This window comes from Streptomyces sp. NPDC032822 (assembly GCF_055578825.1).
Window position 1 is genome coordinate 1 of record NZ_JBVIOL010000018.1, and the last position, 113,160, is coordinate 113,160.

The 113,160-nt window shown below is 71.6% G+C and carries 99 protein-coding genes, 1 tRNA gene and 1 pseudogene (1 of these 101 only partly in view); 40 read left to right on the forward strand and 61 right to left on the reverse strand.

What is annotated here, in order from left to right; translation table 11 throughout:
• Positions 1-653 precede the first annotated feature (653 nt).
• Positions 654-1,679: a tryptophan--tRNA ligase gene (gene trpS / locus ACZ5VD_RS35575; RefSeq protein ID WP_468684659.1), complete on the forward strand. Its 1,026-nt coding sequence runs from the start codon at positions 654-656 to the stop codon at positions 1,677-1,679.
• Between the two features lie 49 nt (positions 1,680-1,728).
• Here trpS and proC read toward each other — a convergent pair whose 3' ends face one another.
• The 3 genes from proC to ACZ5VD_RS35590 all read right to left on the reverse strand — a co-directional run bounded on the left by proC (position 1,729) and on the right by ACZ5VD_RS35590 (position 4,938).
• Positions 1,729-2,538, reverse strand: coding sequence for a pyrroline-5-carboxylate reductase (proC, locus tag ACZ5VD_RS35580; protein ID WP_468553097.1), 810 nt, complete (start codon positions 2,536-2,538; stop codon positions 1,729-1,731).
• Between the two features lie 730 nt (positions 2,539-3,268).
• Entirely contained in the window at positions 3,269-4,063 is a 795-nt protein-coding gene (locus ACZ5VD_RS35585) for an ABC transporter permease (protein WP_468553096.1), read from the reverse strand.
• A complete protein-coding gene (locus tag ACZ5VD_RS35590) occupies positions 4,060-4,938 on the reverse strand; it encodes an ABC transporter ATP-binding protein (protein ID WP_468684660.1) in 879 nt (292 codons plus the stop codon). Before ACZ5VD_RS35590 ends, ACZ5VD_RS35585 begins: the two co-directional genes overlap by 4 nt.
• Positions 4,939-5,227: 289 nt before the next feature.
• On the opposite strand from ACZ5VD_RS35590, the gene ACZ5VD_RS35595 reads away from it, so the two are divergent.
• The gene (locus tag ACZ5VD_RS35595; protein WP_468684662.1) at positions 5,228-6,661 is read left to right on the forward strand and encodes a SulP family inorganic anion transporter; all 1,434 of its coding nucleotides are present in this window, start codon (positions 5,228-5,230) and stop codon (positions 6,659-6,661) included.
• Between the two features lie 47 nt (positions 6,662-6,708).
• Here the strand turns inward: ACZ5VD_RS35595 and ACZ5VD_RS35600 are convergent, their stop codons facing one another.
• The 3 genes from ACZ5VD_RS35600 to ACZ5VD_RS35610 all read right to left on the reverse strand — a co-directional run bounded on the left by ACZ5VD_RS35600 (position 6,709) and on the right by ACZ5VD_RS35610 (position 9,355).
• Positions 6,709-7,473, reverse strand: a complete 765-nt coding sequence (locus ACZ5VD_RS35600) for a class I SAM-dependent methyltransferase (protein ID WP_468684663.1) — start codon at positions 7,471-7,473, stop codon at positions 6,709-6,711.
• Positions 7,474-8,103: 630 nt separating this feature from the next.
• Positions 8,104-8,604 carry an EamA/RhaT family transporter gene (locus ACZ5VD_RS35605; RefSeq protein ID WP_468684665.1) on the reverse strand — a complete coding sequence of 167 codons (501 nt, stop codon included), beginning with the start codon at positions 8,602-8,604 and terminating at the stop codon, positions 8,104-8,106.
• Positions 8,605-9,025: 421 nt separating this feature from the next.
• Positions 9,026-9,355, reverse strand: coding sequence for an SH3 domain-containing protein (locus ACZ5VD_RS35610; protein WP_468684667.1), 330 nt, complete (start codon positions 9,353-9,355; stop codon positions 9,026-9,028).
• A gap of 182 nt (positions 9,356-9,537) precedes the next feature.
• On the opposite strand from ACZ5VD_RS35610, the gene ACZ5VD_RS35615 reads away from it, so the two are divergent.
• Entirely contained in the window at positions 9,538-11,691 is a 2,154-nt protein-coding gene (locus ACZ5VD_RS35615; RefSeq protein WP_468684670.1) for a serine/threonine-protein kinase, read from the forward strand.
• A gap of 76 nt (positions 11,692-11,767) precedes the next feature.
• Here ACZ5VD_RS35615 and ilvD read toward each other — a convergent pair whose 3' ends face one another.
• The 4 genes from ilvD to ACZ5VD_RS35635 form a co-directional block, all read right to left on the reverse strand.
• Positions 11,768-13,621: a dihydroxy-acid dehydratase gene (ilvD, locus tag ACZ5VD_RS35620; protein ID WP_468684672.1), complete on the reverse strand. Its 1,854-nt coding sequence runs from the start codon at positions 13,619-13,621 to the stop codon at positions 11,768-11,770.
• Between the two features lie 153 nt (positions 13,622-13,774).
• Positions 13,775-14,380 (reverse strand): TetR/AcrR family transcriptional regulator, encoded by a 606-nt coding sequence (locus ACZ5VD_RS35625; RefSeq protein WP_468553088.1) that lies wholly within the window; start codon positions 14,378-14,380, stop codon positions 13,775-13,777.
• Positions 14,377-15,222, reverse strand: a complete 846-nt coding sequence (locus tag ACZ5VD_RS35630; RefSeq protein WP_468553087.1) for a sugar phosphate isomerase/epimerase family protein — start codon at positions 15,220-15,222, stop codon at positions 14,377-14,379. Before ACZ5VD_RS35630 ends, ACZ5VD_RS35625 begins: the two co-directional genes overlap by 4 nt.
• 127 nt (positions 15,223-15,349) lie before the next feature.
• The gene (locus tag ACZ5VD_RS35635) at positions 15,350-16,282 is read right to left on the reverse strand and encodes a Ppx/GppA family phosphatase (protein WP_468553086.1); all 933 of its coding nucleotides are present in this window, start codon (positions 16,280-16,282) and stop codon (positions 15,350-15,352) included.
• Positions 16,283-16,377: 95 nt separating this feature from the next.
• Between ACZ5VD_RS35635 and ACZ5VD_RS35640 the strand changes: the two genes are divergently transcribed.
• On the forward strand, positions 16,378-17,268 hold the full coding sequence (locus ACZ5VD_RS35640) for a DUF3109 family protein (protein WP_468553085.1): 891 nt from the start codon (positions 16,378-16,380) through the stop codon (positions 17,266-17,268).
• Positions 17,269-17,289: 21 nt separating this feature from the next.
• Here the strand turns inward: ACZ5VD_RS35640 and ACZ5VD_RS35645 are convergent, their stop codons facing one another.
• Positions 17,290-19,002 carry a BACON domain-containing protein gene (locus tag ACZ5VD_RS35645; protein ID WP_468684673.1) on the reverse strand — a complete coding sequence of 571 codons (1,713 nt, stop codon included), beginning with the start codon at positions 19,000-19,002 and terminating at the stop codon, positions 17,290-17,292.
• 231 nt (positions 19,003-19,233) lie between these two features.
• On the opposite strand from ACZ5VD_RS35645, the gene radA reads away from it, so the two are divergent.
• Positions 19,234-20,643, forward strand: a complete 1,410-nt coding sequence (gene radA, locus ACZ5VD_RS35650; protein ID WP_468684675.1) for a DNA repair protein RadA — start codon at positions 19,234-19,236, stop codon at positions 20,641-20,643.
• Positions 20,644-20,724: 81 nt separating this feature from the next.
• On the forward strand, positions 20,725-21,849 hold the full coding sequence (gene disA / locus ACZ5VD_RS35655) for a DNA integrity scanning diadenylate cyclase DisA (protein WP_468553082.1): 1,125 nt from the start codon (positions 20,725-20,727) through the stop codon (positions 21,847-21,849).
• Positions 21,850-21,957: 108 nt separating this feature from the next.
• Here the strand turns inward: disA and ACZ5VD_RS35660 are convergent, their stop codons facing one another.
• A complete protein-coding gene (locus ACZ5VD_RS35660) occupies positions 21,958-22,803 on the reverse strand; it encodes a hypothetical protein (protein ID WP_468684677.1) in 846 nt (281 codons plus the stop codon).
• Between the two features lie 302 nt (positions 22,804-23,105).
• On the opposite strand from ACZ5VD_RS35660, the gene ACZ5VD_RS35665 reads away from it, so the two are divergent.
• The 5 genes from ACZ5VD_RS35665 (at position 23,106) to cseC (ending at position 27,769) form a co-directional block, all read left to right on the forward strand.
• Positions 23,106-24,035 carry an HhH-GPD family protein gene (locus ACZ5VD_RS35665; protein WP_468553080.1) on the forward strand — a complete coding sequence of 310 codons (930 nt, stop codon included), beginning with the start codon at positions 23,106-23,108 and terminating at the stop codon, positions 24,033-24,035.
• A gap of 225 nt (positions 24,036-24,260) precedes the next feature.
• Positions 24,261-24,809: a SigE family RNA polymerase sigma factor gene (locus tag ACZ5VD_RS35670; RefSeq protein ID WP_468553079.1), complete on the forward strand. Its 549-nt coding sequence runs from the start codon at positions 24,261-24,263 to the stop codon at positions 24,807-24,809.
• A gap of 104 nt (positions 24,810-24,913) precedes the next feature.
• A complete protein-coding gene (locus ACZ5VD_RS35675; RefSeq protein WP_468553078.1) occupies positions 24,914-25,516 on the forward strand; it encodes a hypothetical protein in 603 nt (200 codons plus the stop codon).
• A gap of 140 nt (positions 25,517-25,656) precedes the next feature.
• Positions 25,657-26,364, forward strand: a complete 708-nt coding sequence (cseB, locus tag ACZ5VD_RS35680; RefSeq protein ID WP_468553077.1) for a two-component system response regulator CseB — start codon at positions 25,657-25,659, stop codon at positions 26,362-26,364.
• 28 nt (positions 26,365-26,392) lie between these two features.
• On the forward strand, positions 26,393-27,769 hold the full coding sequence (gene cseC, locus ACZ5VD_RS35685; protein ID WP_468553076.1) for a two-component system sensor histidine kinase CseC: 1,377 nt from the start codon (positions 26,393-26,395) through the stop codon (positions 27,767-27,769).
• 447 nt (positions 27,770-28,216) lie between these two features.
• Here cseC and ACZ5VD_RS35690 read toward each other — a convergent pair whose 3' ends face one another.
• Complete coding sequence (locus ACZ5VD_RS35690; RefSeq protein WP_468553075.1) at positions 28,217-29,791, reverse strand: MDR family MFS transporter; 1,575 nt, start codon at positions 29,789-29,791, stop codon at positions 28,217-28,219.
• Between the two features lie 132 nt (positions 29,792-29,923).
• Here ACZ5VD_RS35690 and ACZ5VD_RS35695 point away from each other — a divergent pair, with 132 nt between their 5' ends.
• Entirely contained in the window at positions 29,924-30,541 is a 618-nt protein-coding gene (locus ACZ5VD_RS35695) for a TetR/AcrR family transcriptional regulator (protein ID WP_468553074.1), read from the forward strand.
• Between the two features lie 72 nt (positions 30,542-30,613).
• Here the strand turns inward: ACZ5VD_RS35695 and ACZ5VD_RS35700 are convergent, their stop codons facing one another.
• Entirely contained in the window at positions 30,614-31,219 is a 606-nt protein-coding gene (locus tag ACZ5VD_RS35700) for a M23 family metallopeptidase (RefSeq protein WP_468553073.1), read from the reverse strand.
• 449 nt (positions 31,220-31,668) lie between these two features.
• On the opposite strand from ACZ5VD_RS35700, the gene ACZ5VD_RS35705 reads away from it, so the two are divergent.
• Positions 31,669-32,310: an HAD family acid phosphatase gene (locus ACZ5VD_RS35705; RefSeq protein WP_468684678.1), complete on the forward strand. Its 642-nt coding sequence runs from the start codon at positions 31,669-31,671 to the stop codon at positions 32,308-32,310.
• A gap of 68 nt (positions 32,311-32,378) precedes the next feature.
• On the opposite strand, the gene ACZ5VD_RS35710 is transcribed toward ACZ5VD_RS35705, so the two are convergent.
• Positions 32,379-34,907 (reverse strand): ATP-dependent Clp protease ATP-binding subunit, encoded by a 2,529-nt coding sequence (locus ACZ5VD_RS35710; RefSeq protein ID WP_468553071.1) that lies wholly within the window; start codon positions 34,905-34,907, stop codon positions 32,379-32,381.
• 430 nt (positions 34,908-35,337) lie between these two features.
• On the opposite strand from ACZ5VD_RS35710, the gene ACZ5VD_RS35715 reads away from it, so the two are divergent.
• Positions 35,338-36,006: an SCO3374 family protein gene (locus ACZ5VD_RS35715; protein ID WP_468684679.1), complete on the forward strand. Its 669-nt coding sequence runs from the start codon at positions 35,338-35,340 to the stop codon at positions 36,004-36,006.
• A gap of 16 nt (positions 36,007-36,022) precedes the next feature.
• On the opposite strand, the gene ACZ5VD_RS35720 is transcribed toward ACZ5VD_RS35715, so the two are convergent.
• The 10 genes from ACZ5VD_RS35720 to ACZ5VD_RS35765 all read right to left on the reverse strand — a co-directional run bounded on the left by ACZ5VD_RS35720 (position 36,023) and on the right by ACZ5VD_RS35765 (position 44,672).
• Positions 36,023-36,358 (reverse strand): histone-like nucleoid-structuring protein Lsr2, encoded by a 336-nt coding sequence (locus ACZ5VD_RS35720; RefSeq protein ID WP_468553069.1) that lies wholly within the window; start codon positions 36,356-36,358, stop codon positions 36,023-36,025.
• Positions 36,359-36,642: 284 nt separating this feature from the next.
• Entirely contained in the window at positions 36,643-37,209 is a 567-nt protein-coding gene (locus ACZ5VD_RS35725) for an amino-acid N-acetyltransferase (protein ID WP_468553068.1), read from the reverse strand.
• A gap of 10 nt (positions 37,210-37,219) precedes the next feature.
• The gene (locus ACZ5VD_RS35730) at positions 37,220-37,627 is read right to left on the reverse strand and encodes a BlaI/MecI/CopY family transcriptional regulator (protein ID WP_468553067.1); all 408 of its coding nucleotides are present in this window, start codon (positions 37,625-37,627) and stop codon (positions 37,220-37,222) included.
• 177 nt (positions 37,628-37,804) lie between these two features.
• Entirely contained in the window at positions 37,805-37,984 is a 180-nt protein-coding gene (locus ACZ5VD_RS35735) for a hypothetical protein (RefSeq protein ID WP_468553066.1), read from the reverse strand.
• Positions 37,985-38,051: 67 nt separating this feature from the next.
• A complete protein-coding gene (locus ACZ5VD_RS35740) occupies positions 38,052-38,732 on the reverse strand; it encodes a hypothetical protein (protein ID WP_468684744.1) in 681 nt (226 codons plus the stop codon).
• A gap of 493 nt (positions 38,733-39,225) precedes the next feature.
• Complete coding sequence (locus tag ACZ5VD_RS35745; protein ID WP_468553065.1) at positions 39,226-40,023, reverse strand: type III pantothenate kinase; 798 nt, start codon at positions 40,021-40,023, stop codon at positions 39,226-39,228.
• 5 nt (positions 40,024-40,028) lie between these two features.
• A complete protein-coding gene (gene nadC / locus ACZ5VD_RS35750; protein ID WP_468553064.1) occupies positions 40,029-41,015 on the reverse strand; it encodes a carboxylating nicotinate-nucleotide diphosphorylase in 987 nt (328 codons plus the stop codon).
• A 5-nt stretch (positions 41,016-41,020) separates the two neighbouring features.
• On the reverse strand, positions 41,021-42,748 hold the full coding sequence (locus tag ACZ5VD_RS35755) for an L-aspartate oxidase (protein WP_468684681.1): 1,728 nt from the start codon (positions 42,746-42,748) through the stop codon (positions 41,021-41,023).
• Entirely contained in the window at positions 42,745-43,746 is a 1,002-nt protein-coding gene (gene panC / locus ACZ5VD_RS35760; RefSeq protein WP_468553062.1) for a pantoate--beta-alanine ligase, read from the reverse strand. The genes ACZ5VD_RS35755 and panC overlap by 4 nt, the downstream gene beginning before the upstream one ends.
• On the reverse strand, positions 43,743-44,672 hold the full coding sequence (locus tag ACZ5VD_RS35765; protein ID WP_468684683.1) for a Rossmann-like and DUF2520 domain-containing protein: 930 nt from the start codon (positions 44,670-44,672) through the stop codon (positions 43,743-43,745). The genes panC and ACZ5VD_RS35765 overlap by 4 nt, the downstream gene beginning before the upstream one ends.
• Before the next feature lie 186 nt (positions 44,673-44,858).
• Here ACZ5VD_RS35765 and ACZ5VD_RS35770 point away from each other — a divergent pair, with 186 nt between their 5' ends.
• Together ACZ5VD_RS35770 and ACZ5VD_RS35775 are read left to right on the forward strand one after the other, a co-directional pair.
• The gene (locus ACZ5VD_RS35770) at positions 44,859-46,055 is read left to right on the forward strand and encodes a threonine aldolase family protein (RefSeq protein ID WP_468553060.1); all 1,197 of its coding nucleotides are present in this window, start codon (positions 44,859-44,861) and stop codon (positions 46,053-46,055) included.
• Positions 46,056-46,154: 99 nt separating this feature from the next.
• Positions 46,155-47,261, forward strand: coding sequence for a DUF5937 family protein (locus tag ACZ5VD_RS35775; protein WP_468684684.1), 1,107 nt, complete (start codon positions 46,155-46,157; stop codon positions 47,259-47,261).
• A gap of 172 nt (positions 47,262-47,433) precedes the next feature.
• Here the strand turns inward: ACZ5VD_RS35775 and ACZ5VD_RS35780 are convergent, their stop codons facing one another.
• The 3 genes from ACZ5VD_RS35780 to ACZ5VD_RS35790 form a co-directional block, all read right to left on the reverse strand.
• Positions 47,434-48,231, reverse strand: coding sequence for an SAM-dependent methyltransferase (locus tag ACZ5VD_RS35780; RefSeq protein WP_468684686.1), 798 nt, complete (start codon positions 48,229-48,231; stop codon positions 47,434-47,436).
• 140 nt (positions 48,232-48,371) lie between these two features.
• A complete protein-coding gene (locus ACZ5VD_RS35785; RefSeq protein WP_468553057.1) occupies positions 48,372-49,046 on the reverse strand; it encodes a response regulator in 675 nt (224 codons plus the stop codon).
• Between the two features lie 137 nt (positions 49,047-49,183).
• Positions 49,184-50,386, reverse strand: a complete 1,203-nt coding sequence (locus ACZ5VD_RS35790; protein WP_468553056.1) for a sensor histidine kinase — start codon at positions 50,384-50,386, stop codon at positions 49,184-49,186.
• A gap of 118 nt (positions 50,387-50,504) precedes the next feature.
• Between ACZ5VD_RS35790 and ACZ5VD_RS35795 the strand changes: the two genes are divergently transcribed.
• Positions 50,505-51,536 (forward strand): SAM-dependent methyltransferase, encoded by a 1,032-nt coding sequence (locus ACZ5VD_RS35795; RefSeq protein WP_468684687.1) that lies wholly within the window; start codon positions 50,505-50,507, stop codon positions 51,534-51,536.
• On the opposite strand, the gene ACZ5VD_RS35800 is transcribed toward ACZ5VD_RS35795, so the two are convergent.
• Positions 51,501-52,652, reverse strand: coding sequence for an NADH-quinone oxidoreductase subunit D (locus ACZ5VD_RS35800; RefSeq protein WP_468553054.1), 1,152 nt, complete (start codon positions 52,650-52,652; stop codon positions 51,501-51,503). The two genes, ACZ5VD_RS35795 and ACZ5VD_RS35800, sit on opposite strands and share 36 nt — an antisense overlap.
• A gap of 31 nt (positions 52,653-52,683) precedes the next feature.
• Between ACZ5VD_RS35800 and ACZ5VD_RS35805 the strand changes: the two genes are divergently transcribed.
• Both ACZ5VD_RS35805 and ACZ5VD_RS35810 read left to right on the forward strand, forming a co-directional pair.
• Positions 52,684-53,187 carry a PH domain-containing protein gene (locus ACZ5VD_RS35805; RefSeq protein ID WP_468684689.1) on the forward strand — a complete coding sequence of 168 codons (504 nt, stop codon included), beginning with the start codon at positions 52,684-52,686 and terminating at the stop codon, positions 53,185-53,187.
• Positions 53,184-54,521, forward strand: a complete 1,338-nt coding sequence (locus ACZ5VD_RS35810) for a PH domain-containing protein (protein WP_468553052.1) — start codon at positions 53,184-53,186, stop codon at positions 54,519-54,521. Before ACZ5VD_RS35805 ends, ACZ5VD_RS35810 begins: the two co-directional genes overlap by 4 nt.
• 18 nt (positions 54,522-54,539) lie before the next feature.
• Here ACZ5VD_RS35810 and ACZ5VD_RS35815 read toward each other — a convergent pair whose 3' ends face one another.
• Complete coding sequence (locus tag ACZ5VD_RS35815; RefSeq protein ID WP_468684690.1) at positions 54,540-55,886, reverse strand: hypothetical protein; 1,347 nt, start codon at positions 55,884-55,886, stop codon at positions 54,540-54,542.
• A gap of 207 nt (positions 55,887-56,093) precedes the next feature.
• Positions 56,094-57,221: an alpha/beta hydrolase gene (locus ACZ5VD_RS35820; RefSeq protein ID WP_468684691.1), complete on the reverse strand. Its 1,128-nt coding sequence runs from the start codon at positions 57,219-57,221 to the stop codon at positions 56,094-56,096.
• Positions 57,222-57,409: 188 nt separating this feature from the next.
• On the opposite strand from ACZ5VD_RS35820, the gene ACZ5VD_RS35825 reads away from it, so the two are divergent.
• The 6 genes from ACZ5VD_RS35825 to ACZ5VD_RS35850 all read left to right on the forward strand — a co-directional run bounded on the left by ACZ5VD_RS35825 (position 57,410) and on the right by ACZ5VD_RS35850 (position 62,662).
• A complete protein-coding gene (locus tag ACZ5VD_RS35825; RefSeq protein ID WP_468684693.1) occupies positions 57,410-59,221 on the forward strand; it encodes a phosphatidylglycerol lysyltransferase domain-containing protein in 1,812 nt (603 codons plus the stop codon).
• Positions 59,222-59,293: 72 nt separating this feature from the next.
• Complete coding sequence (gene folP, locus ACZ5VD_RS35830) at positions 59,294-60,256, forward strand: dihydropteroate synthase (RefSeq protein WP_468684694.1); 963 nt, start codon at positions 59,294-59,296, stop codon at positions 60,254-60,256.
• The gene (locus tag ACZ5VD_RS35835; RefSeq protein WP_468553047.1) at positions 60,253-60,756 is read left to right on the forward strand and encodes a nuclear transport factor 2 family protein; all 504 of its coding nucleotides are present in this window, start codon (positions 60,253-60,255) and stop codon (positions 60,754-60,756) included. The genes folP and ACZ5VD_RS35835 overlap by 4 nt, the downstream gene beginning before the upstream one ends.
• Before the next feature lie 316 nt (positions 60,757-61,072).
• Positions 61,073-61,432, forward strand: coding sequence for a dihydroneopterin aldolase (gene folB, locus ACZ5VD_RS35840; RefSeq protein WP_468553046.1), 360 nt, complete (start codon positions 61,073-61,075; stop codon positions 61,430-61,432).
• Complete coding sequence (gene folK / locus ACZ5VD_RS35845) at positions 61,429-62,037, forward strand: 2-amino-4-hydroxy-6-hydroxymethyldihydropteridine diphosphokinase (protein WP_468553045.1); 609 nt, start codon at positions 61,429-61,431, stop codon at positions 62,035-62,037. The genes folB and folK overlap by 4 nt, the downstream gene beginning before the upstream one ends.
• Positions 62,038-62,176: 139 nt before the next feature.
• Positions 62,177-62,662, forward strand: a complete 486-nt coding sequence (locus ACZ5VD_RS35850) for a DUF3180 domain-containing protein (RefSeq protein WP_468553044.1) — start codon at positions 62,177-62,179, stop codon at positions 62,660-62,662.
• Positions 62,663-62,717: 55 nt separating this feature from the next.
• Here the strand turns inward: ACZ5VD_RS35850 and folE are convergent, their stop codons facing one another.
• The 6 genes from folE to dacB form a co-directional block, all read right to left on the reverse strand.
• Positions 62,718-63,323, reverse strand: coding sequence for a GTP cyclohydrolase I FolE (folE, locus tag ACZ5VD_RS35855; protein WP_468553043.1), 606 nt, complete (start codon positions 63,321-63,323; stop codon positions 62,718-62,720).
• Between the two features lie 149 nt (positions 63,324-63,472).
• Positions 63,473-65,512: an ATP-dependent zinc metalloprotease FtsH gene (gene ftsH / locus ACZ5VD_RS35860; RefSeq protein WP_468553042.1), complete on the reverse strand. Its 2,040-nt coding sequence runs from the start codon at positions 65,510-65,512 to the stop codon at positions 63,473-63,475.
• 184 nt (positions 65,513-65,696) lie between these two features.
• Positions 65,697-66,257: a hypoxanthine phosphoribosyltransferase gene (gene hpt, locus ACZ5VD_RS35865; protein ID WP_468553102.1), complete on the reverse strand. Its 561-nt coding sequence runs from the start codon at positions 66,255-66,257 to the stop codon at positions 65,697-65,699.
• Between the two features lie 71 nt (positions 66,258-66,328).
• Entirely contained in the window at positions 66,329-67,408 is a 1,080-nt protein-coding gene (tilS, locus tag ACZ5VD_RS35870; protein WP_468553041.1) for a tRNA lysidine(34) synthetase TilS, read from the reverse strand.
• Between the two features lie 193 nt (positions 67,409-67,601).
• Positions 67,602-68,738: a zinc-dependent metalloprotease gene (locus ACZ5VD_RS35875; RefSeq protein WP_468553040.1), complete on the reverse strand. Its 1,137-nt coding sequence runs from the start codon at positions 68,736-68,738 to the stop codon at positions 67,602-67,604.
• Positions 68,739-68,814: 76 nt separating this feature from the next.
• Positions 68,815-70,389 (reverse strand): D-alanyl-D-alanine carboxypeptidase/D-alanyl-D-alanine endopeptidase, encoded by a 1,575-nt coding sequence (gene dacB / locus ACZ5VD_RS35880; RefSeq protein WP_468684696.1) that lies wholly within the window; start codon positions 70,387-70,389, stop codon positions 68,815-68,817.
• Between the two features lie 124 nt (positions 70,390-70,513).
• On the opposite strand from dacB, the gene ACZ5VD_RS35885 reads away from it, so the two are divergent.
• Positions 70,514-71,005, forward strand: coding sequence for an inorganic diphosphatase (locus ACZ5VD_RS35885; protein ID WP_468553038.1), 492 nt, complete (start codon positions 70,514-70,516; stop codon positions 71,003-71,005).
• A gap of 103 nt (positions 71,006-71,108) precedes the next feature.
• Complete coding sequence (locus ACZ5VD_RS35890) at positions 71,109-72,818, forward strand: threonine/serine exporter family protein (protein ID WP_468553037.1); 1,710 nt, start codon at positions 71,109-71,111, stop codon at positions 72,816-72,818.
• A 118-nt stretch (positions 72,819-72,936) separates the two neighbouring features.
• On the opposite strand, the gene ACZ5VD_RS35895 is transcribed toward ACZ5VD_RS35890, so the two are convergent.
• On the reverse strand, positions 72,937-73,839 hold the full coding sequence (locus ACZ5VD_RS35895; protein WP_468553036.1) for a DedA family protein: 903 nt from the start codon (positions 73,837-73,839) through the stop codon (positions 72,937-72,939).
• A 157-nt stretch (positions 73,840-73,996) separates the two neighbouring features.
• On the opposite strand from ACZ5VD_RS35895, the gene ACZ5VD_RS35900 reads away from it, so the two are divergent.
• A complete protein-coding gene (locus ACZ5VD_RS35900; protein ID WP_468553035.1) occupies positions 73,997-74,362 on the forward strand; it encodes a YbjQ family protein in 366 nt (121 codons plus the stop codon).
• A gap of 37 nt (positions 74,363-74,399) precedes the next feature.
• Here ACZ5VD_RS35900 and ACZ5VD_RS35905 read toward each other — a convergent pair whose 3' ends face one another.
• A complete protein-coding gene (locus ACZ5VD_RS35905; RefSeq protein ID WP_468553034.1) occupies positions 74,400-75,161 on the reverse strand; it encodes a MerR family transcriptional regulator in 762 nt (253 codons plus the stop codon).
• A 186-nt stretch (positions 75,162-75,347) separates the two neighbouring features.
• Between ACZ5VD_RS35905 and ACZ5VD_RS35910 the strand changes: the two genes are divergently transcribed.
• On the forward strand, positions 75,348-76,631 hold the full coding sequence (locus ACZ5VD_RS35910) for an ion channel protein (RefSeq protein WP_468684699.1): 1,284 nt from the start codon (positions 75,348-75,350) through the stop codon (positions 76,629-76,631).
• Between the two features lie 109 nt (positions 76,632-76,740).
• Entirely contained in the window at positions 76,741-78,153 is a 1,413-nt protein-coding gene (locus ACZ5VD_RS35915; protein WP_468684701.1) for a glutamate decarboxylase, read from the forward strand.
• A 32-nt stretch (positions 78,154-78,185) separates the two neighbouring features.
• Here ACZ5VD_RS35915 and ACZ5VD_RS35920 read toward each other — a convergent pair whose 3' ends face one another.
• The 6 genes from ACZ5VD_RS35920 to ACZ5VD_RS35945 all read right to left on the reverse strand — a co-directional run bounded on the left by ACZ5VD_RS35920 (position 78,186) and on the right by ACZ5VD_RS35945 (position 83,765).
• Complete coding sequence (locus ACZ5VD_RS35920) at positions 78,186-78,914, reverse strand: ABC transporter permease (RefSeq protein WP_468553101.1); 729 nt, start codon at positions 78,912-78,914, stop codon at positions 78,186-78,188.
• A 65-nt stretch (positions 78,915-78,979) separates the two neighbouring features.
• Positions 78,980-79,933 (reverse strand): ATP-binding cassette domain-containing protein, encoded by a 954-nt coding sequence (locus tag ACZ5VD_RS35925; protein ID WP_468684702.1) that lies wholly within the window; start codon positions 79,931-79,933, stop codon positions 78,980-78,982.
• 91 nt (positions 79,934-80,024) lie between these two features.
• Positions 80,025-80,666 carry a PadR family transcriptional regulator gene (locus ACZ5VD_RS35930; RefSeq protein WP_468553030.1) on the reverse strand — a complete coding sequence of 214 codons (642 nt, stop codon included), beginning with the start codon at positions 80,664-80,666 and terminating at the stop codon, positions 80,025-80,027.
• A gap of 38 nt (positions 80,667-80,704) precedes the next feature.
• Entirely contained in the window at positions 80,705-81,253 is a 549-nt protein-coding gene (locus ACZ5VD_RS35935; RefSeq protein WP_468684703.1) for a DinB family protein, read from the reverse strand.
• 114 nt (positions 81,254-81,367) lie between these two features.
• The gene (locus tag ACZ5VD_RS35940; RefSeq protein WP_468553028.1) at positions 81,368-82,828 is read right to left on the reverse strand and encodes an aldehyde dehydrogenase family protein; all 1,461 of its coding nucleotides are present in this window, start codon (positions 82,826-82,828) and stop codon (positions 81,368-81,370) included.
• A gap of 112 nt (positions 82,829-82,940) precedes the next feature.
• Positions 82,941-83,765 (reverse strand): helix-turn-helix domain-containing protein, encoded by an 825-nt coding sequence (locus tag ACZ5VD_RS35945; protein WP_468553100.1) that lies wholly within the window; start codon positions 83,763-83,765, stop codon positions 82,941-82,943.
• Between the two features lie 355 nt (positions 83,766-84,120).
• Between ACZ5VD_RS35945 and ACZ5VD_RS35950 the strand changes: the two genes are divergently transcribed.
• On the forward strand, positions 84,121-84,627 hold the full coding sequence (locus tag ACZ5VD_RS35950) for an ATP-binding protein (protein WP_468553027.1): 507 nt from the start codon (positions 84,121-84,123) through the stop codon (positions 84,625-84,627).
• Between the two features lie 137 nt (positions 84,628-84,764).
• On the opposite strand, the gene ACZ5VD_RS35955 is transcribed toward ACZ5VD_RS35950, so the two are convergent.
• The 5 genes from ACZ5VD_RS35955 to rpmG form a co-directional block, all read right to left on the reverse strand.
• A complete protein-coding gene (locus tag ACZ5VD_RS35955; RefSeq protein WP_468553026.1) occupies positions 84,765-85,037 on the reverse strand; it encodes a DUF397 domain-containing protein in 273 nt (90 codons plus the stop codon).
• A 341-nt stretch (positions 85,038-85,378) separates the two neighbouring features.
• Positions 85,379-85,615 (reverse strand): 30S ribosomal protein S18, encoded by a 237-nt coding sequence (gene rpsR / locus ACZ5VD_RS35960; protein WP_468553025.1) that lies wholly within the window; start codon positions 85,613-85,615, stop codon positions 85,379-85,381.
• A 7-nt stretch (positions 85,616-85,622) separates the two neighbouring features.
• Complete coding sequence (locus ACZ5VD_RS35965) at positions 85,623-86,882, reverse strand: GTP-binding protein (protein ID WP_468684705.1); 1,260 nt, start codon at positions 86,880-86,882, stop codon at positions 85,623-85,625.
• Positions 86,883-86,886: 4 nt separating this feature from the next.
• Entirely contained in the window at positions 86,887-87,135 is a 249-nt protein-coding gene (locus tag ACZ5VD_RS35970; RefSeq protein WP_468553023.1) for a type B 50S ribosomal protein L31, read from the reverse strand.
• Between the two features lie 9 nt (positions 87,136-87,144).
• Complete coding sequence (gene rpmG / locus ACZ5VD_RS35975; protein WP_468553022.1) at positions 87,145-87,309, reverse strand: 50S ribosomal protein L33; 165 nt, start codon at positions 87,307-87,309, stop codon at positions 87,145-87,147.
• Between the two features lie 62 nt (positions 87,310-87,371).
• Here rpmG and rpmB point away from each other — a divergent pair, with 62 nt between their 5' ends.
• The 4 genes from rpmB (at position 87,372) to ACZ5VD_RS35995 (ending at position 89,533) form a co-directional block, all read left to right on the forward strand.
• Entirely contained in the window at positions 87,372-87,608 is a 237-nt protein-coding gene (gene rpmB / locus ACZ5VD_RS35980) for a 50S ribosomal protein L28 (RefSeq protein ID WP_468553021.1), read from the forward strand.
• Complete coding sequence (gene rpsN, locus ACZ5VD_RS35985; RefSeq protein WP_468553020.1) at positions 87,608-87,913, forward strand: 30S ribosomal protein S14; 306 nt, start codon at positions 87,608-87,610, stop codon at positions 87,911-87,913. Before rpmB ends, rpsN begins: the two co-directional genes overlap by 1 nt.
• A 340-nt stretch (positions 87,914-88,253) precedes the next feature.
• Positions 88,254-88,796: a hypothetical protein gene (locus tag ACZ5VD_RS35990; protein WP_468684707.1), complete on the forward strand. Its 543-nt coding sequence runs from the start codon at positions 88,254-88,256 to the stop codon at positions 88,794-88,796.
• A 200-nt stretch (positions 88,797-88,996) separates the two neighbouring features.
• Positions 88,997-89,533 (forward strand): DUF4232 domain-containing protein, encoded by a 537-nt coding sequence (locus tag ACZ5VD_RS35995; protein WP_468684709.1) that lies wholly within the window; start codon positions 88,997-88,999, stop codon positions 89,531-89,533.
• 149 nt (positions 89,534-89,682) lie between these two features.
• Here ACZ5VD_RS35995 and ACZ5VD_RS36000 read toward each other — a convergent pair whose 3' ends face one another.
• The gene (locus tag ACZ5VD_RS36000) at positions 89,683-90,846 is read right to left on the reverse strand and encodes a DUF2786 domain-containing protein (protein ID WP_468684711.1); all 1,164 of its coding nucleotides are present in this window, start codon (positions 90,844-90,846) and stop codon (positions 89,683-89,685) included.
• A 79-nt stretch (positions 90,847-90,925) separates the two neighbouring features.
• On the opposite strand from ACZ5VD_RS36000, the gene ACZ5VD_RS36005 reads away from it, so the two are divergent.
• Both ACZ5VD_RS36005 and ACZ5VD_RS36010 read left to right on the forward strand, forming a co-directional pair.
• Positions 90,926-91,678 carry a Clp protease N-terminal domain-containing protein gene (locus tag ACZ5VD_RS36005; RefSeq protein ID WP_468553016.1) on the forward strand — a complete coding sequence of 251 codons (753 nt, stop codon included), beginning with the start codon at positions 90,926-90,928 and terminating at the stop codon, positions 91,676-91,678.
• A gap of 263 nt (positions 91,679-91,941) precedes the next feature.
• Complete coding sequence (locus ACZ5VD_RS36010) at positions 91,942-93,627, forward strand: bifunctional 3'-5' exonuclease/DNA polymerase (protein WP_468684712.1); 1,686 nt, start codon at positions 91,942-91,944, stop codon at positions 93,625-93,627.
• A gap of 114 nt (positions 93,628-93,741) precedes the next feature.
• Here the strand turns inward: ACZ5VD_RS36010 and ACZ5VD_RS36015 are convergent.
• Together ACZ5VD_RS36015 and ACZ5VD_RS36020 are read right to left on the reverse strand one after the other, a co-directional pair.
• Positions 93,742-95,781 (reverse strand): annotated as a pseudogene (locus ACZ5VD_RS36015) (AfsR/SARP family transcriptional regulator); the annotation flags it as partial.
• A 417-nt stretch (positions 95,782-96,198) separates the two neighbouring features.
• Complete coding sequence (locus ACZ5VD_RS36020) at positions 96,199-97,092, reverse strand: glycosyltransferase family 2 protein (RefSeq protein ID WP_468684713.1); 894 nt, start codon at positions 97,090-97,092, stop codon at positions 96,199-96,201.
• Between the two features lie 297 nt (positions 97,093-97,389).
• On the opposite strand from ACZ5VD_RS36020, the gene ACZ5VD_RS36025 reads away from it, so the two are divergent.
• The 3 genes from ACZ5VD_RS36025 to ACZ5VD_RS36035 all read left to right on the forward strand — a co-directional run bounded on the left by ACZ5VD_RS36025 (position 97,390) and on the right by ACZ5VD_RS36035 (position 98,725).
• Positions 97,390-97,635 carry a hypothetical protein gene (locus ACZ5VD_RS36025; protein ID WP_468553013.1) on the forward strand — a complete coding sequence of 82 codons (246 nt, stop codon included), beginning with the start codon at positions 97,390-97,392 and terminating at the stop codon, positions 97,633-97,635.
• Between the two features lie 320 nt (positions 97,636-97,955).
• On the forward strand, positions 97,956-98,396 hold the full coding sequence (locus ACZ5VD_RS36030; RefSeq protein ID WP_468553012.1) for a VOC family protein: 441 nt from the start codon (positions 97,956-97,958) through the stop codon (positions 98,394-98,396).
• A gap of 35 nt (positions 98,397-98,431) precedes the next feature.
• The gene (locus ACZ5VD_RS36035) at positions 98,432-98,725 is read left to right on the forward strand and encodes a hypothetical protein (protein ID WP_468684714.1); all 294 of its coding nucleotides are present in this window, start codon (positions 98,432-98,434) and stop codon (positions 98,723-98,725) included.
• Between the two features lie 42 nt (positions 98,726-98,767).
• On the opposite strand, the gene ACZ5VD_RS36040 is transcribed toward ACZ5VD_RS36035, so the two are convergent.
• The 8 genes from ACZ5VD_RS36040 to ACZ5VD_RS36075 form a co-directional block, all read right to left on the reverse strand.
• Positions 98,768-98,841: transfer RNA gene (locus tag ACZ5VD_RS36040), tRNA-Thr, on the reverse strand.
• Between the two features lie 119 nt (positions 98,842-98,960).
• Positions 98,961-100,688, reverse strand: a complete 1,728-nt coding sequence (locus ACZ5VD_RS36045) for an alpha/beta hydrolase (RefSeq protein WP_468684716.1) — start codon at positions 100,686-100,688, stop codon at positions 98,961-98,963.
• A 191-nt stretch (positions 100,689-100,879) separates the two neighbouring features.
• On the reverse strand, positions 100,880-102,085 hold the full coding sequence (locus tag ACZ5VD_RS36050; RefSeq protein WP_468684717.1) for a DNA polymerase III subunit delta': 1,206 nt from the start codon (positions 102,083-102,085) through the stop codon (positions 100,880-100,882).
• Positions 102,086-102,215: 130 nt separating this feature from the next.
• Positions 102,216-105,488, reverse strand: coding sequence for a dTMP kinase (gene tmk, locus ACZ5VD_RS36055; RefSeq protein ID WP_468684719.1), 3,273 nt, complete (start codon positions 105,486-105,488; stop codon positions 102,216-102,218).
• 153 nt (positions 105,489-105,641) lie between these two features.
• Complete coding sequence (gene topA, locus ACZ5VD_RS36060) at positions 105,642-108,464, reverse strand: type I DNA topoisomerase (RefSeq protein WP_468553007.1); 2,823 nt, start codon at positions 108,462-108,464, stop codon at positions 105,642-105,644.
• Positions 108,465-108,714: 250 nt separating this feature from the next.
• On the reverse strand, positions 108,715-108,912 hold the full coding sequence (locus ACZ5VD_RS36065) for a hypothetical protein (protein WP_468684720.1): 198 nt from the start codon (positions 108,910-108,912) through the stop codon (positions 108,715-108,717).
• Positions 108,913-109,055: 143 nt separating this feature from the next.
• The gene (locus ACZ5VD_RS36070; RefSeq protein WP_468684722.1) at positions 109,056-111,566 is read right to left on the reverse strand and encodes a serine/threonine-protein kinase; all 2,511 of its coding nucleotides are present in this window, start codon (positions 111,564-111,566) and stop codon (positions 109,056-109,058) included.
• 189 nt (positions 111,567-111,755) lie between these two features.
• Positions 111,756-113,160 carry the 3' portion of a DUF7059 domain-containing protein gene (locus ACZ5VD_RS36075; protein ID WP_468684723.1) on the reverse strand. It continues 116 nt past the right edge of the window, so 1,405 of the gene's 1,521 nt are visible here — the last part of the coding sequence; its start codon lies beyond the right edge, outside the window — the gene reads right to left on this strand; it ends in the stop codon at positions 111,756-111,758.

Genomic DNA, 113,160 nt, shown 5'->3' on the forward strand with positions numbered 1-113,160 from the left:
TTGTACTCACCCGAGAGACTCTCTCAGGCTTTCCTCCGGGCGCTTCCCTTCGGTCTTGCGTTTCCGACTCTACCAGACCGTTTTCCGATCCGATTCCCTCGGTGCTTTCCAGGTTCCCGCTTCCGCGTTTCCCTTTCCGGCGACTCCGACTCTATCAGATCCTTTCGGGCCTGACTCCCAGTCAGAGGGGCTTGCCTTCCCGGCCGTTGGGCCGTTCCGACGAGTGAGACTTTAGCGGATTCCCCGCTCCCGACGCTAATCGGGGGCCTGCGTCCTTTCGAACGCGGATTCCTCATTTCGCGAATATGCACGCCAATAGCGCGACGGCAGAACACTGTCGTCGAGTGTTGGCGGGTACTTGCGGAATGGCTGTCCGGGGACCGACCGGGGTCGGCGCTCACGTCGGACAACTCGGAGAACACTACGTACGAGGTCTGGGTGTGTCAACTCCGCTCCGGACGGGTGCCCTGTGGGCGTACTCTGAGCCCCATGACTACGCGTACGTGCACCCAGCTGTGGTGGGCCGCCTGACGGCGGCCGTGCTCACGTATGCACTCAACGGCCGCCGCCTCGGCGGCCGTTCGTGTTTCTCCCTCCGGAGCTTCTAGAGGGTCGGCCGGCCGGGACGGCGGTCTCGACCAGGAGGTAGAGAGATGACACGGGTCTTCAGTGGGGTCAAGCCGACCGGGCATCTGACGCTGGGGAACTACCTGGGCGCCATGCGGCAGTGGGCCGCCGTGGACCAGCACCGGGCCGATGCCCTGTTCTGCATCGTCGATCTGCACGCGCTGACCGTGGACCACGATCCGGGGCGGGTGCGGCGGCTGAGCCGGCAGGCGGCGACGTTGCTCCTGGCGTCAGGGCTTGATCCGGAGCTGTGCACGGTCTTCGTACAGAGCCATGTGGACGAGCACGCGCGGCTGTCGTATCTGCTGGAGTGTGTGGCCACCGACGGCGAGATGCGGCGGATGATCCAGTACAAGGAGAAGGCCGGGCGCGAGCAGGCGCGGGGCGGGAGTGTGCGGCTGTCGCTGCTGACGTATCCCGTGCTGATGGCGGCGGACATCCTGGCGTACGGGACCGACGAGGTGCCGGTCGGGGACGACCAGGCGCAGCACGTGGAGCTGGCGCGGGATCTGGCGGTGCGGTTCAACCAGCGGTACGGGCAGGCGTTCGTGGTGCCTCGGGCCACGCTTCCGGCGGTCGCGGCCCGGGTGATGAATCTGCAGGAGCCGACGTCGAAGATGGGGAAGAGCGACGACGTCGGGCCGGGGATCGTCTATCTGCTGGACGAGCCGGACGCTGTACGGAAGAAGGTCCTGCGGGCCATGACCGACAGCGGACGGGACGTCGTGTACGACCGGGAGGCGCAGCCGGGGGTGGCCAATCTGTTGGAGATCCTCGCGGCCTGCACGGGTGGGAACCCATCGGACCTGAGCGGTGTATATGAGTCGTACGGATCTTTGAAGAAGGACACCGCGGAGGCGGTGGTCGAGGTTCTCAGGCCCGTGCAGGAGAGGCACAAGGAGTTGTGCGCGGATCCTGGCTATGTGGAGGGGGTGCTGCGGGATGGGGCGCGGAGAGCTCGGGAGATGGCGCGGCCGACCGTGGACGGCGCGTATCGGGCGATCGGACTGCTGCCCGCGACCGCCGATACGCCGGTGAGTGCGGCCGGGTAGGCGAGCGGTCCCTGCGGGCCGCCCCCTGGGCGGGGGCGGCGGCCGGGTGTCAGCTGTTGCCGGAGGCCAGTTCGCGGCTGCGGTCGCGGGCCGCTTCGAGGGCGGCGATGAGAGCGGCCCGTACGCCGTGGTTCTCAAGTTCGCGGATGGCGTTGATGGTGGTGCCCGCGGGGGAGGTGACGTTCTCGCGGAGCTTGACCGGGTGTTCGCCGCTGTCGCGAAGCATGGTGGCGGCACCGATCGCGGACTGGACGATCAGGTCGTGGGCCTTGTCGCGAGGCAGGCCGAGGAGGATGCCGGCGTCCGTCATGGCTTCGACCAGGTAGAAGAAGTAGGCCGGGCCGGAGCCGGAGAGGGCGGTGCAGGCGTCCTGCTGCGACTCGGGGACGCGGAGCGTCTTGCCGACGGCACCGAAGATCTCCTCGGTGTGGGCGAGGTGGTCGGCGGTGGCGTGGGTGCCGGCGGAGATGACGGACATCGCCTCGTCGACCAGGGCGGGGGTGTTCGTCATGACGCGGACGACCGGGGTGCCGGTGGCGAGGCGCTCCTCGAAGAAGGAGGTGGGGATGCCCGCCGCGCCGCTGATGATCAGGCGATCGGCCGGGACGTGCGGGGCGAGTTCGTCGAGGAGAGTGCCCATGTCCTGCGGCTTGACCGTGAGGATCAGGGTGTCGGCGGTCTTGGCGGCCTCCGGGTTGGTGACCGGGGTGACTCCGTGGCGGGCTCGGAGTTCTTCGGCTCGCTCGGGGCGGCGGGCGGTGACCAGGAGGTCGGCGGGGGCCCAGCCGGCGCGGATCATTCCGCTGAGTAGGGCTTCGCCGATCTTGCCGGTGCCGAGGACTGCGACTTTCTGGGTCATGGCGCGGGTGCCTCCGGGGGGTTGCGTCGTCCGGGGTCATCCTCGCATCGGGGGCGGGTCGGTGTGGGGGGTGTCCGGTGGGCGGGATGTCGGTCGGCGGGGTGGGGTCGGGCTTTTCCTCGCCCCCGCCGCCCCTTCCCTTCCCGTGACGTCCCCAGGGGCTCCGCCCCTGCACCCCGGCGGGGACTGCGTCCCCTGCACCCCTCGCGGGGCTCCGCCCCGCACCCCGCTGGCCCCGCTTCGGCCCTGAAGAGGCCTCGTCCTCAAACGCCGGACGGGCTGGAGAGGAGCGGGGCTGCATGAACAGGTGCGCCCAGTGGGTGAGGGTGGGTCGGTGGGTGGGGATGGGGATGGCCGTGTCTGCCTCGGACGCCGGACGGGCAGGGTCGGTGCGGCCCAGTGGGTGGGGTCGAGGCAGGCGCCTGGGCAATTGGAATCCCGGCGGGGCGGAGAGAGCTCACCGTTCGTCCGACCGAGTCATGTGGTGGATGGGGTGTGAGGGCAAGGGCCTGCGCAATTGCATGTCGGGCGGGGTGGAGGGGGCTCACCGTTTGTCCGGCCGAGTCGGGTGGTGGGTGGGTGGGCAAAGGAACGGGGGTCTGGGGGGCGGGGCCCCAGCGGGTTGGGGTGGGATCGCGATGGTCGGCTGGGCCTGGATGTCGGGCGGGGGTTAAGAGGGGGCGGGGGTCGGGGCGGTCGGCTTGGGCTTCGGGCTGGTTGGTGAGGGGCGTCATGGTGTCCTGCGCCTCAGTGTTGCCGCTCCCAGGCCCAGGACCAGTAGGGCGCAGGCGGCGACGATCAGGACGTCGCGGAGGAAGGCGGCTGTCATGTTCGTGTGGTGGAGGACCTCGTTCATGCCGTCGACCGCGTAGGACATGGGGAGGACGTTGGAGATGCCCTCCAGGACGGGGTGCATGTTGTCGCGGGGGGTGAAGAGGCCGCAGAGGAGGAGTTGGGGGAAGATCACCGCCGGCATGAACTGGACGGCCTGGTATTCGGAGGCGGCGAAGGCCGAGACGAAGAGGCCCAGGGCGGTGCCGAGGAGGGCGTCGAGGAGGGCCACCAGGAGAAGGAGCCAGGGGCTGCCGGTGACGTCCAGGTCGAGGAACCAGACGGCGAGGCCGGTCGCGAGGGCGGACTGGATGATCGCGAGGGTGCCGAAGGCGAGGGCGTAGCCGGCGATGAGGTCGCCTTTGCCCAGCGGCATGGCGAGGAGGCGTTCGAGGGTGCCGGAGGTGCGTTCGCGCAGGGTCGCGATGGAGGTGACCAGGAACATCGTGATCAGCGGGAAGATCCCGAGGAGGGAGGCGCCGATGCTGTCGAAGGTGCGCGGGCTGCCGTCGAAGACGTAGCGCAGCAGGACGAGCATCAGGCAGGGGATGAGGATCAGGAGCCCGATGGTGCGCGGGTCGTGGCGGAGCTGGCGCAGGACGCGGGCCGCGGTGGCGACGGTGCGGGAGGCGTTGAGGGCGCTGGTGGGTGCGGCGGCGCTCGGGGGCGTAGTGGCGGTGGTCGTCGTACTCATCGGGTCGTCTCCTTTCGGCGGCCGGCTGCGACGGCCTCGTCGACGAGTTGGAGGAAGGCCGCCTCGACGGTCTCGGCGTGGGTGCGGGTGCGGAGGGCGTCCGGGGTGTCGTCGGCGAGGATCTCGCCCTCGCGCATGAGGAGGAGGCGGTGGCAGCGCTCGGCCTCGTCCATAACGTGGGAGGAGATCAGCAGCGTGGCGCCGCGCTGAGCGGCGATGTCGTGGAAGAGGCTCCACAGGTCCCGGCGGAGGACGGGGTCGAGACCGACGGTGGGTTCGTCGAGGACCAGGAGTTCGGGGGTGCCGAGGAGGGCGACCGCGAGGGAGACGCGGCTGCGTTGGCCGCCGGAGAGGTTGCCGGCGAGGGCGTCGGCGTGGCTGGTGAGGTCGACGTCGGCGATGGCGCGGGTGACGTTCTCGTGGCGGCGGTCGGCGGATGCGCGGCCGGGGGCGAGGATCGCGGCGAAGTAGTCGAGGTTCTGGCGGACGGTCAGGTCGTCGTAGACGGAGGGGGCTTGGGTGACGTAGCCGATGCGGGTGCGGAGGGCGGGGTGGCCGGCGGGGCTGCCGAGGACGTCGAGGGTGCCGGTGGCCTTGGCCTGGGTGCCGACGATGGAGCGCATGAGGGTGGACTTGCCGCATCCCGAGGGGCCGAGCAGGCCGGTGATCTGGCCGCGCGGGACGGTGAAGTCGAGGCCACGCAGGACGGTGCGGGGGCCTCGGACGACGGTGAGGCCTTCGGCGTGCACGGCGGGGACCGTGGGGATCTCAGGGTCCGCGGAGGCCTCGGGGATCGCGGGCGTGGTTCCTCCGCGGGCTGCTCGGTGGGCCCGGTCTGCTCCTCTGCCGGTCGAGCCTGGGTTTTTATTCATCATGTGCTGAATATTGCTCCTGCGGGCGGGCCTCGTCAAGGAGGTGTGTTCGGCGGCGCAGGCGCACGGGGGCGCGATCGGAGGTGGATCGTCCGGTTCATGTGCCTCCGGATGCACCCGATGCACCGGATGCCCCCGGGAAGCGGGTGCGCGATCAACTCTGCTTCCCGACAATGGATTTCAGTGCGAGGTCATATGCCGAGCACGTACGGCAGCCGCGCCCTCCCCCGGCGCGGCGGCCCACGCATCTCCTGTCGTCCGTCTCTCGTTGACCCGCGGAGGTGCTGTTGTGTTGCGCTGTGGCGTAGGCAAGGCCGATCTGTTCGCGTCCGTCGTCGTGTTCCTGGTGGCGCTGCCCCTGTGCGTGGGGATCGCCGTCGCCTCCGGCGTGCCCGCCGAACTGGGGTTGGTGACGGGGATCGTCGGCGGACTCGTCGCCGGGGCTCTGCCCGGCAGCAGTCTGCAGGTCAGCGGGCCCGCCGCGGGACTGACCGTGCTCGTGTACGAGGCCGTACAGAGGTACGGCGTCGAGGCGCTCGGGGTGCTCGCGCTCGGGGCGGGGCTGGTGCAGTTGGGGCTCGGGGTGCTGCGGCTCGGGCGGTGGTTCCGGGCCGTGTCCACGGCCGTCGTGCAGGGGATGCTCGCCGGGATCGGGCTCGTGCTGGTGGCCGCGCAGGTATACGCCCTGGGGGACGTGGCCGCGCCGGCGAGCGGGCTCGGGAAGCTCGCCGGGCTGGTGTCGCTGCCGGGGCGGGTGGATCCCGTGGCGTTGTCAGTGGGGGCTGCCACCATTGCCGTATTGCTCCTGTGGCCGCGGTGGCGGCGGGGGGCTCGGCTGGTGCCCGCGCCGTTGGTGGCGGTGGCGTCGGCGGCTCTGGTGACCGGGGTGTTCGACCTGGGGGTGCGGCGGGTCGAGGTGCGGGGGCTGCTCGACGCGGTGCGGGTGCCGGCCGGGGCGGATTTCGGGCGGCTGATGGAAGTGGGGGTGATCGGGACCGTCGTCGCGTTCGCGTTGATCGCGTCCGCGGAGTCGTTGTTCAGCGCGGCTGCCGTGGACCGGCTGCGTCCGGGGGCGCGGACGGACTACGACCGGGAGCTGATCGCGCAGGGCGCGGGGAACGCGGTGTGCGGGGTGCTGGGTGCGCTGCCGATGACCGCGGTGATCGTACGGAGCGCGGCGAATGTGCGGGCGGGGGCGCGGACGAAGGCCTCGCGTGTGCTGCACGGGTTGTGGCTGCTGGTGTTCACGGCGCTGTTGCCGGGGGTGCTGGGAGTGATTCCGGTGGCGGCGCTGGCCGGGCTGTTGGTGCATGCCGGGTGCGGGCTCGTGCCGGTACGGGAGGTGCGGGTGTGGTGGCGGGGGCATCGGGGGGAGGTGGTCGTGCTGGGGGTGACGGCCGTGGCGATCGTGGTCGGGAATCTCTTCGAGGGGGTGCTGGTGGGGCTGGCGCTGGCGGTCGCGAAGACCGCGTGGGACATCAGCCATGTGCACGTGGAGACCGAGGACCGGGGGGATGCGGGGATCGTCGTGCGGGTGCTCGGGCATGCGACGTTCCTGCGGCTGCCGAAGCTGCTCGACGCGCTGGAGGCGTTGCCGCGGGACCGGGAGGTGCGGCTGGAGTTGGGTGGGCTGCGGCATGTGGACCATGCGTGCGCGGCGGCGCTGGAGGGGTGGGCCGCGGGGCGCGGGGAGGGGCGGTTGGTGAGCGGTAAGGGTGCGGCGTAGGTCGGGTGAGATCGGGGCGTAGGCGGCCTGGGTGAGGTCGGGAGGGGTCAGGGGGTGGTGGCCAGGAGGAGGATCACGTCGTAGACCTCCTCGACGATTCCGTCGGGGAAGGTGTCCGCCAGGTGCTCCCGTTCCTCGGTGAGAAAGGCCGTGCTCGCCTCTTCGCCCTGGACCAGGAAGGCCGAGTGGCTGCCGAGGTTGGCGAGGTGGGTGTCGATCGGGACGCGGCGGCTCCAGCGGACCTCGCGGCGGGCGAAGTCGAGGCGGCCGGTGGGGTCGACGGCCCGGGCGGTGGCCTCTCTTCTCTCGGTGGAGACGGTGATGCCGAAGTGGGCCGCGATGCGGTCGGCGGCCTCGGCGATCCACGGCACGTCGTGGGCGCTGGTGTTCCACCACAGAGCGAGCGCGCCGCCCAGGCGCAGGACACGGATGGCCTCCGGGAGGGCCAGGGCGGGGTCGGTCCAGTGCCAGGCCTGCGCGTAGGTGACGAAGTCGGCGGAGCCGGTGGCCAGGGGGAGGGTGTTGCCGTCGCCCCGGATGATCGGGATGCCGGGGTGGGCCCGCCGGAACTGGGCCGCCATGCCGTCGCCGGGTTCCACCGCGACCACGTCGGCGCCGCGGGCGTCCAGGAGGGCGGTGGCGATGCCGGTGCCCGCGCCGATGTCCGCGACACGGGCGCCGGTGAGGGGGCGGCCGGCCAGGTCTTCGATCGCGTCGAAGAGGGCGGGCGGGTAGGAGGGGCGGTTGGCGGCGTACTGGGCTGCGGCGGCGTTGAAGGACTGCGCTCGGGTGGTGTGGAAGGAGGCCGTCATAGAACCATCGTGAACGGGGTCGGGGCGGGGGGCGGTGAGTTTTCGGTGAGAGTGGGTGGGGGCCCGGCGGGCAGTCCGGGGAGGGCCTGGGTCCGAAGGCGACGGGGATCTTGTGCGTGTGCGCCCCGGTGCCGTCGGTGGTCGGTGGCACCGGCCGTCCGGCGGGCGGTCTGCGAAGGGACCGGGGACACAGACGATCGGAACTCTGCGCCTGCGCGGCCCGTCGTCCTGCTGGTCGGTGACGCACCCGTCGTCCCGCCGGTCGGTGACGGCACCCGGCAGGCAGTCCACGGAGAGCCCGAAGCCGAAGACGACCGGAGCCCCCGCGCATGTGCGCCCCGTCGTCCCATCAGTGGATGACGGCACCCGGCGGGCGATCGGCGAAGGGACCGGGGCCACAGACGACCGGAACTCTGCGCCTGCGCGGCCCGTCGTCCCGCCGGTCGGTGACGCGGCACCCGGCAGGCAAGCCGCGAAGAGCCCGAAACCGAAGACGACCGGAGCCCCCGCGCATGTGCGGCCCGTCGTGCCGCCGGTGGGTGACGCGGCACCCGGTGGGCGATCCGCGAAGGGGCTGGCGCCACAGACGACCGGAGTCCTGTACCGGGTCCTCCCCCGTGCCGTCGGTGGTCAGTTGCGGCGGCGTTTCTTTGACGGGTTGCCGGTGCGGCGGGTGGTGCGCTTCTCGTGGTGCTTGAGGGCTGCCTCGTACTCGGCGCGGTGGAGTTTCTCGCCGGGGGCCTCGGTGAGGGAGCGGAAGAAGTAGGCGAGGAGGGAGCCGACGAAGCCGATCGCCAGGAGGCCGCGGAGGGAGGCCTGGCGTTCGGGGTCGGGGCGCTTGCGGAAACCGTCCCAGGTGTGGCCGAAGGCGAGGGCGCTGCAGATCGCGAACATGCCGACGACCAGGACGGTCACGAAGCTGCCGATGTCGGCGATCTGGAGGCCCTCGTAGGCGAAGCGGAGGACCAGGCAGGCGGCGGTCGCGGCGGTCAGGGAGCCGAGGGACGCGGCGACGCGGCGTGGGGTGTAGCCGTTGTCGTGGTTCACCCAGGTGGTGCCGAAGACGCGGAGGGGTTCGGGGCGGGGGGTGCCTGGGGAGCCCGCGGACGGGGTGCCTTGTTCGTCGCTCACCCGTTGATTATGGCTTCGGGACGACCGCGGGCTCCGGTGGGGATCAGGTGCGGCGGGCGGCGATGTAGCTGCCGCTGCCGGTGTCACACAGGTGTCCGAGACGTATTCGTCGTTGTCGATGGTGTCCCAGACGTCCGACGGGCCGTACGCCCCCCGTGATCGTCTGGCCCGGTCTCTGGCGGTAGATGGCGGCGTGGGCACCGAACCGGCTGGAGCCGGACGATGCCGTACGTCGTGCCGGGGCCGCTGCGGACGTTCAGGCGGACGTCCGGGGCGACGGGGTGGGAACGCACGGTCACTCACGGACTGGGCGGTGGTGGTGGCCCAGTCCGTGAGGAAGGTTCCGGTGCGGCCCGCGAGCAGGACCGGTCTACGTCATGACGGCGTCATGGGTGTCGTTCTGCGGGCTGTGTCGGCCGGTTCAGGAGCAGCGCGGGCGGATGTAGCCGTCGCTGCCGGTGTGCACGTAGGCGTCCGAGACGTACTCGCCGTTGTCGATGTTGTCCCAGATGTTCGTCGTGCCGTACGGCCCGGTGATCGAGGTGCCCGGCGACTGGCAGAAGATCGGGACCTTGACCCCCTCGGCCAGCACGCGGACCACGGTGTAGTTGGTGCCGGGACCGCTGCGGACGTTCAGGCGGTACCCCGGTGCGACCGCGTAGTAGCGCACGGCCGTGGTCGTGGCCGTCGCCGTGGTGACGGCTTCCGTCTCGTCGCCGTTCTCTGCCACTTCGATGCCGTCAACAGACATGAAAGATCTCCCCCGTTCGACCCCATGACTGCCATGGGGTCCCGTTGATTCCCCTGAAACGCGCCACGAAACACAGGTTCGCAACTCGCACGGAGAAGCTAGCAAGCCTCCTCTGTGTCGCACGGGTCTTCGACTAGGCTCCGTGCGTCGCGCGCCCGAACGAACAGCACGGGGGTGGTTCCATGGCGCCACATCGCAACACCGGAGCGGGCGCGGAAGCGGAACTTCCCGAGTACGCCGGTCACTACCGGCTGGAGTCGTGTCTGGGCTCCGGTGGCATGGGGGTCGTGCACCTGGCGCGGAGCACCTCGGGCATGAAGGTCGCGGTGAAGGTCGTACACGCCGAGTTCGCCAGGGATCCCGAGTTCAGGGGGCGGTTCCGGCAGGAGGTGGCGGCCGCGCGGAAGGTCAGCGGTGCCTTCACCGCGTCTGTCGTCGACGCCGACTCGGAGGCCGAACGGCCTTGGATGGCCACCCTGTTCATCCCCGGCCCGACCCTGTCCGACGAGGTGAAGCGGAACGGCGCGATGAGCCCCGCCCAGTTGCGCCGGCTGATGGCCGGGCTGGCCGAGGCGCTGCGCGACATCCACCGGGTCGGCGTGGTGCACCGGGATCTCAAGCCGAGCAACGTGCTGCTCGCCGAGGACGGCCCGAAGGTCATCGACTTCGGCATTTCTCGGCCAAAGGACAGCGAACTGCGGACCGAGACGGGCAAGTTGATCGGGACGCCGCCGTTCATGGCGCCCGAGCAGTTCCGTCGGCCGCGGGAGGTCGGGCCCGCCGCCGACGTCTTCGCGCTGGGGTCCGTGATGGTGCACGCGGCCACGGGGCGGGGGCCGTTCGACTCCGACAGTCCCTATGTCGTGGCCTACCAGGTCGTGCACGACGAGCCGGACCTGACCGGCGTACCGGAGACCCTCGCGCCGCTGGTGCTGCGGTGTCTGGCCAAGGAGCCCGAGGACCGGCCCACGCCGGACGAGTTGATGCGCGCACTGCGGTCGGTGGCGGCCTCCTACGACACGCAGGCGTTCATACCGGCGCAGCGGGCGGAGCGGACGGAGAGCACGCCGGAGGCCGAGTCGGAGCCGGGGGCGGAGTCCGGGTCGGGGTCGGAATCGCCGGGCACGAAGTCCGGTCCGAAGGCGGTGAGGCGCCGGAGAATCCTGGTGGGTCTGGGGGCCGGGGCGCTGGGCCTGGCCGCGCTCGTCGCGCTGACCTCGGTCCAACTGCTCGGCGGAGACGGGGCCGAGGCCGGCGACGGTGCGGCGCCGTGGGGCAGCGGTACGCCGGGGGCCACGTCGGCCGCGTTCGGCCCGTGGGAGTCGGCCGCGCCGTCCGGGACGGGCACACTCCAGTGTGCGTACGGGGAAGGGAAGTTGCTCTGCGGGCAGAGCGGTCTGGTCTTCGCCCTCGATCCGGCCGACGGCCGTCTGCTGTGGCGGCACGACGTGGCCGGGGCGCGGGGCGGGGAGCCGGTCCTGGCGGGTGGGCTCGTGCAGCCCGCGCTGGACCGGAGCCGGCGGCTGGAGGCGCTCGATCCCGCTACCGGCAAGGCGCGTTGGCGGCAGAGCGTGGCCGCGTACAGCGGGCTGGAGCGGGTCGGCGGCATGCTGCTGCTCACCGGCGCGGACGGCACGGTCACCGGTGTGGACGGCGCTTCGGGCGACCCCGGGTGGAGCCGGCGGATCCCCGGGCACAAGGTGCCGTACTTCGTCTCCTTCGCCGGGGATCCGCTGGCGTACGCGACCAGTACGTCCGCCGACGGGACCGGCACCCGTGTCACCGCGGTGGACCCGGACACGGGCGCGGTGCGGTGGGACAAGCGGCTGGACGGGTCGCTGGAGCCGGTCGGAACCGCGGACGGGTCGATCTTCTTCGTCGCCGAGGACCCGGTCTACGGCGATGCGCAGTCCGTGGTCCGCTACACCCCGGACGACGGCACCTCGCGGCGGGTGACGCTGACGGTCCCACTGCAGCAGGCCCAGGGCACCGTGCGCGGGAACCTCGTCTATCTCATGGGGACCGGCGGCTCGCTGGTGGCCGTCGACCTGGCGGCCGGGAAGCAGCGGTGGAGCCTGGAGACCGCTGTGAGCAGGGGCTCCGCGCCGGTCGCCGACGGGCGGCACGTGTACTTCACCGCGCCCGACGGGCGGCTGCTGGCGGTGGACGCCTCGGGCGGCAGGCTGCTCGGGCAGACCCGCCCGCGTCTGGACACGAACACGGACCAGATCGCCGGCGCGCTGCCCGTTCCGGTGATCGCCCGCGGCCACGTCTACGCGAGCGCCCCCGACGGGACCGTCTTCGCCGTCCCCGCGAAGGACCCGTCCGCCTGGTAGCGCGGAGGGCGACGCGGGCAACGCGGGCGACGAGGAAAGGGCCGCCCCCGAAGGGACGGCCCTCGAAGACGGGTCCTCAGGCCAGCTTGCTCACATCGCGGACCGCGCCCTTGTCCGCGCTGGTCGCCATCGCGGCGTAGGCGCGCAGTGCGGCGGAGACCTTGCGCTCGCGGTTCTTCGGGGCGTAGACGCCGTTCAGGGCCTGCTCGCGGCGGGCCAGTTCGGTGTCGTCCACGAGGAGTTCGATCGTACGGTTCGGGATGTCGATGCGGATGCGGTCGCCGTTCTCGACGAGGGCGATGGTGCCGCCGGAGGCCGCCTCCGGGGAGGCGTGGCCGATGGAGAGGCCCGAAGTGCCGCCGGAGAAGCGGCCGTCGGTGATCAGGGCGCAGGTCTTGCCGAGGCCGCGACCCTTGAGGAAGGACGTCGGGTAGAGCATCTCCTGCATGCCGGGGCCGCCCTTGGGGCCCTCGTAGCGGATGACGACGACATCGCCGTCCGTCACCTGCTTGTTGAGGATCTTCTCAACGGCCTCTTCCTGCGACTCGCAGACCACCGCGGGGCCCTCGAACGTCCAGATCGACTCGTCGACGCCGGCCGTCTTGACCACGCAGCCGTCCACCGCGAGGTTGCCCTTGAGGACGGCGAGGCCGCCGTCCTTCGAGTACGCGTGCTCGGCGCTGCGGATGCAGCCGCCGGCGGCGTCCGTGTCCAGGGCCTCCCAGCGCTCCGACTGGGAGAAGGCCTCGGCGGAGCGGACGCAGCCGGGTGCCGCGTGCCACAGCTCCAGGGCCTCCGGCGACGGGGAGCCGCCGCGCACGTCCCACGTCTTCAGCCAGTCCGCGAGGGACGAGCTGTGAACCGAGTTCACATCCTCGTTGAGAAGCCCTGCGCGGTGGAGTTCGCCGAGGAGGGCGGGGATGCCGCCGGCGCGGTGCACGTCCTCCATGTAGTACGTGCGGTCCTTGGCGACGTTCGGAGCGACCTTGGCGAGGCAGGGCACCCGGCGCGAGACCTCGTTGATGTCGTCCAGGTCGAACGGGACGCCCGCCTCCTGGGCGGCGGCCAGCAGATGCAGGATCGTGTTGGTCGAGCCGCCCATCGCGATGTCGAGCGCCATGGCGTTCTGGAAGGCCGCGAAGGTGGCGACGTTGCGGGGCAGGACCGTCTCGTCGTCCTGCTCGTAGTAGCGGCGGGTGATGTCCATCACCGTGCGGCCCGCGTTCTCGTACAGGGCCTTGCGGGCCGTGTGCGTGGCCAGGACCGAGCCGTTGCCCGGGAGGGCGAGGCCGATGGCCTCGGCGAGGCAGTTCATCGAGTTGGCCGTGAACATGCCGGAACAGGAACCGCAGGTCGGACAGGCGTTCTCCTCGATACGGAGGATGTCCTCGTCCGAGATCTTCTCGTTCACCGCGTCGGAGATCGCGTCGACCAGGTCGAGGGTGCGGACCGTGCCGTCGACGAGGGTGGCGCGGCCGGACTCCATCGGGCCGCCGGAGACGAAGACCGTCGGGATGTTCAGCCGCAGGGCGGCGTTCAGCATGCCCGGGGTGATCTTGTCGCAGTTGGAGATGCAGATCAGGGCGTCGGCGCAGTGCGCCTCGACCATGTACTCGACCGAGTCGGCGATGAGGTCGCGGGAGGGGAGGCTGTAGAGCATGCCTCCGTGGCCCATCGCGATGCCGTCGTCGACGGCGATCGTGTTGAACTCGCGCGGGATGCCGCCCGCCTCGACGATCGCCTGGCTGACGATCCGGCCGACGGGCTGAAGGTGCGTGTGGCCGGGCACGAACTCGGTGAAGCTGTTGGCCACCGCGATGATCGGCTTCCGGCCGATGTCCGCACCGGGTACACCGGAGGCGCGCATAAGGGCGCGGGCGCCCGCCATGTTGCGGCCGTGGGTGACTGTGCGGGACCTCAGCTCGGGCATCGTCGCTCGCTCCTTCGGGGACTGCAGGGACTGCGATCAGAGACTTCTGACTGCTAACGAGCCTACGCCGGTCGTTCAGGTTGCCGACAGGCTGTCCGGAATGCGGGACGCGCGTCTCACCGTGGCTGCGCGGGGAGCGGTCGGGTGCCGTGCTCAGGGGCTGGTCAGGTGCCCCTGCACCACCGGTGCCAGCCGGGTGATGATCTCCTCCACGTCCGCCGACGCCAGCGGCTCCACCTTGATCACGTACCGGAGCATGGCGGTGCCGACCAGCTGCGCGGCCGCCAGCTCGGCGCGCAGTTCCGCGTCCGGGCCGTCGATCTCGCCCGCGACGCGGAGCAGCAGTTGGGCGGAGACCAGGCGGCGGAAGACGGCGGCGGCACTCTCGTTGTTCACCGCCGACCGCACGATCGCGAGCAGCGGCGTCCGGGTCACCGGGTTCTCCCAGAGGCCGAAGACCATGCGGGTCAGGCGTTCGCCGACGGAGTCGACGGGGCCTTCGAGGAGCGCGTCGCGGTCCGTGAGGGCGGGGGCGAGGGCGACCTCCACGGCCGCCTCGAAGACCTGTTCCTTGGTACCGAAGTAGTGGTGCACCAGGGCCGGGTCGACGCCGGCCGCCTTGGCGATGCCGCGCACCGAGGTCCGCTCGTAGCCCCGCTCGGAGAACTCCTCGCGGGCCACGGCCAGGATCTGTTCGCGGGTGTCGGCCTGTTCGGCACGCCGGGGCCGGCCCCGGCGTCGCGCGGTGACGTCGTTCACCGCCGGGGCACCCGCCGGGACATCCGCCCGGGCTGCACCGCCGAGGCCAGGTGCAGCCGCGTGAAGGCCAGGGCCTCGGCGAGGTCGGCCTCACGTTCGTCGCTGGACATGGCCCGCCGGGTGTTGACCTCGATGACGACATGGCCGTCGAAGCCGGTCAGGGCGAGGCGTTCCAGCACCTCGGCGCAGGGCTGGGTGCCGCGGCCGGGGACGAGGTGCTCGTCCTTGGCCGAACCCCGGCCGTCCGCGAGGTGGACGTGGCCGAGGCGGTCCGCCATGCGGTCGATCATCTGGATGGCGTCGGAACGGGCCGTGGCCGTATGGCTGAGATCGATCGTGAAGTGACGGTAGTCCTCCTTCGTCACGTCCCAGTCGGGCGCGTAGGCGAGCATCTCGCGGTCGCGGTAGCGCCAGGGGTACATGTTCTCGACGGCGAACCGTACGTCCGTCTCGTTCGCCATGCGCCAGATCCCGGAGACGAAATCGCGGGCGTACTGGCGCTGCCAGCGGAACGGCGGGTGCACCACGACCGTGCTCGCGCCGAGCTTCTCGGCGGCGGCCTGCGCGCGCTGCAGCTTGACCCACGGGTCGGTGGACCAGACGCGCTGCGTGATGAGCAGGCACGGGGCGTGCACCGCGAGGATCGGGATCCGGTGGTAGTCGCTGAGTCTGCGCAGCGCCTCGATGTCCTGGCTGACGGGGTCGGTCCACACCATGACCTCGACGCCGTCGTACCCGAGGCGTGCGGCGATCTCGAAGGCGGTCGCCGTCGACTCCGGGTACACGGAGGCCGTGGACAGGGCGACCTTCGCATCCGGGATGCGTACGACGGGCTCTGCCATGGAGGACAGCGTACGGGTTGCCTCCGGCGGTCGGGCGGGGGCCTGTTCGCCGTCGCGGGGTTCGCCACGGGCGGGTGCGGGTGCTTTTGCGGTTGCTCGCGCCGTTCCCCGCGCCCCTTACGGGGCGCTATAGGGAACCCATGTGATCAAGTCTGCGCAGGATGACGCCCTCCCGCAGCGCCCAGGGGCAGACCTCCACGCTCTCGACACCGAAGAGGTCCATCGCGCCCTCGGCCACCAGGGCGCCCGCGAGGAGCTGGTTGGCGCGGCCCTCGGAGACACCGGGGAGCGCGGCGCGCTCGGCGGTGGTCATGCCGGCGAGGCGGGGGACCCAGGCCTCCAGGGACTCGCGCTTGAGCTCACGCTGGACGTACAGGCCGTCCGTGGAGCGGGCGGCACCGGCCAGGCGGGCCAGCTGCTTGAAGGTCTTGGAGGTGACGACGACGTGGTCGGGGGCGCCGAGGCGGGTGAACTCGCCGACGGTGCGGGCGATCTGGGCGCGCACATGGCGGCGCAGAGCCCTTATCGCCTCGGGGTCCGGAGGGTCGCCGGGGAGCCAGCCCGCGGTGAGGCGGCCCGCGCCCAGCGGCAGCGAGACGGCCGCGTCGGGCTGCTCGTCCATGCCGTACGCGATCTCCAGGGAGCCGCCGCCGATGTCGAGGACGAGGAGCTTGCCCACGGACCAGCCGAACCAGCGGCGGGCGGCGAGGAAGGTGAGCCGGGCCTCTTCGGCTCCGGTGAGGACCTGGAGCTCGACGCCGGTCTCGGCCTGCACGCGCGCGAGGACGTCGTCCGCGTTGCTGGCCTCGCGCACGGCGGAGGTGGCGAACGGCACCAGGTCCTCGACGCCCTTGTCCTCGGCGGCCTGGAGCGCCTCCTGGACGACGGCGATCAGCTTGTCGACCCCTTCGGGGCCGATGGCCCCGGCCTCGTCGAGGAGTTGGGCCAGGCGCAGCTCCGCCTTGTGCGAATGCGCGGGCAGCGGGCGTGCGCCCGGGTGTGCGTCCACCACCAGCAGATGCACCGTGTTCGATCCCACGTCGAGGACACCGAGTCTCATATACGGAACGCTACTGCCAGCGAAGCCGTCCGCCGTCCCCGGAACCGACCTTTGACCTGTCCCTGGACCGGCCCCGGGCGACTTACCCTGGACGGGTGCCAAAGACGAAAAAGGCAAAGAACGAAAAGGCTGACAAGGCTGCCAAGTCCGCCAAAACGGCCAAGGGTTCTTCGCAGGCGAAAGCGCCGAAGAACGCGCGGCAGGCCCCGGCAGGCGACGAGAAGGGGCTCGACTTCGCGCGCGCGTGGGTGGAGTTTCCTGATCCGGCGGACGACGAGCAGGTCTTCCGCTGCGATCTGACATGGCTGACCTCCCGGTGGAACTGCATCTTCGGCAGCGGCTGCCAGGGCATCCAGCCGGGTCGCGCGGCCGACGGGTGCTGCACGCTGGGCGCCCATTTCTCCGACGAGGACGACGAGAAACGCGTCGCCGGGCATGTGGCCAGGCTCACGCCGGAGATCTGGCAGTACCACGACGAGGGCACCGAGCACGGCTGGATCTCCGAGGACGAGGACGGCGACCGCCAGACCCGTCCCCACCAGGGGTCCTGCATCTTCCAGAACCGGCCGGGGTTCTCCGGCGGCGCGGGCTGCTCGCTGCACATCCTGGCGCTGAAGGAGGGCCGCGAGCCCCTGGAGACCAAGCCGGACGTGTGCTGGCAGCTGCCGGTGCGGCGGACGTACGACTGGATCGACCGGCCCGACGACACGCGCGTGCTGCAGGTGTCCATCGGTGAGTACGACCGCCGGGGCTGGGGTCCGGGTGGCCACGACCTGCACTGGTGGTGCACGTCGGCGACCTCGGCGCACGGCGCGGGAGACGCGGTGTACGTGTCCTACCGGCCCGAGCTGATCGAGCTGATGGGCAAGGCGGGCTACGACCGCCTGGTCGAGCTGTGCGAGGAGCGGCTGGCCTCGCAGCTGCCGTTGCTGGCACCGCATCCGGCGGATCCCGTGGCACCGCGTCCGGCGGATCCCGTCGGCTGACACGGCCGCCCGGACCCGGGCCTAAGACGTCGCCGGGCTCGGGTCGCCGCTCGTCGAGGGCGGCGGCGTCGAGTCCCCGGGGTCGGTCGGGGTGGGGTCGGTGGGTGTGGGCTCCGGGTCGGGCGACGAGGGCGGGTCGCTCGGGGCGGGGTCCGAGGGGTCCGGGTTCGTCGGGGTGGGTTCGGGGTCGGGGTCGGAGGGGCGCGGGTCGGTGGGCCGGCCGGGGCCCGGGTCCGAGGGGGTCGGGGCGGTGCCGTAGCCCTCGATGGTGACGACGGCGCCGGCCGGTGAGATCGCCACCCGCGCGCTCCAGTACCCGGACGGCTCGCGCAGATGGTCGACGTACACCTTGATCGTCAACGATTCGCCCGGTGCGAGCGTTCCCGACGACTGGCTGAGGTAGAGCCAGGAGGCTCCCGTGGTCGCGGACCAGCGCACCGGTGCGGAGCCGGTCGCGGTGAGGGTGACCAGCGTGGTGTCGCCGCTGTTGCCGGCGGACACCTCCAGGTGCCCGGCGCCCTTGCCGCCCGCGCCGGCGACGCTGACGACCGCCACGGACACGTCGGGCTTGTCTCCCTTGGTGAAGCGGCTGCCGGGGCGGGTGCTGGCGTTGCCCGCGTTCTCGTAGCCGCCGGTCGCCGACTCGCCGTCGAAAATGTCGGGGTCGTGCGTCTCGCTGGCACTCGCGGAACCTCCGCCCGGCCCCTCCCCGGTCGGGGTGCCCCGGTAGGCGGCCCAGAGGGCGAGCACCGGGGCGGCCACCACGGTGGCGACGACGGTCGTCGTGACGGCACGCGCGCGGAGACGGTCCCTTCGGGCGGCCCGGTCCTTGGGGTCCATCGGGAAGCCGCGCCGGTCGAAGCGCGGTGCTGCGGCGCCCCGCGCGCGCGGGAGGTGCGCCATGGCCACGTGCAGGGCCGCGCGGGGGGCCTCCAGGACGGGCAGTTCGGCGGGGGTGGCGGCGACGCCGGGCCAGCGGCCGGGGACCGCACGCTCGGCGGTACGGCGGCAGCGCGGGCAGTCGTCGACATGGCGGACGAGTTCGCGGCGCACGGCGGCGCTGAGCACCAGCTGGTTGTCGCCGGTGAGCCGGGCCACGCCCGGGCAGCCGCCGGTCTCGACGACGGCGAGGGCGGCGCGGGTGCGCTCGACCTCGCAGGCGGCGGAGGCGAGCAGGTCACGGGCGGTGGCGAGGTCCATGCCGAGGGCGGCGGCGACCTCGTGGGCGGTGAGCTGGTGGCGTACGGCGAGTTCGAGTGCCTCGCGCTGTTCGGGGGTGGTGCCGGCGGCCTCCGGCCAGGCGAGGAGCGCGAGTTCGCCGCGGCGCTGCTCCTGGGTCTCGTCGGAGACCGGCGCGGGGGCGGGCTTCGCGCCCGTGTCCCGGTGTCCGCCGGGGCGGCCCGCCGCATGGGTGCTCTGACGTTTCTGCCGGGTCTCGGCGAGCTTGCGCAGGCAGGCCCAGCGGGCCAGCGCGTACAGCCAGGCCCGGCGGTCGCCGGCGGCGTCCGGGCCGCGGCGCTTCTCGGCGAGCACGAGGACGTCGCCCAGGGCGGCGGTCGCCGCGTCGTGGTCGCACAGCACGGACAGGCAGTAGGTGAACAGGCCGTCCAGGTAGGGCTCGTAGCGCGCGGGCGGTCGCTGCGCCAGCGTGCGCGCCGCCCCGCGGTCGCGCGCCTCCCGGTGCGCCCGGTGTGCGCCGGTGGTGCGGGTCGAGGTCTCCGGACTGCTGCTCATCACCTGTGGACCGTAGGCGGCGGAACTTGGGCCCTTCCGCCCCCTTGAGCACATTTAATCCGTACGGGTGAAACGATCCCTCAATAGGGGACAGGAACCCCTGATTCCGTGGCTCGTTCCCGACGGAGGTGGCTGGTTCCAGCGGGTGCACGGGAGGCGCACGAGCGGGGTGTCCGGGCGCCCGGGGCGGTCGCCGACGGCGTTGTCGGTGACGGCGGTTACGGTTCGTGCATGGCTGCCCGTACGAAGACCGCGAAGGAGCGCCCGTCCTACCGCTGCACCGAGTGCGGCTGGCAGACGGCGAAGTGGCTCGGCCGCTGCCCCGAGTGCCAGGCCTGGGGCACGATCGAGGAGTACGGCGCGCCCGCGGTCCGTACGACGGCACCGGGCCGTGTCACCACCTCTGCCGTCCCCATCGGCCAGGTCGACGTCCAGCAGGCCACCGCCCGCTCCACCGGCGTGCCCGAGCTGGACCGGGTGCTCGGCGGCGGTCTGGTGCCCGGCGCGGTGGTCCTGGTCGCGGGCGAGCCCGGCGTCGGGAAGTCGACCCTGCTGCTGGACGTGGCGGCCAAGTCGGCGAGCGAGGAGCACCGCACCCTCTATGTGACCGGCGAGGAGTCGGCGAGCCAGGTCCGGCTGCGCGCCGACCGCATCAAGGCCATCGACGACCATCTGTATCTCGCCGCCGAGACCGATCTGGCCGCCGTGCTCGGCCACTTGGACGCGGTGAAGCCGTCCCTGCTGATCCTCGACTCCGTACAGACCGTGGCCTCCCCGGAGATCGACGGCGCCCCCGGCGGCATGGCCCAGGTGCGCGAGGTCGCGGGCGCCCTGATCCGCGCCTCCAAGGACCGCGGGATGTCGACCCTCCTCGTGGGACATGTCACCAAGGACGGCGCCATCGCCGGCCCGCGCCTGCTGGAGCACCTGGTGGACGTCGTGCTGAGCTTCGAGGGCGACCGGCACGCCCGCCTGCGTCTCGTGCGAGGCGTCAAGAACCGCTACGGCACCACCGACGAGGTCGGCTGCTTCGAACTGCACGACGAGGGCATCACCGGCCTCACCGACCCGAGCGGCCTGTTCCTGACCCGCCGGGCGGAGCCGGTGCCCGGCACCTGCCTGACCGTCACCCTGGAGGGCCGCCGCCCGCTGGTCGTCGAGGTCCAGGCACTCACCGTCGACTCCCAGATCCCCTCCCCCAGGCGGACCACGTCCGGTCTGGAGACCTCCCGCGTCTCGATGATGCTGGCGGTCCTGGAACAGCGCGGCCGGATCAGCGCCCTGGGCAAGAGGGACATCTACTCGGCGACGGTCGGCGGTGTGAAGTTGTCGGAGCCCGCCGCGGACCTCGCCATCGCGCTCGCCCTGGCGAGCGCGGCCAGCGACTCGCCCCTGCCCAAGAACCTCGTCGCCATCGGCGAGGTGGGCCTCGCGGGCGAGGTCAGACGGGTCACGGGCGTGCAGCGCCGGCTCTCCGAGGCACACCGTCTGGGCTTCACCCACGCACTCGTTCCGGCCGATCCCGGCAAGGTCCCGCCCGGCATGAAGGTGCTGGAAGTCGCGGACATAGGGGACGCTCTGAGGGTCCTTCCGAGCTCGCGTCGGCGAGAGGCCCCACGGGACGACGAGGACCGCCGGTAGACTTTGCCCTGGTCTCGCCCGTCCGTACGAACCGAGTGTGCGCGACGGGAGCGTCCAAGATCCTGCGACCGGAGGAGTGCAGTGGCAGCCAACGACCGGGCGTCAGCTCCCGGAAAGTCCGGTGGGAGCTCCGGTGCCGATGGCCTGATGCGCGCCTCACTGAGCGCCGTGGCACCCGGCACGGCACTGCGCGACGGCCTTGAGCGGATTCTCCGCGGCAACACCGGTGGTCTCATCGTGCTCGGCTCCGACAAGACCGTCGAGGCGATGTGCACGGGCGGTTTCATCCTGGATGTCGAGTTCACGGCGACGCGTCTGCGGGAGCTGTGCAAGCTCGACGGCGGCATCGTCGTGTCCTCCGACCTGTCCAAGATCCTGCGGGCGGGCGTGCAGCTGGTCCCGGACCCCATGATCCACACCGAGGAGACGGGCACCCGGCACCGCACGGCGGACCGGGTGAGCAAGCAGGTCACCTTCCCCGTGGTCTCCGTCTCCCAGTCCATGCGGCTCATCGCGCTGTACGTGGACGGGCAGCGCAAGGTGCTGGAGGACTCGGCGGCGATCCTGTCCCGTGCCAACCAGGCCCTGGCGACCCTGGAGCGCTACAAGCTCCGCCTCGACGAGGTCGCGGGCACGCTGTCCGCGCTGGAGATCGAGGACCTGGTGACCGTCCGGGACATCTCCGCCGTGGCCCAGCGCCTGGAGATGGTCCGCCGTATCGCCACCGAGATCGCCGAGTACGTGGTGGAGCTCGGCACGGACGGGCGTCTGCTGACGCTGCAGCTCGACGAGTTGATCGCCGGCGTGGAGCCGGAGCGTGAGCTGGTCGTCCGGGACTACGTCCCCGAGCCCACCGCGAAGCGCTCCCGCACCGTCGAGGAGGCGCTGTACGAACTCAACGCGCTCCACCACGCCGAGCTGCTCGAACTCCCCACAGTGGCACGGGCGCTGGGTTACACCGGCTCGCCCGAGGCACTGGACTCGGCGGTCTCCCCGCGCGGCTTCCGGCTGCTCGCGAAGGTGCCGAGGCTGCCCGGGGCGATCATCGACCGGCTGGTGGAGCACTTCGGCGGCCTGCAGAAGCTGCTCGCCGCCAGCGTGGACGACCTGCAGACGGTGGACGGCGTGGGAGAGGCGCGGGCGCGGAGCGTGCGCGAGGGGCTGTCCCGGCTGGCGGAGTCGTCGATCCTGGAGCGGTACGTCTAGGCAGCCGTCGGCAAGACTGTGGGCAGTCGTTCCGCCTTGCGGAGCGACTGCCCACAGCCACAGTCACCGGCGCCGGGTGCCCGCTCGGGAAGCGGCACCTCGACTCCGTCAGTCGTTCTCCAGCACGAACGACGCCTGCACCGTCCCGAATCCCGGTGTCTTCGCCTCGACGAGATACGTCCCGGCTCCGGCCGACCCCGCGGGAGGCGTCGCGCACTGCGGGGCGCTCGGCTTGCGGTCCCACTTCACGGTGTAGGTGATGCTGCCGTCGGCGACCGCCCGGAAGACCAGGCTGCCGGAGGCCCCGGGGCAGTCGGCGGAGGACCAGTACGCGTCCTCGCTGCCCGCCTCGGTGATCGTCAACACCGCGTTCTTCGGGCCGAGATCGACCTTGCAGTCGGCGGCGGAGGAGTTCGTCGCGGTCAGCAGCAGGGTGGGCGTCTGCCCGGGCTCGTAGGCGTTGTGCAGGCTGCGCACGCTCAACTTCACGGCGCCCGCGGTGCAGTTGGGAAGCGTGGAACCCGCCGGGACGGTGTCGTCCTGGCCGACTCCGGTACCGGTCCCGCCACCGGCCGCCCCGCCGCCGGAGCCCTCCGACCCACCGGAGCCGGTGCCCGCGGCCGAACCGGACCCCTCGCCCGTACCGCCCCCCGAGCCGTCGCCGGAGCCACCGCCCGACCCCGCCCCGCCGGAGTCCGTACCGCTCGACTCCTCGCGCCCGCCCGGAGCTTGGCTGATGGCCGGCCCCGAACCGGACGGTCCCGGGGTGATCGTCGTGGGGGAGGGATTCTTGTCGTTGGATCCGTCGGCACCGTTGTTGCCGCCCCCGCCGCCCGAGGAGACGATCCAGACGATCAACAGGGCCAACAGGCCCGTCACGGACAGCATTACGGCCCTCCGACGCCAGTAGATGGAGGAGGGAAGCGGCCCGACCGGATTGCGCAGTGATCCCACGGCGCAAACTGTACGAGAGATCGGCGACTTCACCGGCCCCACCCGCCGCCGGTTGGACAACTTTTCCGGATCATCATCCCGGAACCCGCCGCTCCACCCCGGCCCTTCGCCGGGCGCGCCCCCGACGATCGCGAACGGTGACGACGTCGACCCGCCGCCTACCGTCCGTGACCGTGGAGTTGGGGACGCCGGGCTCGGCCGCCGAGCGCCACCGCGGCATCGCGTACGGCCCCGGCGCGCTCCGACCCGCCCCCCTGCGCAACACCGGATCGACGCTCCCGGCATGGCAGGATCGGTAGGCCATGACTGTGCCCACGAAGTCCCCGCACCCCGAGACCGGCCTCGTCGACGACGCGCGCGGCGAGCCGTTCCACGCCCCTGTCATCGACTGGTTCGACGAGCATGCCCGCGATCTCCCCTGGCGGCGGCCCGAGGCCGGTCCGTGGGGGGTGATGGTCAGCGAGTTCATGCTGCAGCAGACGCCGGTGAACCGCGTCCTGCCCGTGTACGAACAGTGGCTCGCCCGCTGGCCGCGCCCCGCCGACCTGGCCGCGGAGGCCCCCGGCGAGGCCGTCCGCGCCTGGGGCCGGCTCGGCTATCCGCGCCGCGCCCTGCGGCTGCACGGGGCCGCGGTCGCCATAACGGAACGGCACGGGGGCGACGTACCGACGGAACACGCGCAGCTGCTCGCGCTGCCCGGCATCGGGGAGTACACGGCCGCGGCCGTCGCCTCCTTCGCGTACGGGCAGCGGCACGCGGTCCTGGACACCAATGTGCGCCGGGTGTTCGCGCGGGCCGTCGCCGGTGTGCGGTATCCGCCGAACGCGACCACGGCCGCCGAACGCAAGCTGGCCCGCGCCCTGCTGCCCGAGGACGAGGGGACCGCCGCCCGCTGGGCCGCCGCGTCCATGGAGCTGGGCGCGCTGGTGTGCACGGCCAAGAACGAGAGCTGCCAGCGCTGCCCGATCGCCGCGCAGTGCGCCTGGCGGCTCGCGGGCAAGCCGGAGCACGAGGGTCCGCCGCGTCGCGGACAGACGTACGCCGGTACCGACCGTCAGGTCCGCGGCAAGCTGCTGGCCGTGCTGCGCGAGGCGCACACCGCCGTCCCGCAGTCGGCACTCGACCGGGTGTGGCACGAGCCGGTACAGCGCGCCCGGGCGCTGGACGGACTGGTCGCGGACGGCCTCGTGGAGCCACTGGCGGGTGGTTTGTATCGGCTGCCGTTGACCTGACGTCAGGACCGAACACCCCCATACCGCCCTAATTCTCCGCAACCCCCTTCCCCGTTCCCACTGCTGTTACACAACCGACGGACAGCCGAGCGCTGGCCGCAGGCTGCTCCGCACAGCCCCGTGACAACGCCTCCGTAGCTTCATTTCCGTGCCCGACAGGCACCACAGGCAATGATTCCGACGGCGACCAGGCCGGCCGGGAACGGGGAGCGGGAGGCGGTCACCATGGCGCAGGGCGAGGTGCTCGAGTTCGAGGAGTACGTACGTACCCGGCAGGACGCGCTGCTGCGCAGTGCCCGCCGACTGGTCCCGGACCCGGTCGACGCACAGGACCTCCTGCAGACCGCGCTCGTGCGGACGTACGGACGCTGGGACGGCATCGCGGACAAGCGGCTGGCCGACGCCTACCTGCGCCGAGTCATGATCAACACCCGTACCGAGTGGTGGCGGGCCCGCAAGCTGGAGGAGGTCCCGACCGAGCAGCTCCCGGACGCCTCGGTCGACGACGCCACCGAGCAGCACGCGGACCGAGCCCTGCTGATGGACGTCCTGAAGGTACTGGCCCCCAAGCAGCGCAGCGTCGTCGTGCTGCGACACTGGGAGCAGATGTCCACGGAGGAGACCGCCGCCGCCCTCGGCATGTCGGCCGGCACGGTCAAGAGCACGCTGCACCGGGCGCTCGCCCGGCTCCGCGAGGAGCTGGAGAGCAGGGACTACGAGGAGCGCGCCGGGCGCGCTCCGGAGCGTGAGGAGCGGGAGCGTTGCGCGGCCTAGGCACGAGGGCCGGCGGCATCGGGCAGACGGCGGGTGGGGGTTCCGGCACGGACGAACCCCTCCGGCCGGAACCGGTTCCACCGGCCCGGGGTACCTTCCAGGCGGTGATCACGGCAGTGGCCGTGCTCGCCGCCCTCACCCTTTTCGTGTCCGCGTGCGGCACCGGCGGCACCGGCGCCCGTGACGAGGGGCCGGCCCGTACCGACTCGGTGGCGGGCGCGGCCTCCACACCCTCGCCGGCCGCGTCGGTGACGACCGCGCCCGTGGACGCGGTACGGCTCCTCAAGCACGACCCGAAGGTCTCCGCGGACGTCAAGCGCGAGCTGAAGCCGTGCACGGGAGACGAGTACCCGGTCGACGTGTCGTACGGCGACCTGACCGGAGGATCGTCGGACGACGTCGTCGTCAACGTGCTGACCTGCGGCGACGCGGTGGGAGTCGGCTCGTACGTGTATCGCGAGGAAGGCAGTTCGTACCAGAATGTCTTCCAGTCCGAGGAGCCCCCGCTCTACGCGGAGATAGACCGGGGCGCCCTGGTGGTGACCAGGCAGGTGTACGAGAGGGGCGACCCGCTGTCGAGTCCCTCCGCCGAGGAGGTCAGCACCTATCTCTGGACCACGGACCACTTCGTACGGAAGTACAAGACCCGCACCGACTACAGCAAGTCGGTGGGCGGCGACCCCACACAGATGCCGACGGACAGCTGATCGGCCCGCCCCGGAGCGGCTGACCACCTGCCCCGGACGGTACGCGCCGGCCGACGGAAAAAGGTGTGAACCGATCGGGCCCCCTGAACCGATCACCTGGTAACGGCACGACACGCAGACTGAGAGCAGAGAGCAACGGGATGGCAGACCAGACCCACGTTCTGTTCGTCGAGGACGACGACGTCATCCGCGAGGCCACCCAGCTCGCCCTGGAGCGGGACGGCTTCGCGGTCACGGCCATGCCCGACGGACTGTCCGGGCTGGAGGCGTTCCGCGCGGACCGCCCCGACATCGCCCTGCTGGACGTGATGGTGCCGGGCCTCGACGGGGTCTCGCTGTGCCGCCGCATCCGCGACGAGTCGACGGTTCCGGTGATCATGCTGTCCGCGCGCGCCGACTCGATCGACGTGGTGCTGGGCCTGGAAGCGGGCGCCGACGACTACGTGACCAAGCCTTTCGACGGCGCGGTCCTGGTCGCCCGGATCCGCGCGGTGCTGCGCCGCTTCGGACACGCCGGCGGCGGCGACCGTACGGACGACTCGGGCGCCCCCGCGGCCGGCGGCGGGCCCCTGACCTTCGGCGAGCTGGAGATCGACACCGAGGGCATGGAGGTGCGCCGCTCCGGGGAGCCGGTGGCGCTCACCCCCACCGAGATGCGACTGCTCCTGGAGTTCTCCTCGGCACCGGGCACCGTCCTGTCCCGTGACAAGCTCCTGGAGCGCGTGTGGGACTACGGCTGGGGCGGTGACACCCGGGTCGTCGACGTCCATGTGCAGCGGTTGCGTACGAAGATCGGCCAGGACCGGATCGAGACGGTCCGCGGCTTCGGCTACAAGTTGAAGGCCTGAGCAGGGCCAGGGGTAGGGGTATCCGGTTATGCGGGGGAACCTTCGGCGCCCGGTCCCGGAGCGCACGGTCGGCCGTACGGGCCTGCCGGCCGCTCGTACGGGACTTCCGGGCATCCGCACGGGACTCAGATGGAAGCTGAGCGCGGCCATCGCGCTGGTCGGCGCGCTGGTGGCGATCACGCTCAGTCTCGTCGTGCACAACGCGGCCCGGGTCTCGATGCTGGACAACGCGCGTGACCTCGCCGACGAGCGCGTCCAGATCGCGCAGCGCAACTACGAAGTGACCCAGCGGACCAACTTCCCCAACATCAAGGTCAACGACCCGGCACTGCCACCGGCCCTGCGGGACAAGGTCGAGCAGGGGCGCCGGGCCACCTACGTCTCCGACCGGGCGAACGGCGTACCGGACATCTGGGCGGCCGTACCCGTCAAGGGCGGACGCATCCTGTCGCTGCACACCGGGTTCACCGACCGCAGCACGGACATCCTCAACGACCTCGACCAGGCCCTGGTGATCGGCTCCATCGCGGTCGTCCTCGGCGGCAGCGCGCTCGGCGTGCTGATCGGCGGACAGCTTTCGCGCCGGCTGCGCAAGGCGGCCGCCGCGGCGAACCAGGTCGCGGGCGGCGAGTCGAACGTGCGGGTGCGGGACGCCATCGGCGGGGTCGTCCGGGACGAGACCGACGATCTGGCGAGCGCGGTGGACGCGATGGCGGACGCGCTCCAGCAGCGGCTGGAGGCGGAGCGCCGGGTCACCGCGGACATCGCGCACGAGCTGCGCACCCCGGTGACCGGGCTGCTGACGGCCGCCGAGCTGCTGCCGCCGGGCCGCCCCACGGAGCTGGTCCTCGACCGTGCGAAGGCCATGCGCACGCTGGTCGAGGACGTGCTGGAGGTGGCCCGCCTCGACGGTGCCTCCGAGCGGGCCGAACTGCAGGACATCATGCTGGGCGAGTTCGTCAGCCGGCGCGTGGCCGCGAAGGACCCGGCGATCGAGATACGTGTGGTGCACGAGTCCGAGGTCATGACCGACCCGCGGCGCCTGGAGCGGGTGCTGTTCAACCTGCTCGCCAACGCCGCCCGGCACGGCAGGCCACCGATACAGGTCACCGTCGAGGGCCGGGTCATCCGGGTCCGCGACCACGGGCCCGGCTTCCCCGAACCCCTCCTCGCCGAGGGCCCGAGCCGTTTCCGCACCGGCAGCACCGACCGGGCGGGACACGGCCACGGTCTGGGCCTGACCATCGCGGCCGGACAGGCGCGTGTGCTCGGCGCCCGGCTGACCTTCCGCAACGTACGCCCGGCGGGCGCGCCGGAGGGCGTACCCGCGGAGGGCGCGGTGGCGGTGCTGTGGCTGCCGGAACACGCGCCGACGAACACGGGAAGCTATCCGATGCTGCCGTAGCCCTCCGGGGCCGCAGCGTGGACAGATGGCGCAGGGCCGCAGGGCCGCAGGGCCGCAGGGCCGCAGGGCCGCAGGGCCGCAGGGCCGCAGGGCCGCAGGGCCGCAGGGCCGCAGGGCCGCAGGGCCAAGGATGGACAGGGGGAGGGCCGCAAACGGCGAAGGCTCCCGGGGCGGACACCGCCGGGAGCCTTCTCATCGAGGTCGGGCCAGAGTTCTACGTCAGGCCCGGGTTCTAGGTCAGGCCCGGGTTCTAGATCCTGCCCGGTTTCTAGATCCTGCCCAGGTCCGAGGTCGGGCCAGGGCCCGGGCCAGAGTTTCGAAGTCGGGCCAGAGCCGGAGTTCGAGGTCGGGCCAGGATTCGAGGTCGGGCCCGGGCCCGGGGTTGAGCCAGGGCCCGGGCCAAGGCCTTGGGTTGCGCTCCGACCAAGGCCCGGGGTTGAACCCGGGTCAGACCGCCTCGACCACCGGCGGCTGCACCGGCGTCTCCTCGGTCTCGCCCTTCTGCGGCCCCGCCCCCTTCAGCGGAACCTCCTTCACGAACCACGCCGCCACCATCGCGACCACCGCCACCACGGCCCCCAGCAGGAACGCCGAGTGGGTGCCGGACGACACCGCGTGCTGGTACGCCTCCCGGGCGGCCTCCGGCAGCTTCGCCAGGCTCGCCGCGTCCAGCTGCGCGGACTGCTCGGTCACCTTGGAACCCAGCGCGCCGGCCTTCTCGGACATGACGTGTTGGACGCGGTTGTTGAACAGCGCGCCCATGATCGCGACACCGAAGGAGGAGCCGAGCGTACGGAAGAGGGTGGTGGACGAGGACGCGACACCCATGTCCCGCATCTCCACACTGTTCTGCGCGACCAGCATGGTGATCTGCATCAGGCAGCCCATGCCGAGACCGACGACGGCCATGAACACGCCGGAGGTGAAGCGGCTCGTCCCGGTGTCCATAGTGGACAGCAGGTACAGACCCACGACCATCAGAACGCTGCCGACCACCGGGAAGATCTTGTACTTGCCGGTGTTCGTGGTGACCCGCCCCGCGACCATCGAGGTCACCAGCATCGCACCGAGCATCGGCAGGAGCAGCAGCCCGGAGTTGGTCGCGGAGGCACCCTGCACCGACTGCTGGTAGAGCGGCAGGAAGAGGGTCGCGCCGAACATCACGAAACCGGTGATGAAGCCGATGACCGACATCAGGGTGAAGTTGCGGCTGCGGAAGATGTGCAGCGGCACGATCGGCTCGGCTGCCTTCTTCTGCCAGAACACGAACCCGACGAGCGAGACGACGCCGATCCCGATGAGTTCCATGATCCGCGCGGACGACCAGGCGTACTCCGTACCGCCCCAGGTGGTGACGAGGACGGTGGAGGTGATGCCGACGGTCAGCAGCGCGGCGCCCAGGTAGTCGATCCGTGCCTGCGACCGCTTCTTCGGCAGGTGCAGGACGACGCTGATCGCGGCGAGCGCGACCACACCGAGCGGCAGGTTGATGTAGAAGGACCAGCGCCAGCCCCAGTTGTCGGTGATGGTGCCGCCGACCAGCGGACCGCCGATCATCGCGAGCGCCATGACGCCGGCCATCATGCCCTGGTACTTGCCCCGCTCCCGAGGCGGGATCAGGTCACCGATGATCGCCATGACACCGACCATGAGGCCACCGGCGCCGAGGCCCTGAACGGCCCGGAAGCCGATCAGCTCGCCCATGTTCTGGGCCATGCCGCTGAGCGCGGAGCCGATCAGGAAGATCACGATCGAGGTCATGAAGGCGCCCTTGCGCCCGTACATGTCGCCGAGCTTGCCCCAGATCGGGGTGGAGGCGGCGGTCGCGAGCGTGTACGCGGTGACGACCCACGAGAGGTGTTCGAGTCCGCCGAGCTCGCCGACGATCGTCGGCATCGCGGTGCCCACGATCATGTTGTCGAGCATCGCCAGCATCATGGTGATCATGAGCGCCAGCAGGACGACCCGCACGCTCCTGGGTTGTTTCTCGGGCTCCGCCCCGACCGTCTGTGTGTCCGCCATCGCTCCCACTCCCCTGGTCCCGCTTCCGGCCGACCACTTACTTGTCGCCCGGCTAGTTGACTACACTGGGAAAGTAGACCCGTAACTAGCCGGTCGTCAAGTAAGTTTTGTGGAAAGTCGGAGAGCGCGAAGATGGGCGGCACCATGGACGGCACCAAGCAGCGGCGCCGCGGGGACACCCGCCAGCGCATCCAGGATGTGGCCCTCGAACTCTTCGCCGAGCAGGGCTACGAGAAGACCTCGCTACGGGAGATCGCCGAGCGCCTCGACGTCACGAAGGCCGCGCTCTACTACCACTTCAAGACCAAGGAAGAGATCATCGTCAGCCTCTTCGAGGACCTGACGAAGCCGATCGAGGACCTGATCGAGTGGGGCAGGGAGCAGCCGCACACCCTGGAGACCAAGCGGGAGATCGTACGGCGCTACGGCCGGGCCCTGACCGACGCGGCTCCGCTGTTCCGGTTCATGCAGGAGAACCAGGCGACGGTACGGGACCTGAGCATCGGCGAGATGTTCAAGAACCGCATGATGGGCATGCGCGACATCATCATCGACCCGGAGGCGGACCTGGTCGCCCAGGTCCGCTGCATCAGCGCGCTCTTCACCATGCACGCCGGGATGTTCGTCCTGCGGGAGATCGACGGCGACCCCGAGGAGAAGCGCAAGGCCGTACTGGAGGTCGCGATCGACCTGGTGACCCAGGCGCACGGCGGCACACAGAAGGACCGGACGGACCAGAACCCGTCCTAGACCCGCCCCAGTGGCAGGTCCGGTCCGCAGGTCCAGCCGACAGCCCTTGGCGACAGGACCTGGCGGCAGCTACTAGAGGGACACGCCCTTGGAACGCAGGAAGGCGACCGGGTCGATCGCGGTGCCGTAGTTCGCGGTCGTACGGATCTCGAAGTGCAGGTGCGGACCGCTGGAGTTGCCGGTGCTGCCCGACAGGGCGATGCGCTGACCGGTCTTGACGACCTGGCCCACCTTCACGCCGATCTTCGAGAGGTGGGCGTACTGGGAGTACGTCCCGTTGCCGTGCTTGACGACGACGGCGTTGCCGTACGCCGATCCGTCGCCGGCGCCGTTCCCGCCCGCCTTGACGACGGTTCCGCCGTGCGCGGCGAAGACCTTGGTGCCACTGGCCACGGCGAAGTCCTGGCCACTGTGGGTGGACTGCCACATGCCGCCGGACTGGGCGAAGGTGGCGGACAGCGTGTACTTCTTCACCGGGTCGACCCAGGAAGCGGCCTTCTTGGCGGCGACCGCCTGGGCGGTGGACTTCGCGGCGGCGACCGTGGTGGCGCCGGTGTCGGCGGCGGTCGCGACCCCGGCCCCCAGCACGACCGACACTCCCAGGCCGGTGGCCAGGACGGCCGCACGGGTCCGGAGGACGGACGTACGGGAAGAACGGGACGAGACGCGCGGGGACATGGAACACCTCAGGGTGACGGGGACAGAGAAACCACCCGGCACACAGGCGGTCGCCGGATGGGTCATCCCTTGGTAACCCGGAGCCCCGGATCCTCCCAAAACAGTGATCTACGACGAAAGCTAGTACTTGACCACAAAACTTACCGACCCTTGACAGACACACCATGAGAGATGAATCCACCCATGGCGCCAAATCCGGCCCACCGGTTTTGGATTAAAAGTCCGTTTTGGCCACTCCGCAGACTTCCACTATTCCCCGTAGTAGCGGACAAATCGCCTGTGCGGCATGTCACCGGTGAGCGGGATCCCCGATCTCCGATTCCCTGCACCATGTGACGCACGCCTCTAGCGACTTACCGTCCAGTAACCCTACGGTTCCCCTCGCGCCACCCTCGCCGAGCACCATGCACCCGACAACTGCAGAACGTCCGGACGTGAGAGGAACCCCCATGACACGACGACGCCCCTGGGCGCGCCGCGCAGCCGTCACCGCCGTCTCCACAGCAGCCCTCGTGGCGCTGGCCGTCCCCGCCGAGGCCGCGACGACGAGCACGAGCACCTCCACGACCGCGACGACCGCGACGGCCACGGCCGCCGACGTCGGCTACGCCACCTGGCAGCAGGACTGCCGGGCCGTGATGGACCAGGCCCTGCCCTATCTGAAGCAGCGCATCGCGAGCACGAAGCCGGGCGAGAAGCAGGCGATCGTCTTCGACATCGACAACACCACCCTGGAGACCGACTTCGGCTTCAGCTACCCCCAGCCGGCCAACCGGCCGGTCCTGGACGTCGCCGAGTACGCCCAGGAGCGCGGCGTCGCCCTGTTCTTCGTGACGGCCCGGCCCGGGATCATCTACTCGGTGACCGACTACAACCTGGAGCACGTCGGCTACGAGGTCTCCGGCCTCTACGTCCGCAACTTCCTCGACCTGTTCAAGGACGTCGCCGCCTACAAGACCGCCCAGCGCGTCACCATCGAGTCCAAGGGCTACACGATCATCGCCAACATCGGGAACAACACCACCGACCTCTCGGGCGGCCACGCCGAGAAGACGTACAAACTGCCGGACTACGACGGGCAGTTGTCCTGATCCCGCACGCACGCACGCCGAAGGGGCCGGTGCTCGAAAGCACCGGCCCCTTCGGCATGCTGTGACGCTTACGCGTCCTTGCTCAGGTTCGGGCCGGCGCCGCCGGCCGCCTGCTCGATCGGCGGGACGTCGGGCAGTGCCGACTTCTCCTCGCCGCGGAAGGTGAAGGTCGCGGTCTCACCCTCGCCCTCCGTGTCGACGACCACGATGTGACCGGGGCGCAGCTCGCCGAAGAGGATCTTCTCGGAGAGGGTGTCCTCGATCTCGCGCTGGATCGTGCGACGCAGCGGTCGCGCGCCCAGGACGGGGTCGTAGCCCTTCTTGGACAGCAGCTCCTTGGCGGCCTGGGAGAGCTCGATGCCCATGTCCCGGTCCTTGAGGCGCTCGTCGACCTTGCCGACCATCAGGTCGACGATCTGGAGGATGTCGTCCTGCGTCAGCTGCGGGAAGACGACCACGTCGTCGACGCGGTTGAGGAACTCGGGGCGGAAGTGCTGCTTGAGCTCGTCCGACACCTTGTTCTTCATGCGCTCGTAGTTGGACTTCTTGTCACCGGAGGCCGCGAAGCCCAGGTTGAAGCCCTTCGAGATGTCCCGCGTGCCGAGGTTGGTCGTCATGATGATGACCGTGTTCTTGAAGTCCACGACCCGGCCCTGGGAGTCGGTCAGGCGACCGTCCTCCAGGATCTGCAGCAGCGAGTTGAAGATGTCCGGGTGGGCCTTCTCGACCTCGTCGAAGAGGACGACGGAGAACGGCTTGCGGCGGACCTTCTCGGTCAGCTGGCCGCCCTCTTCGTAACCCACGTATCCGGGCGGGGAACCGAAGAGACGCGACACCGTGTGCTTCTCGCTGAACTCCGACATGTCGAGGGAGATCAGCGCGTCCTCGTCACCGAAGAGGAACTCGGCGAGCGCCTTGGACAGCTCGGTCTTACCGACACCGGACGGGCCGGCGAAGATGAACGAACCACCGGGACGCTTCGGGTCCTTCAGACCGGCACGCGTACGACGGATCGCCTTCGAGAGCGCCTTGACGGCGTCCTTCTGGCCGATGACCCGCTTGTGGAGCTCGTCCTCCATGCGCAGCAGACGCGAGGACTCCTCCTCGGTCAGCTTGAAGACCGGGATGCCGGTGGCGGTCGCGAGGACCTCGGCGATCAGCTCGCCGTCGACCTCGGCGACGACGTCCATGTCGCCGGCCTTCCACTCCTTCTCCCGCTTGGCCTTCGCGGCGAGGAGCTGCTTCTCCTTGTCACGGAGAGAGGCGGCCTTCTCGAAGTCCTGGGAGTCGATGGCCGACTCCTTGTCCCTGCGGACACCGGCGATCTTCTCGTCGAACTCGCGCAGGTCCGGCGGCGCGGTCATCCGGCGGATGCGCATCCGGGAACCGGCCTCGTCGATCAGGTCGATCGCCTTGTCCGGCAGGAAGCGGTCCGAGATGTACCGGTCGGCCAGGGTGGCGGCCTGGACCAGCGCCTCGTCGGTGATGGAGACGCGGTGGTGCGCCTCGTACCGGTCGCGCAGACCCTTGAGGATCTCGATGGTGTGCGGCAGGGACGGCTCCGCGACCTGGATCGGCTGGAAACGGCGCTCCAGGGCCGCGTCCTTCTCCAGGTGCTTGCGGTACTCGTCCAGCGTGGTCGCGCCGATGGTCTGCAGCTCACCGCGGGCCAGCATGGGCTTCAGGATCGAAGCGGCGTCGATGGCGCCCTCGGCGGCACCCGCACCGACCAGCGTGTGCAGCTCGTCGATGAACAGGATGATGTCGCCGCGGGTGCGGATCTCCTTGAGGACCTTCTTCAGGCGCTCCTCGAAGTCACCGCGGTAGCGGGAGCCGGCGACCAGCGCGCCGAGGTCCAGGGTGTAGAGGTGCTTGTCCTTGAGGGTCTCGGGCACCTCACCCTTGACGATGGCCTGGGCGAGGCCCTCGACGACGGCGGTCTTGCCGACCCCGGGCTCACCGATCAGGACCGGGTTGTTCTTGGTACGGCGGGACAGCACCTGCATGACCCGCTCGATCTCCTTCTCGCGCCCGATGACCGGGTCGAGCTTGGATTCACGAGCGGCCTGGGTGAGGTTCCGGCCGAACTGGTCGAGGACCAGGGACGTCGAGGGGGTGCCCTCGGCAGGCCCGCCACTGGCGCCGGCGGTCTCCTTGCCCTGGTAGCCGGAGAGCAGCTGGATGACCTGCTGCCGCACCCGGTTGAGATCGGCACCCAGCTTGACCAGGACCTGGGCGGCGACGCCCTCGCCCTCACGGATCAGGCCGAGCAGGATGTGCTCCGTGCCGATGTAGTTGTGACCCAGCTGAAGGGCCTCGCGGAGCGACAGCTCCAGGACCTTCTTGGCACGGGGGGTGAAGGGGATGTGCCCGGACGGGGCCTGCTGCCCCTGCCCGATGATCTCCTCCACCTGCTGGCGGACCGCCTCGAGCGAAATCCCGAGGCTCTCAAGGGCCTTGGCGGCGACACCCTCACCCTCGTGGATCAGGCCCAGGAGGATGTGCTCGGTGCCGATGTAGTTGTGGTTGAGCATCCGGGCTTCTTCCTGAGCCAGGACGACAACCCGCCGCGCGCGGTCGGTGAACCTCTCGAACATCGTTAATCGCTCCTCAGAGCGGTCAGGCAGTGGGGGGAACTTCCCCTCCCTGTCCTTCCGCAGCTTAGTCCCGCAAGCGGGGACCGCTCATTCCAACTGCCGACACCGTCCTTGGCCTCCTGACCCCGAACGCCGACATCTGCTCCAACCTGATGGTGCGAGACGATGTTCCCGCAGGCCAGGCAGTTACCCCTACCATCAGTACGCCGATGGCGAACGTGAGACGGCCCGTACTGCGTGTCGCCCCCTCCCACTAGGGATGTCTTACCCGCCGGCACGGACACTCCATGCCGCGAGCCCCGATTGCCTCCGCTATGGGCGAACAACCTTGTGCCTCCCCGCACCCCCGCACGCCCCTTTTCCCGACACTCTGTGCATTCACCGGCCCACCCAGCGTAACTCGGGGGCCCTTTGGACGGTTGCACTTGGCATGGTTGGCACCCTCCCCCCGGTCACGACCGAACTCACCACTGTTCCCCGCCCTCGGCGGCCGCTCGATCCGAGCGATCAGGTCCGCCGTTGGTACGAGAACGAACTGGGGTGGCCGACCGTGCCCGCACGGCCCGATTCCCCGGTGCGACTGACCGTGGGGGTGCGCTTCGACGTGCTCGACCTGCCGGCCGAGGCCGGTCACGCGGCGCTGCGCCACCTGACGGCTGGCTCTCCGGTGGCCCTGCGGGGTGACCGGATGCGGCTGCTGGTGGCGGCGGGCAGTGCGGAGGAACTGCCGGGAATCCTGGACTGGCTGGAGTGGGGAGCGCTGACGCTCGATCTCACGGCGATCGGCGAGGGCGGCGCGATCACCGCGCCACTGCCCCCGGAGCCGGGCCGGGACGGGGTACGGCCGCCGGTGCCGGGTCGGGCCGGGGTACGTCCGTCGCTGCCGGACCTGGGCCGCTCAGGAGCCGTGCAGGGGGCCGCCGTATGGCTGCGGCCCCCCGAGCCCGGGTGCGAGGTCGAGGCCTCGCTGCCGACGATGTCGGCCGTAGGGGGCGGTGGGGGCGCCCCCGATCTCGTACGAGTGGTGAACACGGTGGCAACGCAATGCCATCGCCTGCGGCTGCGACGCGCGTGCGCGCGGCAGCCCGCCTGCTCGTAAGTACCGCGGGCCGAGATCAGCCGTTGGCGTCCTCGTATGCCTTGCGAATGGTCGCCGGAACGCGGCCACGGTCATTGACCTCGTGACCGTTCTCCTTGGCCCATGCGCGAATCTGCGCGGTGTCCTGGCTGCCACCGGAAGCGACGCGCGCCTTTCCACGGCCACCCGAAGTACGGCCTCCGGTACGACGGCCACCCTTCACGTAAGCGTCGAGAAGGCCGCGCAGCTTGTCCGCATTGGCGGTCGTGAGATCGATCTCGTACGTCTTGCCGTCCAACGCGAACGTGACAGTCTCGTCCGCCTCGCCACCGTCGAGGTCATCGACAAGAAGGACCTGAACCTTCTGTGCCACCGGATTTCCTTTCATCCATAACGTGAGGGCCGGAGGTCACAGCGTTCGCCGTTTCGCCGTCCCCTTGATATATGCAGTACTGCAGTACATCGGAAAGCAAACCGCTTTTGCCGGAAAAACACAAACCCCCGGGGGAAGGCTCCGGGCCCGCCCCAGTCCGGAAACATGCGCGTTTCGGACATAGGGAACCTGGGCAGGGCGCACCCGGCCGGAATTGGCCTCGCTTGCGGAGCCTTGTCGGTCCTTGCCTTGTCGCCCCTTCGCGGCCGGTTGTCACCGCGCGATCACAGATGCAGAAGCATCCGGCTGTTGCCCAAGGTGTTCGGTTTCACCCGTTCGAGACCGAGGAACTCCGCCACACCTTCGTCATAGGAACGCAGAAGCTCCGCGTAGACATCGGTGTCGACCGGTGTCTCACCGATCTCGACGAAGCCGTGCTTGCTGAAGAAGTCGACTTCGAAGGTCAGACAGAAAACGCGACGAACGCCGAGCCAGCGCGCGGTGTGCAGCAACTTCTCCAGCACCTGATGGCCGACACCGGCGCCCTTCAGTCCCGGCTTCACGGCGAGAGTACGGACTTCCGCGAGGTCTTCCCACATCACGTGCAGGGCCCCGCACCCGACGACCTCGGAAGTCGAGCCGGCACCCCGTTCGGCGACCCAGAACTCCTGGATGTCCTCGTAAAGCGTCACCGTCGCTTTGTCGAGCAGGATGGAGCCACGGACGTACGCGTCAAGGAGTCGCCGTACGGCCGGGACATCGCCGGTGCGGGCCCGCCGGACGGTGATGGCATTTGCGGTGGCTTCGGGACTCTCCGCGGCACCACTCTCCGCTGAGCTCTCTGCTGACATGTGGCGGACGCTATCGCCCGCCGCCCGCCGCCGCCGAGCCGGGGTTCTCCTCGGCGGCACGATCCGCGGCCGGCCGAGCGGCTTCGGGCGTTTCCGGACCCGGCACCATCCGGACGGCGTCCCGCAGTGCGTGGCGCTGTTCCTCGCTCATCATCCCGAAGAACGCGACGAGCGCGGCGGCCGGGTTGTCGCTCTGCGACCAGGCGTCGTTCATCAGCGCGGCGGAGTAGGCGGCTCGGGTCGAGACCGCCTCATATCGATAGGCCCGGCCTTCCGCCTCGCGGCGCACCCAGCCCTTCTGATGGAGATTGTCCAAAACGGTCATCACGGTGGTGTACGCGATGGACCGTTCCTGCTGAAGGTCTTCCAGGACTTCCCGAACGGTCACCGGGCGGTTCCACTTCCACACCCGCGTCATGACCGCGTCTTCGAGTTCTCCCAATGGGCGAGGCACAGCTCAGCACAATAGTGGGAGTTCCCGGCATTGGCGTGGCGGACGTGCACTTTCATCGACAAACAACACAAAAAGGGCGTACGACTCGTGTGATTCCCGAGTCGTACGCCCTCTGTCGGTCGGTGTCGGGGCCGGGCGGGGTCAGGCCTCGGTCCGGGCGGACGCCTGCCGGGCACCGTCCGCGCGCGCGAGGGCGGCGTCCACGGCCGCGTCCTCCTTGGCCTTGTTCGCCCCGCCCTGGGTCTTCACGATCACCCGGATCACACCGATGAAGAACACGGCCATGACGACCGGGGGCACGAGCGCGGAGACATAGTCCATGCGTCCAGGGTAGCCACGGGCCGGTCGGCGACCGGCCCGGGGTGGCGCGAACCGGGCCGGGGTCGCGTCAGCCGGCCGCGAGGTGCTGCGGGTCGGAGGGCGGCTGGGCCGGTTTGTGGCGCGGAAACACCTCGCCCGGTGTGGGAACCGGCCGTGACGGCTTGGGGGCGGCGGGCGCCCCCGGACGGGGAGCGGGCCGCTCGGGCTGCACGGGCCGCTCCGGCTGCTCCCCCGGCTTCTTGACCGGCCCGGGGGCGGATTCCTCGGCGAACTCACCCCCGGCGCACCCACGGTCGGAGAGGCCCCCCGGCAGCGCCAGGAGACGCCTGCGAGAGGCGGGCACCGTCGGGGCGGGCCGGACCGCCGCACGCGTCGTACGGCGGGCCAGCCGGGCTCGTACGTCCTGTTCGGCCAGGGACTGGCAGCGGTGCAGGAGGGTGGCCGCGACCGGGTTGCCGCGCAGGGCGCGCAGCGCGGCCAGGTCGTCGGGGACGGGGCGGTACCCGGAACTCAGCGCCTCTTCGAGAAGTGCGAGGTAACCGGCGGCGGTGCCGGGCAGGGCGGCGCGGTACCGGGCGAGGTCGGCCACCAGGAAGGCACGCAGCCGGGCGCCCTCGCGCGTCGCCTCATCAAGGGACTCGGCAAGGCGGAGGCAGTCCTGGACGTCCTCGGCCGAGGCGGGCGTGGGGTGCAGGGCGAGGGCGAGAGCGCGGCGGAGCACACGCAGCTCCTCCACACCGAACGCCATGCCGCCGCGGGATCCGTATGGCGTGGGCATGCGGCGACGATACGCGCTAATCAGACAAATTCGACACAAGGAACCCGGGTGTGGCGCCCAGAGCCACCCACCCGGCGGCGCCCACGACAATTCACCGCGGCCACGACGGGGGACGGACGGGAGAAGCACCCCGTACGGGGCCCATGGGATGGAGTCCCGGCCCGCGGTCGAGCCGAAGGGGCGAAGCCCTGTGGGGAGTCTGTCCAAGGGGCGAGGCCCTGTGAGGGGTCTACGGGGCGGGGTCCCTGCCGAGGTGCAGGCGCGGAGCCTCCCGAGGGGGCCAGGAGACGCAATCCTCGCCGGGGTCCAAGGGCTGAGCCCCGGGAGGGGTGCAGGGGACGCAGTCCCCGCCGGGGTGCAGGGGCGGAGCCCCTGGGCGGGGTCGAAGGGGCGGAGCTCCTGGGGACGGGACGGGAAAGGGCGGCGGGGGCGGAGAGCACCCGGCGCGCGCCCCCACCCCGTCTCACATCCGCGACACGTTCCGCTCGTACACCAACCGCAGCCCGATCAACGTCAGCCACGGCTCGTGCTCGTCGATCACGGACGACTCCCCCAGCACCATCGGCGCCAGTCCCCCCGTGGCGATCACCGTCACCTCTTCCGGATCCTCCGCCAGTTCCCGGGCCATCCGGCCCACCACGCCGTCCACCTGGCCCGCGAACCCGTAGATGATCCCCGACTGCATCGCCTCGACCGTGTTCTTGCCGATCACGCTCCGCGGCCGGGCCACCTCGATCTTCCGGAGCTGCGCGCCCTTGACGCCGAGCGCCTCGACGGAGATCTCGATACCGGGCGCGATGACGCCGCCGACGTACTCCCCGCGCGCGGACACCGCGTCGAACGTCGTCGCCGTACCGAAGTCCACGACGATCGCGGGCCCCCCGTACAGCTCGACCGCCGCCACCGCGTTGATGATCCGGTCCGCACCGACCTCCTTGGGGTTGTCGGTCAGGATCGGCACGCCCGTCTTGACGCCGGGCTCGACGAGCACGGCCGGGACGTCGCCGTAGTAGCGGCGCGTCACCTCACGCAGCTCGTGCAGCACGGACGGAACGGTCGCGCAGATCGCGATGCCGTCGATGCCGTCGCCCAGCTCGTCGCCGAGGAGGGGGTGCATGCCCATGAGGCCCTGGAGCAGCACCGCCAGCTCGTCCGCCGTGCGGCGGGCGTCCGTCGAGATGCGCCAGTGCTCGACGATGTCCTCGCCGTCGAACAGGCCCAGAACCGTGTGCGTGTTGCCTACGTCGATCGTGAGGAGCATCGCGACTACTCCGCCTCGCGCAGGTCCAGGCCGATGTCCAGAATCGGCGAGGAGTGGGTCAGGGCCCCCACGGCGAGGTAGTCGACGCCGGTGTCCGCGTAGGCCTTGGCGTTGTCGAGGGTGAGCCGCCCCGACGCCTCCAGGGCGGCGCGGCCGTCCACGAGGGCGACCGCCTCCGCGCACTCCGCGGGCGTGAAGTTGTCCAGGAGGATCAGGTCGACGCCGGCGTCGAGGACTTCCCGCAGCTGGTGCAGGGTGTCGACCTCGACCTCGATCGGCACGTCCGGGAAGGCCTCCCGGACGGCCTGGAAGGCCTGGGTGACGCCGCCCGCGGCGACCACGTGGTTGTCCTTGACCAGGGCCGCGTCGGACAGCGACATGCGGTGGTTGACGCCGCCGCCGCACCGCACCGCGTACTTCTCCAGGGAGCGCAGCCCGGGCGTCGTCTTGCGGGTGTCCCGCACGCGCGCCCTGGTGCCCTCCAGAACGTCAGCCCACGCGCGCGTGGCGGTCGCGACGCCGGACAGCCGGCACAGCAGGTTGAGGGCGCTGCGTTCGGCGGTGAGCAGGTCACGGGTGCGTGTGGTGACCGACAGGAGCTTCTGTCCGGCCTCCACCCGGTCGCCGTCCTCGACGTGCCGCTCGACCTCGAACTCGTCCTCGCAGACGACCGAGACGACCGCTTCGGCGACCCGGAGGCCCGCGACGACGCCCGCCTCGCGGGCGACGAAGTCGGCGGTGGCGACGGCGTCCTCGGGGATGGTCGCGACCGTCGTCACGTCCACCCCGTGGGCGAGGTCCTCCTGGAGGGCGACGTTGGCGATGTCCTCGACCTCCAGGGGGTCGAGTCCGGCGTCGGCCAGGAGCTGTGCGAGCGCGGGGTCGAGCCCGCACTCCAGGTACTCCTCGTCCGCGGTGTCGGCGGCAGCGCCACAGGCACAGCCGTCGCCGCAGCCGCCGCTCTGGACGAGGGGAAGGTCGGGGGTGCTCACTACTGTCACTGCTCCTGGGGACGGTGGGGCTGCTGCTGCCGGGTCGATGGGAAGTCTGGGCTGTCCGTGGTGCGTACGGCCAGCGTCCGGTCCGGATTCAGCCGTACGACGATGTGGCGGCGCCACGTCGGGTCGTCGCGGTCGGCGTGGTCCTCGCGCCAGTGGCACCCGCGGGTCTCCTCGCGCAGGAGGGCGGCGGCGACCAGGACGCGAGCCACGCACAGGAGGTTGGTGGCCTCCCAGGTGTCGACGCCGGGCTCGGCGGTCTTGCCGTTCTCGTCGAGGGCGTCCCGGGCGTCGCTGTGCAGCCGCTGGAGGGCGTCCGCGGCGGTCGTGAGGGACGTGGCGGAGCGCAGCACGCCCGCGCCCTGCGTCATGGTCCGCTGGATGGCGAACCGGGCCTCGGGCGCCAGGAGGGGGTGGGCGGGCTTGCGGGGGTGCTCGACGGGGGCGGGCACGCGCGCGTGGAGGCCGTTCTCCGCGCGGCGGGCCGCGATGTCGGCGGCGATGCGCTCGGCGTAGACGAGGCCCTCCAGGAGGGAGTTCGACGCGAGCCGGTTCGCGCCGTGCACCCCGGTGCAGGCGACCTCGCCGCACGCGTACAGGCCGGCGACGGTCGTACGGCCCCGGGCGTCGGTGCGGACGCCGCCGGAGGCGTAGTGGGCGGCCGGGGCGACCGGGATGGGGTCGTGGACCGGGTCGATGTCGTGGGTGCGGCAGGCGGCGAGGATCGTCGGGAAACGGTGCTCCCACATGTCGGCGCCGAAGTGCCGGGCGTCGAGGAACATGTGCTCGGCGTCCTGCTCCTGCATGCGGCGCATGATGCCCTTGGCGACGATGTCCCGGGGCGCGAGTTCGGCGAGTTCGTGCTGCCCGACCATGAAGCGCACACCGTCGGCGTCCACCAGGTGGGCGCCTTCGCCGCGTACCGCCTCGGAGACCAGGGGCTGCTGGCCCTCGGCGTCGGCGCCCAGGAAGAGCACCGTCGGGTGGAACTGGACGAATTCGAGGTCGGAGACCTCGGCGCCGGCGCGCAGGGCGAGCGCCACGCCGTCGCCCGTCGACACGGACGGGTTGGTGGTCGCGGAGAAGACCTGGCCCATGCCGCCGGTCGCGAGGACGACCGCGGGGGCGTGCACGGCGCCCACGCCGTCGTGCTGGCCCTCGCCCATGACGTGCAGGGTCACGCCCGCGGTACGGCCGTCGGCGTCCGTGAGGAGGTCCAGGACGAGCGCGTTCTCGACCGTGCGCAGTCCCCGCGCGCGGACCGCCTCGACGAGCGCCCGGGAGATCTCCGCGCCGGTGGCGTCGCCGCCCGCGTGCGCGATGCGGCGGCGGTGGTGACCGCCCTCGCGGGTGAGTTCCAGACGGCCCTCTTCGGACTCGTCGAAGTGGGCGCCGGTCTCGATGAGCCGGCGGACCGCGTCGGGCCCCTCGGTGACGAGGATCCGGACGGCCTCCTCGTCGCACAGGCCCGCGCCCGCCACCAGCGTGTCGTCCAGGTGCTGTTCGGGGGTGTCGCCCTCGCCGAGGGCCGCGGCGATGCCGCCCTGCGCCCAGCGGGTGGAGCCGTCGTCGAGGCGGGCCTTGGTGACGACGACCGTGCGCAGGCCCTCGGCCTCGCAGCGCAGGGCGGCGGTGAGGCCGGCGACCCCGGAGCCGACGACAACCACGTCCGCGTCGATGGACCAGCCCGGGGCGGGCGCGTGCAGTCGTATGCCTGTGCTGGTCACGAGGCGGCTCCGAGGGTTCCGAAGGTGAGTGGGATGTTGTCGATCAGCCGGGTCGTCCCGACCCGGGCGGCGACGGCGAGGACGGCCTCACCGGTGAAGTCGTCCCCGACCTCGGTGAAGTCGGACGGGTCGACGAGCGCCAGGTAGTCCAGGGCCAGCGGCGGGCTCAGCCGGGCGGCCTCGTCGAGGACCTGGCGGGCGGCCGCGCGGACGGCGCCGGGGCCGGACGGGACGGCCTTCGCGACGGCGTGTGTGTCGGCCGCCGCGCGGGACTCCCCCAGGGCGCTCAGCGCCTCGGCACGCGCGTGCGTGGCGGGCACCTCGCGTGCCCGGGCGCGCAGCGCCTCCTGGGCCGCGTGCCGGTCACGGCCCGCGAACAGCGCGCGGGACAGCACGAGCGCGGTGCGCCGCTCCGCGGTGCCCAGGTAGCGGTTGCGGCTGGACAGGGCGAGCCCGTCCTCCTCGCGCACGGTCGGTACGCCGACGATCTCGACGCCGAAGTTCAGGTCCCGTGCCATGCGGCGGATCAGGGCGAGCTGCTGGGCGTCCTTCTGGCCGTACAGGGCGACGTCGGGGCGGGTGAGGTGCAGCAGCTTGGCGACGACGGTGAGCATGCCGTCGAAGTGGCCGGGCCGCACGGCACCCTCCAGGCGCTCCCCCATGGGGCCGGCGCTGACCCGGACCTGGGGCTCGCCGCCGGGGTAGACCTCCTCGACGGCCGGGGCGAACACCGCGTCCGCGCCGGACTCCTCGGCGATCTTGAGGTCGGCTTCCAGGGTGCGCGGGTAGCGGTCGAGGTCCTCGCCCCGGCCGAACTGCAGCGGGTTCACGAAGACGGTGACGACGACCTCGCCGTCCGCTCCCGCGATCTCGCGGGCGGTGCGGACCAGGGTGGCGTGGCCCTCGTGCAGGGCGCCCATGGTCATCACGACGACGCGACGGCCGGCCCGCGCGCGGGCGTGCAGTTCGGCGGCGGTGCGCAGCAGGGCGGTGGTCATCGGGCGTCCCCTTCGGTGCCGCGGGTCCCGTCGGCGAGTACCCCGAGCAGGTCCTCGGCGAGTTCCGGCTTCAGCAGCCCGTGGGCGAGCGCCCGGTCGGCGGTCGCGCGGGCCATCGCCAGGTAGCCGGCGACGGTCTGCGGGGCGTGCTTGCGCAGCTCGCCGACATGGGCGGCGACGGTGCCCGCGTCCCCGCGCGCGACGGGGCCGGTGAGGGCCGAGTCGCCGGAGCGCAGCGCGTTGTCGAGGGCGGCACCGAGCAGGGGGCCGAGCATCCGGTCGGGTGCCTCGACGCCGGCCGTGCGCAGCAGCTCCATGGACTGGGCGACCAGGGTGACCAGGTGGTTGGCGCCCAGCGCGAGGGCCGCGTGGTAGAGCGGGCGGTTCGCCTCGGCGATCCACTCGGGCTCGCCGCCCATCTCGATGACGAGCGCCTCGGCGGCCAGCCGCAGTTCGTCGCGGGCGGTGACGCCGAAGGAGCAGCCGGCCAGGCGCTGGACGTCCACGGCGGTGCCGGTGAAGGTCATCGCCGGGTGCAGGGCCAGCGGCAGCGCGCCCGCGCGCAGGGCGGGGTCCAGGACCTTCGCGCCGTACCGCCCGGAGGTGTGCACCAGCAGTTGGCCCGGCCGCACGGCCCCGGTCTCGGCGAGGCCCTCGACGAGACCGGGCAGCGCGTCGTCGGGGACGGTCAGCAGGACCAGTTCGGCGCGCGCGAGGACTTCGGCGGGCGGGACGACCGGCACGTCGGGCAGCATCTGCGCGGCGCGCTTCCGGGAGGTGTCGGAGACCCCCGAGACGGCGACCGGGCGGTGCCCGGCGAGTTGCAGGGACGCGGCCAGCGCGGGGCCCACCCGGCCGGCGCCGACGACGCCGACGGTGAGCCGCGCGGGGCGGTCCTTGGGGTCTGGCTGGTGGACTGTACTCACGCGACGGCGGCCTTCCCGTTCCAGTCCGCTCTGGGTACCGGACGATTTCTCGTCATGTTAACGCGATCGGTTCCGGGAGGGTCCGGTTGTCCACAGGCTGTGGGTTTCCGTACCGTCCCGCGAACCGCCGCGGTGCGGCGGAAATCCGGGTGCCCTCGCGGAACGCCGCACGGCATGATCCGGAGCATGACGGACACGGCGGCACAGGGCGAGGAACCCGAACAGGACGAGGCACGGGCGGCGCGGGAGCGGCTGCGGGACCGGCGGGCGGCCGCCTGTCTGGGGGCGGAGCGCGTCCTGTCGCGGGCGGGCTTCCACAGCACGCTGCGCGAACGGCTCGCGTGGCTGCAGGAGGCGGCGCCCGAGGTGTACGACGTCGACGAACCGGGCGACATGTACGGCAACCGGGTCGTGGAGGCCCTGGAGAGACGCGTCGCCGCGCTCCTGGGGACGGAGGCGGCCGCGTTCTTCCCGACCGGCACGATGGCCCAGCAGATCGCCCTGCGCTGCTGGGCGGGCCGTACCGGCAACCCGACGGTGGCGCTGCACGCGCTGGCCCACCCGGAGGTCCACGAGCGCGGCGCGCTCGGCGAGGTCGCCGGACTGCGCCCGGTCCGCCTGACGAGCGAGCCCCGGCTGCCGACCGCCGAGGAGGTGCGCGCCTTCGAGGAACCCTTCGGGGCACTGATGCTGGAGCTGCCCCTCAGGGACGCCGGTTACGTACTGCCCACCTGGGAGGAGCTGACCGAGGTGGTGGCGGCGGCCCGGGATCGGGACGCGGTGGTGCACTTCGACGGCGCGCGCCTGTGGGAGTCCACGGTCCACTTCGGCCGCCCCCTGCACGAGATCGCGGACCTCGCGGACAGCGTCTACGTGTCGTTCTACAAGTCCCTCGACGGCTTCGGCGGCGCCGCGCTGGCGGGGCCGAAGGCGCTGGTGGAGGAGGCGAAGACCTGGCGGCACCGGTACGGCGGCCTGATCTTCCAGCAGTTCCCCACGGTGCTGTCGGCGCTCGTCGGCCTGGACCGCGAGCTGCCCCGGCTGCCGGAGTACGTGGCCCACGCGCGCGTGGTCGCCGCCGCGCTGCGCGAGGGCTTCGCCGAGGCCGGCGTTCCGTGGGCGCGCGTCTTTCCCGAGGAGCCGCACACCCACGAGTTCCAGGTCTGGCTGCCGTACGACCCGGAGGTCCTCGCCGAGGCGGCCGTACGGCAGGCCGAGGAGACGAAGACGCTGCTGTTCGGCGTCCCCTGGGACCGGGGCGGACCGGGTCTGGGCGTCACCGAGGTCACCGTGCGGGCCGACGGCCTGGCGTGGACGGCCGACGACGTGAAGGCGGCGGTCGCGGACTTCGTGGCACGGGTGACCGAGGAGGCCGGCAGGTAGGACGCGTCCGCCGGTGCGGCCACCGGCCGAAGTCGCGCCGGACGACGGCGGCCGTCGATCGGGAACGGCGTTGTCGGTGGCGGGGTGCACCATGAAGGCATGAGCGTGCACATCGACATCGCGGGGCTGCGGCCGGAGAGGGTCGCCGTCGCGCCCTCGCCCCTGGCCGAGCTCGGCATGGCGCTGCACGCGCTGTCCGAGCCGGGGCACCACCCGGCCCTGCGGGGCTGGGTGACCGGCGTGACCGCCCGGCTCGACCCGCGGCTGGCCGACCGGATGTGCGAGGCGGACTTCCTGTGGCGGACGACGTTCTCGGACCTCTTCATGCCCTTCGCCGGCATCCCGGGCCGCAGCACGCTCCCGGGAGCCACCCTCGCCGAGGACCTCGATCTCCTGGACAAGCTGACGGACGAGCAGTTCGTGGACGCCGCCCTGGAGTTCACGTGTGCGCTGCCCTACGGCTCACACGGCCCGCACGCGTTCTCGGACGCGGATCTGCGCCGGCGCGCCCTGGAGCTGGCCGCCTCCCGCGGACCGCGGCAGGTGCGGTTCAGCGAGCGGCTGCTGGACGATCCACCGCAGATCCGGGCCTGGCTGCGCCGGTTCGTGGAGGACTGCGACGAGGCCTTCTTCGGGGAGATCTGGTCCCGGCTGCGACGTCAGCTCGTGACCGACGCCCGCCACAAGACGGATCTGCTGCGCCGCAAGGGTCTGGCCGAGGCGCTGGCCTCGGTGTCCCCGGCGGTGACGCTCGACGAGCCCGCCGCGCGGATCACGATCGACAAGCTGGGCCATGGCCGTTCGGCGACCGAGGAGGGCGGCCTGCTGCTCGTCCCGACGAGCCTGGGCCGGCCGCACCTGAGCGTCCTGCACCGGTATGCCTGGCAGCCCGTGCTGCACTACCCGGTCGGATCGCCCGAACTCGCCGCCCCGCCCTCGGTGGACCAGCTGGCCCTGCGGATGACCGCCCTCTCCCACCCCGTGCGTATGCGGCTCTGCCGGCACCTGGCCCGCAGCGCGTACACCACGGGCGAGCTGGCGCAGGTGCACGGCATGACGGCCCCCGAGATATCCCGGCACCTGGGCGTCCTGAAGAAGGCGGGCCTGGTCACCACCCGCCGCCGCGGCCGGTACGTCCTGCACCAGCTGGACGTCACCGTGGTGGCCCGGCTGGGCAGCGACTTCCTGGAGGGGATCCTCCGATAGCGGGCTCGGCCGGTGGGCCGTCGACGACCGGCTGCCGCCGGTGAAACTCCACCGGCGGCCAGGCGGCGGTTCCGGTAGCGGTTCGACCGGGGGTCCTTGGGGAGCCGGTTCGACCGGGGGTACTCCAGCGGCCGATCCAGCCGATCCAGCCTGTTCAACCCGTCCAGCCGGTTCAGCCGGTCTTCCGGCCCACGCCTCCGTAGAAGCCGATCTCGGCGGATCGTGGCGGCGGCGGGGAGTCCGGGCGCCAGAAGGGGGCCTGGGCGAGGCCGGGCTCGACCAGTTCGAAGCCCTCGAAGAACCGCTCGACCTCGGCGTGGGAGCGCAGGTTCAGTGTGGCGGTCGCCTTGCTGTAGACGGCCTGGGCCTCGCTGCGGTCGGCGAAGTCGCCCGTGGCGTGCGAGAGCACCAGGTGGCTGCCGGGCGGCAGCGCGTCGCGCAGGGCGGCGACGACCTGCTCCGGTTTCTCCGCGTCGGTGAGGAAGTGGACGACGGCGGCGAGGATCAGGGCGACCGGCTCGTCGAAGTCGATGACCCGGCGAATGTCGGGGTGGTCGACGATGGCCCGCGGGTCACGCAGGTCGGCGAGGACGACGCCGGTCGTGCCGGAGTCGCCGAGCAGCGCGTTGGCGTGCGCGTTCACGATGGGGTCGTTGTCGACGTACGCGACGCGCACGTCCGGCGCCGCCTCGTGGGCGATCTCGTGCACGTTCGGCGAGGTGGGCAGCCCGGTGCCGATGTCGAGGATCTGGCGGACGCCCTGCCCGACCACGTGCCGGACGGCACGCCCCAGGAAGGCGCGGTTGGCCCGCAGGCCGATCCGCACCTCGGGTGCGGCGGCGGCGAGCGCGTCGCCGGCCTGCTGGTCCACCTCGTAGTGGTCCTTGCCGCCCAGCAGGTAGTCGTAGATCCGCGCGGGGTGCGGCCTGCTGGTGTCGATCTCCTCGGACCGGACGCCGTCCTGTGCCACGCTGCGCTCCTCCCGACGACCGCCACGGCCCGTGCCCGCGAGCGAATGCCGACAGCCTCCCACATCAACTCGCCTCAGCACGGCCGTACTTGTGGGTGGCCGGCGACGCTGCCGGGAGCGCTGCCGACCCGGACCCGGACCTAACCCTGCCCGCCGCCCGCCCGCACCAGCCCCGTCTCGTACGCCAGGACCACCACCTGCACCCGGTCCCGCAGCCCCAGCTTGGTGAGGATGCGGCCCACATGGGTCTTCACGGTCGCCTCGGAGAGGACCAGCCGGGCCGCGATCTCGCCGTTGGACAGGCCCTGGGCGACCAGCACCATGACCTCGCGCTCGCGGTCGGTGAGCCGCTCCAGCTCCTTGAACTGGGGCTCCTTTCCGGCGCTGGGCAGCATCGGGGCGAAGCGGTCGAGGAGCCGGCGGGTGGTCGAGGGCGCCACCACCGCGTCGCCGCTGTGCACCGCGCGGATGGCGGCCAGCAGTTCGCCGGGCGGCACATCCTTGAGCATGAAGCCGGAGGCACCGGCCTTCAGCCCGGAGAAGGCGTACTCGTCGAGGTCGAAGGTGGTCAGGATCAGCACCTTCGGCGGTTCGTCCTCCATGCAGATGCGGCGGGTGGTCTCCACACCGTCCAGCTTCGGCATGCGGACGTCCATCAGCACCACGTCGACGGCGGTGCCACGGAGCACCTGCAGGGCCTCGACACCGTCGCCCGCCTCCGCGACGACCTCCATGTCCGGCTGGGCGGCGAGCACCATCCGGAATCCGGTGCGCAGCAGCACCTGGTCGTCGACGAGCATCACGCGGATCGTCATCGGGGCCTCTCTTTTCTGGTTTCGTCTTCTGGTTGCGTCTGGGGTCTTCTGGCGACGTCCGGGGACGGGCCTGGCGTTTCGGCCGGATCGTGACGAGCGGGTTCGTGACAGGTGTCAACCCAGGACGTGGGTCGGCGTCAGTGCGCCGGTTTGAGCGGCAGCAGGGCGCTGATCCGGAATCCTCCGCCCGGGCGCGGTCCCGCGTCCAGGGTGCCGCCGACCATGCCGACCCGCTCGCGCATACCGATCAGGCCGTGGCCCGCGCCGTCGGCGCCGCCCTCCTCGTACAGCTCGTGCGGGGCGCCCTTGCCGTCGTCCTCGACGAGCAGGCCGAGCCCGTCGTCGAAGTAGACCAGGCGGACGCTGGCGCCCGTGTTCGGCCCGCCGTGCTTGCGGCTGTTGGTGAGCGCCTCCTGCACGATGCGGTACGCGGTGAGCTCGACGCCGCTCGGCAGGGGCCGCGGGGTGCCCTCGACCTTGAAGTCGACCGGCAGCCCGGAGCCCCGGCACTGCTCGACGAGGTCCTCGATCTGCTCGACGTCGGGCTGCGGGACGTACTCGCCGCCCTCCTGGTGCTCGCCGGTGCGCAGCACGCCCAGCAGGCGGCGCATCTCGGCGAGGGCCTGGCGGCCGGTGGAGGAGATCGTCTCCAGGGCCTTCTTGGCCTGGTCGGGGGCGGCGTCGAGGACGTAGGCGGCGCCGTCGGCCTGCACCACCATCACCGACACGTTGTGCGCGACCACGTCGTGCAGTTCGCGGGCGATCCGGGCGCGTTCGGCGGCGACCGCGACCTTCGCCTGGGCCTCGCGCTCCTTCTCCAGGCGCGCGGCGCGCTCCTCCAGCTGTGCGAAGTAGGCGCGGCGGGTGCGGATCGAGTCGCCGAGCACCCAGGCCAGCGCGAACGGCACCGTCATGAAGACGATCTGGGCGATGTTGCCCAGCTGGCCCGCGTCCTGGTTCGGCCACCGCAGTTGCGCCAGGGGGGCCGCGATCAGACCGGTGGCGAGCGCGAGCCGGGAGGCCCAGCGGGCGCCCGACACGGCCACGGTGTAGACGATCACCAGGAAGGCGAAGTTGGCGACCGACGTCTCCGCGTCCAGCACCAGCTGTGCCGCGCCGAGCCCGATGGCCAGCAGCAGCATCTTCTCCGGCATCCGCCTGCGCACCGCGATGACCAGGCACAACAGGAGGATGATGGGAATGACCACCGCGGGTGAGTCGGCGCCTTGCGCCTCCTGACGGGTGGATTCGCCCACCACGGAGATCCCGAACAGGAAGACGGCCCAGAAGCCGTCGACCCATGTCGGGTGCCTGCGGAGGAAGTCATAGAGGCGCTGCACGTAACCCAGCGTAGGGAAGCAAGATGTGTGCAGGGGTCAACCGGAGGACCGATCCCTGTCACGCGCGCATACTCCGCAAGGTGGAGGCTCTGTTCCCCTGTACGCCTAGCCTGACGGCGTGACGCAAGAGAAGACAGACGTCGAATGGCCCGGCTGGCGGGCGGCGACGCAGACCGCCCTGTACGGACCGGAGGGTTTCTATCGCAGGCCCGAGGGGCCTGGCGGGCACTTCCGTACGTCCGTGCACGCCTCGCCGCTGTTCGCCTGGGCCGTGGCCCGGCTGTTGTGCCGGGTCGACGAGGCGCTGGGACGGCCCCCGGCACTCGACTTCGTCGACATGGGCGCGGGACGGGGCGAGTTGGTGGCCGGCGTACTCGCCGTACTGCCCGAGGACGTGGCCTCCCGCGCGCGCGGGTACGCCGTCGAACTCGCCGGCCGTCCCGCGGATCTCGACGACCGGATCGAGTGGCTGGAGGCGCCCCCGCAGGGGATCACGGGGCTGCTGTTCGCCAACGAGTGGCTGGACAACGTGCCCGTGGACGTCGCCGAGGCGGACGCCGCGGGCGTACCGCGGCGGGTGCTCGTACGGCGGGACGGGCGCGAACTCCTCGGGGAGACGGTCACCGGAGCGGAGGCGCGGTGGCTCGCGCGCTGGTGGCCGCTGGCCGCCGAGCAGGGGCTGCGGGCGGAGATCGGGCTGCCCCGGGACGAGGCGTGGGCGGCGGCGGTCGCGACCGTCGACCGAGGGCTCGCGGTGGCGGTGGACTACGCGCACATCGCGGGCGCGCGCCCCCCGTTCGGGACGCTCACCGGTTTCCGGGAGGGGCACGGGACGGCACCCGTGCCGGACGGGTCCTGCGACATCACCGCGCATGTCGCCCTGGACGCGTGCGCGTTGCCCGGCGGGCAGATCCTGACCCAGCGCACGGCCCTGCGCGCCCTGGACCTCTCCGGCGCGCGCCCGCCGCTCACGCTCGCCTCCACCCACCCCGCGGCCTACGTCCGTGCCCTCGCGAACGCCGGACAGGCCGCCGAACTCATGGCCGCGGGCGGTCTCGGCGACTTCGGGTGGCTGCTCCAGCCGGTGGGCCTGGCGGGGACCTCCCTGGGCGGCCTACTTGTCGATGTCCCCGACCACGAAGAACAGTGACCCCAGGATCGCCACCATGTCCGCGACCAGCGTGCCCGGCAGCAGTACCGCCAGCGCCTGGATGTTGTTGTACGAGGCGGACCGCAGCTTCAGCCGGTACGGGGTCTTCTCGCCCTTGCTGACGAGGTAGTAGCCGTTGATGCCGAGCGGGTTCTCGGTCCACGCGTAGGTGTGCCCCTCGGGCGCCTTGAGGACCTTGGGGAGCCGCTGGTTGATCGGCCCGGGCGGCAGTGCGGCGAGCCGGTCCAGGCAGGCGTCCGCGAGGTCGAGGGCGTTGTGGGTCTGCTCCAGGAGGACCTCGAAGCGGGCGAGACAGTCGCCCTCCTGCCGGGTCACCACCTTCAGGGTGTCCTGGAGCTCGCCGTAGGCCAGGTACGGCTCGTCGCGGCGCAGGTCGAAGTCGACCCCCGAGGCGCGCGCGATCGGCCCGCTCACGCCGTACGCGTGCACGGCCTCCGGCGCGAGCGCGCCCACACCCCGCGTGCGCCCCCGGAAGATCTCGTTGCCGAGCACCAGGTCGTCGAACCGGTCCATCCGGGAGCGCACGGCGGCGACCGCGGCCCGCGCGCGGGTGGCCCAGCCGGCCGGCAGGTCCTCCTTGAGGCCGCCGACGCGGTTGAACATGTAGTGCATCCGCCCGCCGGAGACCTCCTCCATGACGTTCTGGAGCACCTCCCGCTCCCGGAACGCGTAGAAGACCGGTGTGATGCCGCCGAGTTCCAGGGGGTAGGACCCGAGGAACATCAGGTGGTTCAGTACCCGGTTCAGCTCCGCGAGCAGCGTGCGCGTCCACACCGCGCGCCGGGGGACCTCCATGCCGAGCATGCGCTCCACCCCGAGGACGACGCCCAGCTCGTTCGAGAAGGCCGACAGCCAGTCGTGGCGGTTGGCGAGCATGATGATCTGGCGGTAGTCGCGCGCCTCGAAGAGCTTCTCCGCGCCGCGGTGCATATAGCCGATCACCGGCTCCGCGCTGGTGATCCGCTCGCCGTCGAGGACGAGCTTCAGACGCAGCACTCCGTGGGTGGACGGATGCTGGGGCCCGATGTTGAGCACCATGTCGGTGCTCTCCGCGGCGCCGCCGATACCGACCATGGTCTCCGTCGTAGGAGTCATGGACACAGTCTCTCCTACGTACGCTGGCGGTATGGAGACGGGGAGCACGGCAGACACGGGGACCGCGGGGAACGAGCCGGTGTGGATCGGGCTGCCGTCGGGGCTGCTGCGGATGCGGCGGCTGTTGCTGGTGGTGTGGCTGGGGCTGCTGGCTCTGGGGCTCGGGCTGCTGCTCGGGCTGCTCTCCGGGCCGGCCTGGGCCGCGTTCGCCCTGCTGCCGCTGGCGTCGGCGGCCTGGGGCTGGGTGCTGCTGGGCCGCAACTGGGCCTCCTGGCGGTACGCCGAGCGCGCCGACGACCTGCTGATCAGCCGGGGTGTGCTGTGGCGGGAGGAGACCGTGGTGCCGTACGGGCGGATGCAGTTGGTCGAGGTCACCTCCGGGCCCGTCGAACGTCATTTCGGGCTGGCCAGCGTGCAGCTGCACACCGCGGCGGCGGCGACCGACGCGACCATCCCGGGCCTCGACCCGGACGAGGCGGAACGGCTGCGGGACCGGCTCACCGAGCTCGGCGAGGCCCGATCGGCGGGCCTGTGACCGCGCCGGGCGTCGACGACGCCGTACGCGAGAAGCCGCCCGTCGTCGAACGGCGGCTGCACCCGGTGACGCCGCTCAGGCGGGCGTGGGCGCCGATCGCCGTCATCATCGGGTGGGCGGTGCACGACCCCGACCAGGCGCAGCGCCAGCTGACCCGGCTCACCACCACCACACTGCTGATCGCGCTCGCCGTGGTCGTGCCGGCCGCCGCCCTGTACGGCTTTCTGACCTGGTGGTTCACGCACTTCGCGGTGACCGACGCCGAACTGCGCATCCGTACCGGCCTGTTGTTCCGGCGCACCGCCCACATCCGGCTCGAACGGATCCAGGCGGTCGACATCACCCAGCCGCTGCTCGCGCGGGTCGCCGGGGTCGCGAAGCTCAAACTCGACGTCGTGGGCGCCGACAAGAAGGACGAACTCGCCTTCCTCGGCGAGGGGGAGGCGCGTGCGCTGCGCGCGGAACTCCTCGCGCGCGCCGCCGGTTTCGCGCCCGAGACGGCGCACGAGGTCGGTGAGGCGCCCTCCCGCGAGCTGCTGCGGGTGCCGCCGGGCGTGCTCGCCGTCTCGCTGGTGCTGACCGGCGCGACCTGGGGCACGCTGGTGGCCGCGCTGGTCGTGCCGACGGTGCTGTGGCTGGCCACCCACAGCGTGTGGACGGTCCTCGCGACCGCGCTGCCGCTGCTGGGCGCGGCGGGCGCGAGCAGTGTGGGGCGGTTCGTCGGCGAGTACGACTGGACGGTGGGCGAGTCCCCGGACGGGCTGCGGATCGACCACGGGCTGCTGGACCGGACCCACGAGACGGTGCCGCCGGGGCGCGTGCAGACCGTACGGATCGTGGAACCGCTGCTGTGGCGGCGGCGCGGCTGGGTGCGGGTGGAGCTGGACGTGGCCGGGTCGTCCAACTCCGTGCTGGTGCCGGTCGCCCCGCGGGAGGTCGCCGAGTCGGTCGTCGCGCGCGTACTGCCCGGCGTGACCGTGCCGCCCCTGTCGGCACTGGACCGGTCGCCGCGGCGGGCCGCGCGGTGCATGCCGCTGTGGTGGCGGGGCTACGGACTCGTCGTCACCGACGCCGTGTTCGCGGCCCGGCACGGACTGCTGCGGCGGAGCCTCGCACTCGTCCCGCACGCGAAGGTGCAGAGCGTACGGCTCGCGCAGGGGCCCTGGAAGCGCGTCTGGCGCGTCGCCGACGTCCATGTGGACACGGGGGCCAACAAGACCGTCACAGCGCGGCTACGGGACGCGGAGGAGGCGGCCGAGCTGCTGCGCGGACAGGCGGAGCGGTCCCGGACGGGGCGCAAGGACGCGCGCCCCGACCGCTGGATGGTGTCCTGAGCCCCGGGCCCCGCGTCCTCAGGAGGCCGCGCTGCGCAGTCCCTCCACGTCGATCTGTTCCGTCTCGTCGTGGGCCGTCAGGTCGATGACCTGGCCGACGCCACGGGACTGCTCGTCCGCGGGCTTGAACTCCGCCTCGGACTCGGCCTTGTGGAGGGCGAGTGCCTCCTGGCCGACGACATCGGCGAGGTCCTCGTTCTGGACGGCCGCCAGCGCGGCCGGGGCCGCGCCCTTCTGCGTACCGAAGAAGTCGAAGCCGCCCTGCATCAGCGGACGCCGCGCGGGCGTCGTCGGTGCGACCGCCACCGCGGTCGGCGCGACGAAGTGTCCGGAGGGCCCGGAGGGCTGCCGGCCCGGCTGGGCGGCCTTGCCGGTGATGGCGGCGGCCGCGCGCTCATGCCCGTCGGCCGCCACGGGCTTCCCCCGCGCCTCGTCCTCCTGCGCGGCCTCCGTGTCACTGCCGACGGCCTTCGTCGCCGTCGCCTCGGCCGAACCGACCTTCACCGGCTCGCCGTTCACGGCGTCCCGCAGGCCCGCCTTCGTCACGTCCTTGGAGGCGTTCTTCGGCTCGCTCTTCGACTCCTCGGCCTTCGGCTCGCTCGTCGGCTCGGCCTTGACCGAACCGTCGGCGTCGTCGCCGAAGCGTGCCAGGGCGCCCTTCGCCCGCAGGAACAGCTTGGAACCCTCCGGGGAGAAGATCGGCGGAGCCTCGGACCGTTCGTCCGACTGCCCGCCCGCCGCCTCGCCGGCCTGGTCGTCCGCCGCCGCTACGGCGTCGTCGGTCTCCTCGATCCCCTCGACCTGATCGGTCTCACCGATCTCGTCGGTCTCCGGGTCGGCCGGGGCAGCCACAGCCCCCACCTCGTCCTCGGAGGCCGCCGGCGCCGGCAACAGTTCGCGAGCCGGGCCGGGGGTGCCTATCTCCAGCAGGCGGCGGCCCTCCAGGGCGCTCGCCCGCTCGGTCTCCGCCGTGGCGTACCGCCGCAGCAGCGCCGCGTGTTCGTTGCGCAGCCCCGCCAGTTCCGTGCGCTTGGCGCGCAGCCGCTGCTCCAGCTTGACGCGCAGCTCGCGCGACTCGTCGAGATCGGTCTCCAGTTCGGCGACCCGTTCCTCGTAGCGCCACTCGTCACTGGCCCGCGCGCGCGTGAGGTCGGCGACCTGTTTGCCCGCCTGCATGTCCCAGCGGCGCAGGACGGCCGCCCCGACCACCGCGATGGCCGCGGCGACCGCGGCTATGACGCGGAGCACGGCCGGCTGGGAGAACACCCAGGGCCCGAAGGCGCAGACGAGGGAGACGCCTGCGATCGCCGACGGGGGGAGCACCCTGTGCAAGGGCGGTGAATGACGGTGACGTCCACGTGGCATGGCCAGAAACTTACCGCGCGTAGGCGAATGATGGTGGCCCGGGTCATAAAAACGATGCCATCCCGAAGCCTTCACGAGTCATCAGGAATCAGATCCGTCACGGAATTCGGCAGGATTGGCAAGACGGGCCCGACGAGAACCCGGAGAACCACAAGATCATTTTCAGTGACCATCCAGTTCAGCGGCCATCTTCAGTGGTCGTCCCCTTCAGTGGTCGTCCAGTCGTCCGCTGATCCACTGCAGGGTCGCCGGAATCTCCCGTCGCCAGGTGTTGAAGTTGTGCCCGCCGCTATCGAGGATGATCGACGAGATCCGCGTCCGCCCGGTGTCCTTGACGCGCTCTATGAACTTCAGCGTGTCCTTGTAGTTCGCCTCCCCGACCTTGCTGCTGGTCACGAGCAGGGACGTGTCGGGCGCGGGTTCGTGGGCGAGGTACCACCAGAGGTTCGCGCGGTTGCGCCGCTCCTTGTCGCCGTGGAACAGGTCGCCCGTGGTGGGGTCCTTGGGCGCGTCGTAGTAGGCGGACAGCCCCGCCCCGGCGGCGTACACGTCGGGGTGGTGCAGGGCGAGCTTCAGCGCGCAGTAGCCGCCCGTGGAGTCGCCGATGATGCCCCAGCCGCCCGGCTTCTCCCCCACCCTGTAGTGGGCCAGTACGGCGTCGGGCAGATCCCTGGCGAAGAACGACTCGGTCTGCGGGCCGCCCGGGACGTCCACGCACTCCGTGTCCCGCGGCGGCGCGACCGTCGGCCGCAGCATCACCAGGATCATCGGCTGCATACGTCCGTTCTCCGCGAGCCGCCAGGCGGTGCGCGGGTAGTGGAGTTTGCTCACCAGCGCCTGAGCCGTTCCCGGATAACCGGTGAGGACGACGGCCGCGGGAAACTTCCGTGTGCGGTACTGCGGCTGGAAGTACTCCGGCGGCAGATACACATAGGCGGGCGTGGCGATTCGCGTCGTACGGCCCACAATGGCGATCTCCTGGATCTGTCCGCCGACCTGCGGCCTCAGACCACCCGTCTCTTTCACCCGCCGCGTGTCGACCACCCGGAGAGGGCCGCCGGGACCAAGACCCTCGGCGTGGTCGACGACGACACCCTGATCGGTCTCCTGGCCGAACAGGTCCGCCCAGGAGGCGTAGAAACCGAAGGCCTGGTTGGCGGCCAGACCGACCGACAGGAAGAGTGCCAACTGGGTGGCCAGCAGCAGGCCCACGCGCCCGCCGACGGCCCGCCAGTTCCGCCGCGCCAGCCGTGGCCACAGCCACACCGTGCCGCCGAACAGCAGCACGGCGAAGAGCACCGCCAGCAGCAGTGTCTTGTTGCTCGTGAGACCCATGGGTTCCTTCGCGAGGGCTTGTCCGGGACTTTCCCCGGGCTTTGAACCGGTTTTGAGAAGATGAGTGAACCTCTCCCCCTGAGACACCGTCCTAGAGGGCGCAATGTCGCCGGATGCCCGAATCGGGCCCGGATCCAAGGTCTCTCGCGGAACAACGGGATGCGATGTCTGTCAGGACAGATGAGGAAATGTCGGGCGAGGTTCCGACCCGATCACACCAGGTGCGGCGCGCCCTGAGTGGTCCGCGCCCCGAGGCCGTCCCGGCTCTCGTCGGCAGAGCGTGCGCGCTGGTGGGCCTCGTGGACATCGCCGCGGGCGTCTTCCCGCGCTTCCGGCACAGCCGTATGCACACCATGGCCGAGGTGCTGCCCGGCGCGTTCGGGCCGTTCGCCGCCGCCCTCTCGCTCAGCGCCGGCGTGCTGTTGCTACTGCTCGCCCACGGACTCAAGCGCCACAAGCGCCGGGCCTGGCGCGCGGCCGTGGTGCTGCTCCCGGCGGGCGCGGTGGCGCAGTTCACGTACCGGCACTCGCTCGTGGGCGTGCTCGTCTCGCTCGCGCTGCTCGCGCCCCTGCTGCGCCACCGCGACCAGTTCGCCGCCCTGCCCGACCCGCGCAGCCGCTGGCGGGCACTGGCCAACTTCGTCCTCATGGGCGCCGGTTCCCTCGCTCTCGGGCTGGTCATCGTCAGCGTCCACCCGAACCGCATGGTCGGCGACCCGAGCCTCGCCGACCGGATCTCCCACGTCCTGTACGGCCTGTTCGGCTTCGAGGGCCCCGTGGACTACCAGGGCACCACCTCCTGGACGGTCGCCTTCTCGCTGGGCGCCCTGGGCCTGCTCACCGCCATCACCACGATCTACCTGGCCTTCCGCCCCGAACACCCCGCCGCGCGCCTCACCACGCAGGACGAGACCCAACTGCGCGCCCTCCTGGACAAGCACGGCGGTCGCGACTCCCTCGGCCACTTCGCGCTCCGCCGCGACAAGGCCGTCGTCTTCTCACCGAGCGGCAAGGCGGCCGTGACGTACCGCGTCGTCTCCGGCGTGATGCTCGCCAGCGGCGACCCGATCGGTGACGTCGAGGCCTGGCCCGGCGCCATCGAGCGCTTCATGGACGAGGCCAGGGCCCACTCCTGGACCCCCGCCGTCATGGGCTGCTCCGAGACCGGCGGCGAGGTCTGGACCCGCGAGACCGGCCTCGACGCCCTGGAACTGGGCGACGAGGCGGTGGTGGACGTGGCGGATTTCTCCCTGGCCGGCCGTGCGATGCGCAATGTGCGCCAGATGGTCAAACGCATCGAGCGCGCCGGTTACGAGACCCGGGTCCGGCGCGTACGTGACGTCGGCGACGTCGAACTGGACCGCATCCGCCGTGCCGCCGAGGACTGGCGCGGCACCGACACCGAACGCGGCTTCTCCATGGCGCTGGGCCGCATCGGCGACCCGGCCGACGGCGACTGCCTCATCGCCACCGCCCACAAGGCCGACGAGAAGCCGGGGCAGTACGGCGACCTCAAGGCGATCCTCCACTTCGTGCCCTGGGGCACGGACGGCGCGTCCCTGGACCTGATGCGACGGGACCGCTCGGCCGACCCCGGCATGAACGAACTGCTGATCGTGGCCGCGCTCCAGGCGGCGCCGAGGCTGGGCATCGCGCGCGTCTCGCTGAACTTCGCGATGTTCCGCTCGGCTCTGGCCCGCGGCGAGAAGATCGGCGCCGGACCGGTGCTGCGCGCCTGGCGCGGACTGCTGGTCTTCCTCTCCCGCTGGTTCCAGATCGAGTCCCTGTACAAGTTCAACGCCAAGTTCCAGCCCCGCTGGGAGCCCCGCTTCGTCGTCTACCGCGCCTCCGGGGACCTGCCCCGCATCGGCTTCGCCGCCATGCAGGCGGAGGGTTTCGTCAACCTGGCCCTGCCGCTGCCGCGCTTCCTGCGCCGCCGCACGGTCGCCTCGCGCGCGTGCGCGCACTCGGTAGCGGAGCGGGACGTCCGGGCGGCCTGACCGGGACGGACGCCGGTCACCGGCGACCGGGCCCCGGGCCTCTCGCCCCCGCCCGGGGCCTACGCTGAACGTATGAGCAAGCAGAGCGGACGCGGGCGCGTCGCAGGCCTTCCTGACTGGGGCCGCTGCGCGGTCATGGGAGTCGTGAACGTCACCCCCGACTCCTTCTCCGACGGCGGACGCTTCTTCGACACGACGGCCGCCGTCAAGCATGGCCTGGACCTCGTCGGCGAGGGCGCCGACCTGGTCGACGTCGGCGGCGAGTCCACCCGCCCGGGCGCCACCCGGGTGGACGAGGCCGAGGAACTCAAGCGCGTCATCCCCGTCGTCCACGGCCTCGCCTCCGAGGGCGTCGCCGTCTCCGTCGACACCATGCGCGCCACGGTCGCCGAACGCGCCCTGGCCGCCGGTGCGGCGCTCGTCAACGACGTCAGCGGCGGCCTCGCCGACCCCGCGATGATCCCGGCGGTGGCCGCCGCCGGCGCCCCCTTCGTCGTCATGCACTGGCGCGGCTTCCTGGAGGGCGGCAACGTCCGGGGCACGTACGACGACGTCGTCGCCGAAGTCGTCGACGAACTGCACGCGCGCGTGGAGGCCGTTCTGGAAGGCGGCATCGCCCCCGACCGCGTGGTCATCGACCCCGGCCTCGGCTTCTCCAAGGACGCCGGCCACGACCTCGCACTCCTCGCCCGCCTCGACCGTCTCCTCGGCCTGGGCCATCCGCTGCTGGTCGCCGCCTCCCGCAAGCGCTTCCTCGGCCACGTCCTGGCCGGTCCGGAGGGCTCGCCCCCGCCCGCCCGCGAGCGCGACGCCGCCACGGCCGCCGTCTCCGCGCTCGCGGCGCACGCCGGCGCATGGGCGGTGCGCGTGCACGAGGTGCGTGCGACGGCGGACGCGGTACGGGTGGCACGCGCCGTGGAGAACGCGCGCGCCGCGGAGGACACCGGGTCCACGGCAGGCACCGGCTCTCCGGACGGCACCGGCTCCGCGAGGGGCGCGCGCGCCGCGGGCGACGGCCCGGAAGGAGACCGGTGACCGCCCCCCACACCGATGTCGAGGAGGTCGAACTCGCCAACACCGCCTTCTACGAGGCGATGGAGCGCGGCGACTTCGACACGGTGACCTCGCTCTGGCTCACCCCGGCCGACCTGGGCGTCGACGAGGAGTACCACGACCCGGCCGACGTCGGCGTGGTCTCCTGCGTGCACCCGGGCTGGCCCGTCCTGACCGGCCGCGGCGAGGTCCTCAGGTCGTACGCCCTGATCATGGCGAACACGGACTACATCCAGTTCTTCCTCACCGACGTGCATGTGTCCGTCACCGGCGACACCGCCCTGGTGACCTGCACGGAGAACATCCTCAGCGGCGGCCCCGCCCCCGAGGGCGACGAGGAGCTCGGACCGCTCGTCGGCCAGCTGGTCGTCGCCACGAACGTCTTCCGCCGCACCCCCGACGGCTGGAAACTCTGGTCCCACCACGCGTCCCCGGTGCTGGCCGAGAACGACGAGGAAGAAAGCGACGACACCTCCGACTGAACGGGTGGGCGCCAGGGAGGGACACGTGGCGCCCCGGGGGAACGGGCGGCGCCCGCATGCCTCCGCGCGCCCCGTGAACCGCCCGCACGGACCAAGAAGTGGTTGGAATCACGGACCCGGGGTAGGGGCGGCTACCAGCCCGTGAGCCGCCGGGTTCCCCAGGGGAAACGCAGGATGAACCCTCCTGGGCCCGGCTCGGGCCGCGCCCCCCGTGGCCCGGCCCTGTCAGTGCTCGCAGGTAGATTCGTTCGAGGCCGGTGTGCCGCCCGCACGCGGGACGAACCGGCCCTCACCGACGATTGCAGGAGTGATTCGCGTGGATCGTGTCGCGCTGCGCGGCCTCAAGGCCCGTGGGCACCACGGCGTGTTCCCCAAGGAGCGCGAGGAGGGCCAGACCTTCATCGTGGACCTCGTCCTCGGCCTGGACACCCGTCCGGCCGCGGCCGACGACGACCTCGCGAAGACCGTGCACTACGGCATCGTGGCGGAGGAGGTCGTGGCCGTCGTCCAGGGCGAGCCCGTCAACCTCATCGAGACGCTCGCCGAGCGCATCGCCCAGGCCTGTCTGAAGCACGAAGGGGTCCAGGAGGTCGAGGTCTGCGTCCACAAACCGGACGCGCCGATCACCGTCCCCTTCGACGACGTGACCGTCACCATCACCCGGAGCCGTGTATGACTGCCTCGTTCACCGGTCACAGCGACCCGACCGTACAGCCGGTACCGGCCTCCGTCGTCGAGCAGGTCGACGCCGCCGACACCACCCTCCACAACCCGAAACGAGCCGTGATCGCCCTCGGCTCCAACCTGGGCAACCGCCTGGAGACCCTCCAGGGGGCCATCGACGCCCTGGAGGACACCCCCGGCCTCCGCATCAAGGCCGTCTCCCCCGTGTACGAGACGGAGCCGTGGGGCGTCGAGCCGGGCAGCCAGCCGTCCTACTTCAACGCGGTCGTGGTGCTGAAGACGACGCTGCCCCCCTCCTCCCTCCTGGAGCGGGCGCACGCCGTCGAGGAGGCCTTCCACCGCGTCCGGGACGAGCGCTGGGGCGCCCGCACCCTCGACGTCGACATCGTGGCGTACGCCGATGTCGTCACCGACGACCCGCACCTCACCCTCCCCCACCCGCGCGCCCACGAACGCGCCTTCGTCCTCGCGCCCTGGCACGACGTGGAGCCCGAGGCCCAGCTGCCCGGCAGGGGCGCGGTCGCCGCGCTTCTCGACACCGTCACCCGCGACGGCGTGGAAGCCCGCAAGGACCTGGAACTCCGGCTGCCCGAGTAGCCGTTAAGGTCAAGACGACCCCGGGGCGGGGCGGACGGGCAGACCCGACCGGACCCCCCGGGTCGGCCGGGCGGACGGTCCGGCCGGCCGCGGTCACGACCACCGTCCGGGACCACGGCCGGGGAGTTGAAGGGACACCGTGAGAGAGCTGCGCATCAGGCTGCTGGTCGGCGTCTTCGCCGTCGCCGGGATCGTGTCCTGGGCGGGCGCCCGCCTCTGGAACTCGGTGGGGACCCTCCCCAGCGTCCCCCTGGCCGCCCCCATCGTCCTCGCGCTGATCGCCGCGGTGCTGCTGTCCACGGCGCTCTCCCTCCGCGCCCGCCTCAAGGCCCAGCGCGATCGCCGCCCCGAGGCCAAGGCGGTCGACCCGCTGATGGCGGCCCGCGCGGTCGTTTTCGGCCAGGCCAGCGCCCTGGTGGCCGCCCTGGTCTCCGGTATGTACGGCGGCACCGGAGTCTTCCTCCTGGAGTACCTCGACATCCCCGCCCGCCGCGACCAGGCCGTCTACGCCGGCTTCTCGGTCCTCGCGGGCGTCGCCGTCATAGTGGCCGCCATCTTCCTGGAGCGCGTCTGCAGGCTCCCGGAGGACGACGACCGCAACACGGGGGCGGCTTCGGCGGCCTGACCCGCCGAGCGGTCGGGAGCCCGACAGCAGCCGGGAGCCCGACCGAACGAACCGCTCAGCGCGCCATGATGAGGCTCATCGCCTCGTTCCGCGTCGCCGCGTCCCGCAACTGCCCGCGCACGGCCGACGTGATGGTCTTGGCACCGGGCTTGCGGATCCCCCGCATCGACATGCACATGTGCTCGCACTCCACGACCACGATGACGCCCCGCGGCTCCAGGATCTCCATCAGGGAGTCCGCGATCTGCGTGGTGAGTCGTTCCTGCACCTGCGGTCGGCGGGCGTAGACGTCCACCAGGCGGGCCAGCTTGGACAGGCCGGTGATCTTGCCGCTGGTGGCCGGAATGTATCCGACGTGGGCGACCCCCCGGAACGGCACGAGGTGGTGCTCACACGTCGAGTACACCTCGATGTCCTTCACGAGCACCATCTCGTCGTGCCCCAGGTCGAACGTCGTCGTCAGCACGTCCTCGGGCTTCTGCCACAACCCCGCGAAAATCTCCTGGTACGCCCGCGCCACCCGCGCCGGCGTCTCCCTGAGGCCTTCGCGGTCCGGGTCCTCGCCGACCGCGATCAGCAGCTCGCGCACGGCGTTCTCGGCCCGCTTCTCGTCGAACTCGCCGATCGCGCCCTCGCCGTCCAGCGTCACGGGGTCGGTCATTGGGTGCCTCGTTCCTGTGCCTGTCGCGCGTGTGGGCCACGCACCTCATCTGCGGACACACACATGCCGCGCCCCCCAGGCTAGAACCTGGGGGGCGCGGCATCCATTCCGGGCCCGGTGGGGTCACCGGGGCCGAGGTGTCCGAGGAGTCAGCTCTCCGGACGCTCCTCGGGTGCGGGCTCGGTCACCGGGGCGGGTTCCGCCGCGGTGGACTTCGCCGTGGAGATCGCCGGCGTGGCGCCGTTGGCACCGTTCGTCAGTGCGAGCTCCCTGGGGGAGAGCACCGGCGGACGGGTGGACGGCGTACGACGGGAGGAGCCGGTCCAGGCCGGCCGCGGGGGACGCTTGACGATCGGAGCGAAGACCTCTGCGATCTGCTCCTTGTTCAGCGTCTCCTTCTCCAGCAGTTGGAGCACGAGCGCGTCGAGGACGTCGCGGTTCTCGACCAGGATCTCCCAGGCCTCGTTGTGCGCCGTCTCGATGAGCTTCTTGACCTCCTCGTCGACCAGCGCGGCGACCTCTTCCGAGTAGTCACGCGGGTGCGACATCTCCCGGCCGAGGAACGGCTCGGTGTTGTCGCCACCGAACTTGATGGCGCCGAGACGCTCGGTCATGCCGTACTGCGTGACCATCGCGCGGGCCGTTGCGGTGGCCTTCTCGATGTCGTTCGCAGCGCCGGTGGTCGGGTCGTGGAAGACGAGCTCCTCGGCCGCGCGGCCGCCCAGCATGTAAGCCAGCTGGTCCAGCATCTCGTTGCGCGTGGTCGAGTACTTGTCCTCGTCCGGCAGGACCATCGTGTAGCCCAGAGCACGTCCTCTGGAGAGGATCGTGATCTTGTGGACCGGGTCGGAGTTCGGGGAGGCCGCCGCGACCAGGGCGTGGCCGCCCTCGTGGTACGCGGTGATCTTCTTTTCCTTGTCCGACATGATCCGGGTCCGCTTCTGCGGGCCCGCCACGACACGGTCGATCGCCTCGTCCAGCGCGTGGTTGTCGACGAGCTTCTTGTCGCCGCGCGCCGTGAGGAGCGCCGCTTCGTTCAGCACGTTCGACAGGTCCGCGCCGGTGAAGCCCGGGGTACGGCGGGCGACGGCCGACAGGTCGACGTCCGGTGCGACCGGCTTGCCCTTCTGGTGAACCTTGAGGATCTCCAGCCGGCCCTGCATGTCCGGGCGGTCGACCGCGATCTGGCGGTCGAAACGGCCGGGCCGCAGAAGGGCCGGGTCGAGGATGTCGGGCCGGTTCGTCGCGGCGATGAGGATCACGCCGCCCTTGACGTCGAAGCCGTCCATCTCGACGAGCAGCTGGTTCAGGGTCTGCTCGCGCTCGTCGTGACCACCGCCGAGGCCGGCGCCGCGATGGCGGCCGACCGCGTCGATCTCGTCGACGAAGACGATCGCCGGGGCGTTCGCCTTGGCCTGCTCGAACAGGTCACGGACTCGGGAGGCACCGACACCGACGAACATCTCGACGAAGTCGGAACCGGAGATCGAGTAGAACGGCACACCGGCCTCGCCCGCGACAGCTCGCGCGAGGAGGGTCTTGCCGGTGCCGGGCGGGCCGTACAGCAGTACGCCCTTGGGGATCTTCGCCCCGACGGCCTGGAACTTCGCCGGTTCCTGCAGGAACTCCTTGATCTCGTGGAGCTCCTCGACGGCCTCGTCCGAGCCGGCGACGTCTGCGAACGTCGTCTTCGGGGTGTCCTTGGTGATGAGCTTCGCCTTGGACTTCCCGAAGTTCATGACCCGGGAGCCGCCGCCCTGCATCTGATTCATCAGGAACAGGAAGACGACCACGATGAGGACGAAGGGGAGCAGAGAGAGCAGGATCCCGACGAAGGCGTTCTGCTTCGTCGGCGAGACGGTGTAACCGTCCGGGATCTGCTTGTCCTGGTATTTGGTCTGCAGCGTGCCGGCGATGGTCACGCCCTGGTCGCCGATGTAGCTCGCCTGGATCTTCGAGCTGCCCTCGACCTTTTCGCCGTCCTTGAGCTGGACCTTGATGGTCGACTCGTCGCCGGTGGTCAGCTTGGCCTGCTCGACCTTGTTGTCATTGATCGCCTGGATCACCTGGCCGGTGTCCACCGTCTTGTAGCCACCGGACGAGCCGACGACCTGCATCAACACGACCACGGCAAGGACGGCCAGCACGATCCACATGACCGGCCCACGGAAGTATCGCTTCACGTCCATCCATACGGAGCGGTGTCGCCCCGTCCCTCCTGCCATAGTGAGTTTGATAAGACAGTTCTTCTGACGGTACCCCAGCATGGTGGGCCGAAGCCGCACGGGACAGCCGGTAGACCCGTCTGCATGCTCCAACGGCGCGAAACCCGCTGGGGTTCCCGATCGTCTTACAGGGCTTGGGCCGTCTGGCTCAGCCGCCGTAGACGTGCGGCGCGAGCGTACCGACGAACGGCAGGTTGCGGTACTTCTCGGCGTAGTCGAGGCCGTAACCGACGACGAACTCGTTCGGGATGTCGAAGCCGACCCACTCGACGTCGATGGCGACCTTGGCGGCCTCGGGCTTGCGCAGCAGCGTGCACACGTTGAGGGACGCGGGCTCGCGCGAGCCGAGGTTGGAGATCAGCCAGGACAGCGTCAGGCCGGAGTCGATGATGTCCTCGACGATGAGGACGTGCTTGCCCTTGATGTCGGTGTCGAGGTCCTTGAGGATCCGCACGACACCGGAGGACTGGGTGCCCGCGCCGTACGACGACACGGCCATCCAGTCCATGGTGACGGGGGTGGACAGCGCTCGGGCGAGGTCGGCCATGACCATCACCGCGCCCTTGAGCACACCGACGATGAGCAGGTCCTTGCCCGCGTACTCCGCGTCGATCTTCGCGGCGAGCTCGATCAGCTTCGCGTCGATCTCTTCCTTGGTGATGAGTACCGATTTGAGATCGGCACCCATGTCGTTCGCGTCCACCCGCATCACTTTCGGTCGTCCCACCGGCTGCCCTGGCCCTCGGAAAAGGCCCGGATCCCCTCGAAAGGGGAGGAGATTCAGCCTTGCCGGATCACCAGTCTGCCACCCTGCCGCTGGGCGGCGACTTTGCCCGGGAGATTGATGACCCCCTGGCCGCGCCAGCCGGTGATCAGCCGGTCGACTTCCTCGATGTGACGGGCGAACAGCGAACCCGCGGGGGCGCCAGCCTCGATGGCGGCGCGGCGCAGGATGCGGCGGCGCACGGCGGGCGGCAGGGCGTAGAGCTTGGCGCACTCCAGGAGTCCGGTGGCGTCCCGGACGGAGGCCTCGGCCTGGCCGGCCCAGGCGTCGAGGGCGTCGGCGTCGTCGCGGGAGAGCTGGGCCGTCCGGGCGAGCGCCTCCACGACGCCTTTGCCGAGCGCCTTCTCCAGGGCCGGCAGTCCCTCGTGCCGCAGCCGGGAGCGGGTGTACGCCGGGTCGACGTTGTGCGGGTCGTCCCAGACGGGCAGCGCCTGGACCATGCAGGCCTTGCGGGCGGCCTGCCGGTCCACCTGGAGGAAGGGGCGGCGGTAGCGGCGGGCGGCACCCGGCCCCCCGGAGACGGCGGCCATGCCGGACAGGGAGCGGATGCCGGAGCCGCGGGCGAGGCCGAGCAGGACGGTCTCCGCCTGGTCGTCGCGGGTGTGGCCGAGCAGGACGGCGTGGGCGCCGTGGCGTTCGGCGGCGGCGTCGAGGGCGGCGTAGCGGGCGTCGCGGGCGGCTGCCTCGGGTCCGCCTTCGCGGCCGACGGTCACGGCGGTCGACTCGACCGGGTCGAGGCCCAGTTCGCGCAGGCGCAGGACGACCTCGTCGGCGCGCAGATCGGAGCCGGGCTGCAGGCCGTGGTCGACGGTGACGCCGCCGGCCCGGATGCCGAGTTTGGGTGCTTCGAAGGCGAGGGCCGAGGCGAGGGCCATGGAGTCGGCGCCGCCGGAGCATGCCACGAGCACGAGCGGTGACGGCGGGCGCTCGTGCGGGAGGGTGTCGCCGGAGGCGGCGGGGGCTCCGGTCGTGAGGGTCGTACGGCTGAGAGTCGTACGGCTGTGCTCGGTGAGGATGTCGTGGAGGACGCGGCGGACCGCCAGGCGTATCGCCGCGACCGCAGGATGGGGACCCATGTCCGGTTCCCTTCATGAAGTTTTCGGGGAGGTGAACCCGAGCTCGGTCACTCAGAGTGTGTAGATGGTGACAGAACCGGGCCGTTCCCCGAGCATTGCACGCCTACCCATCGCCCACGGTCCCTCGGACGGGTGATTGGAGGGGCGTTCGCCTGCCGTCGGCCGGATTCCCTTCACGACCTCCGCGCGCGGTTCACGAATCGGCCTTGCGGTGCACCCGCGCGACCCACTCCGCCGGTTTGGCGATCTCCGTCTTGGTCGGGAGCGTGTTCGGAGAGGTCCACACCCGGTTGAAGCCGTCCATGCCGACCTCGTCGACGACCGCGCGCACGAAGCGTTCGCCGTCGCGGTACTGCCTGAGTTTGGCGTCCAGGCCGAGCAGCCTGCGCAGGGCCAGGTCCAGGCGGGAGGCGCCCTTGGCGCGACGCTGCTGGAACTTCTCGCGGATCTCGGCGACGGTCGGCACGACCTGCGGCCCGACCCCGTCCATCACGAAGTCGGCGTGCCCCTCCAGGAGGGACATCACGGCGGTGAGGCGCCCGAGGATCTCCCGCTGGGCGGGTGTCTGCACGATCTCCACGAGGGACCTGCCCTCGTCCTCCTCGCCCTCGGGGCGTCCGCCGGCGAGCGACTGGGCGGCTTCCCGGACGCGTTCCAGGACGGTCATGGGGTCGACCTCGGTCTCCCCCAGGAACGACTGGATTTCACCCTCAAGGTGGTCCCGCAGCCAGGGCACGGCCGTGAACTGCGTGCGGTGCGTCTCCTCGTGCAGGCACACCCACAGACGGAAGTCGTGCGGCTGCACGTCGAGTTCGCGCTCCACGTGCACGATGTTCGGGGCGACCAGGAGCAGCCTTCCGCCGCCACTCGGCGAGTCGGCGGGGCCGCCGGCGGGGAGGTCGCGGGTGGCCGGCGCGAACGTCTCGTACTGGCCGAGGACGCGCGAGGACAGGAAGGACAGCAGCATCCCGAGCTCGACGCCGGTCACCTTGCCGCCGACGGCGCCGAGGACCGCGCCGCCGGGTGTGTTGCCGCGCCGTTCCTGCATCTTGTCGAGGAGGGGCTTGAGGACCTCCCGGAAGCCGGCGACGTTCGCCCGGACCCAGCCGGGGCGGTCGACGACCAGGACCGGGGTGTTGTGGGTGTCTTCGGTCCCCATCCGGGTGAAGCCGCGGACGTGTTCCTCCGAGGCCTTGGCGTGCCGGCGCAGTTCCGCGACGACGGCCCTGGCCTCGTCGCGGCTCACGTCGGGGCCCGGCCGCACGAGGCGGGTCGCGGTCGCCACCGCGAGATTCCAGTCGACCATCTCGGCACCACCGATGCTCGTCATGCGTCAACCGTACGTGAGCGCCAGCGCTTGGGGCAGGCCGCGGAGGCCCGCGGGGCCGGTCCCGGGCGGCGGGTGGCTATCGGCAGCCGCACGCCGCCAGTGCCGTCGCCGTCCGGTCCAGGGCCGACTGCGCGGCCGCCGGGTCCGTAGTGTCCGCCGTCAGGAACGCGAAGGCCAGCAGCCGGCCGTCCTGGTCCACCACGGTTCCCGCCAGCGCGTTCACACCGGTCAGGGTGCCCGTCTTGGCCCGTACGATCCCTGCCGCGCCGTCTGTGTAACGGCTGGTCAGGGTGCCGGTGAAGCCGGCCACGGGGAGGCCGGTGAGGGCGGGGCGGAGTTCGGGGTGGTCGGGGTCGCCGGCCTTCGCCAGCAGGGCCGTCAGGAGGTCGGCGGTGAGCCGGTCGTCCCGGTTCAGACCGCTGCCGTCCTTGAAGTGGGCGCCCGTGACGGGCAGTCCGAGCTTCTTGAGCTGTGCGCCGATCGCCCGGCCGCCACCGTCGAAGTCGGCGCGCTCGCCGGTCGCGACGGCCGTCTGACGGGCCAGGGCCTCGGCGATGTCGTTGTCGCTGTTGGTGAGCATGCGCTCGACGAGGGCGGAGAGCGGGGGCGAGGAGACCGTGGCGAGGGAGGTGGCGCGGCCGGTCGCCTTGGAGGGGCCGGGGGACGTCGTCGTGATGCCGTGCTTCTTGAGGAGTCCGGCGAAGGTACGGGTCGCGTCGGCCGCCGGGTCCGTCGCGCGGAGCACGGGCCCGCTCGCGGAGTCGTCCGTGCGGGCCTCGTCCGTCATCAGGGAGGTGACGGGGGCGAGGTTGCCGTTGACTCCGATGGGGTGAAGTTCCGGGCCGGCGTACAGGGTCGTGTCGTACGAGAGCGTGACCTCGCGGATGTCGCGCTTCTTCAGGGCCGCGGCGGTCCGGTCGGCGAGGGTGCGCAGGCTCGCCCGGCCCTCGGCGTCCTGGTGGGCGGTGAGGGTGGGGTCGCCGCCGCCGACGAGGACGAGTTCGTTGGTGTCGGGTTCCAGGGCGGCGCGGGTGGTGAGGCGGTGGTCGGCGCCGAGGGCGGACAGCGCGGCGACCGCGGTGGCGATCTTCGTGGTGGAGGCGGGGGTCAGGGCCTTGCCGGCGCCGGTGCCGTAGAGCCGTCTGCCGGTGGCGACGTCGACGACCACGGCCGTGCGGCGGGGGCCGAGCGCCGCGTCCTTGAGGAGGGGGGTCAGGACCTCGGTGAGGGCCGGTCCGGTCGGGGCCGACCTGACGGTGTTCGTGGCGCGGCCCAGGCCGAGGAGGACGGAACCGGCGCTCGGCGCGGGCCGGGGCAGCCCTCCCGCCGTGTTCGAGGAGCCGTCGTGATCTGCGCCACCCATGTCCTCCAGCGCAACCGCCCGGTCCCGCTCCGCCGTACGCTGACCGGTGGAGTCCCAGGGACCTGCGACGGTCACCACTCCGGCGGCCAGCGCCAGTCCGGCGCCTGCGGCGCCGGCGGTGTACTGCCAGGTCTTCTGCCTCGCGATCCGCGCGACCTGCGGCTTCGCGGCCCGCGCGATCCGTGTGACCCGCGGTCTCGCGACCGCCGCGGCCCGCACGAGACGCGGTCGCACGGCGTCCGCGGCCTGTGCCAGACGCGGTCGTACGGCGTTCGCGACCCGCGTCATCCGCGGCCTCGCGGCTCGCCACGGCCTCAGTTCCGGCACGACCAACAGCCCCTTTCGCGATCACACACCTGCGTGAGGGACACTTAACCACCAGAACTATGTGTTGATCATGGAGGAGTCACCGGTGGAGTTCGACGTCACGATCGAGATCCCGAAGGGTTCGCGGAACAAGTACGAGGTGGACCACGAGACCGGTCGGATCCGCCTGGACCGTCGACTCTTCACATCGACCGCGTACCCGACCGACTACGGCTTCGTCGAGAACACCCTCGGCGAGGACGGCGACCCGCTGGACGCGCTGGTCATTCTTGACGAGCCGACGTTCCCGGGCTGTCTCATCAAGTGCCGGGCGATCGGCATGTTCCGGATGACGGACGAGGCCGGCGGCGACGACAAGCTGCTGTGCGTCCCGGCGACGGACCCGCGCCAGGAGCACCTGCGCGACATCCACCACGTCTCCGAGTTCGACCGCCTGGAGATCCAGCACTTCTTCGAGGTCTACAAGGACCTGGAGCCCGGCAAGTCCGTCGAGGGCGCCGACTGGGTCGGTCGCACCGAGGCCGAGGTCGAGATCGAGCGGTCCTACAAGCGCTTCAAGGACCAGGGCGGTCACTGAGCCTGCTGTCGCGAAGGGGCCGCACGCGGGCGCGTGCGGCCCCTTCGCGTGTCTGTGCGCATACTGAGGTTTGCGATACGCGTCGTACAGGGAGCGCTACGGAGTGAGGGAAACGGAGGACCGCAAGCCGCGGTCGGACGAGGCGAGGAGCCGGTTCACGGCTCCCGGCGCCGTCGCCGGGGATCCGGTGGACTCCTCCACGACGTCGGAGTTCGCGGTTCCCGAGGGGATGGCCGTGCCCAAGGGCCCCCTCATGGAGGCCGAGACGACGTCGGAGTTCACCGCCCCCAAGGGGTTCGGTGTGCCGCAGACGCCATCGGCGGAGTCCGAGGGGTCGGCGTTCAGCACCCCGCGCACCTACAGCGCCAAGGACGCCCCGCAGGCGTTCACCCCGGCGACCGGCATTCCCGTGGTCAGTCTGACCAAGCACGCGCCCTGGCAGGACCGGATGCGCACCATGCTGCGGATGCCGGTGGCCGAGCGGCCCGCGCCGGAGCCCCCGCAGAAGGTCGGGGAGGAGGGCGGCCCGGCCGTCCCGCGCGTGCTCGACCTGACGCTGCGTATCGGCGAGCTGCTGCTCGCCGGCGGCGAGGGCGCCGAGGACGTGGAGGCGGCGATGTTCGCCGTCTGCCGCTCGTACGGCCTGGACCGCTGCGAGCCCAACGTCACCTTCACGCTGCTGTCGATCTCGTACCAGCCGTCGCTGGTCGAGGACCCGGTGACGGCCTCCCGGACGGTCCGCCGCCGCGGCACCGACTACACCCGTCTGGCGGCCGTGTTCCGGCTCGTCGACGACCTCAGCGACCCGGACACGGCGATCTCCCTGGAGGAGGCGTACCGGCGGCTCGCCGAGATCCGACGCAACCGGCACCCGTACCCGGGCTGGGTGCTGACCTCCGCGAGCGGGCTGCTGGCGGGTGCGGCCTCCATCCTGGTCGGCGGTGACCTCCTGGTGTTCATCGCGGCCGCGCTCGGCGCGATGCTCGGCGACCGGCTGGCGTGGCTGTGCGCGGGGCGCGGGCTGCCGGAGTTCTACCAGTTCACCGTCGCCGCGATGCCGCCGGCCGCGATGGGGATCGCGCTGACACTCGCCCACGTGGACGTGAAGGCCTCCGCGGTCGTCACCGGTGGGCTGTTCGCCCTGCTGCCCGGGCGGGCGCTGGTGGCGGGCGTCCAGGACGGTCTGACCGGCTTCTACATCACCGCCGCCGCGCGCCTGCTGGAGGTCATGTACCTCTTCGTCGGCATCGTCGTCGGCGTGCTGATCATGCTCTACGTCGGTGTGCAGCTGGGCGCCAGCCTCAACCCCGATGCCGCGCTGAGCATCGACAAACGGCCGCTGTGGCAGATCGGCGCGTCGATGCTGCTGTCCCTGACCTTCGCGGTGCTGCTCCAGCAGGAACGATCCACCGTGCTGGCGGTGACCCTGAACGGCGGTGTCGCCTGGTCGGTGTACGGCGCGATGCACTACACCGGCGAACTCTCGCCGGTCGCCTCCACGGCGGTGGCGGCCGGGCTGGTCGGCCTGTTCGGCCAGATGCTGTCCCGGTACCGGTTCGCCTCCGCGCTGCCCTACACGACGGCCGCGATCGGGCCCCTCCTGCCGGGTTCCGCGACGTACTTCGGGCTGCTGTCGATCGCTCAGAATCATGTCGACGAGGGGCTGGTGTCGCTGTCGAAGGCCGCGGCACTGGCGATGGCCATCGCCATCGGGGTCAATCTGGGTTCGGAGATCTCGCGGTTGTTCCTGCGGTTGCCGGGGGCGGGGAGTGCGGCGGGGCGCCGGGCGGCGAAGCGGACGCGAGGGTTCTGACGCCGGGCGCCTACGCGTTCGGGGGCTGTGGCGGCCGGCGGCTGCGGGCTCGTCGTGGCCGGCCGCGCCCACGCGGCGGAGCCGCACACCGATACGGCCCCGCGCCCCTCAGGTCGTTTCAGTAACCCTGGTGGTAAGGGTTCTGCTGGTTGTTGCCCTGCTGCTGGCCGTAGTTCTGGGGGTACTGCTGGGCGTACGGCTGCTGTTGGGCGGGCTGGTCGTAGTACTGCTGGTCGTAGCCGTACTGCTGCTGGCCCTGGTTGCCCTGGCCGCCCTGCCGGCCCTGGCCGCCCTGGTTGCCGTAGGGGTCGTCGGCCGACGGGATGCGGCGGAGCTGGGTCGTCGCGTCGTCCATGGCGGGGGCCTGCTGCTGGGCGACGATCGGGGCCTGGGCAGCGGCGCGCTTCTTCTTGGAGCGCTCGCGGAGGTACTCGACGATGATCGGGACCACGGAGACGAAGACGATCAGCACGAGGATCGCCTCGACGTTCGTCCTGATGAACTCGATCTGGCCGAGCCAGTAGCCGGCCAGGGTGATGCCGCAGCCCCAGGCCACGCCGCCGATGATGTTGTACGTGAGGAAGGTGCGGTACTTCATGCGGCCGGCGCCCGCCACGATGGGCGCGAAGGTGCGCACGATCGGCACGAAGCGGGCCAGGACGATCGCCTTGGGGCCGTACTTCTCCATGAACTCGTGGGCCTTCTCCAGGTTCTCCTGTTTGAAGAGCTTGGAGTTGGGGCGGCTGAAGAGCCTCGGGCCGAAGAACTTGCCGATCATGTAGCCCACTTGGTCGCCGATGATGGCGGCCAGCACGATCAGGAGGCACACCAGCCACAGCGGCTGGCTGATGAACTCGCCCTGGGCCACGAAGAGACCGGCCGTGAACAGCAGCGAGTCACCCGGGAGGAACGCGAAGAGACCGGACTCGGCGAACACGATCAGCAGGATGCCGGGCAGGCTGAACGTCTCGATGAGGTAGTCGGGGCTGAGCCACTCGGGGCCGAGCGCGAGCGTGGTCACGGGATTGTGGCTCCTGCGTGTGGGGGACGGGCTGGGGCTGGGGCTGGCTGCCCAAAACTATCAACGCAGCCGTCGTGGCCCAGGTTCCTTGCGGGTCCCCAGGATGCACTGTGGCCCGCCTGGGACAAAGCTGTGAGCCGTGGGTACCCATGGGGTCATGGGAATCGAAGAATACGGCGGCGGCCAGGGGCCCCGGCCGGACGTGCTGGTCGTGACCACGAACGACGTACCCGGCCACCGGGTGCAGGAGGTCATCGGTGAGGTCTTCGGGCTGACCGTACGGTCCCGGCACCTCGGGAGCCAGATCGGCGCCGGCCTGAAGTCGATGATCGGCGGTGAGCTCAAGGGGCTCACGAAGACGCTGGTCGAGACCCGGAACCAGGCCATGGAACGGCTGGTGGAACAGGCACGCGCGCGCGGGGCCAACGCCGTGCTGATGTTCCGCTTCGACGTGACGGAGGCCGCGGACGTGGGCACCGAGGTGTGCGCCTACGGTACGGCGGTGGTCCTGGCCCGGGAGTAGGCGCACCGGCGCACAGGCGCTCCTCCCGGGCCGGGGGTCACGGGGTGCGGCGGTCCGCGTTGGCGAGGATCGCCGACCGGAGGTACGCGGCGAGGCCGGGCCCAGCCGCGTCGATGGTCGCCGTGAACCGCTCGTCGGCCACGTACATCTCGGCCAGGCCCCGGTGGATCTCGTACGAGCACTCGTAGTGGTTGCCGGTGATCCAGCCCCGGTGCTCCTCCGCGAGGTCCATCGCCTCCGGGGAGTCCGGGGCTGCTCCCGACTCCATGGCGGCGGCGAGGCGGGCGGTCAGCTCCTCGCCCTCGCGCTTGATCCGCAGCCAGTCCTCCTTCGTGTACGAGGCCGCCCGGCGCTGCGACTCCCGGTAGGCCTCGCTGGTGCCCCAGCGCCGCTCGGACTCCTCGGCGTACTGCTCCGGGTCGGTGTCCCCGAAGACCTCGAACTTCTCTTCCGGCGTGAGATCGATGCCCATCGTGCGTGCCTCCATGGCGTGTTCCACGGCCGCCGCCATCTTCCGTAGCTTCTCGATCCGGGCGGTCAGCAGTTCGTGCCGGCGGCGCAGGTGCGCGCGCGGGTCCGCTTCCGGGTCGTCGAGCAGGGCGGCGACCTCGTCGAGCGGGAAGCCGAGTTCCCGGTAGAACAGGATCTGCTGCAGCCGGTCGAGGTCCACGTCGCCGTAGCGCCGGTGGCCCGCGTGGCTGCGCCCGCTCGGTACGAGCAGGCCGATGTCGTCGTAGTGGTGCAGCGTGCGCACCGTCACTCCGGCGAATCCGGCGACCTGTCCCACGGAGTAGTCCACTTCGTCCGCTCCCTTCTTCGGTACGTCCTCCACGCTGAGGCCTCACGCCACGTGAGGTGCAAGCCGGATGGCCCGGTGCGATGCGGGCCCGATGTCCCGGCGGGTTCCGGGCCGCGGTCCCCGGCCGGGTCGCACGGCCGGATTCCCCCGGATGTTCCGTCCGTTATGTCCGCCTATCGTGAGCCCGTGGCCCAGGACAGCGTGCGACCGGCACCCACCGCTCCGGCGACCCCGGCGCGTGTCCTGCTGCCGTTGATCCTCCCCGCTCTCGTGGTGGGGGTGGGTGCGAGCCTGCTCTTCCTCGGGGTGAGCGCGGCGGCCGAGGAGCTCCAGGACGTGCTGTGGCGGAACCTGCCGGACACCCTGGGTATCGGCAGGTACTCCGTGGTCTGGATGCTCGTCATGCTGACCACGACGGGCCTGGCCGTCGGGCTGGTGGTGTGGAAGGTGCCCGGGCATGCCGGGCCCGACCCGGCCACCACCGGGCTGGACGCCCCCGTGCTGCCGCCCGCCGTGCTGCCGGGCCTGGTGCTGGCGACCGGGCTGATGCTCGCGGGCGGGCCGAGTCTCGGGCCGGAGAACCCGATCATCGCGGTGAACGTGGGCCTCGCCTTCTGGCTGGGGCGGCGACTGGTCCCCCGGGTCCCGGGCACCCTGTGGCCGGCGCTGGCGGAGGCGGCCACGATCGGCGCCCTGTTCGGCACGCCGGTGGCGGCGGCGCTGCTGATCTCCGAGGCGCTCGCCGGCAAGCGGCTGAAGGGGGCCCTGTGGGACAACGTCTTCGCTCCCCTGGTCGCCGCCGCGGCCGGCGCCCTGACGACCACCCTGGTGGCCCATCCGACCTTCGATCTCCATCTGCCCGCCCTGGGAAGACCCGGCTGGGGCGATCTGCTGGCGGCCCTGGTGGTCTCCTCGGCGGCGGCGCTGCTCGGCATGACCGCGGTGTACGCCTTCCCGTACGTCCACGGCGCCTTCGCCCGGCTCCGTCACCCCATGCTGGCGCTTCCGGCCGGCGGGCTGGTGCTGGGCCTGCTGGCGGCCCTGGGCGGCCATCTGACGCTCTTCAAGGGGCTGGACGAGATCGGCGAGCTGGCCCGCGACCCCGAGGGCTGGTCGGCGGCGCAGTTCGCGACCATGACGGTGGTGAAGCTGGCGGCGCTGCTGGTCGCCGCGTCCTGCGGGTTCCGGGGCGGGCGGATCTTCCCGGCCGTGTTCGTCGGGACGGCCTTCGGGCTCGGCGCCCATGCCCTGGTGCCCGGCGTCCATCCCGCGGTCGGGGTCGCCGCGGGTGTCCTCGGGATGCTGCTCGCCATCACCCGGCAGGGCTGGGTGAGCCTGTTCACGGCCGCCGTACTGGTGGCCTCCCCCGCGATCCTCGCCCTCCTGTGCATCGCCTCCCTGCCGGCCTGGCTCCTGGTGACGGGACGACCGCAGATGCAGCTGCGCGAGGACGGAACACCCGTCGTCTGAACTCTCCGAGCCGTTGATTCGTTGCCCTGTTGATCCACCAGATCCACCCGATCCGCCTGATCCACCGACCGCCGTCCGCCGTCCGCCGACTCACCGAGGAGACCCGCCCATGCCGCTCCACGAAGGCCACGACAACCCCGACGAGCGCCCGCTGTCCGTCAACCCCTTCTTCGGCGAGGCGAACCCGGTCGGCGGCATGAGCGAGGCCCCGCCCAAGCACCGGCTCGCGGACGCTCCCCTGCCGCCCGCGACCGCCTATCAGCTCGTCCACGACGAGCTGATGCTGGACGGCAACTCCCGGCTGAACCTCGCCACCTTCGTCACCACCTGGATGGAGCCGCAGGCCGGCGTCCTGATGGGTGAGTGCCGGGACAAGAACATGATCGACAAGGACGAGTACCCGCGCACCGCCGAGCTGGAGCGGCGCTGTGTGGCCATGCTCGCCGACCTGTGGAACGCGCCCGACCCGGCGACCGCCGTGGGCTGTTCGACCACCGGGTCGAGCGAGGCGTGCATGCTCGCCGGCATGGCGCTCAAACGGCGCTGGGCGCAGCGCAACGCCGACCGCTACCCGGCCCGGGACGCCCGCCCGAACCTCGTCATGGGCGTCAACGTCCAGGTCTGCTGGGACAAGTTCTGCACCTTCTGGGAGGTGGAGGCCCGCCAGGTCCCCATGGAGGGCGACCGCTTCCACCTCGACCCGCAGGCCGCCGCCGACCTCTGCGACGAGAACACCATCGGCGTGGTCGGCGTCCTCGGCTCCACGTTCGACGGCTCCTACGAGCCGATCGCCGACCTGTGCGCCGCGCTCGACGCCCTCCAGGAGCGGACCGGCCTGGACATCCCCGTGCACGTCGACGGGGCGTCCGGCGCGATGGTGGCACCCTTCCTCGACGAGGACCTGATGTGGGACTTCCGGCTGCCGAGGGTGGCCTCCATCAACACCTCCGGCCACAAGTACGGGCTGGTCTACCCCGGTGTCGGCTGGGCGCTGTGGCGGGACCGGGAGGCCCTGCCCGAGGAACTCGTCTTCCGCGTCAACTATTTGGGCGGCGACATGCCGACCTTCGCCCTCAACTTCTCCCGGCCGGGCGCCCAGGTGGTCGCGCAGTACTACACGTTCCTCCGGCTGGGCCGCGAGGGCTTCCGGGCCGTGCAGCAGTCCACCCGGGACGTGGCCCTCTCGGTGGCCGAACGCGTCGAGGCGCTCGGTGACTTCCGGCTGCTGACCCGGGGCGACCAGTTGCCGGTCTTCGCCTTCACGACCGCGCCCGGGGTGGACACGTTCGACGTCTTCGACGTGTCCCGGCGGTTGCGCGAACGGGGCTGGCTGGTGCCCGCGTACACCTTCCCGCCGAACCGGGAGGACCTGTCCGTGCTGCGCGTGGTGTGCCGCAACGGCTTCTCGGCCGACCTCGCCGAGCTGTTCGTGGAGGACCTGACCCGTCTGCTGCCCGAGCTGCGCAGGCAGTCGCGTCCGGCGACCCGGGACAAGGGGGCGGCGACCGGGTTCCACCACTGAACCGGCACACCCGGTCGCCCGCCCGTCCCGCCCTACTTGCTCAGCGCCCCGAACCTCCGTACCGCCAGCGGGAAGAACACCGCCAGCAGTGCCAGTGGCCACAGCACCGCCGCCCAGAGATGCCCCGTCTCCCCGCCCTGCGCGCCGAACAGTTCGCGTACCGCCGTCGCGGTGTGGGACATGGGGTTCCACTCGACGACCGTGCCGAGCCAGCCCGGCATGGAGGCGGGGGTCGCCAGCGCGTTGGAGAGGAAGCCGACCGGCCAGACCAGGATCTGCACGGCCTGCACCAGTTCCGGTCGGCCGGCCACCATCGCCAGGTGGATGCCGATCCAGAGCATCGCGAAGCGGAACAGCAGGAGGAGTCCGACGGCGCCGAGGAAGCCGGCGGCCCCGCCGTGCGCCCGCCAGCCGATCGCGTACCCGACGCCGATCATCACCGTCAGGCTCAGCGCCGACTGGAGCATGTCGGCGACGGAACGGCCCACCAGGACCGCCCCGTTGGCCATCGGCATGGAGCGGAAGCGGTCGATCACGCCCTTGTTGAGGTCCTGCGTGACGGCGAGCATGGTGCCCTCCAGGCCGAAGGCCATGGTGAGCGCGAGCATGCCCGGGACCAGGTAGTCGACGTACGTCCCCTCGACCCCGCGCCCGCCGCCGATGAGGTAGCTGAACATCAGCAGCAGCATCACGGGGAAGACCAGGCCGATCAGGACCTGCACCGGCTGCCGCGCCCAGTGGGCGAGTTCGCGCCGGGTCATGGTCCAGGAGTCGGTCAGTGCGTACGCGCGCGTGGCGTACCGGTGCGTGGCGTACGTGCTCGTGCTCACGCGGCCTCCTTCACCCGGTGGTCGTCGGTGAGGTGCAGGAACACCTCGTCCAGTGTGGGGCGGCGCAGCGCCACGTCCTCGGCCTCGATGCCGGCCTCCTCCAGCGCCCGTACGACACCGGAGAGCGCCGCCATGCGGTCGGTGACCGGAGCGCTGAGCAGGCGGCGGTCGGCGTCGACGGAGACGTCGGAGGCGGTGAGCGGCAACAGGGCCACCGCCGCGCCCAGTTGGCCCGCGTCCCGCAGGACGACGTCGATACGGTCGCCGCCGGTCATGGCCTTCAGTTCGTCGGCCGTGCCGTCGGCGATGACGCGGCCCCGGTCGACGACCGAGATGCGGTCGGCGAGTTGGTCGGCCTCCTCCAGGTACTGCGTGGTCAGCAGGACCGTGGTGCCCGCGCCGACCAGGGAACGGACCGCGGCCCACACCTCGGTGCGGCCCCGCGGGTCGAGGCCGGTCGTGGGCTCGTCCAGGAAGAGGACCTCCGATTCGGTGATGAGGGAGGCGCCGAGGTCCAGTCGGCGCCGCATGCCGCCGCTGTAGGAGCGGACGGGCTTGCGGCCGGTGTCGGCGAGGCCGAAGCGCTCCAGGAGCTCGTCGGCCCGCACGCGCGCGTGCCGGGCGCCCAGGTGGTACAGCCGGCCGAACAGCTCCAGGTTCTGCCGCCCGGAGAGTTCCTCGTCCAGTGCCGCGTGCTGGCCGAGCAGGCCGATGCGGAAGCGGACCTCCTGGGGCCGGCTCACGAGGTCGTGCCCCGCCACCTCGATCCGGCCGGCGTCGGGCCGCAGCAGCGTGGACAGGATCCTGACCAGGGTGGTCTTTCCCGCGCCGTTCGGACCGAGCACGCCGTGCACGGTGCCGCGGCGGACCCGCAGGTCGAGTCCGTCCAGTGCCTTCTTGCCGCCGTATTTCTTGTGTGCGCCTTCGACGGTGATCGCCGTGTCGGCCACTGCCACCCACTCCCTCGTCCCGCCAGGACTTCCTAATCAAACTTGACTACCTGGTCAAGGTAATGCCCGCTCTCTCGATAGTCAAACTTGATTAGCTCGCGTCTCCCGGATGCCGCTCATCCGTCGCGTAGGGGTTCTCCTCGCCCTCCGCCAGGACCGCCACGAAGGGATCGCCCTCACCGGAGAAGGTGTAGGAGCCGCCCTCGATGCGGGCGATCAGCCCCTGGGCCCACTCGGCCTCGGCGTCGGCCGTGTGGATCCAGAGGTTCATGATCTCGCCGATGTGGCCGAGCTGTTCCGGGCCGTCCTCGGGCACGTAGTGCTCGGTGACGGCGGAGCGCCACGCCTCGATGCCCCGGATCCGCTCCTTCAGGAGCGCCACCGCCTCGGCCCGCGGCAGGTCGACGACGAAGCCGATGGCCGCCGACTTGACGTCCATCTTCTGGTCGTACGAGGTCAGCGCCTCACGCAGCAGCCTGAGGTACTCCTCGGTGCCCGCCTCGGTGATCTCGTACTCCGTGCGGGGCGGCCCGCCGACCGTGGAGGGCGCGATCTCGTGCGCGTGCAGCAGCCCTTGCTTCGCCATCTGCTTCAGGGCGTGGTAGATCGAGCCGGGCTTGGCGTTGGACCACTCGTGCGCGCCCCAGTACTCCAGGTCGTTGCGTACCTGGTAGCCGTGGGCCCGGCCGTGCTGGCGCACCGCGCCCAGCACGAGGAGACGGATTGCTGACATGCGGACCAGATTAGGGTGCCGGGGTGGAGGGCCACGGGTCAGCCCCAGGAGGCACCCTGCTCCTTCGCCACCAGCTCGAAGGCGGTGGCGCCGTCCAGGGACTCGCGGATGATGTCGGCGTGGCCGGCGTGCCGGGCCGTCTCACGGATCAGGTGCAGTGCCAGCCAGCGCATCGAGACACGCTCCCCCGGCGGGTACCAGGGCTCCGACGGCAGCGCGAAGGTGTCGTCGAGGCTCGGTACGGACCGGAAGAACTCCTCGGTCCCGGCGGCGACCTCCTCCCAGTACGCGAGCTGCGAGGCGACGGTCTCCCCGCCGACGAGGACGAAGCACTCGTGCCAGTTCGACTCGTCCCGCTCGACGGCCGCCGCCTCGCCCTTGGCCCGCGCGATCCAGCCCTGCTCGACCTCGGCGACATGCTTGAGCAGCCCGGAGAGGGACAGTTCACTGGCGCTGGGCCTGCTCGCCGCCTGCTCGTCGGTCAGCCCGAGCAGGGCCCTGCGGATACCTCCGCGCTGCTCCTCGATGAAGGAGAGCAGCGCCCCGCGCTCGTCACCGTGGGCTTCCGCGCGAACGTGCGTGACCATGATCGGCCGCCTTTCGTCGAAGTCGGGATCGTCCGGGGTTTCCCCCCGACACCGACCAAGCTACGGGCCCTTGCGGTCAGCTTCTGTCCGCAAGGGCCCGGGGCCGGTGACGTACTAGAACGGGAAGCCGCTCCGCCCGTGCTGCACCGAGATCCACTTCAGCGTGGTGAAGGAGTCCGCCGACGTGTCGCCGTTCAGACGGCCGACGCCGGAGTGCTTCTCGCCGCCGAAGGGGACGAGCGGCTCGTCGTGGACGGTGCCGTCGTTCACGTGGAACATGCCGGTGTCGATCTGCTTGGCGAAGTGCACACCGCGCTCGATGTCACCGGTGTGGACGGCGCCGCTCAGGCCGTACGGGGTGTCGTTGACGAGGCGTACGGCCTCCTCCTCGCCGTCGAAGGGGATGAGGAAGGCGACCGGGCCGAAGACCTCCTGGCGCAGCAGCGCGGAGTCGGCGGGGAGGCCGGTGAGGACGGACGGCTCGACCAGGTTGTCGGTCGTGGTGCCGTGCACGAGCGCCGTGGCACCCTCGGCGATCGCCTGCTCGACGACGCCCCTGAGGGCGTCCGCCTGGGAGGAGTTGATGACCGGGCCGATGACCGTCTCGGGGTCGCGCGGGTCGCCGACCTTGAGGGTCCTGACCTTGGCGACGAACTTCGCGGTGAACTCGTCCGCGAGCGAACGGTCCACGAGGATCCGGTTCGCGGCCATGCAGACCTGGCCCTGGTGCACGTACCGGCTGAAGACCGCCGCGTCGACCGCGTAGTCGATGTCGGCGTCGTCGAGGACCACCAGCGCGCTGTTGCCGCCCAGTTCGAGGATCGAGCGCTTGAAGTGGGCGGCGCAGACGGTGGCGACGTGGCGGCCGACCTTGTCGGAGCCGGTGAAGGAGATCACCTTCGGGACCGGGTGCTCCAGGAAGGCGTCGCCGATCTCCGCGATGTCCGTGATGACGACGTTGAGCAGACCGCCGGGCAGCCCCGCATCCTCGAAGATCTTCGCGACCAGGGAGCCGCCGACGATCGGCGTGTTCTGGTGCGGCTTGAGGACGACGGCGTTGCCGAGGGCGAGGGCAGGCGCGACCGACTTGACCGACAGCAGGAACGGGAAGTTGAAGGGGCTGATGACGCCCACGACACCGACCGGCACGCGGTAGAGGCGGTTCTCCTTGCCGTCGACCGGCGAGGGGAGGATCCGGCCCTCGGGGCGCAGCGCGAGGTGGACCGCCTCCCGAAGGAACTCCTTGACGAGGTGCAGCTCGAAGGCCGCCTTCAGCCGGGTGCCGCCGAGCTCGGCGATGATCACCTCGGCGATCTCCTGCTCGCGCTCCTCGACGAGCCTGAGCGCCTTCTCGAAGACCCCGCGCCGGGCGTACGCGTTCGTCGCGGCCCACGCCTTCTGGGCGCGGGCGGCCGCCTGGTACGCCTCGTCGACCTCGTCGACCGTGGCTATGGTGATCGACGCCAGCTTCTCGTCGTCGTACGGATTGAAGTCGATGATGTCCCAGGAGCCTGTTCCCGGGCGCCACTCACCGTCGATGTACTGCTGAGCCAGGTCGGTGAAGTAGGACGACATGTGATCCCCAAATCACTAGCAGACGCACGATCGCCATCACGGTCTGATCACACGTCATCGTACGTGTGTCGCAAGCGAGTTGGGCACGCTGAGCAATCTTCTGGGGAGAACCCTAGGAGAGCTGGAGGAGACCTCGCAGAAGATCCCGGCTCTCGTCCGGCCCGGGGCTGTCCTGCTGGAGTTCCTTCAGCGCCTTCTCGTACTGGGCGACGTCCTCCTGCTTGTCCAGGTACAGCGCGCTGGTGAGCTGCTCCAGGTACACGACGTCGGACAGGTCCGACTCCGGGAAGCTGAGGATCGTGAACGCGCCACTCTCGCCGGAGTGTCCGCCGAAGCCGAACGGCATGACCTGCAGCCGCAGGTTGGGGCGCGCGGAGATCTCGATCAGATGCTGGAGCTGGGCGCGCATCACCTCGCGGTCGCCGTACGGGCGGCGCAACGCGGCCTCGTCCAGGACGATGTGGAACTCGGAGGTGTGGTCCTCCAGGAGGTGCCGCTGGCGCTCCAGGCGCAGCGCCACGCGCCGCTCCACGTCCGCCGCGCTCGCGCCCTTCATGCCGCGCCGGACGACCGCGCGGGCGTACGCCTCGGTCTGCACCAGGCCGTGCACGAACTGCACCTCGTACGCGCGGATCAGGGACGCCGCGCCCTCCAGGCCGACATAGGTGGGGAACCAGCTCGGCAGCACGTCCGAGTAACTGTGCCACCAGCCCGCGACGTTGGCCTCCTTGGCGAGGGAGAGCAGCGACAGGCGCTCCGCCTCGTCCGTGATGCCGTACAGCGTCAGCAGGTCCTCCACGTCGCGGGTCTTGAAGCTCACCCGGCCCAGCTCCATCCGGCTGATCTTCGACTCCGAGGCGCGGATCGAGTACCCCGCGGCCTCGCGCGTGATCCCGCGTGCCTCACGCAGTCGCCTGAGTTGCGAGCCGAGCAGCATCCGCCGCACCACCGATCCGGGCTCTCCCGCGCTCACGTTCGTCAGCCTCCCCAACCGTCTTCAGGGGCCGAAGTCTGCCACTAAAACACTCCGAGCAGTACTCGTCCGATTACAGAGACGGAAAGAAGCCAACCCATCCGCACAGCGACTGGACAGCAGTTGGACAGATTCCGAGGAGGAGTGGGCAAGAAGTGAAGGAGAAGGTGGCGGAAAAATTGGCCAACAAGCGGTACGGGAGGGTCCAATTCGGTCACGTGCACGTGCATCTGCCCTTGCATCTGCTGTACGCATCCGAAACCATGGTCTCGCGCAACCGCTGCATCGCAACGACCGCGAACTCCCGGGAGTGCCTCGCATGGGGACGAATGGATCGACCATGCTCGAGCCGTTACGGCAGGGCCTTCCGCCGCTGGATCTCGCGGCCGTGTCCAACGCCGCCTCCTGCGCCCTGCCGGCCCGCTACGAAGCGGTGCGCGAGGCACGGAAGTTCACCCGCGGAACACTGGACGGCTGGGACCTGGAAGACCGTTTCGACGATGTCTGTCTGGTCGTCTCCGAGCTGGTGACCAACGCGCTGCGGCACGCGCTGCCGGCCAACACCCCCCGCACACCCGAGCAGAGCCCGCCCGTACGGCTGCACCTGATGCGGTGGACCGAGCGGCTGGTGTGCGCGGTGCGCGACCCCAGCGACGAGAGCCCCGTGGCGCGCGAGACCGAGGACTTCTCGGCGGAGTCCGGCCGCGGACTGTTCCTCGTCGACTCCTTCAGCGACGGCTGGGGCTGGCACCCGCTGGCGGGCACGCTGAACGGCAAGGTGGTCTGGGCCCTGTTCCGACTGCCGCGGCAACCGTCGTCCGAGTGAGCACCCGCGGCGTTTTCTGATGCCGGGATTCTACGCGCGTTACGGCCCCCGCGACACGGCGAGGGCCGGGAATCGTGCCAGGTCGGCCCGGATGCCGGGGCGGAACGAGACAGCCCATCCCACCGGTCCGGGACGGGTCAGCCCGCCGTCAGGTGATCGAACTCGCCGTCCTTGATGCCCAGCAGCATCGCCTCGATCTCGGCCCGGGTGTAGACGAGCGCCGGACCGTCGGGGAAGCGCGAGTTGCGCACGGCCACCTCACCGCCGGGGAGCCGGGCGAACTCCACGCAGGAGCCCTGCGAGTTGCTGTGCCTGCTCTTCTGCCAGGCGGCCATCCCGTCCAGCCGCGGGGCCGGCATGCCGTTGTACACGCCGGACGCGTCTTCAACGTCGTACACGTCGTGGTCCACAGGTCGCTCCCCGGTGGTGCACTGGCTGGTGAGGCCATTGATGCAGTGGTCAACTGACCCGGATCATAGCTCTGTTCATGTGCAGACGCATGAGCGGATGCATCTGCAGATGCACGTGCACGCGGGGTGTTCCTGCGGTTACAGCTTTGCCGGACCTTCCGCCGATGCCGCTCACCGGTGCCGCGCTCCCCGAACGCCTGCCGCAAGTCCCGCCCTGGAGACGCGAGTCCCGCTTTAGGTAAGAGACGCGCGGCACGGCATTCGTGTTCCACTCGCCGGGCGATGGCCGGAACGGGCCGTCGCCCGGCGGGGGTTCGCGAAGCGGTGCCGGAGCGCCGGCGTCAGCGGCTCACGTACGGCAAGAGTGCCATCTCGCGCGCGTTCTTGATCGCGCGGGCCAGCAGTCGCTGCTGCTGGGCGGTGATACGGGTGACCCGGCGGCTGCGGATCTTGCCGCGGTCGGAGATGAACTTCCGCAGCAGGTCGGTGTCCTTGTAGTCGATGTAGGTGACTCCGGCCGTGTCGAGCGGATTAGGCCGGTTCTTGGCGGGCACGCGGTCGGTCGTCTTGCGGGGCATGGCGGGGTCAGACCTCCAGGAAGGTGTCGAAGACGGGCGGCATCCGCTTCCAGGCGTCGCGCCCGGCCGCGTACTCGGCGTCGGTCAGCAGGCAGGACTCCAGCAGCGACTCCAGCCCGTGGCGGTCGAGGCCGGGGGACGTGAAGACGAGGTGCTGACAGCAGTCGCCGTGCTCGGGGTGCCAGTCCATGGCGGCGGCTGCCCGGCGCACCGGCGGGACCATCTCCCAGGCCGCGTCCGGGAGGGACGCGAGCCAGGGCCCCGCGCTCTCCACGCACAGCGCCCCGCCCGCCGCGTCCCAGTGCAGCAGCGAGTCCGGCTTGTCGGCGAGCCAGAACCGTCCCCGGCTGCGGGCGGCGGCGCAGGTGATGTCCTCCAGTGCCTCGTACAGCCGCTCCGGATGGAAGGGGCGGCGGCGGTGCCAGACCAGGGTGGAGACGCCGTGCGCGTCGGCCTCGGCGGGGAGCAGGGCACAGGCCGGGTGCTGGGCGGCAGCGGCGGCCTCCACGTCGAAGCCGGCCAGGGCGGCCCGCGCCAGCGGGGAGGAAGGGAGCGGAGTGGAGAACGGAGTCGGGGTTGAGGGTGAGGTTGAGGGCGTACGACCGCCACCCCGCTCCCCCGCCGCCTCCCCGTAGCCCGAGCCCGCCGGACCTGCCGGGTCGCCGTGTCCGATCGGGACCTGGCGGGCCGTCGGATGCAGCTGGGCCAACAGCTCCCGGTCCTCGTCGTCGGCCTCCGGGGAGTCGGCGACGGCGAGGACGGGGGCGTACTCCAGCTGCCGTGCGAAGGTGTCGGCGACCGTCCGCTGGTCGGTGGCCGCGGCGGCGAGGCCGCGTTCGGCCAGGTCGTCGCCGTTGCCGAGGTACGGCAGGATCAGCGCCGGGTCGACGGCGGTGATCACGCCGGTGACGGTGAGCCCGCCGGCCGTCACCACCTCGGCCATGGCCTTGGGCTCGACGGAGTCCCACAGTTCGACGACCGCGAGGCGGGTGAGCCCCGCGTCCGCGAGCCGGCGCAGCTCGGGCACCAGGTCTTCCCTGAGCGCGCAGCACGCGCAGTCGTTGACGAGCGGCGCCTCGCCGGCGGACAGGATGCCGGTGGCGTCGCGGATGGTGCGGACGACCGTGCCCGCCGCGGCGGTCGCCAGGTCGTGGTGGAGGACGACGCTGCCGGGCACGTCGGCGAGCAGCCGCTCGACGGCCGCCCTACGGGCGTCGGCGTGCAGCCCGCCGACGATCACGACGGGGAGCGCAGAAGGCACAGTCACCGCGCTAACCCTGCTTTCCGTACCGGCGTTCGAAGCGCTCGACCCGTCCGGCGGTGTCCAGGACGCGGGCGGTGCCCGTGTAGAAGGGGTGGCTGACGTCGGAGATCTCGACGTCGACGACCGGGTAGGTGTTGCCGTCCTCCCAGTCGATCGTCTTCTCGCTCGTCATCGTCGAACGGGTGAGGAAGGTGTAGTCGGCGGCCCGGTCGCGGAAGACGACGGGGCGGTACTCGGGGTGGATTCCCTTGCGCATGGCGGTGGTTCAGCGCTCCTCTCGGAAGTCGACGTGGCGGGCGAGGACCGGGTCGTACTTGCGGAGCGTCATACGGTCCGGGTCGTTGCGGCGGTTCTTGCGGGTCACGTAGGTGAAGCCGGTGCCGGCCGTGGACCGGAGCTTGATGACCGGCCGGAGTTCGTTGCGAGCCATGCTGGTATCTTACTGAAAATGAATTCCATTTACATCACCACTTCGAGAGAGGTGCATCACCCGTGTCCGCCCACTGCATGCTGACCGGCACCAAGCCCGGCTTCGGCAACCGCATCTCCCACTCCCACCGGCGCACTTCGCGCCGCTTCGACCCGAACATCCAGTCCAAGCGCTACTGGCTGCCGAGCGAGGGCCGTCATGTACGGCTGCGCCTGAGCACCAAGGGGATCAAGACGATCGACACGGTCGGCGTCGAGGCGGCCGTGGCGCGGATCCGCGCGCGAGGGGTGAAGGTCTGATGGCCAAGAAGAGCAAGATCGCAAGGAACGAGCAGCGGCAGGAGATCGTCGCGCGCTACGCCGCCCGCCGGGCCGAACTGAAGGAGACCATCCGCCGGCCGTCCTCCACCGAGGAGGAACGGCTCGCCGCACAGGCGGAGTTGCGCCGCCAGCCGCGGGACGCCAGCGCCACCCGGATCCGCAACCGCGACCAGGTGGACGGACGCCCCCGCGGCTACTTCCGCGCCTTCGGACTGTCCCGGGTGGGACTGCGCGAGCAGGCGCACGCGGGGTTCCTGCCGGGGGTGCGGAAGTCGTCCTGGTAGACCCGGGCGGTCGGGGCGGGTCGGATCAGGTCGGGTCGGGGGGGCGGTGGGGGACGACGCGGGTGCGGGGCGGAGTGCCGTAGGCGCGGTGCTGGGGATCCCATGGGGCCGGTGCGAGGGTGCCTTGGCCCGGCACGGGGGCGCCTTGGGCCCGGCACGAGGGATGCCATGGGTCCGGTACGGGGGCGCCCTGAGCTCGGCGCGGGGGATGCCATGGGGCCGGCACTGGGGCGTCCTGGGCTCGGTTACGCCCTGGTAGGCGGGGTTACGCCCTGGTAGCTTGCTGCCGTCCTTCCGGTCGCCTCGGCCGGAGCGACCGGCTACAGCTTGGGAGCTGCCAGTGACTTCGGCGACCTTCTCGCGTACGGCGGCCTCAGCGGCTACGGCGGCACGGCGGCGGGTGCGTGCCGCCGCCGCGGTCCTCTCCCTGGCCGGTGTGCTCGCGCTGAGCGCGTGCGGTGGTGGCGGCGGCTCCGACGACGACTCCTCCGGCAGCCCCAGCACCTCGGCGACCGAGAGTGCGGACACCGGGGGCACGACCGGCGGCGACGGGTCCACGGCAGCGCCCGACGGACTGGAGGGCAGCTGGCTGGCCACCACCGGCGGCAAGGCCGTGGCCCTCGTCGTCACCGGCACCGAGGCGGGGCTCTTCGCGACCGGCGGGGCCATGTGCGGGGGCACCGCCAAGAAGGAGTCGGGCGTGGAGAAGATCAGCCTCACCTGCTCGGACGGCAACAAGGACCGGGCCGAGGGCACGGTCGACTCGGTCGGCAAGACCTCGCTGAAGGTGACCTGGGAAGGCGGTCTCGGCACGGAGTCGTACACCAGGTCGAAGGGCGGCCGGCTGCCGAGCGGACTGCCGACGGCGAGCCTGGGATCCTGACCGACCCGCGCGGGAACGGGTGGGGAGGGACGGGGAGGAGCGGGGCAAGGACAGGTGGAGGGGCGGGCGCCGGAGCGGGCGCCGGAGCGGGCGCCGGAGCGGGCACTGGGGCGGGCGCCGGGGTGGGCAACCGTGTCGGGGTTTCATGCGTGATGATCCATGCACTGGACCATCGGCATCACGCTCCCCAGAGGATCTTTATGCGCACCGCCCCCGCCTTCGCCGCCACCGTTGTCGCCGCCGCCCTCCTCCTCACCGCCTGTAACGACGACGGCGGTGACAGCGGAGGCGGCGACACGAAGAGCAGCCAGGACAGCACCGCCTGCAAGATCGGCGAGGTGACCGTCGACATCGGGCCCGCCTCCGAGGCTCCCGCCGCCGGGGACACCGGCACCGTCCCCGTCACGATCACCAACACCACCGCCAAGTGCACCCTCGACGGCCTGCCCGCCGTCGGCCTCTCCGCGGGCGGCACCTCGACGAACGTCCTCACGGACCCGGCCGCCAAGGCCCAGAAGCTCACCCTCGTCGAGAACCAGGCCGTGTCCTTCACCATCACCTACGTCCGGGGCGAGTCGGGCGGCGCGAAGAGTCTGGCCGTGAAGACGGCGAAGTTCAGCCTGCCCGGGTCGACGAAGACGCACAGCTTCCCGTGGTCGTACGGCGAGGTCGCGCTGAAGGGCGCCAAGACCGATCCCGACGCCACGGTGAGCGGCTTCCAGCAGGTCAGCGACTGACTCGAGGTCGCCGGAGGACGGGAGGGCCTGACGGACGGGGGCGAAGGGCGAAAGGCGCGGGACGAGGGCGAGGAAGGGGCCGGCGCAGGCGTCGACGGGCGGAGCGGGTGGGTGGGCTAGGTGGGGTGGGCGGGGTGGGGTAGAGGTGGTCAGCCGAGGGGTCGGCGGGCGCGTACCTGGGCCCGGTCGGCCGCCTCCGACCCCTCCGTCCAGCCGGCCTCGTCGTTGACGCCGCGCAGCCGGGTCGTCGTGGTCTCCGGGAACATCCGGTCGAGACGATCGGTGACGGCGACCTCGCGGGTGGCGAGGACGGGCAACAGGTCCTCGTTCACCGGGTGCGCGGCGGCCTCGCGCAGGCGGGTGCCGACGCGGTGGGCGTAGGCCGCGAGGAAGGACTGCCGGAAGGTCTTGGTCCGCCTGCGCCCGCCCGCGCGCTGTGCCGCCTCCGCCTTCGCCATGGCGGACTGGGCCTGGACGAGCAGCGAGGTGTGCAGCAGTTCGACCACCTCCAGATCCGGTGCGAAGCCGACGACGGTCGAGAAGCCGAGGGGTTCGTTCCACACGGCCCGGCAGTGGTTCGCGGTGGCGACCGCGTCCAGCAGCACCGCCTTGGCCTGCTCGTACGGCGGTTCGACCCCGATCCGGCAGGCGCCGGGGGCGTCGGCGGCGGGCGCTCCGGCGGCGAGCACCGCCTCGTCGACACTGTGCCGGGCCATCAGCTCCTGCGCCTTGGCGCTGAGCGCTTCGGCCTCCTCGGGGAAGCCGGTCGCCTCCGCCTTGGCGAGGAGGGCGCGGATCCGGGTGAGCATGCGGGAGTCCGACCCAGGGCGGTGCCGGGCGGTCGCGGACTCCCCCGGCTCCCCGGGCTCCCTCAGACCGCCCAGGTCCTCCAGGGGTTCGATCGCGGGCAGGCTCAGGAGGAGGCGGTAGAGCTCCAGGACGGCGGTGGCGTAGGAGAAGCGGTCCGTGCGGGGCGGGACGCCGTCACCCCCAGCGGCCTCGGCGACATCGGCGAGTTCGTCGAGCTGGGCGGTCCAGCGGGGGCCGCGCGGACGGTCGTACGGCACCTGGGAGCGGATCAGCGCGGACAGCACGCGCGCGTGTACGTCGTCCAGCTCGCGCCGCACGATCCGTACGACGTCGGCGGGCTGCCAGCCGCGCCGCCAGGCCACCGCGACGAACTCCCGGCCCCGGCGGTCGAGTTCGGCGTCGGACGCGGGGTCCGCCGCGAGGAGCGAGGCGCCGGTGTCGAGGGCGGAGTCGGAGTCGGCGTAGAGGGCTGCCTGGAAGGCGCGTTCGACGGTGCTGGTCACCTGGCGATCGTCTCATCCCGCGCTTGACGAATGTCAACTTCGGGTTGACACTCCTGAACCGTCAACCTACGGTTGACACATGACGACGAACCCCAACATCACGTCATCCGTACGCCTCGACGACCTCATCACGGCCATCAAGAAGGTCCACCCCGAGCCCCTGGAGCAACTCCAGGACGCCGTCCTCGCCGGTCAGCACCTCGGCGAGGTGGCCGACCATCTGATCGGCCACTTCGTGGACCAGGCCCGGCGCTCGGGCGCCTCCTGGACGGACATCGGCCAGAGCATGGGGGTCACCCGGCAGGCCGCGCAGAAGCGGTTCGTGCCGAAGGACTCCTCGGACATCGACCCGAGCCAGGGCTTCAGCCGTTACACGCCCCGCGCGCGCAACACGGTGATGGCCGCCCACAACGAGGCCATCGCGGCCCGCAACCCCGAGGGCCGCCCCGAGCATCTCGTCCTCGGCCTGCTGGCCGAACCGGAGGGCCTGGCCGCCAGGGCGATCACCGCGCAGGGGGTCCTCCTGGACGCAGTACGGCAGGCCGCCACCGCCGTACTGCCGCCCGCGGCCGAGGAGATGCCGGAGCTCGTCCCCTACGGCTCCGACGCCAAGAAGATCCTGGAACTCACCTTCCGCGAGGCCCTCCGCCTCGGCCACAACTACGTCGGCACCGAGCACATCCTGCTCGCCCTCCTGGAGTTCGAGAACGGCCAGGGCGTCCTGTCGGACCTCGGCATCACCAAGCAGGCCGCGGAGGAGAACATCGACGCGGCGCTTGCCAAGATCGCGGTGAAGCTTGGCGAGGGCGAGGGGGAGGAAGAAGGGGCCTGAGGTGGGTCGGTGGTGAGGCAGTCGGGGCGGGTCGGTCGGGCGCGGTCCGTGAGCGACCGGCCGCTGTCGAACCGGCCCGCTGCCGGAGCGACCCTGGCCGGGTGGCCGTCGCGGTCCCTCCGTGGCTGGTGGCCGTCGCGGTCCCGCCGAAGCCGGTGACCGTCGCGGTCCGACCGTGAGGGACGGCCGTCGTCAGACCCACCGCTGTCAGACCGGCCGTCGCCAGACCGGGCATTGTCAGACCCGGCTGACACACTCGCAGCATGACCGACCGGTGGGTGCTCGCTCCGGCCGAGGACGGTGGCGTGGAGATCGCCCCCCTCGGCTCCGGTGGGCTGCTCGCCGGTCCGGTGCGGCGGGTGGCCGACCCCGCCGAGGCGGTACGCGGTCTGCCCGACGTCACCCGCTGGGTGTGGCGGTCGACGACCGAGACGTATCCGCGCCTGCTCGCCACGGGGGTGCGAGTAGAGCGGTGCTACGACGTCGAGGACGCCGAGACGCTGCTGCTGGGCCATGAGGGGCGGCACGGCGAACCGCGTTCGGCGACAGCCGCCCTGGCCCGGCTGCGCGGCGGACCCGTACCGCCCGATCCACCCCAGCGATCCGCCGAGCCCGGCTCGCAGTCACCCCTCTTCGAACCGCAGTCCGTGCACCTGCCCCTGCACGACCTCGTCGAGGTGTACGCCGATCAGCAGCGCCGCCACGACACCACCGCGCACCCGGACCGGATGCGGCTGCTGACGGCGGCCGAGTCGGCGGGGATGCTGGTAGCCGCCGAGATGAACCGCGCCGGGCTGCCGTGGAGCGCGGAGACGCACCGCGGGGTGCTGCACGAACTGCTGGGCGAGCGGTACGCGGGCGGTGGCGAGCCCCGCCGCCTTGCCGAGCTCGCCGACGAGGTGTCCGCCGCCTTCGGCCGCCGGGTCCGCCCCGATCTGCCCGCCGATGTCGTCAAGGCCTTCGCGCAGGCCGGGATCAAGGTGAAGTCGACCCGGCGCTGGGAGCTCGAATCGGTCGACCATCCGGCCGTGAAACCGCTGATCGAGTACAAGAAGCTCTACCGCATCTGGGTCGCGCACGGCTGGTCCTGGCTGCAGGACTGGGTGCGCGAGGGCCGCTTCCGACCCGAGTTCCTCGCGGGCGGCACCGTCACCGGCCGCTGGGTGACCAACGGCGGAGGCGCGCTCCAGATCCCGAAGGTCATCCGGCGGGCCGTGGTCGCGGACCCCGGCTGGCGGCTCGTCGTCGCCGACGCCGACCAGATGGAACCGCGCGTCCTCGCGGCGATCTCCCGCGACCCCGGCCTGATGGAGGTGGCCGGGCGCGAGACCGACCTCTACCAGTCCGTCTCCGACCGCGCCTTCTCCGGCGACCGCGCCCAGGCCAAACTCGCCGTGCTCGGCGCGGTCTACGGCCAGACCTCCGGCGACGGCCTCAAGAACCTCGCCGCGCTCAGACGCCGCTTCCCCAAGGCGGTGGCGTACGTCGACGACGCGGCCCGCGCCGGCGAGGAGGGGCGGCTCGTCCGGACCTGGCTCGGCCGGACCTGCCCACCGGCGGCCGGGACGGGCGACGACGCCTCCGAGGAGGCCGGCATCCCCGTCGCCGGGGACGGCTCCGAGGACCGGCAGTGGACTCCCGGGTACGCCTCCACCAACGCCCGCGCCCGCGGGCGCTTCGCCCGTAACTTCGTCGTCCAGGGCAGCGCCGCCGACTGGACCCTCCTGCTGCTCGCCGCGCTGCGCCAGTCCTGTGCGGACATGCGGGCCGAACTGGTCTTCTTCCAGCACGACGAGGTGATCGTGCACTGCCCCGAGGAGGAGGCCGAGAGGATCGTGACGGCGATCCGGGAGGCGTCGGACCTGGCGGGACGGCTGACGTTCGGCGAGACGCCGGTGCGGTTCCCGTTCACCACGGCGGTGGTGGAGTGCTATGCGGACGCGAAGTGATCAGCCACCCGGTCGGCGACCTCGTGACGGGGTGGTCGAGGTGGTGAGGGAAGTGGTGGGGGCGGTAGCGGGGGTGGAGGTAGTGGGCGTGGTGGAGGTAGTAGGCGTGGTGGGGGCGGTGGGGGTGCTGTCGTCGTCTTCGGCGAGTTCGCGGGCGAAGTCGCGGACCAGGTCGTGGAGTGTGTAGCGGCCGTAGACCGTCTCCTCCAGGAGCGCCACGTCGACGAGGCGGCCCAGCGCGGCGTCGGCGCGGGTCTCGTCGGTGCCGATGAGGCGGGCGAGAAGGGGGACGTCGTAGGCGGCGAGGTCGAGGGCGCCGATGCGGCGCAGGACGAGGGCGGCGTCGCGGTCGGCCTGCCGTTCGGACGCGGCGAGCGCGTCGTGGGTGACGGCGAGGGACCGGCGGACACTGAGGTCGTCGTACTCCAGGTGGTGCAACCGCCCTTCGGTGTGGGCCAGTTGGCCGGCCAGCCCGTCCGGCGTGAGGGCTCGGCGCGCGGCCAGCCGGGCGGCGACGACACGGAGGGCGAGGGGGAGGTGCCCGGTGAGTTCCACGAGGGGGTGGGCGGCGTCCAGGGCGCCCCAGCCGGAGGCCGCCCGCAGCAGTTCCGCGCTCTCCTCGCCGGTCAGGGGGGTGAGCGGGAACCGGTGGGCTCCGTCGAGCGCGGTCAGCGGTGAGCGGCTGGTGACGATCACCGCGCAGTCGGCGCCGGCCGGCAGCAGCGGCCGTACCTGCGCGGCGCTCGCGGCGTCGTCCAGCACCAGCAAGGTGCGTGTCGGTGCGAGCAGGGAGCGGAGCAACGCGGCTTCCGCGTCCGGGTGTTCGGGGATGTCGCGGGGTTCGGCGCCGAGATCGCGGAGCAGCGCGGCGAGGGCCTGGCCCGCGGTGAGGGGGGTCATGCCGGGGGTGGCGCCGTGCAGGTTGACGTAGAGCTGACCGTCGGGAAAACGCTCGCGCAGCCCGTGCGCCACGTGCAGCGCGAGCGCGCTCTTGCCGACGCCGGGCATGCCGCTGACGACGGCGAGGGTGAGGGTGAGGGAGGGAGGGGGACCGGAGGAAGGACCGGAAGGAGAGCCGAGGGAAGGGGCCAGGGAGGGGGCGAGGGAGGGCCCGCGGGCGGAGTGCTGGGCGGGAGTAAGGGCGTGGCGCAGTGCGTCGCGGATGCCGGTCCGGCCGGTGAAGTGGGCGGGGGGTGGCGGGAGTTGGGCGGGGCGGGGTGGCCGGAGGCGGGCGGCGTGGCCATCGCCGTCGGCGCCGCTGTCTTCGCGCGTAGCGTTGCCGGTCGTCGTAGCGGCAGCCGTCACGGCCGAGGCCGCCGAAACCGGTGAGTTCGCTGGACCGGGCCGGCCGTGCTCCCCGTCGCCCACGGGTGCGGGCGAGCCGTGCGAAGCCCCCTGCAACACCTCCACATGCGCCTCCCGCACCCCCGGCCCCGGCTCGATGCCGAGTTCCTCGACGAGGCGGGTGCGCAGATCGCGGTGGACGGCGAGGGCCTCGGCCTGGCGCCCGGTGCGGTGCAGGGCGAGCATCAACTGGCGGTGGTACGCCTCCCGCAGCGGCTGCTCGGCGGCCAGCGCGGCCAACTCCGGTACCAGAGCGGCGAGTCGTGTGTCGCCGAGGGCGAGTTCGGCGTCGTAGCGCCACTCCAGGAGGAGCAGCCGCGTCTCGCGGAGGCGCTGTGCGAAGCCGTATCCGCGGAGTTCGGACGGGAGCCCGCCGAGCGGTGTGCCGCGCCACAGCGCGAGGGCGTCGGCGCATTCGCGCACGACCCGTTCCCAGTTCCGGGCGGCGTGCGCGCCGCGCGCGGCGGCGACGTGCCGCTCGAAGACGTGCACGTCCAGTTCGCCCTGTTCGACGCGCAGCAGATAGCCGGGCGGCACCGCCCGCAGCCGTGCCGGGTCGTCGAGCTGCCGCCGTAGCCGGGTGACGTGGTTGTGCAGGGATGCCTGCGCGGACGGCGGCGGGGCACCGCCCCACAACGCGTCCTTCAGCGAGTCGACGGAGACGATACGACCGGCTTCGAGCAACAACGCGGCCAGCAGAACCCGCGCCTTGGGGCTCCGGACCGCCCGCACTGCCCGGACACCGGTGGCGCCGCGGCCGTCGTACAGGACGGGCGACCCCAGCAGTCCGAACCGCAGCTCGTACCGCAGCCCGCACCCCGCCACGCCCCACTGCCTTCCCGTACACCGCCGTTGGCCACATGTTAGCGATCTGTTGGAGTGGCCTGATGTGATCACTACATCGGATCTGGCCCGACGGTGCGCGCGTACGACGCGCAACTCGGGGGAGTGTCGCCGTCGCGGCCGGATCCGCGTACGGAGGAGGGTCCCGGTCGGCGGAGGTGAACGCCCGGGACCCTCGTCCGTACGGCACCTGGTCAGGCGTACGAGATCAGACGGGCGCGGGGTGCCTGGGCCTGGGGAGGGCCGGACGACCGGCGAGTGCCAGGTGATGACCGGCGAGTGCCAAGTGACCGGCAAGTGTCAGGTACCTGGAGGCCGTCCGCCGGATACCTGGCGGGCGTCCATCGGGTACCTGGCGGGCGTCCGCCGGATACCTGGCGGGCGTCAGATGACCGGCGGTCGCCCCAGTCGGCTGAGGCGCCAGACGGTCCGCCAGCTCATCGGCCGCCGTTCGCCGGCCGGTTCCCGTACGCCCTCCATGAAGCCGCCGAACCAGGCGCGCAATCCGGCCACCGACCGCACCCGCAGCAGCGTGAGCAGCGTCCACACGCCCAGATGCACCGGGATCAGCGCGAGCGGCAGCCGTCGCCGGACCAGCCACACCCGGTTCCGGGCGTTCACCCGGTAGTAGATGGCGTGCCGGGCAGGTGAGGTCTTCGGGTGCTGGAGCAGCAGTTCGGGCGCGTACAGGATCCGCCAGCCGCCGTCGGCGACCCGCCAGGCGAGGTCGGTCTCCTCGTGGGCGAAGAAGAACTCGGCGGGCCAGTCCCCGGTCTCGCCGAGCATCGTCATACGGAGGGCATGGCCGCCGCCGAGGAACCCGGTGACGTACCCGCCCCGCATCGGATCGGAGGAGCCGACGCGCGGCACGTGCCGCTGCTGGGTCTCGCCGTGCTCGTCGGCGATGCGGAAGCCGACGATGCCGAGGCGTGGGTCGGCGGCGAACAGTTCCGCCACGCGGCGCAGTACGTCGGCGTCGACCAGGAGCCCGTCGTCGTCCAGCTCGACGACGACATCGACGTCCCCGAACTCCCGCAACCGGGCCAGCGCCACGTTCCGCCCACCGGGGCAGCCGAGGTTCTCCTCGACGTCGATGGTGGTGACCTCGCCGGGCAGCGACAGCCGCGCGGCGAACTCGGGCAACCGACAGCCGTTTCCGACGATCACGATGCGTGCCGGGGCGAGATCCTGCTTGGCCACGGACTGCAACAGGGCGTCGACTTCGTCGGGCCGGTTGCCCATGGTCACCACGGCGACACCGATCCTCGGCATCTCCACGTCCCTCACCTCATCCCGACCGACAACGGCGCACGCGATGCTAGCCGTTCACGGTAAGGACTTCCTAAGTACCCCTGCCCGTACCCGGCCGACGGGATCGACATCTCATCTGTCGGACAACGAAGCGCCCTGGCCGGGAGAACCGCCCCGGGATCCACCGAGGCCGGTGCGCACACCGGCGCGATCGGTTCGACTCCCCGCAGACGCTGCCTCGTTATGGCAAGGCGTGCGCCCACCTCCACGTCAGCGGAGTGCGGCGCGTGGGCCAGTGCCACCACATCACGCAGTGAGTTGTTCATGATCGAGCAGCAAAAGGACTCCTCTCCGGACCGACCATGGCAGGCACGGCGGCGCCGGACCGGGATCGCCGCGTTCTTCGTGGGACTCGTCGCCACGCTCGCCTTCTTCGCCTTCTTCCCCGGGCTGCCGCACGTCATCGACTGGGGAGCGCTCCTCGTGTCCCTCACGGTGGGCGGGCTTGCCCAATGGGGCTGCCATGCCTGGATGGAGAGAACGGTGAAGGAGAAGGCCGCACGCGGGTGATCAGGCTCGGTGAGGCCAGGCAGGACGCTCCACCGAGCCCGCCCTGTACGACACGTTCTTCAGGTCGCCAACCTCACCACCGACAAGGCGGCACGTCGGGCGGTACGTGAGGGGAGGCATCGCCATCATGGGAGTGGCCACCTGCGCCGCGCTCACCCTGGGGGGTGGCGCCCGGCTCGCGGGGCCGCGGTTGCGGCCCCGAAGTGCGATCCAGATTTCTCGAAGTCGGTGGTCCCCGGATGTCGAGAACGTGTCACCGGCTCCGTCCCAGGGACATCAGCGGCCACCACCGGCCGCACAAGGAAGAAGGAGAAACCAGCATGGCGATTCAGCGGATGGACAACGTCGGCATCGTCGTCGAGGACATGGATGCCGCCATCGCGTTCTTCGTGGAACTCGGTATGGAGCTGGAGGGCAGGGCGGAGGTCAAGGGCCTCGTCGCCGACCAGTGCACCGGACTCGACGGCGTCCACTGTGACATCGCGATGGTCCGGACCCCGGACGGTCACAGTCGGCTCGAACTGGCGAAATACCGTACCCCCGCGGCGATCAGTACCGGGCCGCGCAACCAGCCGCACAACATTCTGGGCACGCACCGCGTCATGTTCGCCGTCGACGACCTTGAGGACACCATCGCCCGCCTGCGCCCTCACGGCGCCGAACTCGTCGGCGAGATCGCCCGGTTCGAGGACCTCTATCTGCTCTGCTACGTCCGCGGCCCGGAGGGCATCATCGTCGGACTGGCCGAGCAACTGCGCTGAGCAGGAGGAACCGAACCACCCAGACCGTCGACGCGATGCCGCCGCTCCGGCGGAGCGCGGGGCAGTTCGCCGCCCGGAACCGACGCCCCGGGGCGACTGTGGAGCCGCGCGTCGAGCAGGTCGCGCCGTTGCCTCTCGATCACCTCGTCGCGCGGCTCGCCGAGGCCGCCGAACGCGACGGTCGCCCGGTCGCGGATCCAGCGCGGACGGCACTCGCGCAGCTCGCCGGACAGACCGTCGAGGCGGTGACGAACCAGGACGGCCGCACAACGGCCACACATGACGGAGCGAAGATCATCGAGTTTCGCCCCCGCCGACTTCCGGCATGAAAAAACCCCAGGTCACGGCGAGTGAGTCCTGGGGTTAATCCGAGCCGCCTTCGGGATTCGAACCCGAGACCTACGCATTACGAGTGCGTTGCTCTGGCCATCTGAGCTAAGGCGGCGCGCTGTCCACACCTATGGTGCGATCAGCAACGTCGGCAAGTCTACACAGTTTCCGAGGGTGCTCCGAACCGGCCCCGGGGCCCTCGACCCCGGGGCCGGGCGGGTCCGGCCGGAGGGGCTACGAGCAGCGCTTTCCCTCGGTCGGGGGCGTGCCGCGGAGCAGGTAGGTGTTGATCGCGGAGTCGATGCAGGTGCTGCCGCGGCCGTAGGCGGTGTGGCCGTCGCCCTCGTAGGTGAGGAGGCGGGCGGAGGCCAGTTGGGCGGCGAGGCCGCGGGCCCAGCGGTAGGGGGTCGCCGGGTCGCGGGTGGTGCCGACGACGACGATCGGGGCCGCGCCCTTCGCCTCGATGCGGTGCGGCTCACCGGTGGCCCGGACCGGCCAGTACGCGCAGTTCAGGGAGGCCCAGGCGAGGCCCTCGCCGAAGACCGGGGACGCCTTCTCGAACGCGGGGAGGGACTTCTCGACCTCGGCCGGGGTGTCGAAGGCGGCCGGGAGGTCGAGGCAGTTCACGGCGGCGTTGGCGAACATCATGTTCTCGTAGCTGCCGTCCGCGTCCCGGTCGTAGTAGCTGTCGGAGAGGAACAGCAGGCCCGCGCCGTCGTTCTCCTTCATCGCCGAGGTCAGCGCCTCGCGCAACTGCGCCCACGCGCCCTCGTCGTACATCGCGGCGATCACGCCGGTGGTGGCGAGGGCCTCGCCGAGCTTTCGGCCGTCCGCGTCGCCTGCGGGGATCGGGCGGGCGTCCAGCTTCCGGAAGAAGGCCTTGAGGTTCCGGCCGACCTGGGCGGGCGTCGTGCTCTTGCGGCCCAGCGGGCAGTCCGTCTGCTGCACGCAGTCCTTCGCGAACGACTGGAACGCCGTCTCGAAGCCCGCTGTCTGGTCGAGGTTCAACCGGCGCGCGGGCAGCGAGGGGTCCATCGCGCCGTCCAGGACGAGGCGGCCCGCCCGCTCCGGGAACAGGCCCGCGTACGTCGCCCCGAGGAACGTGCCGTACGACGCCCCCACATAGGTCAGCTTCGGGTCGCCCAGCGCCGCCCGCACGATGTCCATGTCCCGGGCCGCCTCGACCGTCGACACATGGCGCAGCAGTCGCGGCGAGTGGGTGCCGCAGCCCTCCGCGAACTCCTTGTACGCGTCGACGAGTCGGGACGTCTCCCGGGCGGTGTCGGGTGTCGAGTCCGTCTGCGTGTACGCGTCCATCCGCCGCCCGCTGAGGCATGTGACGGGCTCGCTGCGGGCGACCCCGCGCGGATCGACCGCGACCATGTCGTAGCGGGCGCGGACCTGTGCCGGGTAACCGATGCCGGCGTACGCCTGGAGGTAGCCGATGGCCGAACCGCCCGGCCCGCCCGGGTTCACCAGCAGCGATCCGAGACGCTTGCCGGGCCCGGTGGCCTTCTTGCGGGCCACCGCGAGCCGGACGTCACCGTCGGCCGTCTTCGCGTAGTCCAGCGGCGCCTTGAGCGTGCCGCACTCGAAGCCGGGGACGCCGCAGCTGCGCCACTTCACCTTCTGTCCGTAGTACGACGCGAGGGCGGCCGGCGTGGCCTGCGGCAGCGCGGCCAGCGCGGCGTGGGCCCCCGCACTGCCGGAACTCGTCGCGCTTCCCGAGGAGCAGGCGGAGACGAGCAGCGCGGCGGCGGCGAGGAGCACACCTCCGGCGCGAACCCTGCGCGCCGACGAGTGCCCGGCGGGCCTGGCGGGCTGGGCGGGCCGGGTGGGCCGTACGGACGGAGTGGGCGTGGCGGACGAGGCGGGCCGTACGGACGGAGTGGGCGTGGCGGACGAGGCGGGCCGGCCTGCCGCGGGCGGGAGTTGGGGGCGGGAGCTGCGCCTGATGTGCATCGACCGAGCGTAACTCTGCGCAGCGCTTCGAACGCTCTCCGTGAACGCCTTGGCTCGTACGAGTGACATGGTCAACTTCCCACCGCCCCCGACCCCGCTCCTGCCTCGAACCCGGCCTCGGCCCCGGCCCCGGCCCATCCGGCCCCGTCCAGTCCGGCGCCGCCCCACCCGGTCGGTCCGGCCCCGCCCCGTCAGCCCGCTCTCAGGGCCATCGTCATCGCCTCGACCGCGAGCAGCGGAGCCACATTGCGGTCGAGGGCCTCACCGCACGCGGCGATCGCCTCGATACGGCGGAGCGTGGACTCCGGGGAGCCGGCGCGGGCGAGCCGCTCCAGGGCGTCCTCCACGTCGGCGTTGGAGATCGCCACGCGGGAGCCGAGCTGGAGAGCGAGGACGTCCCTGTAGAAGCCGGTGAGGTCGGTCAGGGCGAGGTCGAGGCTGTCGCGCTGCGTACGGGTCCGGCGTCGCTTCTGCTTGTCCTCCAGGTCCTTCATCACGCCCGCGGTGCCTCGCGGCATCCGGCCGCCCTGGGACGCGCCCATCGCCGCCTTCAGCTCCTCGGTCTCCTTGCCGTCCATGTCCTCGGCGAGCTGTTTGGCGTCCTCCGAGGCCGCGTCGACCAGTTCCTGCGCGGCCCTGAGGCAGGCGCCGACGTCCTCGACGCGCAGCGGCAGTTTCAGCACCGCGGCCCGGCGCTCCCGGGCGGCCGGATCGGTGGCGAGGCGACGGGCCCGGTCGACGTGGCCCTGCGTGGCGCGCGCGGCGGCCATCGCGGCGGCCGGTTCGACGCCCTCTCTCCGGACGAGCATGTCGGCGACGGCGTCCACCGACGGCGTCGACAGGTTCAGGTGGCGGCAACGGGAGCGGATGGTGGGCAGGACGTCCTCGATGGACGGGGCGCACAGCAGCCACACCGTCCGGGGGGCGGGCTCCTCCACGGCCTTGAGGACAGCATTGGCCGACTTCTCGTTGAGCCGCTCGGCGTCCTCCACGAGGATGACCTGCCAACGGCCGTTCGCCGGCGAGGTGAACGACTTGCGGACGGTGTCCCGCATGTCGTCGACGAGGATCTGCGAGCCGACGGCGGCCACGGTGGAGACGTCGGCGTGGGTGCCGATCAGGGCCGTATGGCAGCCGTCGCAGAAGCCGCAGCCGGGGACTCCGCCGAGTGCGCGGTCCGGGCTGACGCACTGCAGGGCCGCGGTGAAGGCCCGCGCCGCCTGGTTCCGCCCCGCGCCGGGCGGCCCCGTGAACAGCCAGGCGTGCGTCATCTTCGACGCCTCGGGAGGCGGTGTGCCGGTGACGGCCGCGGTGACCAGGGCGTCGGCATCCCGAGCGGCGGCACCGAGCTGCCCGCTCACCCGCTCCTGCCCGACCAGGTCGTCCCAGACGGCCATCCGTCACCCCGCCCTTTCGTCACACTTCGCGTTGCGGATTCCATTGTGAGGGCCGGCACTGACAACGCCGACACGGACAACGGGGCGAGCGAACCTCGCCCGCCCCGCCCGGCCGCCCCGACGAACGGGCTCAGCCCCGCCGGCCCCGACCGCGCCGGCCCCTGCCCTCGTCGAACTCCTCGTCCCCGCGCGGTCCCAGCAGCTCGTCCGCCAACGTCGGCAGATCGTCCAGCGGCGTTTCCTCGGCCCAGTCCGACCGCGGCCGACGCCGAGGCGTGCCGGCCTCGTCGACCTGCGGCAGTTCACGCGTACGGTCCTCGGTCCCGTCCGGCTGCGCGCCGGCACCGGTCCGGCCGTCCCGGAAGAAGCCCGGCGGAACCCGCCCCTCGTGCTCCTCACCCCGCACGGGAGGCAGTACGGCCGTCTCGTCCGCGGCACCCGGCACCCGGGGCAGCACCGCCGTCTCGTCCGCCGCACCCGACGGAACCGGCGGCTGCGGCAGTTCCGTCGTCACCTCGGCGTCCGACCCACCCGCGGTCCCCTTGCCGGGCCGCCCGCCGTCCTGCTCGTCCCGCACGGGACGCAGCACGGTGGTCTCCTCCGCGTCCCTCGGTGCCACCGGCGGCAGCACCGCGGTCTCCTCCGCCGCGCCCGGAGGCACGGAGGGCAGTACGGCCGTCTCGTCCGCCGCGCCGCCCGACGCGTTCGGCTTCACCACCGGCGTGGGCACGGTCCCGGCGTCCGACGCGCGGCCGGAAGCCGGCCGGGGCGCCGTCGGCCTGGGGGGCGCCGACGCGGCGGCCGCCGCCTGTTCGGCCAGCCGACGGGCCTCCTCGGCACGCTGCAGCGCCTCCTCGGCCTTGCGCTGCTTCTCCAGGCGCCGCGCGTCGGCCTCGGCCCGCAGTCGCGCCTCCTCCTCGGCCTGCTTGCGGCGCCGGTCCTCCTCGACCTTGCGGCGTGCCTCTTCCTCGGCCCGCACCTTCTCCTCGGCGAGGAGCCGCACCCGCTCCTCCTCGGCCCGCCGACGCGCTTCCTCGGCCCGCACCCGGGCTTCCTCGGCCTGCCGCTCCGCCTCGCGCCGCTGCGCCTCCTCCAGCTCGCGCCGCTTGCGCTCCTCCTCCTCGGCGCGCAGCCGTTCGAGCTGCTCCTGGCGCTCGCGCTCCAGGCGCTCCTCCTCGGCCTTGCGGGCGGCCTCCTCCTCCGCCTTGCGGCGGGCCTCTTCCTCGGCCTTGCGGCGGGCTTCCTCCCGGGCCTGGATCTCGGCCTCGGACAGCGGCAGCATCTGGTCGAGCCGGTGCCGTACGACGGTGGTGACGGCCTCGGGTTCCTGGCCCGCGTCCACCACCAGGTAGCGCCCCGGGTCGGCCGCGGCCAGCGTGAGGAAACCGGACCGCACGCGTGCGTGGAACTCGGCCGGCTCCGACTCCAGCCGGTCCGGCGCCTCGGTGAACCGCTCCCGCGCGATCTCCGGCGAGACGTCCAGCAGCACGGTCAGGTGGGGTACGAGCCCGTCCGTCGCCCAGCGGTTGATGCGGGCGATCTCGGTCGGGGACAGATCACGGCCGGCGCCCTGGTAGGCCACCGAAGAGTCGATGTAGCGGTCGGAGACGACCACCGCGCCGCGTTCCAGCGCGGGACGCACCACCGTGTCGACGTGTTCCGCGCGGTCCGCCGCGTACAGCAGGGCCTCGGCCCGGTGCGAGAGCCCGGCCGACGACACGTCCAGGAGGATCGACCGCAGCCGCTTGCCCACCGGGGTCGCCCCGGGCTCGCGCGTCACCACGACCTCGTGCCCCTTGGCCCTGATCCACTCGGCGAGCGCCTCGGCCTGGGTGGACTTCCCGGCCCCGTCGCCGCCCTCCAGGGCGATGAAGAAACCGGCGTCGGCGGGTGCGGGCTCGGGGTCGTCGCCACCGAGCAGCGCGTCCCTCAGGTCGTGCCGCAGGGGCACGCCGGAGCGGTCATCGACCTTGGCCAGTACCAGGGCGGCCACCGGCAGCAGCAGTGCGCCGATGAGCATCAGGGTGAAGGCGGCGCCGCCGTGCGCGAACACGAACTTGCCGTTCTCCAGGCGGTGCGGGCCGATCCCCGCCGCCACCAGGGGCGCCACCAGTGCCCCGAGGGCCACCGAGACGCGGACGACCGCGTGCAGATGTTCGGTGGTCCGCGCCTTGCGGTATTCCTCGGTCTCCAGGTCGAGCAGTGTGTGACCGGTGTTGGCGGCCACGCCCGCGCCGATGCCGGCCAGCGCGAGGATCAGCACCACGCTGGTGACGTCCGGGACGAGCCCGGCGGCCAGCAGCGCGATGCCGGTGAAGGCGAGCGCCAGCGCCAGCAGGCGGCGCCGGGACAGGGTGGGCAGCAGGGCGGGCGCCGTGCGGATGCCGACGACCACGCCGCCGGTCAGCGCGCCCACCAGCAGGCCGTACATCACCGGGCCGCCGCCCAGGTCCTTGGCGTGCAGCACGGACACGGCGACCGCGGCGGCCACCGCCCCGGCGACGGCCACGCAGGCCAGCATCAGCAGCGGGATGACGCCGGTACGGCCCTTGTCGGGGCCGGTGCCGGTCCTGGGCCGGCGCAGTCCCTCCAGCGGCGACCGCGCGCGGGGGGTGCGTGTGCCGGGCAGTTCCAGGAAGGTCAGCACGGACAGGGACGCGGCGAACAGTCCGGCGGCGACGTACGACGCGAGGGCCGCCTGGTGCTGGGCGAACCAGGCGATTCCGGAGCCGAGCAGGTTGTTGAGCAGTGCCGCGACGACGAGGACGACGGCCGCGAGCGGGATCGCCACGAAGGTCGTCCGCAGCGACAGGCGGCGCAGCGCGTCCATGTGGTCCGGCAGCGGTCGTACCGTCGCGCCCTCCGGAGGCGGGGCGGGCAGCAGGGCGGGGGCCGCGCTCTCTCGGCACACCGTCCAGAAGCGCTCGGCGACCCCGGTCACGAAGGCGGTGACCAGGAGGATCGCCAGCGCGTCCGCGGGCGTCCAGTCGATCCACAGGGGCGCCACGATGAGCACCGCGGCCCGCACCCCGTCCGCGCCGACCATGGTCCAGCGCCGGTCGAGCGGGCCGTCGTGCGAGGTGAGCGAGGTCAGCGGGCCGAGGAGGACGGCCCCGAAGAGCACCGTCGCGAAGATGCGCACCGCGAAAACGGTCGCCACTGCGAACGCCACGCCCCGGTAGCCGCCGCCGAACGAGCCCTCGGCGATCGCCGTCTGGAGGGCGAGAACCACCAGCACCAGAAGCGCGAGGGTGTCACCGACTCCGCCCACGAGTTGTGCGCTCCACAGCCGTTTCAGCTGCGGCCGGCGCAGCAGGGCGCGGACGGCGCGCTCGCGGGAGTCCGCGAGCAGGGCGTCGTCGGGGGCCGGGTGAGGGGCCGTTGGCTGCTCCGCTGGGGTCATGCTTTCAGCCTATCGGGACGCACCGACAGACCGAGTCGCCCGTCCGAACGTGCGCACGCCCCGACACCAAAGTGATGCCGGGGCGTTCTTTTTGCGAACCCCTGGTGGAGGAACGCGGTGGCCGTCACACGTCGGCGGCCGTCTTCGAAGCCGTCACTCGTCGGTGGCCGTCTTCGAAGCCGTCGCCTTCTTCGCGGTGGTCTTCTTGGCGGTCGTCTTCTTCGCGGCCGTCGTCGTCTTCTTGGCCGCGGTCTTCTTCGCGGTCGTCGCCTTCTTGGCCGGAGCCTTCTTGGCGGGTGCCTTCTTCGCCGTCTTCTTGGCGGGGCTCTTCGCCCGCTTCTCGGCGAGCAGTTCGAAGCCGCGCTCCGGGGTGATCTCCTCGACGCTGTCGCCGGAGCGCAGGGTCGCGTTGGTCTCCCCGTCGGTGACGTACGGCCCGAAGCGGCCGTCCTTGACGACGACAGGCGCCCCGCTGACCGGGTCGGCGCCCAGTTCCTTCAGCGGCGGCTTGGCGGCGGCCCGGCCACGCTGCTTGGGCTGGGAGTAGATCTCCAGCGCCTCTTCGAGGGTGATCGTGAAGAGCTGGTCCTCGGCGGTGAGGGACCGCGAGTCCGTGCCCTTCTTCAGGTACGGGCCGTAGCGGCCGTTCTGCGCGGTGATCTCCACACCCTCGGCGTCCTTGCCGACGACGCGGGGCAGCGACATCAGCTTGAGGGCGTCCGCGAGCGTCACCGTGTCGAGCGACATCGACTTGAACAGCGAGGCCGTACGCGGCTTGACGGCGTTCTTGCCGGTCTTCGGGGTGCCCTCGGGGAGCACCTCGGTGACGTACGGGCCGTAGCGGCCGTCGCGGGCGATGATCTGACGGCCCGTCTCCGGGTCGGCGCCGAGTTCGAAGTCGCCGCTCGGCTTGGCGAGCAGCTCCTCCGCGAGGTCGACGGAGAGCTCGTCCGGGGCCAGGTCCTCGGGCACATCCGCCCGCTGGTGGTTCTCGGAGTCCTTCTCGCCGCGCTCGACGTAGGGGCCGTAGCGTCCGACCCGCAGCACGATGTCGTTGCCGACGGGGAACGACGAGACCTCGCGGGCGTCGATCGCGCCCAGGTCGGTCACGAGCTCCTTGAGGCCGCCGAGGTGGTCCCCGTCGCCGTTTCCGGCGTCCGCGGCACCGCCCCCGCCACTGCCCTCGCCGAAGTAGAAGCGCCTGAGCCACGGCACGGCCTGTGCCTCGCCGCGGGCGATGCGGTCGAGGTCGTCCTCCATGCGGGCGGTGAAGTCGTAGTCGACGAGCCGGCCGAAGTGCTTCTCCAGGAGGTTGACCACGGCGAAGGACAGGAAGGACGGCACCAGGGCCGTGCCCTTCTTGAAGACATAGCCGCGGTCGAGGATCGTGCCGATGATCGACGCGTACGTCGACGGGCGGCCGATCTCGCGCTCTTCGAGCTCCTTGACGAGGCTGGCCTCGGTGTAGCGGGCCGGGGGCTTGGTGGCGTGCCCGTCGACCGTGATCTCCTCGGCGGAGAGCGCGTCGCCCTCGGTGACCTGGGGCAGCCGGCGCTCGCGGTCGTCCAGCTCCGCGTTCGGGTCGTCGGCGCCTTCGACGTACGCCTTCAGGAAGCCGTGGAAGGTGATCGTCTTGCCGGACGCGCTGAACTCGACGTCCCGGCCGTCGGCGGCGGCGCCGGCGATCTTCACCGTGACGGAGTTGCCGACCGCGTCCTTCATCTGGGAGGCGACGGTCCGCTTCCAGATCAGCTCGTAGAGCCTGAACTGGTCGCCGGTCAGACCGGTCTCCGCCGGGGTGCGGAAACGATCACCCGAGGGGCGGATCGCCTCGTGCGCCTCCTGGGCGTTCTTGACCTTCCCGGCGTACGTCCGCGGCTGCGCCGGCAGGTAGTCGGCGCCGTACAACTGCGTGACCTGGGCGCGGGCCGCCGAGACGGCGGTCTCGCTCAGCGTCGTGGAGTCCGTACGCATGTAGGTGATGAAGCCGTTCTCGTACAGCTTCTGGGCCACCTGCATGGTCGCCTTCGCGCCGAAGCCGAGCTTGCGCGAGGCCTCCTGCTGGAGCGTCGTCGTACGGAACGGGGCGTACGGCGAGCGTCGGTACGGCTTCGACTCGACGGAGCGCACCGCGAAGCGGGTGTTCTCCAGGGCGGCGGCCAGCGCGCGGGCGTCGGCCTCGTCGAGGTGCAGGGTGTTCGCGCTCTTGATCTGCCCCAGGGAGTCGAAGTCGCGCCCCTGCGCGACCCGCCTGCCGTCGACGGTCTGAAGGCGGGCGACCAGCGACGACGGGTCGCTGGCGTCGCCTGCCCGACCGGTCCCGAAGGTGCCCGTCAGGTCCCAGTACTCGGCGGAACGGAACGCGATGCGCTCGCGTTCCCGCTCGACCACGAGCCGGGTGGCGACCGACTGGACACGGCCCGCCGACAGTCGCGGCATGACCTTCTTCCACAGGACCGGCGAGACCTCGTAGCCGTAGAGGCGGTCGAGGATGCGGCGGGTCTCCTGGGCGTCGACCAGCTTCTGGTTCAGCTCGCGCGGGTTGGCGACGGCGGCCTGGATCGCGGCCTTGGTGATCTCGTGGAAGACCATCCGCTTGACCGGGACCTTGGGCTTGAGGACCTCCTGGAGGTGCCAGGCGATGGCCTCGCCCTCGCGGTCCTCATCGGTGGCGAGGAAGAGCTCGTCGGAGTCCTTCAGCAGGTCCTTGAGCTTCTTGACCTGGGCCCTCTTGTCGGCGTTGACGACATAGATGGGCTGGAAGTCGTGGTCGACGTCCACGCCGAGGCGACGGACCTCGCCGGTGTACTTCTCGGGCACCTCCGCGGCGCCGTTGGGGAGGTCGCGGATGTGCCCGACGCTCGCTTCGACGACGTAGCCGGGGCCGAGATAGCCCTTGATCGTCTTCGCCTTGGCAGGCGACTCGACGATGACGAGTCGGCGGCCGACGTGTGCGGTGTCGCTGGTCGGGGACAACTTCGCTCTTCTCTCCGGATCGACGCTGGGGGCTCCCCCCAGGGCCTTGGTCCCGGGGTCGGGTCATGCTGACGCTGCGGAGTGTGACGGTACATCCCGCCCCCGTGTCAAACGGGAAAAGCCCGCAACGGCCACTCGAACGGTAACCCGACTACCGCCATTCCTGCCGCCCGGAGTGCCCACCGGCCTTTTCGGACCCATCCGGAGGGCGATCGCCCCACTTACCGGATCCGCTGCTCCCGCGCGGTTCTCACGCCCGGGTCAGGCACCACACACCGAGGGCCAGCGCGATCAGCGCGGTGAGGGTCGCGACGGTCGCCGATGCGACAGGGCTCACACCGAGGGCGACCGGTTCGCGATGCCGCACCCTGACCGCGGTCCACACCAGCAGCCCGCCTCCGAACAGGGCGAACACCACTCCCGAGAAGATCGCCGGTCCACTCTCCATGGTTCCCCTTGCCCCTTTTCTCCCGCCCCCACGTGCTCAACCCGTGGAGGCTGGCACGCGGGGGCGGCGGACAGGAGAACCCCGGGTGAACGCGGGACCGACGCGGTGGTGGACTGCCCCGCTCCGCGCCCGGCCGGCCGCTCTCAGACGGCGCCGGGCGCGGGTATCTTTCCGGTCGTCTTCCCGTTGTCGACCCGTCCCACCGTGCACACGACCTTGTCGAAGCCCTCGTCCCAGTCGTCCTGGTCGGCCACCCAGCCGAAGACGGCTCGCTCCTCGCCCGGCGCCCAGGCCGACTCGAACTCGCTGCCGCAGAGCCTGGTCGCGTTGTCGGTGCCCTTCTCGTAGGTCATCGCGGCGGGTGCCTGGACGGTGCCTATCACCTGGTCGGTGTGGGGTTTGGCGCAGTCGGTGAGCGGGGCGCCGTAGCTGTTCTCGCGTTCCTCGTACACCCAGCAGTCGCCGACGCTCATCTGACCGACCCACAGGTCCGTGCCCGCGTCCCGGAAGCGGCCGACCTCACCGCCGATCGCGGCATGGCGGCCCAGTACGAGGCATGCCGTACCTCCGCCCGCCCCGGTGAAGCCCTCCGCCGTCGGTACGACGGCGTAGCCGGCCGCGTCCGGCAGCGCGTCCACGAGCGCGCGGGTCCGGTTCTCGCAGCGCTCGGCGCCCCGCGCGCGGGCGTCGGCGTGGCCGGTGGCGGTGTCGATCGCCACGACCTGGCCGTCCGGCCAGTCCTCGACGCAGTCCACCACTGCGAGGTTCGGCTCCGACGTGAACGGCGTCCCGGTCCACACCGCCCGCACGCAGTCCCCGGGCTCCAGCGGCTCCCCGAGCCCGACCGCATCGCCGTACAGCAGCACCGGCCCGGTCGGCGCCCGCGAGACGCTCGCGCTCGGCGAGGACGACCCCTTCGAGGCGACCCCCTTCTTCCCGCCGCCGTCGTCGCCGCTCAAGGAGACGACCCCCCACGCACCACCGGCGATGACGAGCACGGCCGCCACGACGAGGGCGACGAGGGCGATCCGCCGCCTCCTCGGGGACGGCGGGGGCGACGCCTGCCCACCGGGAGCGAACGGCCCGCCCGGGCCGCCATAGCCGCCGTATCCGGGCCGCGAGGGGCTGCCACCCGGGTACGCCGCCTGCGTCCCGCCTCCTCCGTACGGGGGCAGCGGGCCGCCGCCGTACGGCGTCTGGGCACTTCCGGCTCCGTAGGGCGGCGGCGCGGCCCCACCTGCGTACGCCGACCGCCCGCTCCCGTACGGAGCCTGGGCGCCGCCGCCCGCGTACGGCGAACCGGGCGCCTGCGCGTAGGGGTTGCCCTCATCCGGTGGCCGGGACGCGGGCTGCCGCCACGGGTCGTACGGCGATGCGGCGGGTGTTCCGCCGGGCGTCGCGGGGCCGACGCCTGCCGATCCACTCGCCCCCGGGGTGCCCGGGCCCTCCGCGTCGGGGCCGCCCGGTTGGGTGTGCGGAGTGTTCGGGGTCGGGGGCGTGCCCGGGGCCGCCGGAGCGCCCGGCGGCTGCGGAACTCCTTGCCCGGGGTCGCCGCCCCACCCCCCGGACAGGTCGGAGACATAGCCGGGCGGTGTGCTCCCTGCGTACCCGGGCGGTGTGCCAGGGGCCTCGGGCGACCGCCCCGCCGGCTCTGCGACGAACCCGTCGGGCGGCGGCCCGAAGCGTCCCGGTGGGGAGGCGAACCCCGCCGCGCCGGCCGCCGCCCCGGTTCCGGCCCCGGCGGCGGGAGCCGCACTCCACCCGGGCGGCAACCCGGGTACCGGGCCGCCCCGCACCACCCGCTCCAGCCCCCGCGCGACCGCCTCCGGCGAGAACCTGCGCACCGGGTCCTTGACCAGCAACCCCAGCAGTACCGGCGTCAGTTCGCCGGCCCGCACCGGCGGGGTCGGGTCCTCGCCGAGCAGGGCCGTGAGGGTCGCGTGGTCGCCGTGGCGGTCGAAGGGGCCGTGGCCCTCGACGGTGGCGTACAGCGTGGCGCCCAGGGAGAACAGGTCGGCGGCCGGGGTGGGCGGCTCGCCGCGGGCCCGTTCGGGGGCGAGGTAGCCGGGGGTCCCGAGGACGCCGGCCGTGGCGGTGAGCCGGGGTTCCCGGGACTCGGGCCGGAGGGCGACGCCGTAGTCGGTGAGCAGCACGCGCGCGTACGGATCGCCCGAGGAGTCCGGGGCCAGAAGGATGTTGGCCGGTTTCACATCCCGGTGGAGGATGCCGATGCGGTGCCCGGCGGTGAGCGCGTCGAGGACGGCGAGTCCGATGCGGGCCACCTGCGCGGGCTCCGGCGGTCCCGAACGCCGGACGGCCGCCTGGAGGTCGACCGCGTCCGGCACGTACTCCATGACGATCCACGGCAGCCCCTCGTGCACCACCACGTCGTGCACCGTGGCCACGTGCGGGTGGCCGCGCAGCCGGGCCGCGTGCCGCGCCTCGCTGCGGGCCCGCGCGATGCGCTGGACGGGCTCCGCCGCGTCCAGCGGCCCGTCCGGAAGCGCGATCTCCTTCATCGCGACCTCGCAGGCCAACTCGTCGTCGTGCGCCAGCCACACGCGGCCCGTGCCCCCCGCGCCGAGCGCGCGCAGCAGCCGGTACCGGCCGTTGATGATCCTGCCTTCGCCCTGATCCGGCGCATCCCCCGCCATCACGCCTCCCCCGGGACAGCGCGCCTCCCCCGAGAACGCGCGGTTCGTCCCTAGAAGGTAGCTTCGCACCCACCACTGACAGGAGCCCCTTTCCGGGGCAATCCCTTCAGACCAGACACATGCGGCTCGGGAAGGCGCACCCGCCTCACCCGTGAGGTGCGGCACCGACGCGGGAAGGCTTCCGCGAGGTCACCCGACCGGGTCGAGGAACCCCTGTTCCACCAGCAGCCGGATCTGCGCGGGCGTACGGTCGCGCAGCAACACCGGGTCCTCGCCGACCAGTTGGGCGATGGCGTCCAGGATGCGGCCCGCGCTGAGCGAGCCGTCGCAGACGCCGGCGAAGCCCGCCCCGACCGTGTCCACCTTGGTGGCCCGGCGCATCCCCCGGTTCTGGCGCAGCACCACGTGCTCCGGGTCCTCGGCGCCGGGCAGTCCGACCTGCTCCTGGACGACCTCGGCGGCGAGTGTGAAGTGCTCTTCGAGCAGGGCCGCGTCGTCGTGCGTCCGCAGGTGGTCGACGCGCTCGAAGTGCGCCCGGATCGTGTCGCCGAGGGGCTGTTCGACCGGGTGCGGCCACTCCTCCGCCATCACGGACGGCGCCGCGGCGTCCGTCCTGCGCAGTGTGATCCAGCCGAAGCCGACGGCCCTGACCTTGCGCGCCTCGAACTCGTCCAGCCACGCGTCGTACCGCGCCCGGTACTCGGCCACGTCACCCCGGTGGTCACCGGCGTCCCTGAGCCAGAGTTCGGCGTACTGCGTGACGTCCTGCACCTCGCGCTGCACGATCCACGCGTCGCAGCCGCGCGGCACCCACGACCTGAGCCTGTCCTGCCAGTCCTCCCCCTCCACGTGCTGCCAGTTGGCGAGGAACTGCGCGATGCCGCCCTCGCGCAGCCGTGCCCCCGCCTGCTGAACGAGCGTGCGGCACAGATCGTCCCCGCCCATCCCGCCGTCGCGGTACGTCAGCCGGGCGCCGGGAGAGATCACGAAGGGCGGGTTCGACACGATCAGGTCGAACGTCTCGTCGTCGCGGACCGGCTCGAACAGCGAGCCCTCCCGCAGATCGGCGGCGGGCGCCCCGGACAGGGCCAGCGTGAGCGCGGTGATGTGCAGCGCGCGCGGGTTGAGGTCGGTCGCGGTCACGCGCGTGGCGTGCTGTGCGGCGTGCAGGGCCTGGATGCCGGAGCCGGTACCGAGGTCGAGGGCGGCGGAGACGGGCGTACGGACGGTGATGCCCGCGAGGGTGGTGGACGCGCCGCCGACCCCGAGGACGACGCCCTCCTCCCGGCTGCCGATGCCACCGGCACCGCCGACCGCGCACCCGAGGTCGGACACGATGAACCAGTCCTCGCCACCGGGGCCGCCGTAGGGCCGGACGTCCACGGCCGCGGCGATCTCCTCCCCGTCGGCGCGCACCAGCCACCCGCTCTCCAGGCACTCGTCCACGGGCAGAACGCCCTCCACGCGCGCGTGCGGCACGGACTGCTGCAACAGGAAGAGCCGTACGAGGATCGCCAACGGCGTGTCTTCGCGGGTCGCCCGGAGCGCGGGCACGGTCTCGCTCCGGGCGAGCGCCGCGTACGCGGGCGCGCCG

Excerpts from the sequence above, each read along its gene's own strand:
- trpS (WP_468684659.1), top strand. The coding sequence starts at position 654 with ATGACACGGGTCTTCAGTGGGGTCAAGCCGACCGGGCATCTGACGCTG.
- proC (WP_468553097.1), bottom strand. The coding sequence starts at position 2,538 with ATGACCCAGAAAGTCGCAGTCCTCGGCACCGGCAAGATCGGCGAAGCC.
- ACZ5VD_RS35585 (WP_468553096.1), bottom strand. The coding sequence starts at position 4,063 with ATGAGTACGACGACCACCGCCACTACGCCCCCGAGCGCCGCCGCACCC.
- ACZ5VD_RS35590 (WP_468684660.1), bottom strand. The coding sequence starts at position 4,938 with ATGATGAATAAAAACCCAGGCTCGACCGGCAGAGGAGCAGACCGGGCC.
- ACZ5VD_RS35600 (WP_468684663.1), bottom strand. The coding sequence starts at position 7,473 with ATGACGGCCTCCTTCCACACCACCCGAGCGCAGTCCTTCAACGCCGCC.
- ACZ5VD_RS35610 (WP_468684667.1), bottom strand. The coding sequence starts at position 9,355 with ATGTCTGTTGACGGCATCGAAGTGGCAGAGAACGGCGACGAGACGGAA.
- ACZ5VD_RS35615 (WP_468684670.1), top strand. The coding sequence starts at position 9,538 with ATGGCGCCACATCGCAACACCGGAGCGGGCGCGGAAGCGGAACTTCCC.
- ilvD (WP_468684672.1), bottom strand. The coding sequence starts at position 13,621 with ATGCCCGAGCTGAGGTCCCGCACAGTCACCCACGGCCGCAACATGGCG.
- ACZ5VD_RS35630 (WP_468553087.1), bottom strand. The coding sequence starts at position 15,222 with ATGGCAGAGCCCGTCGTACGCATCCCGGATGCGAAGGTCGCCCTGTCC.
- ACZ5VD_RS35635 (WP_468553086.1), bottom strand. The coding sequence starts at position 16,282 with ATGAGACTCGGTGTCCTCGACGTGGGATCGAACACGGTGCATCTGCTG.
- ACZ5VD_RS35645 (WP_468684673.1), bottom strand. The coding sequence starts at position 19,002 with ATGAGCAGCAGTCCGGAGACCTCGACCCGCACCACCGGCGCACACCGG.
- radA (WP_468684675.1), top strand. The coding sequence starts at position 19,234 with ATGGCTGCCCGTACGAAGACCGCGAAGGAGCGCCCGTCCTACCGCTGC.
- ACZ5VD_RS35665 (WP_468553080.1), top strand. The coding sequence starts at position 23,106 with ATGACTGTGCCCACGAAGTCCCCGCACCCCGAGACCGGCCTCGTCGAC.
- ACZ5VD_RS35670 (WP_468553079.1), top strand. The coding sequence starts at position 24,261 with ATGGCGCAGGGCGAGGTGCTCGAGTTCGAGGAGTACGTACGTACCCGG.
- cseB (WP_468553077.1), top strand. The coding sequence starts at position 25,657 with ATGGCAGACCAGACCCACGTTCTGTTCGTCGAGGACGACGACGTCATC.
- cseC (WP_468553076.1), top strand. The coding sequence starts at position 26,393 with ATGCGGGGGAACCTTCGGCGCCCGGTCCCGGAGCGCACGGTCGGCCGT.
- ACZ5VD_RS35690 (WP_468553075.1), bottom strand. The coding sequence starts at position 29,791 with ATGGCGGACACACAGACGGTCGGGGCGGAGCCCGAGAAACAACCCAGG.
- ACZ5VD_RS35695 (WP_468553074.1), top strand. The coding sequence starts at position 29,924 with ATGGGCGGCACCATGGACGGCACCAAGCAGCGGCGCCGCGGGGACACC.
- ACZ5VD_RS35700 (WP_468553073.1), bottom strand. The coding sequence starts at position 31,219 with ATGTCCCCGCGCGTCTCGTCCCGTTCTTCCCGTACGTCCGTCCTCCGG.
- ACZ5VD_RS35705 (WP_468684678.1), top strand. The coding sequence starts at position 31,669 with ATGACACGACGACGCCCCTGGGCGCGCCGCGCAGCCGTCACCGCCGTC.
- ACZ5VD_RS35710 (WP_468553071.1), bottom strand. The coding sequence starts at position 34,907 with ATGTTCGAGAGGTTCACCGACCGCGCGCGGCGGGTTGTCGTCCTGGCT.
- ACZ5VD_RS35715 (WP_468684679.1), top strand. The coding sequence starts at position 35,338 with ATGGTTGGCACCCTCCCCCCGGTCACGACCGAACTCACCACTGTTCCC.
- ACZ5VD_RS35725 (WP_468553068.1), bottom strand. The coding sequence starts at position 37,209 with ATGTCAGCAGAGAGCTCAGCGGAGAGTGGTGCCGCGGAGAGTCCCGAA.
- ACZ5VD_RS35730 (WP_468553067.1), bottom strand. The coding sequence starts at position 37,627 with ATGACGCGGGTGTGGAAGTGGAACCGCCCGGTGACCGTTCGGGAAGTC.
- ACZ5VD_RS35735 (WP_468553066.1), bottom strand. The coding sequence starts at position 37,984 with ATGGACTATGTCTCCGCGCTCGTGCCCCCGGTCGTCATGGCCGTGTTC.
- ACZ5VD_RS35740 (WP_468684744.1), bottom strand. The coding sequence starts at position 38,732 with ATGGCGTTCGGTGTGGAGGAGCTGCGTGTGCTCCGCCGCGCTCTCGCC.
- ACZ5VD_RS35745 (WP_468553065.1), bottom strand. The coding sequence starts at position 40,023 with ATGCTCCTCACGATCGACGTAGGCAACACGCACACGGTTCTGGGCCTG.
- panC (WP_468553062.1), bottom strand. The coding sequence starts at position 43,746 with ATGACCACCGCCCTGCTGCGCACCGCCGCCGAACTGCACGCCCGCGCG.
- ACZ5VD_RS35770 (WP_468553060.1), top strand. The coding sequence starts at position 44,859 with ATGACGGACACGGCGGCACAGGGCGAGGAACCCGAACAGGACGAGGCA.
- ACZ5VD_RS35775 (WP_468684684.1), top strand. The coding sequence starts at position 46,155 with ATGAGCGTGCACATCGACATCGCGGGGCTGCGGCCGGAGAGGGTCGCC.
- ACZ5VD_RS35785 (WP_468553057.1), bottom strand. The coding sequence starts at position 49,046 with ATGACGATCCGCGTGATGCTCGTCGACGACCAGGTGCTGCTGCGCACC.
- ACZ5VD_RS35800 (WP_468553054.1), bottom strand. The coding sequence starts at position 52,652 with ATGACTCCTACGACGGAGACCATGGTCGGTATCGGCGGCGCCGCGGAG.
- ACZ5VD_RS35805 (WP_468684689.1), top strand. The coding sequence starts at position 52,684 with ATGGAGACGGGGAGCACGGCAGACACGGGGACCGCGGGGAACGAGCCG.
- ACZ5VD_RS35815 (WP_468684690.1), bottom strand. The coding sequence starts at position 55,886 with ATGCCACGTGGACGTCACCGTCATTCACCGCCCTTGCACAGGGTGCTC.
- ACZ5VD_RS35820 (WP_468684691.1), bottom strand. The coding sequence starts at position 57,221 with ATGGGTCTCACGAGCAACAAGACACTGCTGCTGGCGGTGCTCTTCGCC.
- ACZ5VD_RS35825 (WP_468684693.1), top strand. The coding sequence starts at position 57,410 with ATGTCGGGCGAGGTTCCGACCCGATCACACCAGGTGCGGCGCGCCCTG.
- folP (WP_468684694.1), top strand. The coding sequence starts at position 59,294 with ATGAGCAAGCAGAGCGGACGCGGGCGCGTCGCAGGCCTTCCTGACTGG.
- folK (WP_468553045.1), top strand. The coding sequence starts at position 61,429 with ATGACTGCCTCGTTCACCGGTCACAGCGACCCGACCGTACAGCCGGTA.
- folE (WP_468553043.1), bottom strand. The coding sequence starts at position 63,323 with ATGACCGACCCCGTGACGCTGGACGGCGAGGGCGCGATCGGCGAGTTC.
- ftsH (WP_468553042.1), bottom strand. The coding sequence starts at position 65,512 with ATGGACGTGAAGCGATACTTCCGTGGGCCGGTCATGTGGATCGTGCTG.
- hpt (WP_468553102.1), bottom strand. The coding sequence starts at position 66,257 with ATGCGGGTGGACGCGAACGACATGGGTGCCGATCTCAAATCGGTACTC.
- tilS (WP_468553041.1), bottom strand. The coding sequence starts at position 67,408 with ATGGGTCCCCATCCTGCGGTCGCGGCGATACGCCTGGCGGTCCGCCGC.
- ACZ5VD_RS35875 (WP_468553040.1), bottom strand. The coding sequence starts at position 68,738 with ATGACGAGCATCGGTGGTGCCGAGATGGTCGACTGGAATCTCGCGGTG.
- dacB (WP_468684696.1), bottom strand. The coding sequence starts at position 70,389 with ATGACGCGGGTCGCGAACGCCGTACGACCGCGTCTGGCACAGGCCGCG.
- ACZ5VD_RS35900 (WP_468553035.1), top strand. The coding sequence starts at position 73,997 with ATGGGAATCGAAGAATACGGCGGCGGCCAGGGGCCCCGGCCGGACGTG.
- ACZ5VD_RS35915 (WP_468684701.1), top strand. The coding sequence starts at position 76,741 with ATGCCGCTCCACGAAGGCCACGACAACCCCGACGAGCGCCCGCTGTCC.
- ACZ5VD_RS35920 (WP_468553101.1), bottom strand. The coding sequence starts at position 78,914 with ATGACCCGGCGCGAACTCGCCCACTGGGCGCGGCAGCCGGTGCAGGTC.
- ACZ5VD_RS35930 (WP_468553030.1), bottom strand. The coding sequence starts at position 80,666 with ATGTCAGCAATCCGTCTCCTCGTGCTGGGCGCGGTGCGCCAGCACGGC.
- ACZ5VD_RS35935 (WP_468684703.1), bottom strand. The coding sequence starts at position 81,253 with ATGGTCACGCACGTTCGCGCGGAAGCCCACGGTGACGAGCGCGGGGCG.
- ACZ5VD_RS35940 (WP_468553028.1), bottom strand. The coding sequence starts at position 82,828 with ATGTCGTCCTACTTCACCGACCTGGCTCAGCAGTACATCGACGGTGAG.
- ACZ5VD_RS35945 (WP_468553100.1), bottom strand. The coding sequence starts at position 83,765 with ATGCTGCTCGGCTCGCAACTCAGGCGACTGCGTGAGGCACGCGGGATC.
- ACZ5VD_RS35950 (WP_468553027.1), top strand. The coding sequence starts at position 84,121 with ATGGGGACGAATGGATCGACCATGCTCGAGCCGTTACGGCAGGGCCTT.
- rpsR (WP_468553025.1), bottom strand. The coding sequence starts at position 85,615 with ATGCCCCGCAAGACGACCGACCGCGTGCCCGCCAAGAACCGGCCTAAT.
- ACZ5VD_RS35970 (WP_468553023.1), bottom strand. The coding sequence starts at position 87,135 with ATGCGCAAGGGAATCCACCCCGAGTACCGCCCCGTCGTCTTCCGCGAC.
- rpmG (WP_468553022.1), bottom strand. The coding sequence starts at position 87,309 with ATGGCTCGCAACGAACTCCGGCCGGTCATCAAGCTCCGGTCCACGGCC.
- rpsN (WP_468553020.1), top strand. The coding sequence starts at position 87,608 with ATGGCCAAGAAGAGCAAGATCGCAAGGAACGAGCAGCGGCAGGAGATC.
- ACZ5VD_RS35995 (WP_468684709.1), top strand. The coding sequence starts at position 88,997 with ATGCGCACCGCCCCCGCCTTCGCCGCCACCGTTGTCGCCGCCGCCCTC.
- ACZ5VD_RS36005 (WP_468553016.1), top strand. The coding sequence starts at position 90,926 with ATGACGACGAACCCCAACATCACGTCATCCGTACGCCTCGACGACCTC.
- ACZ5VD_RS36010 (WP_468684712.1), top strand. The coding sequence starts at position 91,942 with ATGACCGACCGGTGGGTGCTCGCTCCGGCCGAGGACGGTGGCGTGGAG.
- ACZ5VD_RS36025 (WP_468553013.1), top strand. The coding sequence starts at position 97,390 with ATGATCGAGCAGCAAAAGGACTCCTCTCCGGACCGACCATGGCAGGCA.
- ACZ5VD_RS36030 (WP_468553012.1), top strand. The coding sequence starts at position 97,956 with ATGGCGATTCAGCGGATGGACAACGTCGGCATCGTCGTCGAGGACATG.
- ACZ5VD_RS36035 (WP_468684714.1), top strand. The coding sequence starts at position 98,432 with ATGCCGCCGCTCCGGCGGAGCGCGGGGCAGTTCGCCGCCCGGAACCGA.
- ACZ5VD_RS36045 (WP_468684716.1), bottom strand. The coding sequence starts at position 100,688 with ATGCACATCAGGCGCAGCTCCCGCCCCCAACTCCCGCCCGCGGCAGGC.
- ACZ5VD_RS36050 (WP_468684717.1), bottom strand. The coding sequence starts at position 102,085 with ATGGCCGTCTGGGACGACCTGGTCGGGCAGGAGCGGGTGAGCGGGCAG.
- tmk (WP_468684719.1), bottom strand. The coding sequence starts at position 105,488 with ATGACCCCAGCGGAGCAGCCAACGGCCCCTCACCCGGCCCCCGACGAC.
- ACZ5VD_RS36065 (WP_468684720.1), bottom strand. The coding sequence starts at position 108,912 with ATGGAGAGTGGACCGGCGATCTTCTCGGGAGTGGTGTTCGCCCTGTTC.
- ACZ5VD_RS36070 (WP_468684722.1), bottom strand. The coding sequence starts at position 111,566 with ATGGCGGGGGATGCGCCGGATCAGGGCGAAGGCAGGATCATCAACGGC.